Raw genomic sequence first — 96,791 nt, 5'->3', positions numbered from 1 at the left:
GCGCTTCGAAATATCTGAAGGGACGCGCGCCTCCGTCGAGCAGTGGATGGAAGACAAACTCATGATCGGTTCAGAATACCTGTGGCCTGGGCGGTTTCATGAGCGCCCGCATATCTCTACCCGCCAGTACGCACGGATCGTATGTGATTGGGTGACGTCCATTGGGTTGGAGGCGAGCGCTTACGGCACACATTCAATGCGGAGAACTAAGGTCACCCAGATTTACAAGAAGACGGGCAATCTGCGCGTAATACAACTCTTGCTCAGCCATACTAAGATGAACAGCACAGTTCGGTATCTCGGCGTTGAGCTTGAGGGCGCCTTAACCGTAGCGGAAGCTATTGAAATCTAATGCCTCCGGGCTGCTTTCACGGGCGGCCCATTGCTGCCACTGGACGGCAAGCGTCATCGCCGCGGTGCGGCCCGTCAAAGGAGACATTCCCTACGGGCGCGAAACCTAAAATGGGCCCGCCTGCGTCTGAATTAGCGCAATAAAGTCGACATTTAGTACAGGCTTGTGAATGTCGATTCGATTTACTCAGTCTGAAACGATCATCAGCTGGGTCTGTCCCGCGGTCCAAAAGACACAACATGAATAGGGATCTTTCTAATCATCAGAACGATGAAGGAGTACATGCGCTAACAACTTTGCAAGGCGTGTCTCCAGCATTCCGAAACTTATGTGGCAGTATACTCGAGAAATAATATGCGTCTCCGGGGCCTAGCACCCTGGACTGGCCATCTACCGTCACTTCAAGACGGCCTTCAATCACAACCGCACATTCCTCCCCTTCGTGCGACAGTTCAGCTCGGCCCGAGTCAGCGCCGACATCGTACTCCTCAATCAGCATCTGCAGCTTTCGGTTTCTACGCTCTCCTGCAACCAACAAATAGGAAACACCGGGCGATCCCAAATCTCGCATGCTGCTTTGAGGGAAATAGAAGCTGTCCTCGTTCTTCAGCTCGAAGCTGAAAAAGAAGCCAAGATTGATATCAACGCCCGCGAGAATCTTCTTGAGCAACGCTACAGAAGGTTGGGTCGAACCGCTTTCAATTTGAGAAATTGTCCCGCTACCTACTCCAGCGCGCTTGGCCATCTCGCGCTGGCTGAGGCCCTTTGAGGTTCGAATCAATCTTAGTCGTCGAGCAGTTTCCAGGTCAGATGTCGAAGAGTCAGCCATCGCGATTTCCTGCTTTTGATCGAAAGCACTTTAGGCGGGCACAGTCTGTTTTTCAACAACTTACAGATTCCCATAAAGCCGGGTGTGCGGAGAGCGTGAACTCTGCAAGTATCTTACATCAAATAAAAATCTGCTTCACGAGGAATAGACGTGCTCGATCAACCCAACACAATGTCATCGTTTTGGATGCCGTTTTCGGCCAATCGTGATTTCCTTCGCGAACCCCGAATGATCCAGTCGGCCGAAGGGATGTACTACGCCAGTTCCGATGGCCGTAAGGTCATGGATGGTACCGCTGGGCTATGGTGCGTCAACGCAGGTCACCGTGATCCGCTGATCGTTGAAGCGGTACAGAAACAGGTGCACGAGCTGGATTACGCCCCGAACTTCCAGTTCTCCCACCCTCAGGCGTTTGAGTTGTCGGCAAAGCTGACCGCGATGATGCCTGAGGGAATGAACCACGCTTTCTTCACCAACTCAGGATCCGAGTCCGTTGATACGGCGCTCAAGATAGCGCTGCATTACCACCGGATGCGCGGCGATGGAGCGCGCACCCGCCTGATCGGGCGCGAGCGCGGGTATCATGGCACAGGGTTTGGTGGCATCTCGGTTGGCGGTATCGTCAAGAATCGCATGCATTTCGGCACGCTTCTGACCGGCGTTGATCACCTGCGTCACACACATGATCTGGAGAAAAACGCATTCTCACGCGGTTGCCCGGAATACGGTGCGGAACTGGCGGATGATCTGGAACGACTGGTTGCGCTTCACGATGCGTCGACGATTGCAGCTGTGATCGTTGAGCCGATGGCCGGGTCTACAGGTGTTCTCCTGCCGCCAAAAGGATATCTGAAGCGGCTACGAGAAATCTGCGACCGCCATGGCATTCTGCTGATTTTCGACGAGGTCATCACCGCCTTTGGTCGTTTGGGGGCCGCGACTGCATCGGAGTATTTCGATGTGAAGCCCGACATCATCACCACCGCCAAAGGCCTGACCAACGGCGTTATTCCGATGGGTGCCGTGATCGTTTCTGACAAAATCTATGCATCGGCTATGGAAAACGCCGATGCGCCGATTGAACTGTTCCATGGCTACACCTATTCCGCCAACCCGGTATCTTGTGCCGCAGCGCTGGCGACTCTGGAAAGCTACAAACAGAATGATTTGTTCCGCCGCGCCGCGCTGCTTTCTCAGCCTTGGGAAGATCAGCTTCACAGCCTCAAAGGCCTGCCGAATGTCATTGATATTCGCAATCTGGGCCTTGTCGGAGCTATCGAACTCGCGCCACGTGACGGCGCTCCGGGCGCGCGGGGCTATGACGCCATGAAGCGCGCCTGGGACGCTGGAATCATGATCCGTGTCACTGGCGACATCATTGCCCTGTCGCCACCGCTGATCATCTCTGAACCTGAAATAGCGACGCTCTGTCAAACGCTTGGAGAGGTATTGGCTGACCTGCCATGACCTCTGACCACTAACCCCAAAAAGGACTGACATCATGAAAGATGCATCCCCGATCGCGTTGATCGGCCACTACATTAATGGCCAAATCACTGCTCCTTCCGGTGAGAATACTCAGCCGGTTTTCAATCCCGCAACCGGCGCTCAAACCGGTGAGGTGTCGCTGGCGACTGTACAGACAGTTGACGATGCGGTTGCTGCCGCCAAAGCAGCATTTCCCAAGTGGTCGAACACGCCTCCGATCCGCCGCGCACGTCTGATGAACAACTTCCTGGCCTTGGTGCGCGAACATAAGGACGAGTTGGCCCGCGCCATCACGGTCGAGCACGGCAAGGTGTTCACCGACGCCCAAGGCGAGGTTGAGCGCGGTATTGATATCATCGAGTTTGCCTGCGGCATTCCGCAACTCCTCAAGGGCGATTACACGGAGCAGGTCTCCACCGGTATGGACAACTGGACCACGCGTCAGGCGTTGGGTGTTGTCGCCGGGATCACTCCCTTCAACTTCCCGGTCATGGTGCCGATGTGGATGTTCCCGATCGCCATCGCCGCAGGCAATACCTTTATCCTGAAGCCGTCGCCGACCGATCCGTCAGCCGCCCTGCTGTACGCGGATCTGATGCAGAAGGCCGGATTCCCAGACGGTGTGTTCAACGTCGTTCAGGGTGACAAGGTCGCCGTGGATGCGCTGTTGGAGAACGACGACGTCAAAGCCATTTCCTTCGTCGGCTCGACGCCGATTGCCAACTACATCTACGAAGTCGGTGCGCGGCACGGTAAGCGCGTTCAGGCGCTGGGTGGCGCAAAGAACCACATGCTGGTGATGCCCGACGCCGATATGAACAAGGCAGCCGACGCACTGATCGGCGCGGCCTATGGCTCGGCCGGAGAGCGCTGCATGGCGATCTCGGTTGCCCTGCTGGTCGGCGATGCCGCCGACAAGCTGATGCCGGTCCTGAAAGAACGCGCCGAAACCTTGAAGGTCAAAAACGGTCTTGAGCTGGACGCCGAGATGGGTCCGATTGTCACCGCCGTCGCGCGGGATCGGATCAAAGGGTATATCGACTCTGGCGTCGAAGAAGGTGCGGATCTGCTGGTCGATGGCCGCGACTATACCGTCGAAGGGCACGAGGAAGGCTATTTCCTTGGTGGCACCCTGTTCGACAACGTCACCCCCGACATGAAGATCTACAAGGAAGAGATCTTCGGCCCGGTTCTGTCCTGCGTCCGCGTCTCGAGTTTCGCGGAAGGCCTGCAACTGATCAACGACCACGAGTTCGGCAACGGCGTGTCACTGTTCACCCGCGACGGCAACGTTGCACGAGAGTTCGGCAAGCAGGTTCAGGTCGGCATGGTCGGCGTCAATGTTCCGATCCCGGTTCCGATGGCCTGGCATGGTTTTGGCGGCTGGAAGAAGAGCCTGTTCGGCGACATGCACGCCTACGGCGAAGAAGGCGTCCGTTTCTACACCAAGCAGAAATCCATCATGCAGCGCTGGCCTGAAAGCATCTCCGAAGGTGCCGAGTTCGTCATGCCAACGGCAAAATGATCATCCGATCCAAGGAGTGAAGAACATGTTCATTGGTGTTCCCAAGGAAATCAAGAACCATGAATATCGGGTCGGCCTGACCCCCGAAAGCGTTGCGGAACTGGTTTCACATGGCCACAACGTCATCGTTGAAACCAATGCCGGGTCTGGCATTGGCGCAGATGACGACGCCTATCGTGCGGCGGGTGCCGAGATTGCGGAAACTGCGGCCGATATCTTTGCCAATGCAGAGATGATCGTGAAGGTGAAGGAACCTCAGGCCGTTGAGCGCGCCATGCTGCGCGAAGGCCAGATCCTTTATACCTATTTGCATCTGGCTCCCGATCCAGAGCAGACCAAAGATCTGGTCAATTCGGGCGCGGTCTGCATCGCCTATGAGACCGTCACCGACGACAATGGCGGTCTGCCCCTGCTAAAACCGATGAGCCAGGTTGCCGGTCGCATGTCGATCCAGGCCGGGGCCAGCGCGTTGGAAAAGGCCAAAGGTGGTCTGGGCGTATTGCTGGGCGGCGTGCCTGGCGTCAAGCCGGGCAAAGTTGTGGTCATCGGCGGTGGCGTCGTTGGTTTCAACGCGGCTCAGATGGCTGTCGGCCTGCACGCGGACGTGACCATTCTGGACCGTAACCCTGCGGTTCTGGAGAAGCTGGAAAACCATTTCGAGGCCTCGGCCAAGGTTGTCTATTCGACCAAAGCTGCGCTGGAGGAAGAAGTCACCAATGCGGATCTGGTTGTTGGCGCGGTTCTGATCCCGGGCGCCGCTGCGCCCAAGCTGGTCTCGCGCGAGCTGATCTCGAAAATGAAACCCGGTGCGGTTGTCGTGGACGTGGCGATCGATCAGGGCGGCTGCTTTGAAACGTCCAAAGCCACCACTCACGCAGAGCCCACCTATGTTGTCGACGATGTTGTTCATTACTGCGTCGCCAACATGCCGGGCGCAGTCGCCCGAACGTCGACCTATGCACTGAACAACGTCACGCTGCCGCACGCTCTGGCTATTGCCAACAATGGGTGGCAGCAAGCGCTCGCAAACAATCGTCACCTGATGAACGGCCTGAACGTGGCTCACGGGAAGGTGACGTACAAGGCTGTGGCCGATGATCTTGGATACGAGTTCATCGCCCCGGAACTTTGCTGAATTGAAGCAAAGAAATGTCCCGCCGTGCGTAATGCGGCGGGACCCCCACCACTGAGGAGGAAACCTTTATGATTACGAAGATTAACCGCCGCGCTCTCGGCGCGATGGGTGGCGCGGCTTTGCTTGCTGCAACCACACTCTCAACGACCGCTGCAGCGGAAGACATGACACTGCGCTTTGCTGGCGTGTTCCCGATCGATCACCAAGGCACAAAAATGATGGAACAGGTCGCAGCGGATGTTGCAGCTGCGGATGTTGGACTGACGGTAGAAGTCTTTCCGGCAAACCAGTTGGGTTCTGGTGAAGCTCTGTTCGAAGATGTTGCACGCGGCAATATCGACCTGGCATCAGCGTTCATCTATGCCGACACCGATCCGCGCCTGGAATTCCTGTCAATGCCGTTCCTGCTAGGCGGCTGGGATGACATGGAAAGCACGCTTCTCAACATGGATTCCGAGTTCAACACCATCCTTCAGGAGATCACGGACGAATACGGCGTCCGCGTCATGGCGCAGAATCCTGAAGGGTTCATCGGCATCGTTTCGTCGCAAGAGCCCGAGAACTGGAATACTTTTGACGACAAAGGCATGAACATTCGCGTCTGGTCTTCCAGCGTCGTGAAGTCGATGGTCGAAGAACTGGGTTACCAGGCGACCACCATGGCATGGGGCGACATCTTCCCCGCACTTCAGGCCGGCATTGTCGATGGGGCAATCTGCTGCACCAAGACCGCGACCTACTCGATCTTCGCCAAGTCGGATGTTGGCACCCATTTTGTCGAGTACAACTCGATCTCGGAACTGACAACGTTCTATGCGTCGCAGCGGACACTCGACAAGTTGAACGACGAACAGCGTGCCGCGTTGCAGGCCGCAATGACCAAGGCGTCCGAGGACTTCTTTGCCTACAACCGTGAGAACGACGAAGTATTCGGTCAGAAACTGCTCGACAAAGGCTACACCATCCTGCGCCTGAGCGACGAAGAACAGGCTGCAATGGCCACTCATGTTCAAGAAACGGTTTGGCCCGCGATGGCGCAAAATGTCGGTCAGGACATCATTGACCGCCTGCTGGCCGCGAAAGAGCAACAATAAACACCAAGAGAAGGGCCAGCAAAGCAGTTGGCCCTTTTTTGGTCTTTGGCTCAACAAAGGGAGGGAGAAAGATGTCTGCTTCAGAAGCTGAGCATCTACTAATCGTAGAAAGCGCAGAGAAGAAGAGCTCGCAAAAAATCACCGACGAGTTGCCGGTTGTAATTGGGTATCCGTTGAAAGCAGTGGCCTTTGTCATGAGACAGATCGTCATGTTTGCCGGCTTTCTGATGGCCTTCACATTTGGGGCCGTTGTTGTCATCCGGTACGGATTTGGTGGCGATCTCTTCGCCTACGAAGAATGGCTTCTGGGCATCAGCATCATCGGTTTTTTTGCAGGCGCTGTTCTGGCCTCTGCCCGCAACCTGCATATCAACGCGGACATTCTGGGCATTGTGATCCAAAACCCTCGGTTGATCTGGTGGCGCGGCTTTGTCGTCCTGACCGTCGAGGTCCTGGTGATCCTGTTTCTCATGTATGCGTGCTACGTTTCGCTGCTTGATGACTTCTCATTCCCGCGACTGCGCGCAACGCCGGTGCTGCGCATTCCATTTGTGACCTGGCGGATTGCAATCATGATTGCCTTTGGCCTCATGGCAACGTTCACGGCGGCATATTTGTACGTGCATATCCGCAAAGGGCTTGGTCTTCCCTTGAGATCAGAAATGCAAAAAGGAGAAACCCAATGATCATCGGAGGAAGTCTCCTTATTGTCTGCTTTATGCTCCTGTTGGGCGTGAGCGTTTACGTGGCATTCGGATCGGTCTTGATTTTCATCGCAATTGTTGGAGATCAATCCATCACCGGCTACCTGCCGACCGGCTCTACTGGCATCCGTTCATTGGTGCTTTTGGCGATCCCGCTCTTCATGATCGCCGGCGGCATCATGGAAAAAGGTAAAATTGCCGCCCCTCTGGTCTCTCTGGCTGAAATGTTCATTGGCCATATCAAAGGTGGATTGAGCGCGGCAGGGGTACTGGCCTGCGGTGTGTTCGGCTCCATCTCCGGCAGTGCGAATGCGACGCTGACTTGTATTGGCGGCATCATGATGCCCCATCTGAAAAAGGCCAACTATCCGGGGGGGCAATCGGCTGCGCTGATTGTGGCCGCAAGCCCGCTGGGCCTGTTGATCCCGCCCAGTTCGTCGCACATCCTCTACGGTTGGGTCGCCCAACAGCACGTGCTGAAATGCTTCTTGTCCACGGTCATTCCCGCGATCATCCTGATCACGCTTCTGATTGTGGTCAATCAGTTCATGCTGCGGAAGTACCACGACATCAATCTGACAGAGCGTCCAAAGCCGTTTTTGCCGACATTTGGAGTACAGGCACGATTGGCCGGGCCTGCGTTGATGATGCCGCTTATCATTCTCGGTGGGATCTATGGCGGGATCATGACACCGACCGAGGCCGCCGGGATCGCCGTGGTCTACTCGATCCCGATCGCGATTTACTTCTATCGTGGACTGACGTGGAAAACGCTGGCTCAGACCATCCAGAACTCAGGCGTTACGATTGGCGTGGTCATGGTCATGATTTTCATGGTTCTGATCGTGTCGGATAACTTGATTTCGCAGGGCGCCCCCCAGCTGGCCAAGGATTTGGTCTATTCCGTGTCGGACAACCCAATTGTGATCCTGTTGATGATCAACGTCGTGATGATCCTGATCGGAATGCTGATGGACGACATCTCGGGTCTGCTTCTGGCTACACCAATCTTGCTGCCTATCGCTCAGAGCACTGGCATGGATCCGATCCATTTTGCGGCTGTGATTGGCGTGAACCTGGGGATGGCAAACATTACGCCTCCGACAGCGCCGCTGCTCTATCTTGGCGCTCAGGTCTGCGATGAGCCGGTTTCGCGCATGCTGTGGCCGACTTTGATCTTCATAGTGTTTGCCTGGCTTCCGACGCTGATGCTGACGACTTTTGTCCCAGAGTTGGCTCTCTTCCTGCCTGATCTCCTGCTCAGCCGGTAGTGGCAAGAAAGCGCAAAAGCTCAAGACGAAATAGCACGCACCCCAACCTTACGGCTGGGGTGCCTGAGCGCCCTCCTAAAGATGAAGTGGGAGAGGCCAGTTCGCAGAAGAAAACTGAAAACCTAAATACGGAGGTTTAAAATGTACAAAAATATTCTAGTCGCGCTGTCTCTGGAGCATGGCATCAGTGAACACGCGCTTGCGGCGGCACATGCCCTTGTATCCGAAGGTGGAAAAATCACTGCCGCGCATATCCATGAGCCCCCAAATAGACAGATAATGTACTATATGGATGAAGGGATCGCAGAAAAATCGCTCCAAAAAGCAAAGGCGCGCTTGGCCGAGCGCCTAACAAGTGAGACCGACGTGTCGTCTATCCTGCTCGAGAGCCAATCGGCAGGTCGCGCAATCACCGAATACGCCAACAAACATGGCATCGACTGTATCGTCCTCGCTTCACATAAACCTGGGATGAAAGAGTTCTTTTTGGGTTCCACGGCTGCTCTCGTTGTTCGCCATGCTCAGTGTTCGGTGCATGTACTACGTCTGTGACGCTGGCACCCGCAACATGTTAGCAACTTTGCCCTGTGAAATCTGCGGTGATAAGCACGTCTCACGGCGACCTAGGTCTAATTTTGGCGTACCTTAAAGAGTTTCACTTTGCGGCATTTGAGAGGTAGGGCTCACAGCCGACCTCGGCGGCAACGCGGCATCCTGTGATATCCTCTTTCGTCAACGTCGGGTTGTCGTTGTGGGCGGGCATGGCGGATCGGAGGATCAGTTATGGAAACACCAAACTTACTTGCCATTCGCGCTTCGCCCAGCTTGGAATAAGGGACGCATCGTCGGTCAGAAACGGCTGTTAAAACCCAAACACGTCTGGGCAATTCGAGTAAGATTAGAGCTCGCAGAAAACCATCGCGACCTCGCTCTCTTCAATATGGCCGTCGACAGTAAGTTGCGCGGCTGTGACTTGGTGAAGATGAAAGTCATTGACATCATGGCTTCTGGTCAGATCAAAGAGCGGGCTTCGGTGCTGCAAAGCAAAACTCAGAAACCGGTCCGCTTCGAGATTTCTGAAGGAACTCGGAGCTCAGTCGAGAGGTGGATGGAAGACGAGCTCCTGGTCGGGTCTGAGTACCTTTGGCGAGGGCGTTTTCATGAGCGCTTACACATTTCAACGCGCCAGTATGCTCGGATCGTACGTGATTGGGTCACGTCTATAGGTTTGGAAGCAAGCGATTATGGCACACATTCAATGCGGCGGACCAAGGTCACCCAAGTTTACAAAAAGACGAGCAATCTGCGCGCGGTGCAGCTCTTACTCGAGCACACAAAGATGGACAGTACCGTTCGGTATCTCGGTGTTGAGCTTGAGGATGCACTTGCCATAGCAGAGGCAATTGAAATCTGAATACTACGGGCCGCTTTCGTTGGCGGCCCATTGCGGTCATCCGTAGGAGAGATTCGATGCCGCGGTGCGGCCCGTCAGAGGAGACATTCGCCGCGTGTGCAAAATCCCAGAAGCGACGAGTTTATAGTTCGCGGACCTTGCCGACATTCGCTGGGCCTGCAATCTGTTGGGCAAGGCAAGAGAGGCCACCAAGCAGACCTTCGCTGCTAGCGCATCACTAGGCCTCAGTGACGGCGGCAAAGCACCGGAAGCGGACTTTATTAATCAGAGATGCAGTGTTTTGGAGCCATGGACGTAGCTATGCGGACTAAGCGAACCTAGACTTCCACCTTTGCTCGTATACGTGCGACACCTGCTCCACGGAGTGGAGATACTCTCCCGGAGCGTACTGCAGATCAATGCCAAAGAGGAATATTGCAGCTTCCCACAGGTCAGCTTTGTCTTTCTCTGGTTCAAACTCTAAGTCTCCTAAGTCGTTGGCGTTCATGACTGAACAGCCCCATCTGTCGGCATCTTCCAACGAACAACTGCCGCTGATCACACACTCATAGATTTCAGATATAGTTTTCCAGCTCAACAACATCGATTCTGTGCTCATATCGAATTTGCCTCGATCTTAGCGCCTTTGGCTGCGTCAGCTAGGGGCTCGATGCTGACATCGGAGAGAAACGCAGCACCTGTTGGTTAGAACCGCCTAGCTACGATGAGGACGGCCCATTCCGGACCTTCGCCCCACTGTCAAGATTCTGCGGTCGCAGCCCGCTTTCCCGACATTCGCCGCGAGTGCACGGTTTTGTCGTCAGCGAACTCAGATCGCGGACAAACCAGGCTAATGCGATTGGACAAGGCATGTCCGCTTAGCGCCTGGTCTCCGACCTTGGCGTCAGGATGTCTGAAAGCGCGCTTGACCTATACTTTGCGCTCATGTTTCCCAAGGAGGCTTTGCGCCAATCTCAGCGACCAGAAAGTCCATGAACACCCGCACTTTGGGGGACAGCACGTTGGACTTGGGATAGATCAGCCACAAGACATTGTCTTCACTGGCCTCAAAGTTTGGAAGAACCCGTATCAAACGGCCTGACTTCAGTTGGTCATGCACGCTCCATAGAGCGTTCAAGGAAATACCGGCTCCGGCTAGTGTGGCGCGGACCTGGCATTGACCGTCATCGATAATCAATTGACCTTTGGCTGATGCGGGATCGAAAATGGCGTTCTCGCCTGCCGGTCCTGTAAGTGGCCGCGGTTGGCGGTCTTGAAAAGCGATCAGATGGTGGTTTGTCAAATCGGCTGGTGTATCGGGAACACCGTGCGTGTCGAAGTAGTGTGGCGCGGCACAAAGAATACGCTGGTCATCAGCCAGTTTGCGGCCCTTCAGGCTGGTGTCGACAAGTGGCGCGTTCCTGAGTGCTAAATCATAGCTTCCTTCGATCAAGTCGAACTGCACATCCGACAGGCGCAGATCAAGGGTGAGGTCGGGGTGCTGTTCAAGGAACTTAGGCAAGATTGGCGCGATGTAGAGCTGTGCAAAACTGCTTGGCGCAGCGAAGCGCAACGTGCCCTTGATGGTTGTTCTCTGCTTGCCTAGAGCAGTAAGTGCGGCCTCTTCCTGCGCGATGATCTCGCGGGCGAAGGGCAGGAAATCGGCACCCTCGAGCGACAGCGACACTTTTCGCGTCGTGCGGTGCAGAAGTTCGGAACCCAGGCTCTGTTCCAACTTTGCGAGTTTTGCGCTGGAAACGGCTGGGGCCATGCCCAACGCGCGCCCCGCAGCACTGATGTTCAGCATTTCTGCCGCCTTTACAAACAATCGGAGCGCGTCTGTGTCGAGACCCATTATATTCAAAACCCGAATTATTAATCCGCAAGTTGGCAGTTTATCTGCAATTTCGTCAGCGTTAAATCCTTTTCATGGACGCAACAGAGCTTAGGCGGGAGGCGCAAATGACACGAACAGCCACAGTCAACTACCATGTTCACAAGCCCTATCGGCAAGCCTTTGAACTAGATGCAGGCGGGATTGCGGGAAACCTGATTTCCCCCGAGCTGGCACCGACATCTGTTGCGCTGGCTGACAACCGCGCGACGACTACTTCAGTTTCATTTGCGTCTGATGCCATTGAATTTACGCCACTGAAAACGCAGGTCCGAAACTTTGTAGGAGACGTCTGGCAACCAATATACGATGCGGAACTGACGGCGATGCTTGTGGAGAAGCTGGGTGCGCGAGAGGTTGTAGTTTTTGATCACACAGTTCGCATGGACGACCCCGATGCGACGCGCGCACCCGCGCGCAATGTCCACAGTGACTACAGCAAGGGCGGAGCCGAACAGCGCCTCACCGATCTGCTGGGAGCCGAGGCCGCAGCGAAATGGGCGCAAGGTCACTATGCTTTTGTTAATGTGTGGCGGCCTGTGGATCACCCTATCAATTCAGCGCCACTTGGCTTTGTACGCCCGTCATCGGTTGACCCCTCTGACTGGATTCTACTGGACCTGATCTATCCCGACCGCAAGGGACAAATCATGGGGTTGGTGGGAAATCCCGACCATAAGTGGGTCTATCAGTCCAAAATGACGCCGGGTGAGGTGGCGATCTTCAATATCTATGACAATCAGGGACTACCGTCGATTGCGCACAGCGCGCTCGATATGGTCGAGGATCCAAACGTCACTACCATTCGCAAAAGCATCGAGAGCCGCACTTTGGTGCGTTATTAAAGGGGGCCTGAGACATGTTGGATGAAATGCAGCCTACTGATTTTGCCCAAATCAATTTGGCCTACAACCGGGTGTTTCGCCCTGGGCGGCTGAGCGTTGGCCTTGTGTTGCCGCTCGAAGCATACGCAGTCGGTACAGAGCCGACGCTGCGTGGTCATCTGGAAGCGGCTCGGAGAGCAGAAGATCTCGGGTTTGCAGCACTATGGCTGCGCGACGTACCCTTCAATGTTCCAAGCTTCGGTGACCCCGGGCAAGTTTTCGATCCATTTGTCTATCTGGGCGCACTGGCAACGGCGACGGATCGGATTGCGCTTGGAACATCGAGTGTGATCCTGCCATTGCGTCACCCCGCACATGTCGCCAAGGCCGCATCGACCGCAGATGTGCTCTCGGGTGGGCGGCTACTGTTGGGCGTTGCTTCCGGTGACCGTCCCGAGGAGTACCCGGCGATGAACCAGAGCTATGATGACCGTGGGGCACGTTTCCGCGATAGCTTGGAATACATCCGCGCTGTTGGATCTGACTATCCTACGCATGAAAGCGGGCATGGCACGCTGTCTGGCGGAATTGACCTATTGCCAAAGCCGCACGGTACCCGTCTACCGATGCTCATTACCGGCGGTAGCCAGCAAACACCCGATTGGGTGGCGCAGAACGGAGACGGTTGGATGACCTATCCGCGCAATGCAGCAGCTCAGGGGCAGGTCATCGCGGACTACCGGAGGCGTGTGAAGGCAGCGGGCCAACCAGATAAGCCTGTCATGCAATCGCTTTATGTCGATGTCGTTGCCGATCCCGCCGCGCCGCCGCGCCCGATCCACCTTGGCTTTCAGTCTGGCACTGATTTTATTCGAAGCTATCTACGTGAAATAAAAACGCTCGGGGTCAATCACGTCGCACTGAACCTAAGGTTTAATCAAGCACACATCGACGAAACCCTCGAACAATTGGCAGAAACTTTGCTGCCTGACTTTTCCTAAAGGATCAAACCAATGACCAAGACTATTCTTATCACAGGATCAACCGACGGCATTGGCTTGCTCACGGCAAAAAAACTGGCAGCCGACGGCCACAAGGTGCTCTTGCATGGTCGAAGTGCGCCCAAACTGGAGGCTGCAACGGCCGCAGTCGGCGGTGATGTCGAGTCTTATGCTGCTGATCTGAGCGATCTGAATGCGGTGCAAGAACTGGCCGAAAGTGTACTGGCCAAACATGACAAACTGGATGTGTTGATCAACAACGCAGGTGTGCTGAAAGCCCCTCAAACCGTTCTTGCGAATGGGCAGGACATCCGCTTTGTCGTGAACACGCTTGCGCCATATCTGCTGACCGAATTGCTACTTCCCATCATTCCCGCTGACGGACGCGTCGTGAACCTTTCATCGGCGGCACAGGCCCCGGTAAACATCAAGGCCATGCAAGGCAATGTCCCGCTGGCTGATATGGAAGCCTACGCACAAAGCAAGCTGGCAATCACCATCTGGACCCGGGAATGGGCCAAATCGCTATCCGATGCGCCGGTCATGCTCGCTGTGAATCCGGGATCACTTTTGGCCTCAAAGATGGTGAAAGAAGGCTTTGGCTTAGCTGGGAACGACATGAACATAGGCGCTGATATCCTGATTGATGCGGCCCTGGGCGAGCGGTTCGCTGATGCTTCGGGAGCCTATTTTGACAATGACAGCGGGACGTTCTCAGATCCGCACGCGGCGGCTCTCGACAATGGCCACGCTGCCGGCGTCATGAACACCATAAGAGGTTTGATTAACCAGACCAACTGACCCGCGCGGCGCTAAAGCGCCACGCACTTCCACCTTTAACACTCCCTTACCCCTCGCGCATGCCGCGTCGAGGCCCAAGAAAGGACTGCCTGATGAAATACGAGAACTTTCAATCCTTTGACGTAGCCGTTGGAAACGGCATCGCCACAGTGACTTTCAACTTTGGCTCCGTGAACGTGCAAGGTCAGGAAATGCTGGCCGACCTCAACAGTCTGGCCATGCGGCTGGAACGCGATCGCGACACCAAGGTGGTGATCTTTCAATCCGCCAACCCGGAAATCTGGGTCTGCCACTACGACACCGAACTGCTGAAGGACATGTCGACTGAGGCGGTATCCCGTGAGGAGGCGCAGCTTTTAGATCTGCAGTCGGTTTGCGAGCGGATCAGCAAGGTGCCGCAGGCCACCATAGCAAAACTGGAAGGGTTTACACGCGGTGGCGGGCATGAGTTGGCCTTGGCGCTCGATATGCGGTTTGCCGCGCGGGGAAAGTACAAGTTCATGCAGATGGAGGTCGGAATGGGCATCCTGCCCTGCGGTGGCGGCGCCTCGCGCATGGCGCGTCAGACCGGCCTTGGCAAAGCGCTTGAAATCATTCTGAGCGCACAAGACTATGACGCAGATGATGCAGAGCGTTTGGGTACCATCAACAAGGCTTTGGAGCCGGATGAAATTGGCCCGTATGTGACCGCGCTGGCCGAGCGGATAGCACAATTTCCGGCAGAGTCGATCAATGCTTGTAAGCAGATGGTCTATGAATCCATCGACAAACCCATTGATGAGGCGCTGAAGGCCGAAGCCTATTGGCTTTATCAGGCCACTAGCAAGACCCCGGCTGTCAAACGTTTCGCCATCGCGGATGAACAGCGCCTGGAACACGACATCGAAAACCAGCGCAAATGGGGCGACCTGGTGATGCAAGTTCAGAACATAAACTGACCCGCGCTCCAACACCATGATCTCGTCAGGCATGCGCTATTGCGATGTGCGCCTGACACTTCGTCAAAAAAAGGAATACCCCAATGAAAGCAATGGTTCTAAAGTCTTACGGCCCCGACACGCCGTTCGAGCTTGCCGAAATGCCCGACCCGGTCGCAACATCAGGACATGTGGTCGTCAAAGTAGCCGCGACCAGTGTCAATACCGTCGACACTATGATCCGAAGCATGGGCGCAGACTTGCCCCTGTCCCCCACATTGCCCGCTGTGCTTGGCATGGACTTTGCCGGTACGGTCGTCGCAATTGGCGAAGGTGTAACCGATTTTGCTATAGGCGATGAGGTATACGGCTGCGCCGGCGGATTGATGAACCTGCCGGGTGCTCTGGCAGAGTACATCAAGGCGGACGCCCGTCTGATTGCACGCAAACCCAAGACGCTGAGCATGCCAGAAGCCGCAGCGCTGCCTCTCGTCGGCATCACCGCCTACGAAGGGCTGACCCGCGCCGGTGTTGGCGAAGGGCAGACCGTGCTGGTGCAAGGCGGTGCTGGTGGCGTTGGTCATATTGCCATCCAAATCGCCCGTCACTTTGGAGCCAAAGTGTCAGCAACAGGGCGCGGTGCAGATCAGATGGCCATGATCGAGAGCCTCGGGGCGCGTCCACTGGATTTCACAACGCAAAAGGTCCAGGACTATGTGGCTGAGCATACCGGTGGTGTAGGCTTCGACGTGGTTTTCGACAGCGTAGGTGGGCCGAACATGACGAACTCGTTCGAAGCCACCAAGCTCAATGGCCATGTCGCCTCAACGGTCGCGATGGTCGAGATTGATTTGACGCCTGTGCATTTCAAAGGTCTGTCTCTGCACGTCGTCTTCATGTTGATCCCGATGATGCACAATGTCGGACGGCAAAGCCATGGTGACATCCTGAGGATACTGGCCGACATTGTAGATGCGGGCGGGCTTAAACCAATTGTTGACGAGCAAAGGTTTGGTTGGGCCGATGTCAGCGCAGCTCATGCTCACCTGACGAATGGACCTGCGGTCGGAAAAGTCGTTTTGGAGCTGTGATAAGAATCGGCTGGGATTGGTGCGCGCATAATGACCATGCGCACCAACTCAGTTTGAGCTGAAATTGATGCCGTCTATCAGTGCTTAGCTGACTTTCGTGCTAATTGCAGCATAGGTTACTTTGGGCTCGGAGTGGACCTTCGCCAAAACTGGCTGAGCGTCTGCCTTGCGGACAAACCCGTCTTTCACATTCTTGGCGCCAACTTCCGCTTCGCGTACGTTCGCTGCTGCGGCAAGAAACACTGTGAATGCGTGCCCGCAAGTAAATCTATCGCAATCAACGGCATCACGGAGTTGACACTGTTTTGCCAAGTTGGTGCCAGAATACGCCTCTTTGGTGCAGCAAGCATTGGAGTTAGCGAGCCTAAGCTGAGCATCATATGACACTAAAACCTTACATAGACACCGACAGTATGACGCTCATCATCAGCGTTCAAAACGATGGTTCCGTCGAGCAATTGACCAAAGACCTCAACGATGCGCTGACACTCTTCAAGGAGAGCCTAAGCGACAGCGACCTTTACTACTGCACCATTGATGTCTCCGGCAAATGGCGACCTGGCGACGCCGAGCTCAATCCTTGGGAAGATCAATTCCGCTCCGCATGGCAAAAACTTGTCGATATGCCAATCATGCGCAAACCACTTGCAGATTGGCTTGGGCGCGTCGTTGCACTTATCAGAGAGAACCAAGACACACAGATCAGTTGCATCAGCGAGCACGACGAGACGCAATTCGGCGAGGTACCGGCCTCCCTCCTTGCCTTAGCAGACAAGCGCTTTGTGCCGTTATATACTGAATTCTTGAAGGCTTGGGATTTGGATCATGCCGTTACGCAGTTTGATGTGGTAGAAATGTTGATCGAAGTGCACGGCAAAAACGCTGAAACCAACTCGCTTGAAGCCGTTCTAGCAGACTGGATGTAATCAAGTCTGAGAGGGTCACTTTGCTAGAGGACCTTCATGCCTGCGGCAGAAAACAAGCATTTAGTCGATAGGGAAGCTTCAGGCGCTCATAGCGGACATGCGTTAATCCCGCAGCATCGGTAAGTTTGGGCTCAGAGCGGTCATCTGACATATTCAGTAGGACATTGCCCCGGTTCTAACAGCCCAAAGCCTGCTGTGCGGACAAAGCCGACGTCAATACGGTTGCCTGTATGTTAAGTCAGTTGGTGCGTCGCTATTGTTTTTATTCCCTTGCAAGGCGAACAAACCCATTCGGCTGTTCCATCAATCGGATGATCGGCACTCTGTAAGTCGTGGTACGACACGATTCTTTGTTCGCGGCAGAAAGGACACGTTACGAGCGCAAAGAAATCAGGAACATGAGTGACTTTCGGCGGGACAGGATTGCAAACCATAGAGCCCACGTTTGAAGCGATAGTGTGCCCGATCTTCTTCAAAAAACGGTTTCCGGCATTTCTTGTTTCGATACAGTCTAAATTCTAGCGCGAACCATCTGCCAGTTGCAGACACCGCAGTGACCCCTTGGGGTCTTGTCAGAGACTCAGAGTCTACAAGCAAGCATCCTACGCCCCGAGCCAAGCCGTCAGCCGCGGTCGCTCGCGCACCAGCCCGTCTTGGTCGAAATGGTGGATAACAAAGAGAGCCCAAGTGTCCTTAAAGGCCATCTCGATCTCGCCCTTGACTTGGGTCGTGCCAAGGCCCAGTTCCGCATAAGTGAACTCGATACTACCGGCCTTGCGTGCGAGCGCGATGTCGAAAGTCTCGCCAGTGAACTCGTTGATATGCGGGTACCCCCGGCTGGTCAGTATGCCCGGAATCTCGGCTTTGGCCGTTCGGGCATCAAGATTCTTTTCCAGATGGATCGGCAGGAACTGCGTCTCGCAGAATTCCGAACATGTCGAGGCGAAAACGGCGAAGACGTTGCTCAGCGGTGCGCAGCTTTCGCCGTGCAGGATTGTCTCCAATGCCGCCCTCTGTGCAGGAGTGGCGCGTTCGTCGATGACAATCAGCGCCTTTCCGTTACCCTCAGCAATCTCGCCCGGCCACTTGTAGATCGCAGACCAGCGGAGCCCTTCCAGCGGCGTGTCGTTGAAGTGCCCCCCGACAATCTCGCCAACATAGGCGGACTCGCATGTCCCATAGGTCGTCGGCAAGTTGAACTGGCAACCGCAGTTGATAGCGCAGTTGCAATTGTCATAGGTCTCGCTTTTGAAAAGCCATTTGTCGGTCATCGGTCTCTCCCCCTTGTTACCGATCCGGATGTTCCGCGAGTATAGCACATCGAGGAGGTTCTCACCGACCACGGCGGGGGCAAGCTAATTTAACTGAAGCAGAACGGCAGGTATGGGCTCATTGCCGCCATCAGATACGGTGCAGCAACTTCTCGATCTTCGATTGGGCCGGCAACAGGTCCCGGCCCATAGCTGTCATTCTTCGCACTGGTTATTGCCGCGGCTCAGCTTTACAACACCGGCCATTCGCCGCGGCTGTGCGAACGAGATGGCCGTGAACTCACGCAGTGCGGTACAAAAACTGCCGTTCCTAACTCCGAATGCAATGGATGCGCTCAGTCCGTTTCGTCAATTCGCGGAACTGGCTGCTTAAGCACAGATGCAGTCGCTGATAAAAAGCGTCGCGTTCAAAACTTTGCATCAAAGTTATCGCCAACCGGCCACCGAACCATTCATGCATCGAGGAAATCCCTGATTAGAGTTTCACATCGTCTCCAAACGGGGTCACTGGCCAACAGGTGATGGTTCGCGGTTTCCAGAGTAACAAATTCGGCTCCTCTAATACCGGCAGCTAGCTCCAATCCCTGACCATAGGGGGCCGCTGTGTCATTGCGGGCATGAATTACCAAAGTGGGTGCCGTAACTTTTGGAAGAAGTGGACGGATATCTTCATCCGCCATCGCTTTCATCATGATTTCAGCGTTTTCTTTGGAAATAATTCGGCGCTGCATTTCCGAGAACAATTGCTGAAGATCCGGAGGGGCGTCAGGTATGTACATGTTCGTAAACATCTGACGGATTGCAATATTTTCCTTGTCCCACCAGTGCTTGATCATATCAAGTGCCGCATGCCTGTAGGCAAGGCCACTAGGATCGTCGCGTAACTTCCATCCTTGAGCATATCCCCCAATCAGGATCAGTTTATCCACGCGATCAGGGTATCGTGCTGCATAGGCGACGCTTCGAATGGAACCCTGAGATAAGCCAATCAGGGAAAACTGGTCGAGATTTGCCGCATCGACAACGGCTTCGAAGTCCTCCAACTGCCTCTCAAGCGAGTGATCGCTAACATTCCAATCTGAAAGCCCATTGCCACGCGCATCATATCGAACAAATGAATTGCCGCGTGATAGCAACTGGAACAAGTGCCGCCAGATAGGGCTGTCCCAATCAAATTCCAGGTGGCTCAGCCAGTTGGCTGCCTTGACCAGCGGTGGGCCGCAGCCCGCTGTAGCATACGCGATGCGTGTACCGTCGAAACTGTGACAAAATTGAATCTTCTGACTTGTCTGAGTACCGGGCTGTTCGTTTCGAGTTATCGTCTCACCGGTAGCTTCGCACACTTCGTTATAGGCAAAACGAAAACCGCGCCCGTGAAAGGTGCGAATAAACCGTTGCTCGTTTCCACTGTCTCCCAGGGCCCGACGCGCGGCGCTGATACCGCTGGATATCGCTGCATCTGACACAATGCGCCCGTTCCAGACATAGGCAACAAGCTCATCCCGCGTAACGACATGATCCCGGTTTTCAACAAGATAGATTAGGATTTCCAGAACCTTAGGCTCTATGGATACCGGCGTGCCGCGCACCCGCAATTCAAGCCCGGCGGTATCAAGCGTGAATTCTTCGAAGCTGTAGTTCATGCATAAACCCTAGCTTCATCGGTCTATTTTGTCATCTGATCCGGGGTTTTAAACCGGGGTGCTCAGGTTCGGTTACTCAAAAAGTCATCAATAAGCTGAGCAGCGCGCGGCCATTCATCGTCTGTTTCGGGAAGGATATGGTTGGCACTCTCCAGAGACACAAACCGCGCGCCCGATATACCGGCTGCCAACTCCTGACCTTGCTCATACGGCGCTGCAAGATCGCCTACCGCGTGAATGACCAAAGTTGGCGCCTTAACCCGTTCCAGCAAGCCAGAGATATCGTTATCACAGTCGGAGAACATCATCGCCGCGGCACTCTCTGCCGATGCGGTTTTGCGCTGAAGGTCTGAAAACCAGCGTTGGCTTTCCCACGGAGCATCGGGCATGTAGATACCCGTGAACAGGTCCCTCAGCGCGGTAGTGTCCTTGCCCCACCATAGCGGCAGCGCCTCATGTGCCGACTTACGCAGAACAAAGCCTTCTGTATCACCCCGCGCGCGCCAGCCTTTGACGTAACCGCCAATCAGGATCAGCCGATCCACCTTGTCCGGATATTTGGCGGCAAAGGCCACAGCGGATGTGCACCCCTGACACAGTCCAATCAGTGAATATCGATCGCCGCCCGCCGCTTCGGCGACCGCCTCTAGGTCTTCCACCTGCCGGTCAAAGGAATGGTCGGCGACATCGCGGTCGGACAAGCCATTACCACGGGAGTCGTAACGAACGAGGCGACGGTTTTGCGTCAGTGCAGTGTAGAAATGTCGCCAGACAGGGCTTTCCCAATCGTGCTCAAGATGCGTCAGCCAGTTTGACGCCTTGACCAGAGTCGATCCATCGCCGGCTTCAGCATAGGCAATGCGCGTACCATCGTTACTGCGGCACATCCTTATCTCTTGCGGCGGTACAGCCTCACGTTCGCGTGCCTCACCCGGAACCTGCGTGACCGGAGCGACAAACCGAACCCCGCGACCGCGTACGGTTTTCAGGAATTTTTGCCCCTGCCCGTCATCCCCAAGCGCGCGACGCGCCGCAGAAAGCGCGCTCGACACCGCCGCGTCCGAGATAGCCCGACCCTCCCATATCTCGGCGACCAACTCGTCTTTGGAAACGACCCGATCATTGTTTGCAATCAGGTAAGACAGCAGATCAAAAACCTTCGGCTCGACCGGAACCGCCTCGCCATCGGCGGACAATTCCCGTGTCGCTGTGTCTGCGATGAAGTGGTCAAACACATGTTTCATACGGCCACAGTACCGCGAAGGCCCGCGTCTGTCAGGCCGTCAAACCCCGCATTTCCTTTATCTCGGCGGTTTCTCCAAGAAATCCCCAAGAAATCCCAAGCTCCCCCTCAAGCTTCGCAACCGGCACGTCTGTAAGTCTGTGGTTACAGGGCGATGAGGCCCAAACCAAATTGGAGAACAAGATGAACATGACAACACAAATGCCCGCCGCCAACAACGGCGTGAACGTCGAGGCACTGATGAGCGCACGCGAAGCGCTTACAGAGATGCCTGCAGCGGCAGAGTTCACATGGCGTGCGGAATGCGAATGGCTGAACGGGGTCCATAGCCGATCATCCGTCAAGGGGTTCTTTGGCCTTGGTGAAGAACACGAACACGCCGAGACTTTTACCTTTGACGCCGACCACCCGGCCTGTTTTGCCGCCGAAGACAAGGGCGCTACCCCGGTCGAAATCGTTCTGTCCGCCCTGGCAAGCTGCCTGTGCGCAGGTGTGGCGTCCGTTGCCCAGAACAGGGATATCCAACTGCGATCAGTGGTCGCAAAGGTGGAGGGCGACATGAGCCTCTACGGCATTCTCGGCATAGACCCTGAGGTGCGCAACGGGTTCAAAGGCATCCGAGTGGCCTTCGATATCGATGCTGATGCGACAATGGATGAGATCGCTGCGGTCGTGGCGCAAAGCCAGAAGCGATCCGCCGTGTTCGACATCATCACAAATCCAGGAAACGTGCGCGTATCTGTCACCTGACACGTGTGCCCGCACATACTCAAAAGGAATTTTAAAATGAAAACGATCGCCGCATTGAAAACCCTCTTTGCTGCATTCAGCGGCACCCAGTCCAGCTCGCCCATGGCCTACAGCCCTGCAAGTGTACTGTGTGACCGAATGCTGAACGATATCGGGCAACACCAGTTCCGCGAACTGCGCGAAGCCACAACAACGCTAAGTCATCGCGACGGTCGTTTCCCTCTTTAAGGCCCTCAAGCGAACCCCGCGCTCCGGGGTTCGCACAACCCTCTTCATTGTGAGGTCCCAAATGTATTCGACAACCACCCTGATCATCGGGGCGGGCCAGTGCGGCCTTGCCATGAGCTTTGAACTCAGCAAACGCTCGATCGACCACCTTGTTCTGGATGCCGGACGCGCCGGCGAAAGCTGGCACAGCCGTCGCTGGGACTCGTTACGCCTGTTGACCCCCAACTGGATGAATACCCTCGCCGGTCAGGCGCACGGGCCCGATGATCCCGACGGATTCGCCACCGCCCGACGGTTCGCAGCCGAGATCGACAATTGGGTCACACGACATGCGCCGCCGCTTTTTACAGACACATCGGTGAAATCCCTGTCGCGGCTGGGTCAAGGGTACATTACCGAAACCAACCGCGGCCCAATCCGCTGCCAGTCCGTGGTTATCGCGACCGGTGCCTGCTCGCGGCCCAAGGTCCCTGCCTTTGCCAGCGCCCTGCCCCATCGTATCGAACAGTTTTCCCCGATCACCTATCGCAGTCCGCTCGAGGTGCGTTCAGGTGGCGTTTTGGTCGTGGGGGCTTCGGCATCTGGGCTTCAAATCGCGCAGGAACTCGCGTGGTCCGGTCGCAAGGTAACCCTGGCCGTCGGAAGCCACGGGCGTTTGCCGCGCACCTATCGCGGCGCCGACATTCTGCAGTGGATGCATCTGGCTCGTGTTTTTGATGAGCCCTTTACCAAGGTGGACGATCTCGACCGAGTTCGGAGGACACCGTCGCTGCCGTTGATCGGAACGCCGGAGCGCAACGATCTGAATCTGGATGTCTTACAGGCTCGGGGCGTCGAACTAGTCGGGCGCATGATGGATATCCGAGACGGCAAGGCGCAATTCTCCGGTGGATTGTTCAATTCCGTGTCTTCCGCGGATCTGAAAATGAACCGCCTTTTAGACAGGATTGATACCTGGATTTCGGATCGGGGATTCGACGATATGGTCGCGCCACCTCAGCGTTTTGCACCGACCACCGTGCCGTCTGATCCCAGATTGGCCATCGATCTGTCTGAATTCGACACCGTGATCTGGGCGACAGGATTCAACCCTGATCATCGATTTGTTCAATTTCCCGTTTTCGATCGCAAGGGCCGTATCCAACACCAAGGCGGCGTCGTCGAACAGGGATTGTATGTTATGGGGCTGCCGTTTCTGCGGACCAGCCGTTCCATACATATCGACGGCGCGACACGAGACGCAAAAGCGCTGGCGCGACAGATTTTCATTCAACTCAATCAACCTTTGGCCGCGTGAAAGGATACTGTCATGCAAACGCAGAGATTTGATGCAATTGTAATCGGTGCCCGCGTGGCAGGAGCCGCGACCGCAATGCTGTTGGCGCGAAGAGGAGCGCGCGTGCTACTTGTGGACCGGGAAGCTGATATCCAGGACACGCTTTCGACCCATGCCCTTATGCGTCCCGCGATCCATCTGATGGCGCATTGGGGGGTATTGGGGCCTATCAAGGCGTCCACCCCTGCGGTCAACGCTACTCAATTCGTCTATGGCGACGAGGTCTTCGATATCCCGCTTAAACCGGATGTTGGTTACAAGGGACTTTTTGCCCCCCGTCGTTGGCTGCTGGACAGGGTTTTGGGCGATGCCGCACAAAAAGCGGGTGTTGACCTGAGGACAGCAGCCATCTGCTGTGAAGTTATCAGGAAGCCTGATAACCGCGTGACGGGCGTCGTTCTGATGGACCGCAAAGGCAACACATACCAGGTCAACGCTGACCTGGTTATTGGCGCGGACGGCAGAAACTCGACCGTCGCGAAACTGGTCGGAGCCAAGGAAACCGTCCGCTCGGACATTCGCTCCGCTTGTGTCTACGCATACGTGGATGGCATCCCCAACTCCGGCTACCGGTGGTTTTATGACGTGAATGCAGCGGCAGGATTGATCCCGACGACCGATGATCAGCATTGCCTGTTTGCTGCCTGTCCTCCCCAAGCTTTTAAAGCCAGATTTGGTTCTGACGTATTCTCCCGTCTTCGCGACCAATTACGGCGGTGGGACACCGACGTAGCGGAACAGTTGGATCACCGTTCGTTGGTCGAGAAACCCAAACGGTTCCTGGGCGCGCCGGGACACATGCGGCAATGCGCAGGCCCAGGTTGGGCACTGGTCGGAGATGCTGGATACTTCAAAGACCCGTTGACTGCACACGGAATAACCGATGCGTTGCGGGACGCGCATTTCCTTGTTGAAACTGCCGTGACAAATGGTTTTGGCGACCTGTCTGATTACCAACACACGCGCAACCAACTTTCTGCTAACCTTTTTCAGATTACTGCGGAGATTGCGTCCTTCGATTGGACGCTGGCCCATTTGAAGGGCCTGCACATGCGTTTGAACGACGAGATGAAAGCGGAGTTTTCCCACTTGCAACAGTCGCTCACACCATCAGCTCAGGCAGCTTGAGGAGAAAATCATGGAGAACGGATGGAAAGGCACAATGAACGGTAAGCCTGAACGGGGGCAACGTACCAGCAGAGCAAGAACAACCTCAATGCGCGATGTCGAAGCGTTTACCAAGATGACCGGCGACAAGAACCCAATCCACTATGACAGCGAAATAGCTGCAAAGACCGTTCTTGGTGGATTGGTCGTTCAGGGCGGTGTGACCACCGGGCTGCTCAATGCTGTTGTCGCAGAAAATCTTCCCGGCCCAGGTACAGTGTTCCTTGAAACCAACTGGCGGTTCAAAAAGGCTGTGCGCGTAGGAGAAACGATAGAGGCGCGGGTCGAAGTCATCGAAGTACGTGATGACAAACCGATTTGCACGTTGAACACCTGTATAGTGGATTCACTGGGCGACACTTGTGTTGACGGTACCGTAGTGACGTACACTCTCGCAATTTGCAAAGGCAGGTAATTTGTTGATTTTCTAAAGGATGTTACATGAACAACGAAGCTTAGCAGAAAAGCTGCGTCGGTTTTTTTTGCGAACCGGGATTTTGGGTGCATGGCAGAAAACAGAAAGTTAGGGCTCAGCGATAACCTCAAATTCAACAATAAAACAACGCTGTGTCGTTTGTAGGGTTCAGCGAATTCGGCCCAAAGGAGACATCTGGCGGCTGACTACATTGCTGCAATCGCAGCCCGCTTTCCAGACATTCGCCGCGGATGCGAAATTTTGGCCTGTGCGAAATCACAGATTGCGCAACGAACCAGACACTCCACGGTTTACTTCGAATTCCCGGTAACAATTGACATCAGCTTAGCTGCATGTTTTGAGCCGCTCAGAATTGCCAGTTTAAGCCTGCTTTTACTTGGGGTCCTTGAGCTCCGTCACCGAACTCCTGCTCTGCAGTCAGCTCCAATTTTGCTCCAGACGAAAACTCCTTTTCGTAGCCGAGCAATAGACTGCCCCCAGTAAAATCCGATGCAGCAAAAGTCAGTTAATTTGTATCTGAGAATACAGTAACGTCCGCCGTCGAGTCCCCCATATCACGGCGGAGCACACCGCCAATTTGACCAATGAGCGAACCAGCACCGGCGATGGTCTTCTTAGCTTCTAGCCCAAGCCGCGCCTCCAACACTTCCGTCGTTACTTCACCCACTGCAGCATTTACGTCAGAACCGGTTTCGGTATAGCTGTCATCGTCCTGCCGGGTATATCGAACGTTACCAAACCCCAGCAGATCAACACCGGCGTCAAGATTGATTGCCCGCTCAATGCCGACGCGTACGGTCAGCAGAGTGCTGTTGTACTCTCCATCCGCGTCCGGGCTGCCCAGGATAGTTCGAGTTCTGTCAGTTGAAAGAAATCCAAAACCCAGATCAGCTTCGACCAGATAGTCTCCGAATTGACGTCCGGCGGCTACGCTCAGGTAAACAGTGTTTGTGTCAAAGGTTGAATTATCACTGTCGCCATCGGCGTAGAACACCCCCAGTCCTAGCGCCAAGGATACTCCGTTCTCCAGCTGCCCCGTAATTCCGGCGCTGCTATTGATCAGACTAAGGTCGGTTCTGTCCCCGGCACTATCCTCAAATCGTTTCCCTTGGGCGTCTATCATAGCAAAGGGCTTGAAACCGGACTTAGAGAGGGGTTCTGTGTCACTGAAAGACAAGGCTCGGCCAACTTCCGGCACTGCACTGTAGCTCAGTGCGTCACGAACGCTGCCGATGGCCTCGCCGTAAGTCGCAATGACATCGCGCGACGTGAACAGTCCGCTGGAATCGACGGCGGCATAAACCGGATCTGTGCCACCTTCATCCTGCACAAACCAAACGGAACGGTCGTCTGAAACCGTTGTGGAGAACGTTCCATTCTCAGGGGCCGCATCCTCGAAATAGAACACCGCACTTCTACCCTGTGCATCCAGATTCACATCGTGATCCGCAACCCGGATTGTACCTGTAACTGTGTCATTGGTGTCCAGATTTACCGAACCGGAGCCCGTCTCCAGGTAGATAGCGTAGGCTTCGCCATTGTCTGACGCGGCCGAGATTGCACCCACATCCGAAATCACCCCGTCATGGTTCTCGATGTAGAGACCATAGGCGCTTGCACCAGCCCCGCCGGACGCTGTCGCTTCGATCGTTCCGCTATTTGCAAACTCGCCCTGCAAATTGTTGATACGGATTGCTGAGGCAGTAGCGCTGGCGCGGCTTGCGGCATTGTCCAAATCAACGCGCGCACTCAAATATCCCGCATTGGACACAACACCGGAAGTTTCGCCGCCAAGTTGAACCGCGTTTGCCACGACGTTTTGCGGCCCGGTCGCCTCGGCCGTCATCGAGCCAGCATTTTCGAAATCACCGATAAGATCGCCGCTCAGGTGAAGTGCGTTGGCACTTACATCTCCGTTTTCGGATACTGCCTGTGCAGAAATCGAGCCAGAGTTCGAAATATCCCCAGCGAACCCGTCACGGTTTTTGATATATATCCCATAGGCACTTGCATTGCCTGCGCCAGTTGTCGCCGCGGCAATTGTTCCACTGTTGGTAAATTCGCCTTGCAAATCCTCGATGTTGAACGCCGCCGCAGTTGCCATGGCGCTGCTTGTGGCGTTGTTCAAACTGGCCGTCGCGTTTACATAAGGTGTGTCCTTTTGCAGATGAAACCGTGGGTGAATGCGCGCTCTGCTCGCAGAGGGCAAAGCCCTGTTTAAAAGGCGCATATTCTCAGCCAATCGCCATCAGTGTCCCAACAAGATCGCCGCCCCATCACAATATGAATGTTCGCGGAGTCATACTGGTTTGCAATTTGCCTCGGAGACGCCGAAGCCCAGATGGCGGAATTTGCAAAGTTTAGCGAACGGCCCTTTCCTGCCGTTGAACCGAGGGTTCCGATGCTGCAATCGCAGCCTGCTTTCCCGACATTCGCTGCATTGGCATAGACATCAAGTGTCAAGGGTTATCGTCAGTTTGAGGTCGGCCGGACAGCAGGATCAAAAGCAGGAATGACAGGTTTAGCGTTTTTCAATGTGAAGATTTTGTCCATGTGTCACCTCTGTTTTGGAAAAGGCAGGAATATCCACGGCGCGCGTACGTTGCCGCCATGGAAACTTGATTTGGCGCAAGATCATAAGCCTTTAGCCGGATACAAGAAGCGGATGCAACGCGTTGAGCTCACATGTTGTTTTGAAACTATGGGGACGGTTAGGGCAGAGAAAAACGGACGACTGACTGCAGAAGAAGCAAAAGGGCTCCGCACGGCGAAGGAGCTCGAAGGGCATCTTGCGCGGCTTGGTACTTTTACACCGGCGGCGCTCGGCGTGCTGGCCATCGCGTCTGGCATTTATACCTATCTTGATGTTTCGTCCTTGCTTGAAGGCAGTGGCTCGGTCTCGTTCTTTGCCGCGGTTGCATATTCAATCGCTGTTTCAGTCGGAATTTTTTTGGAGTTACATGCTGCGCCTCTTGCCGTCGATGCGTAGTGCTGGCGGTTTCGTTGGGCTCCAGACCTGATTGCCCTGCACAGCCCAGGAGGGATAGTCGGCGAGGCCCAGGACATCGGCCGCAGCATTCGCGACGCCGGTCTGCCCACGGCCGTGCTTGCTGGTGGGTTTTGCGTCTCAAGCTGCCCTTACATCCTCGCTGGCGGTGAAAACCGGATCGTCTCTGCACGAAGCATCGTCGGTATGCATCAGCACTATTACGACCAACCGCGGTACATGCCCGTCGTTTGCAGTCTCGGACATACAAATGAGCCAGGGCGAAACTCTGGAGTTTCTCATTGAAATGGGCGTGGATCCGTCACCAATGATCTATTCGCATATACTAGTCGACCCTGAACAAGGATTCGAAAGTCCAAACGTCAACCTGCATGGGATTACCGATCGTCTCAACATCTCCGTCAGGTGACACCATTGCCAATCCTACTTGGCAAATACTGCTGTGTTGTCGATTTGCTGTTTCTACATCTACGGCCACAAACCGATATGTTCATTCAGGAAGAGCCTCCATCCGCGTTCGCCACGTGGCAGATCAGCAGGAACAGGCGCCTTCGGCGTCTGATCTGCAAATCAGCCCAGATTTTCCCAAAAGGGAAGTCAGGATCATTGAAATCGGTCTAGGTGCTGGATGAAGGAAGTAAGGCGAAAATGGCAAGGTTCTGTCGCTGTTGGCAGAACTATGTGTCGCCTGACACAGATTTACCAAGTGGCGGACCGAGGAGGATTGCTACTTTTGTTATTTTTCAATATCTTATTGTCGATTTAGACAAACTCAATGCGCAAATAAACACAATGACTTACATCACCCAAATATCTAACTTCCAAGCACCAATTGGCGTCAAGCACAAATCCTGCCTTCTTGTAATTTTAACAAGTAGATCCTCTTAAGCCCCTTCGAAAAAGTTACACCTCATCTCACACTATCAAAGCTCGTGGCACTTGCCTCGCTCTCTCAAGTTGTCCGCGCTTGAAGGCATGGTGGAAGCGCTGACTGCCTAACCTGAATTGCTCCACCGTAAACTTCGAAAACGATGGATTGAGAATTGAAGCGAAAATCACCGCTGAAAGTCGACGCGAGCACTTCATAGCAATGTGATTAAGCAGGTCGATGAAATAGAAATCCCAATATCTCGTAGCCATGGCGCAGTCCGATCAGCGGCGGTTCACCTATCAATAGTCAAACCAAACCAGAGGAGATTAGTCGCAGACCCCAATAAGCAAGAAAAACGTAGGGTTCTTTCAAGCTGAAAAAAACTTGGCCAAGACCAAAATCTTCCGGTTTGACGATTCTGGCGACTACCAACCAAATAGAGCCACTCATGGATACATCATCAAGAGGGCAGCGCATGTCTCAGCACCGTAATCAAATTGGTTTCCCGCAAATTGGCAAACCTGCCAAGGATATCCTCGACGCGATGGACGCGGCGCGGGTTGGAGATTGGGATTGGTTCTCTCTCAAAAACCTGACGGCCTCCTACTATGGCGGAAGTGATGTGGCGGAAGTTGCCAAAGACGCATTCGTGAAACATATCGGCGACAACGTCGTTCACCAGACTGGGTTGCATACATCGGTTCGGAAATACGAAACCGAAGTGATTGAGATGGTGAAAGAGCTGTTTCATGCCCCTGAAAATGCAGCGGCAACTATCACGACAGGTGGATCGGAATCCATCATTTTGGCTCTTAAAACTGCGCGCGACCGTGCGCGTGAGCTTAAAGGGATTACGGAACCCAATATCATCGTGCCGCAGTCGGCCTATGCCGTCTTCAACAAGCTGAGCCATTTCCTTGGGATCGAGGTCATCCAGATGGACAAAAGCCCCGACTACAGGGCTGACGTGGCTGGCATGAAAGCGGCCATCAATAAAAACACGATCATGTTGGTGGGTTCCTGCCCGCCATTCCCTCTGGGCGTTGTTGACCCGATTGAAGAGATCGCGGCAATCGCCCAGGAACACGATTTGTGGATGCATGTCGACGCATGTATCGGTGGCTTCATGCTGCCGTTCGCAACAGACCTGGGTTACGACGTCCCGAACTTTGACTTCTCTGTACCCGGTGTGACCTCGATGTCGGCCGACTTCCACAAATACGGGTACAGCTATCGCGGGTGTTCGATCCTGGTTCTGCATGATGCGGAATTGATCAACTGGCAGGGTTTCGAGGTCGCGAATTGGAACGCGGGCGATTACTATTCGAAGAACACCGCTGGCTCGCGCAATTCGGGTCCGATTGCTTCGGCCTGGGCCGTGTTCAACTATCTTGGCCGCGAGGGTTTCCTGCGCGTGACCGGCAACGTTATCAAAGGTCGCGAAGCGTTCTGCAACGGGATCAACGCGATCGATGAGCTGGAAATCCTGGGAACACCCCAAGGGCCGCACTTTGCCTTCAAGGCGGACGGGCTGAACATTCTTGCCATTGCGGATGGGCTGATGGATCGCGGATGGGCGATCAACATCGGTAGCAAACCGGATGCCATTCTGCTGATGCTGTCTTGCCATCACCACGAAATCGCTGATGACTTCTTGAAAGATCTTCGTGAAGTGGTCGAAGCCGTAAAATCCGGTGAGCTTAAGGCGAAGGGTGAAGAAGAAGTGTACGGCATCTATTGATGTGCGCATGGGAGGGTATGTGATGGAAATTCGCAAGCTGGCTGTTTACGCGGAAACCGTAGTCTCTGAAGCTGGGAAACCTAATGCAGACGAAGTCACGCGCGTGGCGGCAGCGGGTGTGATCTCAAACCCTTTCGCCGGCACGTTCCAGGATGATCTAAGCCAACTCTTCGAGTTCGGGGGCTTGCTTGGGGAAAGGTTGGTTCAGGCCGCCCTGCCCCACTTGCCGCGGGCCGCAGTATCTTACGGTAAGGCTGCTATCGTAGGCGTGAACGGTGATATCGAGCATGGTCACGCCATGTTGCACCCAAAGCTGGGAAAGGCCATGCGCGATCCAATTGGTGGCGGAGCCGCACTGATCCCATCAGCGGCAAAGATTGCGACCGCTGGCACAGTATTGGACGTGCCGCTGGGCCACAAAGATGATGCCTGGTCGTTCGATCATTTTGATGCAATCAGCATTGCTGTTCCCGACAGCCCCCGGCCTGATGAAATCATGATGGTCATAGCGCTTGCCGATGGCGGTCGAATCAATCCGCGTGTTGGAAAGACACGCGCTGCAATCTGAGGACACAATGACTCCAGACAGGGATCGTCTTGCCCAAACGCTTATTGAACTGGTCAGAATTCGAAGCGTTAATCCATTTGATGAAGCCGCCCAGGAAGGTTTCCGCGAACAAGAGATGGCAGATGATCTGCTGTCCAGATTTCAAACTCTGGGCATGGAAACAGGGTGGCGGCAGGTTGCACCTGGTCGGCCAAATGTTTGGGGTCGACTTAAGGGAACCGGCGGCGGGCCGACCATCATGCTTGCCGCTCACATGGACACGGTCGGAACGGAAGGTTACGAGGCAGCGTTTGACGCAGAGCTGAAAGACGGCCGGATCAATGGCCGTGGATCTTGCGACATGAAAGCCGCATTTGCCTGCTATATCGAAGTCGTCAGCCTGCTGCGCGAGAACGACATCAAGTTGCCGGGCGATTTGATTATCGCCGGGATCGTCGATGAAGAGCATTTGCTGACCGGTTCTGCCGAGATGGGCGAAAATGGCCCCAGTGCGGACTTTGGAATTATCGGAGAGCCATCGAAGCTGGCTATTTGTCCAACGCACAAAGGCCAGCTATGTGCTAAGATTTACACCAGCGGTGTGGCCACACATTCGTCGCGGCCAGAGAAAGGTGTCAATGCTGTCGAGCATATGGGCGCAGTCATTCAACATCTGTCGGGGTTAAACGCAGAGCTTCAAGAAAAAGGACCATCTCATCCTTTGTGCGGTAGCGGTCGGTTTTCAATGAACGTCATCCGTGGTGGAACATTCGCCTCTGGAATTCCGGATCAGTGCGAATTGGAGGTGGATCGACGCTTCCTACCCGGTGAGGACATCGATGATATTCTGAATGACTATCGTGCCCGTTTGGCCGAGTTGAGCAAGACTATTCCAGATTTCCAGGCTGAAGTTATCGGTCCAACCCTGCTGGCCCGAGCGCTGGACGTGCCGTTGACCTCACCTCTCGTCGAGGCAATTTCGGGCGCAGCCAAAGCAACACTTAAAACCGACCCCGAGATCACCGCGTTTCCTGGTGGCACCGACGCTCCCAACCTTGGGTTTCCTTGTGTCATCTGTGGCCCAGGGGATCTGGCACAGGCGCACAGTACGGATGAATATGTTGAGCTGGAAGAAATGGTGCAGGCGACCGAAATTTATCTAAGAACGGTTTTGTCTTTGAACGGGTTTAAGAGCACCGAAGTGAACGGCTTTTTCAGTCAAGTTTGCGTATAATCAGCGTCTCGCAGCTGACGCAACTTCAGAATAAAATGCCTGACGACGAATAGCAGCACCAAGACACCGCGGATCGCTGTTGGATATGTTTCGTAAGTTAGGCACTGTTACCCGGTCGCTGATTTATTGGCGTTCAAGTTGACCGGCAGTCGAAATTTACACTGCAATTGGTCGACAGATCTCAAGGTTGCGGAAACACTGGATCCGGTTTCAACTCAGCGAGACGGTGAGTGCCTTTCGCACTCCCCCTTCTCAAACTGCAGGCCCGCCAAATGGCCGAACTTGCAAAAGAAAGCGGTCGGGTAATTGTCTCGGTAGTAGAAGTAATTGGCTGCCGCGACACTGACTGCAACAACCAAAACTCCAAGCAGCCGCCGTTTCCTTTCCATCTTCAACTGCCGTTGCCTGATGAAACTCTGGGGAAAAAGTTCAGGACAATTTCATGCATATCGGTTTGCCTCAAGCCCCTCGAACGAAATGTCAGGCTGGCGTTCAACGACCAAGTCCGCAACCGCGCGACTTGATCCACAGGCCATTGTCCATCCAAGAGTTCCGTGCCCAGTGTTCAGAAAAAGGTTTTTGAACTCAGTGCGCCCCAATACGGGTGTTCCGTCCGGAGTCATTGGACGCAGCCCGGTCCAATTTTCAATTTTTGTCTGATCGCCGCCATCGGGGAAAAGATCATTGACGACATAGCGCACCGCATCGGTCGCGTGTTTGCCCAGCTTTTTGTTGAACCCGATGATTTCCGCCTGACCAGCAACGCGAATGCGGTCGCCAAGCCGTGTCAACGCGACCTTATAGGTCTCATCCATGATGGTGGATTGCGGCGCTGCGGCCGGGTCTTTCACTGGAAGAGTTATGGAATAGCCTTTCACCGGATAGATCGGCAGATGAATGTCCAGTTCTTTCAGCAAGACGGCGGAATAGGGGCCGAGACAGCAGACAAATCCATCACCCTCAAACGAGTCCTTCTCGGTCAGAACGGATGAAATCTGATCGTTTCGGGATTCGAAGCCCTTAATGGTTTCATTGTACCGAAACTTGGCACCCATTTTCTCGGCTTCGGCCGCAAGGGCTGCGGTGAATTTCCGGCAATCGCCGGTGCGGTCGGATGTTAACTGCAGACCACCGACAAATTTCTCCGCGACATTGGCCAAGCCCGGTTCTGCGGCGATACAGGCATCGCGATCCAGAACTTCAAATGGTGAGTCAAATTCGCGAAGAACGTCCTGATCAACCTTTGACGCCTCAAGCTGTTTTTCGGTCCGGAACAGTTGCAGTGTACCGAGGTTTCGCTGGTCGAAATCGATTGGAACGTCTTTCAACAGATCCGTCAGCGCGTCTCTGCTATAGCTCGACACCCGCACCATGCGGCTTTTGTTGATGCGATAGGATCCCTCGTTGCAATTGCGCAGCATCTGCAATCCCCATGCCCACATAGACGGGCTGAGCAAGGGCCAGATTGTCAAAGGCCGGTGCCGCATGAGCAACCATTTTATGGCTTTCTTGGGAATTCCCGGCGCGGCCCATGGGGAGGACATTCCGTATGAAAGCTCACCAGCATTTGCAAATCTTGTTTCAAGACCGGCTTCCCGCTGCCGGTCAATGACCGTGACATCAACGCCCTGCTTTGCCAGATAATATGCTGTGGTGACGCCGATGACACCCGCACCGAGTACGATGACTTTCAATCGCTTAAGCTTTCACTGACCCGAATTGGCTGAATTATTCTGCTTCAACAGCAGTAACGATCACTTCGACGCGGAGCTGCGGACGCGCAAGTTTGGCCTCGCCGCAGGCCCGAGCCGGCGCATGACCCCCTGGAACCCATGCATCCCACACGTCATTCATTTCGTTGAAGTCGGCCATGTCGGCTAACCAGACAATGGCTTGCAACATGTGCTTGCGAGACGAGCCGTATTTTTCAAGAAGAGCGTCAACGCGAGACAGACAATCTTTTGTCTGCTCTGCCACCGTGTCACCGCTTCCGACCTGACCGCAGAGATATAGCACCCCGTTGTGCTTTACGACTTTGCTCATGCGTTGGCCGGTTTCAAAACGTTCTATCATTTTATTATCCGTGATTGGGAAGTTGGGTGTCGTCAGTCCGCTGCGAGATTTTTTCCGTGAGTATACGAGCCCCACTATCTGTATCTGCTTGCCCGACAACGAATTGGTGTTGTTTCGTACCTTCTCCGAAATCGAAGGTTGAAGCTTGACCGCGACGTGAAACCAGTTGCGATCGATACTTCGTCGATCGACAAGTCTGTGAACTTCAGGAGGTGGAAGGCGCGTTCCAAACGTATGTTCAGGTAGACGGATGTCGGCGTTTCCCCAAAAAACCTTTGAAACTTGCGTTGCACTTGACGCGGTGACGCCTCCAACGACTTAGAAAGTCCATCAAGACAAATCGGTTCTTCCACGGTTTGTTTCATCAACGCGATGGCGCGGCAAAGGGTTGAGTTTCCTTTCGCAAGTCGAAGGTAGTAGTTTTCTGTTTCCGATCGGTTCGCGTAGGAAAATAAAGTCAGACCGATGTGGCTCAGAACTTGCTGCGCGAGAAACTCACCGCAGTCATCAGCGACCATAGATCCGATCATGCGCAACGCCGCAAGTTCACCGGTCGCGGAATGCACCTTGCCATGGCGGAAGGCTGGCACATCTTCCGGCGCTATCTGTATTGCCTCTTCATCAGCCGCCTCAAAAAATTTGGCGTGGATACAGAAGCTGTAGTTTCGAAGGAAAGGCACCTGAGCCGCAAGCAAGACCGCACCTCCAACGAGCCCGATGCGATCTGTGCAAGGTAAGTGGGTTCTCAATAACCGTGTGCCGATTTCACTTGGCAGCCAGGGTTTGCTTAGACCGCCAAACAAAATGACTGTTCGCGTTGACAGGTTGGAACGCAAGGAAAACGCACTCTCCACGCTGCGAACAACTTCTATTCGGTACTTCTTTTCTGATGCAAACCTATTCGTGAGTTTAAGCAGCTCTAAACATGCTTTCACGGCATACATGGAGTTGCAGTCCTGAACGACAAAGACCATGTCTTTGGCGCTGCCGCTGTGCTCTCCCCAATAATCATTTGGGTCGGCAATGATCTCGGTCTGATGCAACATAGCGTACCTCGGATAGGTGTTTGGCTCAGGGATCGTTGAGAGAGTTTTCCAGAGGCGTATCTGCCTTGTATAGAAACTTGGAGAATTCCTGGTCCGGCACCAAGCTGCCGCCAGTCGCCCAAATCACGTGAACTGCGTTACACATCACTGGGCTTAAACAGTTTTCTTTCAGGTATTTCTGACCTTCATCAGAGCCCAGAACAATTGCGGGGCCGCCCAGACCAGCTGCAGCAGATGGTTCCAGTTTTTGCCCGGTTTTTTCCCACGCAACCCTCAACCAGCGGAAAAGGTCACTATCGCGCACCGTGTATACACCGCTCAGCAATGGCCGCATAACGTGCGCCACAAACCGGCTGACTTCGGCAACAGCCATTCCATCAGCTTCAGTCTTGTTTGTCAGGCCGATGTCATAGACGGATACAGGCTTTTCTAAACCCGACGCCAGTTGAACCAAAGCGCAAGGGGACTGAGCAGGTTCGGCGAAAAAGCTGTGGGCGTGTAACCCAAATTCCTGTGCGACCCCGTAGGCTATGCCGCCTGGTGCCCCTCCGATCCCACAAGGAAGATAGAGAAACAAAGGCGTGTTTCGATCTATCCGAATACATTTACTCTCTAACTGTTCACGCAGCTCTGACGCTGCCGCAGAATAACCGTAGAAGAGTAATTCGGATCTCTCATCATCAACAAAATAGGTATTGGGGTCATTGTCTGCTTCGGCGCGGGCTTCGGAAACCGCGGTACCATAGTCGGCTTTGTGTTGTACAACTTGCACATCGTAGTTCCGCAGCCGCGCAACCTTCCATGGTTTCGCATCCGAAGACATGTGAACAACGGCACGAAACCCAAGCGCGCGCGCGACAACACCAATGCTAAGTCCAAGGTTTCCAGTCGAGCCAACAGCAATAGTGTATTTGCCGAAAACAGACTTTATAGTGTCGTTAGCGAGATGCTCAATCGGATCACAGGGCGACATCAAATTCAGTTTGAGCGCCAGCGATAATGCGTACTGACATACCTCATAGATTCCGCCTCGAGCCTTTATCGAACCTGCCACAGGCAAGTTGTTGTCAGTTTTGAGAAAATACCGACCTTTCGAGAACCCAAATTCGCAATCTTGTGCTGTTAACTCTACCAAATCAGATGCCAAAATACCCCTGCTGGTTTTCAACTCCGGAAAGCAGTTTTCAAGTAACGGAGCAAATCGTTTCCAATTGGCGACCGCTTCTGCCACCTTTTGGGGATGAGCAACGTCGTTTGGAACGTCCTGAAACGATATTCTGTTGGAATTGACCCACAGCACGGGGTCTCCTGATAGAAGTCGTGATTTCAAGCTATATTCCATGACGATTTAGGCCCCGAAATTTCACACATTAGAGATTGAGGGAATTGCCCCGTCGCAAGGGAGTATGCGACGGGGCAGGTGTGTGGTCCGAACTTCAGACCACCTGGGAGTGCATCAACCGACGTAAGTGGGAAAAGTCGCGCACAAATCCGCAACGGTGGCTTTGCAGCGCGAGACCGTTCGATCGGTGTCGCCGGCGGCTTCTGCCTCAATGAGGTCTGCAATCAAGTTACCAAGTTCTTCAAACTCGGTCTCTTTCATGCCGCGAGTGGTGGCCGCACTCACTCCCAACCGCAACCCAACCCATTCGGGCGGACGCGGACTGTCATTTGGAATTGCGTTCTTATTTGCAGTGATGTTGGCCTTTTCCAAGACAACTTCAGCGCGTTTGCCGGTGATGCCTTTAGGGCTAAGGTCAACCAGCACCAAATGAGTATCAGTACCGCCCGACACAATGCGCAGCCCACGGCCCTGTAGAGTATCCGCAAGTTTGGCTGCGTTGGCCTTGACCTGCACACCGTATTCTTTGAACTCATCAGTTAACGCTTCGGCGAGGCAAACCGCTTTAGCCGCGAGTACTTGACTGTGAATCGAACCTTGTACGCCCGGGAAAACGGCCGATTGCAGCTTTTTGAACCACTCCTCGTTATTGGTGAGGATCAGCCCTCCGCGAGGACCACGCAGTGTTTTGGTGGTTGTACAGGTAACGATGTCGGCGTGAGGGAAAGGTGACGGGTGCACACCTGCTGCGACGAGGCCTGCAATGTGCGCCATATCCACATGGAAAAAGGCGCCTACATTTTTGGCGATCTGACCCATACGATCAAAGTCGATCTCACGTGGGTAGGCGGAACCACCAGTAATGAGCAGTTTGGGCTGGATTTCTTTAGCCAGATCCTCAAGCGCGTCGTAATCGATAACTTCGGTTTCAGCATCAACACCATAGTGGTGCGGTTCGAACCAGCGTCCGGACAGGTTGGCTTTCAGTCCGTGGCTCAGATGGCCACCGGCCGCCAGATCCAGCGACAAAACCTTGTCGCCCGGCTTGAGCAGCAAGAAGAAGACCGCCAGATTGGCCTGGCTGCCCGAATGAGGTTGAACGTTGGCATAGTCGCAGCCGAACAGCTCTTTCGCACGATCAATTGCAGCCTGCTCGACGATGTCGACAAACTGTCCACCGCCATGAAAGCGGTTTCCGGGATAGCCTTCCAGTGTCTTGTTGGTCATCTCGTGTCCGAGGACATCCAGAACCGCACGGCTGACGATGTTTTCTGAAGCGATCAGTTCGATCTGATCTTGCTGACGCTGTTTTTCGTTAACCAGCGCTTCTGCAACAACAGGATCGGTCACCACGATGGGGGTCGAAAAATGTTGCGACATTGGATTTCCTCCAGAGGGGTTTCGATTGAATAAAAATCCGCAGTTTGTCTGGCCAAAGCAAATCAGTATTGCTATTTTTTTGGCGCAGAAAAACTAAGGCTAAACCAATGTCACTTTCTCCCCGCCGCCCAAAAGGACCGCACCTGAATGCCCTGCGCGCATTTGAAGCCGCTGCCCGATTGAGGAGCTTTGCTGCGGCTGCAGACGAGCTATCCGTTACTCCAGGTGCAATCACTCAGCACGTCAAATCGCTCGAGGCTTGGGCCGGGGCTCAGTTGTTTGTCAGGAACGCGCGAGGCATAACTCTCACGCCTTTGGCGGAGAAACTCTTACCCGGATTTAGCAAAGCATTCGATCAGCTTGGCGACGTCGTGCAAGAGTTGCGTGCAACTGCACAACCGCTGAAAGTCAAAGTTGCCGCCCTGCCATCGGTTGCGCAACTTTGGTTGGCTCCTCGGCTCGGGAAACTACGCCTTGTCGCTCCGGAAATTTCCGTTTCGGTGGTGGCTCTTGAAGCCCCACCAAACCTCGCGCGAGAGCCGTTTGATTTGACACTCTTCTATAGCCGTGCGGTGTTGGGAGAAAACGCAATTCCAATCTCGGATGATATCATTTTTCCAGTGTGCGCTCCTGCGGTTGCGGCACGCCTGCATTCAATCACTGATCTTTCGAATGAGACCCTTTTGATTGACGAATCTTGGACAGATGATTGGCAATTTTGGTTGAACGGCCAGCCAGATGGCAACTCCGTGGTCCAATCAGGAACAACCCATTCTCTGTTTTCCGTAGCCTTGGAGGAAACCCGCCATGGCGGGGGAGTATTGATGGCGCACGAATTGCTGGTGCGCGAACTCTTGGAAAGTGGAGCCCTCGTTCGCCCTTTCGAAGGTTCACTGAAGCTTCCTCGGAAACTTGTAGCCAAGTACACTTCGTCATTTCGCAGGTCGCCTGCCTTTGAGAAGGTATTAACTCTCCTCCTGGACGAATTGCATACAAACACAGCATAGCCAACGCTCAAGTCGATTAGCGTTACAAGCTCATATTAGCGCCGTAGAAAATTGGTCGGAAAAGTTGGTATCACCACCCCACCTCATTGCTTAGCAACTTTCTCCTTTTCTGATCTAACCCAATCCCAAAAAACTCGTACATTCGGTTTATTGAGGTTTTCTTCGGATGTTAGGACGAAATAGCTTTTCGGAGCCTCTATCTCCTGCTCGAAGGGTTTTACTAACCGTCCAGAAGAAATCTCTTTGTCCAACAAACCTGTATGACCGATCGCGACTCCGCCCCCGTCGATGGCGGTTTGTATCAATGCGGAGTACAACGAAAAACCGAGAGAATTCTTAAGCTCAGGGCCACCAACTTCTGACAGCCAATAGTTCCAGTCCTCGTCCCAGTAGAGATCATACAGTGCTGGCACACTAAGAAGGTCATCAAGTGTCATCCCATCGGGGTATTCGCGCAGCAATTCGGGTGAGCAAACTGGCGTCAACCTTTCGGACAAAAAGCGCATTGTGACGAACTCGTCAGGAGGCGTCTCACCATGCCAAATCATGATATCAAGATTGCCGGTTCGGAAGTCTGGTTCTATCAAATCTGCGATGAGTTCGGCTTTGACGTCCGGAAAATGGTTCAGAAACCTTTGGACAAGCGGCAATACCAGCCTTTCAGAAACAACATGCAAAGCTCCAATTCGCATCGGTTGTGCCTCATACTGCGCCTTGAATATTTGCGTCTTTCGTTTGAAGTCACCAAGCAACGATTGAGCGATTTCAAGGTACTTTTGTCCAGCTTCGTTGAGCTCAACCCCTCGTGAATGCCGTTGGAACATTTCAACGCCCAAACCTTGCTCAAGGTTTTTGACCTGATGAGCTATCGCCGCTGACGTTAAGTTCAATTCGTCTGCCGCCTTCTTGAAACCGTTTAGGCGCGCTGCTGCCTCAAACGCGCGCAGCGAATAAATCGGGGGCAAGCTGGGCATACTCTCTTCTTCCAAGTTACGTAGAGCTAAATTCAGTGAAAGTTACTTCCATTTGGTCGTTTTCCAGACTTAGGAATGGGTCTTCGGCCTTTATCGAACCACCAGCTTCGGCATAAATATTATTTTGTCAATCTCCTGCAATCGACAGTAACTCGATTCACCTGCCGAGTTTTACTCAATCGCTTGTTAATAGGAAAAAAGTTAGTACTTTCCACGTGCACTTCTTCCCATCACGCCACCCATTGAGATACTACCATTGGGCGTTAGGCACAAAATTTCTTTGCCAAGACCAAAATCTTCCAGTTTGTCAGGATCGCCTCAAGGTCGGACAAATTATGCACTGTCGGACCTCCTGCATGTGGTGGGCGGTTGAGACAACAGAACTTGGGAGGAGTTATGAACTTCAATCATTTTTCTAAGTTTGCCGTAGCAACCGTGTTTGCTACGGGAACGATGCTGTCGGCCATTAACCCGGCGCAAGCAGACGAGCGGTTCACCTTGGCACACCCAATGCCGCCTGAGCACATCTTCCATCCGACTTCCGAGAAGTTCATGGAAGCCCTGGGGGAAGGATACGAAGTCGAGTATCACCCAGGTGGAGACCTCGGCGACTGGACGTCTTTGTTTGAGCAGTCCATGCAAGGTGCGGTCCCAATGACCATGACCTTCGCGGCAACAGAATTCGATCCGCGCCTGAACATTTTCGCAGCTGGGTACATTGTCGACAGCTGGGAGCAAGCCCGCGAGCTCTATGGGCCTGGCGGCGCACTTATCCCGGTTTACGACGAAATCCTGGCTGACCTCGATATGAAACTCGTCGGCGTGCTGCCGGTCGACTTTGGGGGCTACGCGATCCGCAAAGGTGTGGGCGAAGTACCGCTGAACCTGCCGGAAGAAGGCAATGGCATCAAAGTTCGTGTGCCTGGCCTGGAAATCGCCATCAAACGCTATGAACTGCTGGGCTTTAGCCCGGTTCCGATGCCATTCTCCGAATTGTATACCGCCCTGCAGCTGGGCACCGTGGACGGTCGTACTTTTGGTCCACCGCCGGAAATCTGGCAGATGCGCGACGTGTTGGAAGCATACGTCTACAGCAAGGACTATTTCGAGCACGCCTATTGGCTGGTCAATAAAAGCTGGTGGGATGGTTTGTCTGACGAAGACCGCAGTGAAATCCAAGGCGCGGTAGACACAGCCGTTGGATGGGCCTGGGACGAGGCCCAGAACATCAGTGACAAAACGCTGGAAGACATTCGTGGTGCAGGAATTGATGTCGTTGAGTTCTCACCCGAGCAGCTCGAAGCCGTGAAAAAGATTGTCTACGAGCAGGAATGGCCTTTCCTCGAACAAATCGTAGGCCCGGAGACAACCGCAGCCCTGAAGTCTGCGGCCGGCATCAACTAACGATGCCTCCTCCCGACTGCCCGGCAAATTGCCGGGCAGTTTTTTCAGAACAATCCATGTAACGGGGGGAACAAATGACACCCGAAACTACGGGAATAACCGCGTTTGAACGGGGGTTCTTGCTGATCCTCAAATCAGCAATGATCTTCTTTGCGCTTTCACTTGCCATACTGATGTTTGTCACCGTGATCATGCGGTACGGAATGTCCAACCCATTCTTGGCGATCGAAGAAGCCTCAATTTTGCTGGGAATTTGGCTGTACTTTGTGAGCGCCAGTTACGTTACAGGCACGCGCGCGCATATCTGCGGCGGCGCGTTGCATCTGGTCGTTAAGAGCGAGAAGAAGAAAAACTATGTGCGTCTGATGACGTCTTTGATCTGCCTGGGCGTAACGCTGGTCGCGCTGTACTACGCCGCTCAATACGGCTGGTTCACATTCGAACGAGGACGAAAAAGCACTTACCTGCAGTGGCCACGATCAATCTGGGTCGCAAGCATGGTGTTTGGTTTTGCCGTAATGGCGCTGTTTTTCCTGCTTCAAACCATGCGCGACGCCATGAAAATCCGAGATTTTAACGAACAAAACGTGATGGGAGAGTCCTGATGCTCGCGGTTTCTGTGGCACTCATACTGATTGTCGTCCTGCTGATGCTTGAGGTTCCGGTTGCGTTTGTATTCGGGCTGGCATCGTTGGTAATTGTTCTGATCACCGGGCGAGACATCGCCTTCCTCATTCCCTATGCGTACCAACAGGAAAGCAGCTTTGCGCTGCTGGCTTTGCCGCTCTTCGTGATCGCAGGCTCGTTGATGGGGGCCAGTGGCATTTCGGATCAATTGGTTCGATTTGTGAACTCGTTTGTTGGCTCCATCAAAGGTGGGCTTGGTGCTGTCACTATCGTGACCTGTGCCTTGTTTGGCGCAATTGCCGGAAGCGGGTCTTCTGCTATTGCGGCCATCGGGTCGATGATGATCCCACGTATGGTCGAGGCGGGGTACCCGCGCTCATACGCCATTTCGCTCGTCGCCTGTTCCTCAGTTCTGGCCATTCTTATCCCTCCGAGCGTCGCGATGATCCTGTTCGCGATTACGAGTGGTCTATCGGTCGCTGCCTGTTTCCTGTCCACCATTATCCCGGGTGTGCTGATCATGGCGATCTATGTGATCATGAACGGATTTCAGGCACGCAGGTTCAAAGATCTTGAGGTCGAGCCAAAGGTTTCACTTCCGCAGCGCGCCGGAAAGATCTTCCGCGCAACCAAAGGTGCATTTTGGGCATTGCTGATGCCGGGGATCATGCTGGGGGGGATCTATGGTGGGATTTTCACACCAACCGAAGCTGCCGCTGTTGCCCTGATCTACACGCTCCCTATCGGGTTCATAATCTACAAGGGCCTGAATATGCGCACGACTACGGATGCGCTTGTCGAAGGCTCGCGCAACACTGGGGCCATCATGATGATGCTGTTTTTCCTGTTCATCATGAGCCGCGCAATGGTGCAGGAGAACATCCCGAAAGATATCGCGGATTTCATGCTTTCGATCTCGGACAACAAGATGGTCATTCTGTTGATGATCAACCTGTTGCTGCTGATGCTGGGCATGTTGGTTGACGATACGGCTGGTGCTGTATTGGCGGCGATTGTTCTGCTGCCTGTGACCAATGAGATTGGCATCCACCCGATCCACTTTGCGGCCATTGTCGGCACAAACCTGGGTCTGGGCAATGTCACGCCACCCTGTGCCCCACTCCTCTTCATGTCCGGGGCGATAGGGGGTCAGACAATTGACCAATACATCAAACCCACGCTGAAATTCATGTTGATTGGTCACCTGCCTGTGGTGCTGCTTGTTACTTACATTCCCGACATCGCGCTGTACCTGCCGCGCACCTTGATGGGGATATTGTAAGCAGCCTGAGGCCCCGCGCAGACAGGCGCGGGGCCTTCTTAAACGAAATCTACTGGGTAAAGGGGCAAGTCATGCCGCTCAAAGATATTCTCGTTGCATACAGCAATGGCAGTACATCAAAAACCGTTCTCAACTTTGGTTTGTCACTGGCTGACCAGGCAGGTGCAAAGATCACCGCAATTCACGTGACGCCACCGGTGATGGAAGAAAATCAGATCCTGTCTTGGATGCCCGAACGGCTTATGAAACAAGTGCAGCGTGCTAATGAGGAAGCACCCATCAAAGCCAAAGAGGCGCTTGACCAGCAAATCGGTGCGTCCAGAACAGTGAGTTGGCGCGTGGAGTCGGGGGACGTTTCAGACAAGCTTGCCTCACATTCCCGCCTGCATGATCTTTTGATTGTTGGGAAGTACTCTGAAACAACTGAAGAATCCGGAACCCATGTTCGGTCGGAGCATATCGTAACACGGTCGGGGCGACCGCTTATTGTCGTACCGCAGAGCTGGAATGCAGAAGGGCCGCTCAAAAGAGTGGTTGCTGCCTGGGACGGCGGGCTGACAGCGACACGAGCTCTGTGCGATCTGCTGCACCTGATGCCATTCATCGACCATCTGGATGTGGTGAGCGTAACTCAGGCGAGCGAAAACGCATCTCCTTTGAAAGAGCTGAAAGAACACCTTTCGCACCACTGCCAAAACTTTAGTGTGACTGCATTGAAACCCGAGGGGGCGACCGCCAGCCGAATCCTGAATTACTGCCGCGAAACCCAGGCCGACATCTTGGCTATTGGTAGCCGTGGGACCGCCCGTTTGCGCAGTGGGCTGGTGCACGGCGGAACTGGGCGTACGATCCTTGATCGGTCCAGTACCCCGGTTTTGATATCTCACTGATCACTTCGACCACAGCAACGCCGATGTGCACTTCACTCTGTAGGCGGGCATGATAGTGAGCAGTTTTATTGTTGCGTTCTGTTCAAAACGTATGAGCGCATATGTTCGTTTCGAGCAGCACTCTGGATCGGACCCAAATTCAGCTTCTTCGTTTAAAGTGTTTCACCTCGACTCGAGTGTCATACCGTCAGCAAGGACCTTCATTGAAAAGGCGCATCTCAATGGTTTGCGAATGCTGCACGAAAGGCTGGGTTAACAGGCAAAACCTCACATGGCTTGCGCAAGAGCCGTATGATCTTGCACGCGGAAAATGGTGCTGGCAGCAAAGAAATCGCGGCTTGGAGCGGGCACGAAACTTTGGCGGAAATCGAGCGGTACATCCGAGGCGTTGATCGCAAAAAAGCGCTACTCCCTCCGTTCTGGAAACCGGCAAATTTCTGTAGCTTTGACTACGATGATCAGATTTATTGGTCAGGGAGCAGATCTGGATCATCGGTAAAAACTGATGCGGGATGCACACATGAAAGAGAAAAATTACCGGCTTCCAGCCGAGCGATGTCCTGCCGCAAACATTACCAATGAGGAAAAGCTGTCTAACCGGCATGCCCAATTAGACAAAAAACGCGCGCAACTCATTGAGTTTGCGCGCGTTTTTTGAATTAGTGGCGGACCGAGGAGGATTCGGCGATCCCTGTTAATTTATTTATTTTCAATAGGTTACATGATTTCATCGCAAAAAATGTTGCGGGATTTGTTGCGGGAATTTCATTTACCTTCTGAGGGGAATATCTGATCTCCGAACTTTGCCCCACGCGTCATCCACGCCATTCTCATCAAGCAACATTGCCAATGACTCATAAATTGGCCAACTCGTTTCTGTTGGACCCACGATTATCTCCTCTAAGATTTCTTTGACGGCATATCCAGAATAGCCGGTGGTGGCATCCGCCTTTAGTGGCAACTTGATGACCTTTTGCGGAACACCACCGATAGTTTCGATTTCTTCCTTCATGATGGGCGACCGGCCAAAAAGCGTCGGCGAATAAATTACACGCCATTCTCTTTCTTCTGAAAACCCAGGATGCTTTGTTGAGAGAGATGCCATGTGGAATGCCCAGTAGAGCTGTTTAAAGACCTCATCAGGCCCAATCTCGTTCAACAGATCGAATTCTGCTTCCAATCCTTTAACCAGCCTAACGAACTCCTCCTTAAAACCATCGTAGTCAGCATAAAGAACTGGGCTTGAAAATGCCTGGAGTTTCACTTCCTCAGACCTGAAAGGCGAATTGTTAAAAATGAGAGCGACATTGGTATCACCACCGTATGCTCGCCACATGGACAACCGCCCATATTTCTCCTCGGCAATATCTGGATTCCCGTGCTCGCTAACGGACATGAGAAAACTCTGCACCGTTCTTTCTGTTGAGTGAGAATCAAACGTCTCGGCAAGACGATCTGCCAAATCATCCGCTAGTTCACTCAACAGCGTTCTTAGCCGTCCACCGACTTCTTCGTCTTTCCAACTCTCAGCCAGGCACATTTCGCCGTGCTGGACCTCACTAAAGTCGTTCATGACTAGAGCATTGCGTAGCCAAACCTCTTCATTTTTTATGATTTGGGTTGCGGCAAATGCACTAGTGTAGTGAACGAACTTGGTATTTTCGGCTTCTACAGCCTCCACGCGATCCATTGCATACGGCATAAACAGCCTTGCCAGTTTCGCTTGCAACTCATCCATAAACAGAATCCCCAAAAACAAATCACGCCATACTAGAGCGTGCGTGTTTTGGGCTGCAAGCCGCGCTGAAGACAAATGTTGCGGGATTTGTTGAGGGAATTGTTGCGGGATTTGTTGAGGGAATTGTTGCGGGATTTGTTGCGGACAATGTTGCGGGATTTCAGATGTTGCGGGATTGCCTAATTTTTAATCGGAAAATCCAAGGATAACATATTGTTTTTGCTTGATTTTCCAAACGCTGCCACTTTCTTAGGCGAAAAAGTGGCGGACCGAGGAGGATTCGAACCCCCGACCCCTTGATTCGTAGTCAAGTACTCTATCCAGCTGAGCTATCGGTCCGCGTTGGTGAGGCGCTATGTAGACCCAGGTCCGGGTGCGTGCAAGCTGATTCTGCAAAAAATCTTCAAAAAGTCCCGTCTCCTCGCGGGAGCCTTATTTCAAAGGTCGTTCCATGTGGGCCGGTGTCTTTCAAAATCAGATCGCCGCCATGTCCGCGCACCAGTTCCTGCGAAATCGCCAGCCCCAGACCTGACCCACCTTTGCGCACGCCACCCTGAAACGGTGTAAATAGGTTTTCGCGCGCTTTGGGGGGCAACCCGGGGCCTGTGTCGCTGATTTCGATGAGCCAATCCGTCTCTGTTTCATGCGCGGAGACTGAGACCTTGCCCGGCTTGCCCGATGCGACCAATGCCTGCCGGGCGTTGCGGACGAGGTTCAGGATGACACGGAACAGCTGTTCAGGATCAGCCCGGGCCACAAGGTCCTGAGGCACGTCACTTACGATTTCCACGCTAGCATCAGCGATAGCGAGCTTCTCGCTTGCGACCACGTCCTCGGCCACATCGTACAGAGGCACCATGGTTAGTGTTGGCGCCGGCTCTTCGGCGCGACCGAATGCCAATGTGCTTTCACATAAAGAAACGGCCCGGGTTATAGAGTTGACCAGCTTTGGGGCCATCCGCCGCACCAGTGGATCGTCACTGGCCTCGATCCGGTCGGTAAACAATTGGGCCGAAGTCAGGATATTCCGCAAATCGTGACTGACTTTGGCAACCGCGCCGCCCAGCTGGGCCAACCTTTCGCGCTGTTTCAAAGCCTGCGTCAAATCGGTTTGCAGCATCTGCAATGCCTCTTCAGCCTCGCGCAGTTCTGTAATCTTGGAATTCGGTGAAATGATCCCCCGCGCGTCTTCGGGCGCGCTGGCATAGCGCTGCATATATCCCACAACGCTTTTGATCGGGCGTACAAGAACGACGCGCACCGCCAGAAACAGGAAAGATGCGGTTATGATCGAAATAACAAAGGACAGCCCCAGGATGCGCAACCCATAGTCGGTCATCGCCATACGCAGCGGATCGCTGTCCATTGTAACCTCGATCAATAGACCGGCATCCTTGACCGGCGCGCCGATTACACGAATGACCTCATTTCCGGGTGTAAACAGACGCGAAGTCGCGTCGCGGATCAAAACCCAGGCGCTGGCATCCCGCAGATCGTAGGTCTTCGCGATCCGGTCCGGAATTGGCGAGGACAGCATGAGCTGCCGAATCTCGTCGCGCCTCAGAACCACGTTATAGACACCCGCATTGGCCAGCAGCTCAGCCTCAAGATCATCGGCCAGCATATCATCAGCCAGCAACGCCAGCGAGGCGATCTGCGCGCGCTCCAGCCGATTCAGCAGGAAGTCCTCGCGAAAGCGCGCAATCGACGGCACAAAGATCAGGACTTCGGCCAACATCACGAAGACCGTTGTCAGGATCAGGAACCGGCCGGACAGCGAGTTCAATTGGCGCTCCTTTCCCGGTCAGGGGATCCAGCGTTGGACGAACCTGACCACTCGTTTAACCGTTTGATTCTCAAACAGCCTTGGCGAGAAATGGGCACCCGCCACACGTTTGTTAAGCTCTCCGAACGTCGGATAGGGCGATACCATCGCAGCGATCTGAGCCATCTTTAGGTTATTGGCCAAGGCCAGCGACCACAAGTTGATCAGTTCGCCCGCCTGATGACCTACGATTGTGGCTCCCACGGGTCGCCCCTTTACGACCATGACCTTAATGAAACCTTTCGTCTTCCGTTCCGCCACAGCGCGGTCATTGTGGTGGTAATCAAACCGGGCAATTTCCATTCTGTCGCCCAACTGATCTCGGGCCTGGGCCTCAGTCAGTCCAACCTGCGCCAGTTCCGGGTCCGTATAAGTTGCCCAGGGGATATGCGCCGTTTTGGCTTTGGACGGCAGGCCAAACAGCGCTGACCGGATGATAATCCCAGCCTGATATCCGGCAACATGTGTGAATTGCATCCCACTCGCAACGTCTCCAATCGCATAGACCCGGCGGTTTGAGGTACGCAGGCTATCGTCGGTCTTGATGCCAGTGCGAGTCTGTTCGATGCCCGCCGCCTCAAGGTTCAGATTGTCTACGTTGGCGGTGCGCCCTACAGCCACCAGCAAATGAGTGCCCGAGAATACCTGGCCATTTTCCGTTGCGACATCGATTGCGCCCGCTTCACCTCTAATTTGGGCCACCATTGCATCTTCGTGGATGTCGATACCTTCGCTCCTCAATGCCTCCAGCACGACGGCCGCTGCATCAGGATCGTCTTTACCCAGAGCTTTCATACCTTCAATGACAGTCACTTTGCAGCCCAGCCGCGCGTGGGCCTGCGCCATCTCCATGCCGATGGGGCCACCGCCAATGATCAGAAGATGCTCGGGTTTGTCGCGCAGATCGAAAATAGTCTCGTTGGTGTAATAGGGAACCTGATCCAAACCCGGCAGTGGTGGCACCAACGGCGAAGACCCAGTGGCCACGACAATCCGACGCGCTGTGATCAAGTTTTCCCCTGCTTTGACCTGCGTCGGTGACACGAACGATCCGTATTCCCGGATGACATTGACGCCGAAGCCCTCGAACCGCTCCTGACTGTCCATCGGTTCGATCTGCGCGATTACATTATGCACATGATCCTTGGCAGCGGCGTAATCCACCTTAGCATCGGCATTCGCCACGCCATAAATGGATGCATGGGACTGCGCATAGGCCGCCTTGCCACTAGCGATCAGAGCTTTGGACGGAACACAGCCGAAATTCAGGCAGTCGCCGCCCATCTTGTGCCCCTCCAACAGGATGACATCCGCTCCCATCTGGCTGGCCCCTGCGGCGACGGACAGGCCGCCTGACCCGGCCCCGATCACCAGGATATCGGTTTTCAACTCTTTCATAATTTATGCGCCCTTTTGGCCCCGCAGAGTTTTTATGACAATCGGCAATGCCGCCAGAGCACACAAGCCGAGGATCGGACCAATCACAAAGGGCTCCCACAGCAACGAAACATCCGGTGTACCACCTCGATCGAATACTCCGCCAAGACCGACGCCGATCCATGTATACACAATCCCGCCCGGAATAATTCCCAACGCGGTTGTCAACAGGAAGTTGCGGAACTTTACTCCGACCAAGGCGGGTATCAGGTTTGCAACGAAGAACGGTACCACCGGAACCAGTCGCAGAAGGAAAAGAACGGAAATCTCGTTCTCCCGCAGGCCGTCTTTTAGCTTTTTGACCGTCCCTTCCGACGCCTCCAGCTTGGCCGTCAAGGATTCGCCCAACCCCCAGCGCGCAGCCAGGAAAATGGCAGACGCGCCAACCGTGGCCGCGACAACGTTGAATACGGTCCCGGCCAGCAATCCGAACAGAAACCCGCCGGTCATGGAGGCCACGGCAGCCCCCGGCAACGAAAACGCCACGATCACGATGTAGATCGCAACAAATGCCACGGCCATTGCCCAGTAATTCCCGTCGCGCCAGGCCAGCAGAGCCTCTCGATTGTCTCGCAAGGTCTCAAACGTCAGGTAGTCCCCAAGTGTAAAGAAACCGACCGCCGCAACGATCAGAATCACAAGAAGGGGTACGTGACGCGCAAATCCGCCGCGCTGCATCTGAGACGTTTCGCTCATTCGACTTTCAGGCTTGTGTTCATTCATTCTGCCCCCAACATGCGCTTTGCGGCGGTTCGGCAACAGAGGCATCACGGGGCCTTGAAGATTATGGCAGCGAATGTGAGTGTTTCCGGCGCTAAACCCGGTTTTTGAAACCTTTTTGTAGGTCAGGTTACAGATTTGTTGCAAAAGGAGCGAAAACCGGGTTCAGAGGGTTTGACTTAGTCTGCGCTTACCAGTAGAGGACGGGCTTCGAACACCACGGGCAGGCGAATCCGCGCTGCACCCGACCGCCAAAGATTGGAGACGGAGCGATGAAACGCACCTATCAGCCTTCGAACCTGGTTCGCAAACGCCGCCACGGTTTCCGCGCGCGCATGGCCACCAAGGCCGGCCGCAAGATCCTGAATGCTCGCCGCGCCCGCGGCCGCAAATCGCTGAGCGCGTAAACCGCTCACCGATCAGGTTATGAACATGACGCCGCCGGAGGCCCCTGTGGATGGTAAGAACCACCCCGGGGATATGCCCCCGGCGGCGTCCGTTTGTGCGCCTGATACCCTGAAAGTTCTGAAGAATCGGTCTGATTTCCTGAAAGCTGCGCGCGCGCGCAGACAAGGGACAGCGTCGATGATGGTGCAGGCCCGAAAGCGGGCCCCGGATGAGGCCTGCGGGATTCGCGTAGGGTTCACGTGCTCCAAAAAGGTTGGTAACGCTGTCGCCCGCAACCGGGCCAAGCGACGCCTGCGCGAGACTGCGCGAGCCGTTCTGCTCACACATGGGCGCGACGGCTGGGATTACGTGCTGATCGGTCGCGCGGACATGACGGCTGCACGACCATTCGACGCGCTGAAAGACGACCTGCGCTATGCCCTGCGCAAATTGCATAGCAGCAGCAAATGACCCTTTCGGCCAAAATACTCGCCCTGCCCGTCCGGGTGTACCGGCTGGTCTTCAGTCCTTGGGTTGGCTTCAATTGCCGCTACCAGCCGACCTGTTCAGCCTATGCGCTGGAAGCTTTGGAAAAGCACGGGGCGCTAAGGGGCGCATGGCTCACCGCCCGCCGCATCGGGCGCTGTCACCCCTGGGGCGGCGATGGTTATGATCCGGTTCCGGATGAATGACCTGATCTTGCCCGATTGACCCAAACGCTGTAGGGCCTGCCCATGTTCGACGAAACAGACGATATCCACCCCCTGTTCGCCGGTGCGCCTTCGACCACCGAGTTCAAAAAATTGCGCAAACGCATCGTTCGACAAACGCGTGAGGCAATTGAACACTATGGGATGGTGGACGCAAACGCGCATGATAAAGACGCCAAGCCGCCGCGCTGGCTGGTCTGCCTGTCGGGCGGCAAGGACAGCTATACCCTGCTGGCCGTTCTCTATGAACTTAAATGGCGCGGTCTGTTGCCCGTCGACCTGCTGGCCTGCAACCTGGATCAGGGGCAACCCGGATTTCCAGCGACAGTCCTGCCAGAGTTTCTGGAACGCATGGGTGTGCCGCATCGAATCGAGTATCAGGACACCTATTCTGTTGTGATGGATAAGGTCCCACAGGGTCGCACCTATTGCGCCTTGTGTTCTCGCCTTCGCCGGGGAAACCTGTACCGTATCGCCCGCGAGGAAGGCTGCTCGGCCGTGGTTCTGGGCCATCACCGCGACGACATTCTCGAGACCTTCTTCATGAACCTCTTCCACGGCGGGCGCTTGGCCACGATGCCGCCGAAACTGGTTAACGAAGAAGGTGACCTGTTCGTTTTTCGCCCGCTCGCCCATGTGGCCGAGGCAGACTGTGAAAAGTTTGCCAAGGCGATGGACTATCCCATTATTCCCTGTGACTTGTGCGGCAGTCAGGACGGGCTTCAGCGTCAGCAGGTCAAACAGATTCTCGATCAGTGGGAAAGAAACGCTCCCGGACGGCGGCAGGTCATGTTCCGGGCGCTGACCAACGCGCGGCCTTCGCATCTGTTGGACCCCAAGCTGTTTGATTTTACAGGCCTTTCCCTTGATCCGATTCAAAAAGACGAAAATTCGGAAGAAATTCCGCTGCTGCGTTAACGACTGACTCAGATTGGTTTCCTACGGTCGGTTTGAGCGATCCCCGCCCAAGCCGAAGGCCGTAGAATCCAATGTCCAGAAACTCGTCCTTTGAACGACTTCGCGAAACGCTTATTGCCGTTGTAAATGGTCCGCAGGCCCTGGCCTTTGTGCCCGCTATTTGTCTTGCCGCATTCTGGCTTGGCGGTGAGCTGGCCTTGGTCAGCGTTGCGCTTGGTATGCCTTTGGCCTTCGCTATTGTCGGCTCGATGAGCGGCAAGACCCACATCCTGGCCGACGCCGGAGGCCGCCCAAGCGGTGCCGTGGCGCGGGACATCTTCCGGTCAGAATTGCAAGGTATCCACCAAGCGTCGCAAAACTCAGGTGACAACGCCGCCTGTATTGCCATTGCGCTGGACAATTTTTCAAGCCTACTCGACCTTCACGGGCAGACAGCGGCCGATCATGTCGCACAACAGTTCAGTGACCGCGTTCTTTCAGTGATCCGAAGCCACGATATTTTCACTCAGCTGACCTCAAACCGGTTTCTGATCGGGCTTCGCCCCTCATCACAACTTGATTTGGAAGCGTGTATCCAGATGTCAGGTCGAATTCAGAGCGCGATTGAAGAACCCATCCTGCTGAATGGCACGAGTGTTTATGTTTCCTGTTCAATCGGGTTCTGCCTGCAATCCAACGTGCCGGGCGCCAATGCAGAGGAATGGATGGATGCCACAATCGCATCCCTAACCGAGGCGCAACGAAACGGGCCATCCACCATTCGCGCCTATTCGACGGAAACACACCGCAGATCGTTGGTACGGGCCAATCTGCGCAAGGAATTCGAAACTGCACTGGATAATGGCGAGATTCGTCCGTGGTTTCAGCCGCAAATTTCCACGGATACAGGCGAGATCACCGGATTTGAGGCTCTGGCCCGGTGGGAACACCCGACCAAGGGGATCATGGGACCACAAGTGTTTCTGCCGTTTGCCGAGCAGGCGGAGTTGATGGATCGCTTGGGTCAGGTCATACGCCATCATGCCTTCAAAGCCCTCAATACCTGGGACAATGCCGCGGTTCACGTGCCGCGGGTCGGAGTGAATTTCTCTTCGGACGAACTGCGAGACCCCGGTCTTCTCGACCGTCTCAAGTGGGAATTGGATCAGTTCGACCTGACACCGGATCGACTGGCGGTCGAGATTCTCGAAACCGTGTTCTCCCGTCGACCCGATGATGTCATTACGCGCAACGTGACCGGGATGGCTGCTATGGGGTGTTATATTGACCTCGATGACTTTGGGACCGGCCATGCTTCCATTGCCTCAATAAAACGCTTTGTCGTCTCACGTATAAAAATTGACCGAACATTTGTCGCCAAGGCCGATCAAGATCCCGGCCAGCAGCAACTTGTCAGCGCTATCTTGACCATGGCCGAGCGGCTGAACGTTGAAACACTTGCAGAAGGTGTCGAAACGCCCGGCGAACACGCCTTAATGGCCCAATTGGGAAGCAATCATGTACAAGGCTTCGGAATAGGCAGGCCGATGCCAATTGAAAAGACACTAGACTGGATTGTCGCCTATCGGGCCAAAGCAAGCGGAGTTCCAGAAATCCGTCGCCAAATAGGGCGGAAATCCTGAAATTGCCACGCAGATCGCCGCGTAGTGGAAATTCGAAGGGCGATTCCGCTTGACCTTTGGGGCTGCACTCTGTTGAACCCACCGGGTGTCTTTCAATGCTCAAGGTGGCTGTCCCAGATGGACGATCAGAACAAGAATCTCATCCTCGCAACCGCGCTCAGCTTTCTGGTGATCCTGGTATGGTTCGTGCTGTTTCCGCCTCCGGAAACGACAGTGACGCCCGAGCAAACAGAAATCAGCACCGCTGACACCGACGAGGTTCAGACACCCAGTGCCGTTGACACCGGTACTGTAGGCGAAGCGACGGCCACCACCGAAGACGCACTACCTGAGACATCGGCACCGCGGGTTCAGATCGACACTCCGCGTCTGTCTGGAAGTTTGTCGCTGTCGGGCGGCCGCATCGACGAGCTGTTTCTGAAAGACTACAAAACCTCGATCGAGGAAGGCGCGCCGATCGTCGAGTTATTGTCTCCTGTCGGATCGGAATCGGCTTATTACGCGCTTTATGGCTGGGCGCCGGGTGCCGGGCTTTCGGGAACGGATGTACCGGGGCCCAACACTCTTTGGACCTTGGATCAGGGCGACACACTGAAAGTAGACAGCCCGGTCACGTTGGCCTGGGACAATGGTAATGGTCTGACTTTCCGCCGGACGATTTCGGTAGATGAAGACTACATGTTCTCGGTCACCCAGTCGGTTGAAAACGCGACCCAGGCCGAGGTCGGTATGGCACCTTATGGGATTCTGGCGCGCCACGGCATTGGCGAAGATGGCGACCTGCCGGACCTTAAGAACTTTTTCATCCTGCATGAGGGCGTCATCGGCATGGCCGACGGCACCTTGACCGAAGTTGACTATGGCGATGTGCGCGATTTCGACATCGATCCGGGCGAACGTGCACAAGCCGAAGTCTACCAGGTCAAAGAAAACGGTTGGATCGGATTTACCGATCACTACTGGATGACGACGCTGATCCCGGACCCCGGCTCAGCTTTCAAGGCCGCTGCCAAATACGATGCACGCCGTAAAATTTACCAGACCGAGACAGTGCTGCCGACTCTCAAAGTAGCCCCGGGTGAATCGGCTGAAGTGACAACTCGCCTGTTCGCTGGCGCGAAAGAATGGGGAGCCATTCGGGAATACCAGGCGGAAGGCGTGCAGAAATTCATAGACAGCATCGATTGGGGCTGGTTCTTCTTCCTGACCAAGCCAATCTTCTGGCTGCTGCACAATATCAATGCTCTGATTGGCAACATGGGCTGGTCGATCATCGGCCTGACGCTGATCATCAAGGCTATCCTGTTCCCGCTGGCCTTCAAATCCTATGTCTCAATGGCCAAGATGAAAGAACTCCAACCACAAATGGAGGCCCTGAAAGAGGCTGCAGGCGACGATCGGCAGAAAATGCAGCAGGGCATGATGGAGCTCTACAAGAAGGAGAAAGTGAACCCCGCCGCTGGCTGTTTGCCGATCCTGATGCAAATCCCGATCTTCTTTTCGCTGTATAAGGTGATCTTCGTCACCATCGAACTGCGCCAAGCCCCCTGGTTCGGCCCGTTCCGGGACCTCAGCGCGCCGGATCCAACCTCGATCATGAACTTCTTTGGGTGGATGCCTTGGGCCGGCCCCGAGCCGGGTACGCTGATGGCAACCATCTTCCTTGGTATTTTGCCACTGCTTCTGGGTATCTCGATGTGGCTGCAGCAAAAACTGAACCCGGCGCCAACCGACCCGACGCAGGCGATGATCTTTGCCTGGATGCCGTGGGTGTTCATGTTCATGCTTGGCAGTTTTGCTAGCGGCCTGGTGGTCTACTGGATCGCAAACAACACGATCACGTTTACCCAGCAGTACCTGATCATGCGAAGTCAGGGCTACAAGCCAGACGTATTTGGCAATATCAAGTCCGGCTTCAAGCGGACCCCAAAGACGGGCGGCAAATGAACGGGCAAGTCACCAGCCTGTGGCGGCATCCGATCAAAAGCCATGGGCGAGAGACCCTGAAGGATGTAACCGTAAGCCCCGGGCAGACCATGCCCGGGGATCGCGTTTGGGCGGTGGCCCACGAAGCATCCAAGGTCGACGGTTCGGAATGGGCGCCTTGCGCCAATTTCAGCCGGGGCGCGAAAGCGCCGCAGCTGATGGCAATTTCGGCTCGGTTGCAGGATGATCTGATCACTCTCAGCCATCCTCAACGCCCCGACCTCAGCTTTGCGCCGGATACGGAGCAGGAGGCTTTTCTGGAATGGGTTAAGCCATTGATGCCGGAAGACCGGGCTGCTTCGGCACGCATCATCCGGGTACCGGGACGTGGTATGACTGACAGCGATTTCCCGTCGATCAGTCTCTGCAACATGGCGTCGCATCGTGCGGTCGAGCAGAAGTTGGGTCAGGAACTTTCAACAATCCGCTGGCGAGGCAACATCTGGTTTGACGGGCTACCCCTGTGGGAAGAATTCGACTGGCTCGATCGCGACATTCGGATCGGCGAGGCCGTATTCCGGGTACGTGAACGTATCACCCGCTGCCTGGCCACCACGGCCAACCCTGAAACCGGGGAACGCGACGCAGATACGCTGGGTGCGTTGAACAGCTGGGGTCATCAGGACTTTGGCGTTTATGCTGAGGTTCTTCAGGGCGGCTCAATCGGCTTGGGCGACACGGTGCAACTGCTATGACGACTCTACCGTTTCCACTTGCAGACAACCAGGACGAGTTCGCGCTGGAGCGCGGGCGCAAACTGTTTGCCGGCCCGTCCGAGTTTGTCAAAGGCGTCGTCGCTATGAACGGCCTACCTGCCCCGGACCGGCTAGAAGTTTGCTTCGCAGGCCGCTCGAACGTGGGCAAATCCAGTCTGATCAACGCTCTGACCGGCACCAAGGGGCTTGCACGCGCATCAAACACGCCTGGACGCACGCAAGAGATCAATTTCTTCACTCAAGGACCGGAACTCTATCTGGTTGATCTGCCGGGCTATGGCTATGCCAATGCACCTGTGAAGGTGGTGGAGAAATGGCAGAGGCTACTGAAGCAGTATCTGAGTGGCCGCCAGACCCTGCGCCGGGCCTTTGTCCTGATCGACTCTCGCCACGGTGTGAAACCGGTCGATGATGAGATCATGAAGTTGCTGGATACCAGCGCGGTGACGTTTCAATGCGTCATGACGAAGGCTGACAAGGTCAAGGCCCATGATCGGGAAAAAGTGCTGACTCAGGTGAGGGGCGCGTTGTCCAAACACCCTGCAGCCTTCCCTGAAATCGTGCTGACTTCCTCCGAGAAAAATGACGGAATTCCGACCCTGCGCTCGATCATCGCGCATCTGGAATAGCTTCGCCCTTGGCAGCGCACCTCAAAGGTCCTAACACGGAACGTCAAAGGGACCTTAGCCATGAAGACACGAGACATGAACCGGGACTGGATCGCCACCGCAGCCACACTCAACAGCGCCCTGCCCTATCTGCAGCGCTATGACGGGGCTATTGTCGTTATCAAGCTGGGCGGGCACGCCATGGGCAGCGATGAAGCGATGGAGAGCTTTGCCCGGGACGTCGTCTTGATGCGGCAGGTCGGGGTAAACCCGGTCATCGTGCATGGCGGCGGTCCGATGATCAACGCAATGCTGGGCAAACTGGATATTCAGTCTGAATTCGTCAATGGCAAACGCGTCACCGATAAGGCTACTGTGGAAGTGGTCGAAATGGTGCTCTCGGGTCTAGTGAACAAGCGTATCGTTCACGCGATCAACGCGCAGGGTGGTATGGCCGTGGGGCTGTCCGGCAAGGACGCCCATCTGATGACCTGCGAGCAAACGGATGCTTCGCTGGGCTTTGTCGGAACCCCATCCGAGATGAACCCCAAAATTCTCCATGATCTGTTCGCACATGACGTAATCCCGGTGATCGCTCCACTCGGCGCAGGCCGGAGCGGTGAGACCTTCAACGTCAATGGCGATACTGCAGCCGGTGCGATTGCCTCGGCTTTGAAAGCGGATCGCCTGTTGCTGCTCACCGATGTCTCGGGCGTCAAGAATGCAGCCGGAGATGTTGTGACCGAGTTGAAAGCCGGTCAGATCCGCGAGATGACGCGCGACGGCACGATTGCGGGTGGTATGATCCCTAAAACCGAAACAGCGCTGGACGCCTTGCACAACGGCGTTCGTGCTGTTGTTATCCTCGATGGGCGTGCGCCGAACGCTGTATTGCTTGAGCTGTTTACCGAGCACGGCGCCGGGTCTCTGATCCGACCCGATTGACGCTTTAGTGATCCGAGTGGCCTTGCACCCAACTTTAACATGCCTGAATGTGAATGTATGGAAAATGAAGCCATCATTCGTCTGGGCGTGTTCTTGGGACTCTTCGTAATCTTTGCAGGCGCTGAGGCACTGGCGCCCCGCAGGCCACGAAACTGCGGACGGAAGCGGCGCTGGTTGACCAACCTGTCGATTACGGTCCTGAACGCTGTACTGCTCAGAGCATTGGCAATCGGATTTCCATTGTTGGCTGTTGGGGCCGCGCTCGACGCATCCCAAAACGGGGTGGGTTTGTTCAATCGGCTCAACTGGCCAGCTTGGCTGGAAGTCACTCTAAGCGTTCTGGTCCTCGATTTCGCAATTTGGCTTCAGCATCTTGTGACCCACAAAGTACCGATACTTTGGCGTTTGCACAGAGTACACCACGCGGACCGAGATATGGATGTCACCACCGCCATTAGGTTCCATCCCATTGAAATCGCACTGTCCATGCTTCTAAAGATCGGGTTGATTTACGTTCTCGGGCCCAGTGCATTTGCCGTGGTCCTGTTCGAAATCCTGCTGAACGGAACCGCCCTGTTCAATCACTCGAACCTGAAACTGCCTCTTGCCGTGGACGCCGTGTTGCGTAGGGTTCTTGTGACGCCCGATATGCATCGGGTGCACCATTCGGTTCTCAGGAAAGAACATGACAGCAACTATGGCTTTGCTCTGTCTATCTGGGACCAAATGATGGGAACTTATGTGGCGCAACCCGGTGGCGGGCACGATAAGATGAGTGTGGGACTGGAATGGCAGGACGATCGACCAACCCAGCTAGGATGGAGCCTGACCCTTCCGTTCCGGCGAAAGTGACGTATCAGGACGTCGAAACGGCAGCCCAAAGAGTTGGGCTCATCGTGATGGGAGCCCAACACCCAAGGAACAGCGGTGCCAAGCAGCTGGACGGCGGCACATTGATCCTGTTGGGCACAGCCGAGGCTTTCTGGCCAGTTTTCCAAACCTCACCCGAGTGGAACGATGGATTGGCAGACCCAGTGGACCGCTGGTCATCCCGTGTCGTGGGAGACATGGCCGCCACGCTGGGGGCAACGGCGCACTTTCCCTTCGGGGGCCCACCCTACACACCGTTCATCGACTGGGCGCTGAAATCCGGGCGTACATTCCAAAGCCCCGTTGGCGCGTTAGTGCACGATACAGTCGGTATGATGATCTCGTTTCGTGGAGCACTGCATTTCAGCTCTGAGTTTGACATTCCGGTGGCAAGCGGCGTCTCGCCCTGTACTGACTGCCCAGCGCCCTGCACGACGGCCTGCCCCGTCGGTGCGTTGAATGCGGTGAGTATTTACGACGTCGATGCCTGCCACAGCTTTCTTGACACCGACGCCGGACAAAGCTGCATGACCGATGGTTGTGCAGCAAGGCTGGCCTGCCCAATCAGCGGCGGCGCTTGGCGGCAGCCCGAGCAGTCCGCCCACCACATGAAGGCTTTTCACCGCTCATGACACGTACACTGATCCTGACCCGCCACGCAAAATCAAGCTGGAACCACCCCGGTCTAAAGGATCATGATCGCCCTCTGAACACCCGCGGTCGAAAATCTGCTGCGGCGATTGGCAGTTGGTTGCAGGGGCACAATTGGTTGCCCGATGACGTGCTCAGCTCAAGTTCAACCCGAACACGTGAAACTTGGGAGAGGATGGAGCTAAGCGCGACCGAAATCACGTTTACGCGGGACCTGTATCACGCGGACCCGGCGCAAATGCTGAAAACTCTGCAGACGGCACAGGGTGCCACGGTGCTGATGCTAGGCCACAATCCAGGTATCGCCAACTTTGCGGGACGCATCGTGAAAAATGCGCCAGATCATCCGAGGTTTTTCGACTATCCGACCTGTGCGACCACCGTATGCCGCTTCGACGTACCGAGCTGGGACGAAGTACAGTGGCACAGCGGCAAGGTAAGGGGTTTTGTTATTCCACGCGAATTGCTGGAATAAAAAAGGCGGGGTAATCCCCGCCTTTTCTGTTAATACCTGAAAACGTTCTTGCGTCAGTGACCAAGAATCTGGCTGAGGAACAACTTGGTCCGCTCGCTTTGCGGGTTGTTGAAGAACTCTTCCGGTTCGTTCTGTTCCACGATCTGGCCTGCATCCATAAAGATCACGCGGTTCGCGACCTGGCGGGCAAAGCCCATCTCGTGCGTCACGCAGAGCATGGTCATGCCCTCTTCAGCCAGCTCGATCATGGTGTCGAGCACTTCTTTGATCATCTCCGGGTCAAGCGCCGAGGTCGGTTCATCGAACAACATGATCCGCGGACGCATACAGAGAGAGCGGGCAATCGCCACACGCTGCTGCTGCCCACCAGACAACTGGCCGGGGTATTTCAGCGCCTGCTCAGGAATCTTCACTTTTTCAAGGAAGTGCATCGCCGTTTCTTCAGCCTCTTTCTTGGGCGTCTTGCGCACCCAGATCGGGGCCAGCGTACAGTTTTCCAGAATGGTCAGGTGTGGGAACAGGTTGAAGTGCTGGAACACCATGCCAACCTCAGACCGGATCTTGTCGATGTTCTTGAGGTCATTCGACAGCTCGGTCCCGTCCACGATGATCGTGCCCTGCTGGTGTTCTTCCAGCGCGTTCAGGCAGCGGATCAGGGTGGATTTACCCGACCCCGACGGCCCCGCGATCACGATCCGCTCGCCCTGATTGACGGTCAGATTGATATCGCGCAGCACGTGGAAAGCCCCGTACCACTTGTTCATGTTCGTGATTTCGATGGCGACTTCGTCGCTCACCTGCATCTTGGAACGGTCGATTTCGCGTTCTACGGCAAGTTGAGACATGCGTTGAACTCCTTAATGGTGGCCGGTCTGAAGCTTGCGCTCCAGATACATGGAATAACGGGACATGGAGAAGCAGACGATGAAGAAAAGTGCGCCGATAAAGGCGAACAGTTCCCAGTAGATGCCGTTCCAGGCGGTGTCGGCGCGGATAGCGTTGGCTAGGCCAAGAACGTCGAACAGCCCAATGATCGACACCAGAACCGTATCCTTGAAGATCCCGATGAATGTGCTCACGATACCCGGAATTGAGATTTTCAGGGCTTGCGGCATGATGATCAGTCGCTGTGCTTGCCAGTAGTTCAGACCCAAACTGTCGGCACCTTCGTACTGACCCCGTGGCAGGGCAGCCAGACCACCCCGGATCACCTCGGCCATATAGGCGGCCGAGAACAGGGTCATCATGATCATCACTCGCAGAATGATGTCAAAATTGGTACCCGGCGGCAGGAACAGGTTCAGCAGCAGCGACGCCACAAACAACAGTGTGATCAGCGGCACGCCACGGATGAACTCGATAAAGCCCACGCACATGTATTTGACGATCAGCAAGTCGGACTGGCGGCCCAGCGCCAGAACGATGCCGATTGGCAGCGAGACACCAATGGCCACAACGCCCAGGAGGATCGCCAGCATAAAGCCACCGAATTGACGGCTCTCCACGGCTTCGATGCCAATAGGCAGGATCGAGTCCATTGCACCGGTGAAATAGCCGGACAGCACCAGCCACCAGATCACTGCAGCCACCGCGGCACCGATCATCCCGATCAACTCACTCAGTTGCTTGCTGAGGATTGTGTAGGCCACCCAACCGAGAACAAATCCAAGCGCCGCCGAGATTGGGCCCCAGATGGTTCCGCCCCACATCAGGAACGGCATCAGGAACGGGTAAATCGCGGTAAAGATCAGCATCTTGGTCGGAACGCGATCCGAGTACAGAACCGGAGCCAGCGCGACCAACAACAAGACCAGTGCAAGGATCGGGCGCCAGTACAGATGGCTGGGGTAAAAGCCGAACAGCAATTGCAGCCAGCGGTCGTTGATGACGGCCCAGCAAGCATGACCATGGGTAGAGCCCCAAGTCGCCATCATGATCTCACGACACTCTGTCAGTGAATTGGCGTTCCAAACGGATTGGAACGTCCATGGCAGAACCCCGGACAGCACGTACCAAATCGCGTAAAGCGAAACGACCGTCAGGATCGAGTTGAGCCAGCTTGAAAACAGGTTGTGCCGAACCCAGCCGATTGCACCAACTTCCGAGGCAGGCGGCGCCTGTTCCGGAAGCATTTCCGTGCGGACAAATGAAACATCAGCCATATTACCGCTCCACCAGTTTGACACGTTTGTTGTACCAGTTCATCACCGCCGAAATGCTCAGCGAGATGGACAGATAGACCAGCATCAACAGTAGAACACATTCCAGCTCGCGGCCGGTCTGGTTCATGGTGATGCCGCCCAGCGTACCCGTGATGTCCATATATCCGACCGCGATCGCCAGCGACGAGTTCTTGGTCAGGTTCAGATAGTTCGAGATCATCGGAGGGATGATCACCCGCAGCGCCTGCGGCAGGATCACCAGACGCATGGTACGGCCCGGGCGCAGTCCCAGCGCGGATGCGGCTTCGGTCTGACCTTTCGAGATAGCCATAATACCGGCGCGCACGATCTCGGCGATGAAGGCCGCCGTATAGAGCGACAGGGCCAGCCACAGCGCGATCAGCGAGTTGCGCATATGGGTGCCGCCTCGGAAGTTAAACCCTTTCAACTCGGGGTATCCCAGATGGAACCCGAGAGCGGCCATCAGGATGAACATCGGCACGAACAAAATGCCCAGCTGGATATACCAAATGGTCGGACGGTCACCGGTCGCTTCTTGTTTTGCAGCGGCATAGGCGGAAACCTTCCGCATTGCAAAAATGCTGCCTGCCAACACGACCAAGAATGCGACCAGATCCAGCGAGACATCGAAACGTATGCTTGACGCGCCAAATAGGTGGATATCGCCCAAGCTCCGCGAGAACAGGAATTCCGGGATATAAACACCACGGTTAGTGACAGCGACAGAATTGAACAAATCCATCGTTGCTGTTGGGTTATCGCCTCGGAACGCGTTGGGTGCTGGCAAGCCTTCGATCAGAATGGCCATTGCCAGAACAATCCAGAGCAAGACGGGCACGTTGCGGAACATCTCGACATAAACTGTCATGAGCCGCGCGATCAACCAGTTGTTCGAAAGCCGCAAAACGCCGACGAATACACCGACAATCGTCGCGGTGATACAACCCAGAACCGCAACAACCAGCGTGTTCAGCAATCCGATAAACGCGGCCCGTAAATGGCTATCGCGGGAGGTGTACTCCAGAAGCCGCTGGTTAATGTCATAGCTTGCCGGTTCCCCAAAGAAACCAAACTCAACCGGTTTGCCCAGTGCTTCAAGATTTTGAATTGTGTTGGAAATGATCCAGGCTGCCAAAAGCATGAAACCGATCAATGCAATGACCTGAATGGTCGCTGATCGGTACCGCGTATCGTAAAGGAGCATGGACAGCCGGAACTGCTCCTTCGGCGGGTCAGTGAGAGTCGTCATGACCTATGTATATCCCCGTGACATCCCGATTTTCTGCCGGCAGAGTTGATCACTGCTCAATCTATTCGGGAGTGTTTCTTATTGTTTGAAAAAGGGCGCAGGTTGCCCTGCGCCCTTTCCCGTGGATTTTAGCGGAACGGCGGCGAGTACAGCAGACCGCCATCGGTCCACTGAGCGTTCAGGCCGCGTGCCAGACCGATCGGGGTTTCTTCACCGATGTTCTTGGCAAACACTTCGCCATAGTTACCACCAGCTTTAACCGCCCGTGCAGCCCATTCAGCGTCCAGACCCAGCATCTCGCCCAGTGTACCTTCGGTACCCAGCAGACGGTTCACTTCCGGGTTGTCACCCGCGCCCGAGCTCAGCTCGTCGATATTGGCCGAGGTGATACCCAGCTCTTCTGCCGAGATCAGCGCGTTCAGGGTCCAGCGGACAACGTCGCCCCACTCGTGATCGCCGTGACGGACCAGCGGGCCCAGCGGCTCTTTCGAGATGATTTCGGGCAGCAGGACGTGATCACCGGGGTTTTCGAACGTGGCGCGGGTTGCGGCCAGGCCCGATGCGTCGGTGGTGTACACGTCACATGCGCCAGCCAGATACTGCTGCTGCGCTTCGGCGTTGGTTTCGATCGGAACCGGCTCATAGCTGATGTTGTTCGAGCGGAAGAAATCCGCCAGGTTCAACTCGGTGGTTGTGCCGGTTTGGATACAAACGGTTGCACCGTCCAGTTCCTTGGCCGAGCTTACGCCCAGTGCCTTGGGAACCATGAAGCCTTGGCCGTCATAGTAGTTCACACCAACGAATTCGAACTTCAGGTCGACATCGCGGCTGAATGTCCAGGTTGTGTTACGGGCCAGCATGTCGATCTCACCGGAAGCCAGCGCGGTAAAGCGGGTCTTACCAGTGGTCGGAACAAATTCAACAGCGCTTGCGTCACCCAGAACGGCTGCGGCAACGGCGCGGCATACGGCAACGTCGAAACCTTGCCATTCGCCATTTGCGTCGGGCGCTGCAAAGCCAACCAGACCGGTGGTCACACCGCAGTTTAGCTTACCGCGCGCCTTGACGTCGTCAACGGTCCCCGCTGCAGCTGCACCTGCAGCCAGACCGGCAATCGTTGCCGCGCCCAAGATTACGGATTTTTTCATTTTTACCTCTTCCTGATTTTCCATCCCTGAAGGAACGGTTCGATCCGGCACACGCGCGCCAGAAAGGTTACCCAAAAGGTCTCTCCCCTTTAGTGGCCCAAGTTTGGGCGTATTCATAAACAAACGTCAAGTGCTGGATCAGGGAAATCGATGGGTCAACCGCATAGGCTTCGGATTTCACGCCGAAAAATCAGATTCCGAAGGCTCAAACCGAGAGATCAAAGAACTTTTTGGCATGGAGAAAGGCAGCTTTCTTGATTTCGGCAGCCGAGTGCGCCTCGTCATCATGGCCCCATTGGTCGATCTGCCAGTTTTCGTCCAAGCGGGAGATGGCCCAGATCTCGTCAGGGTTTCGCCAGTCTCGGGCCGCCGCAAAACCCAGTATCAAAGAGCCCGACAAGCTAACGAGATCATGAAATGCGGCAAGCTGAAACGCATTCAGAGCGTGAACATGGGATCGCAGGTTTTGGACTGCGTCTTCTGGTTGCGGTCGGTGCAGAACACCAGCGACCGAAAACAAACGCGCACCAAGTGCTTCGGCAGCCCAGTCCAAAGCCGGGTCCCATTGCTCGGCCTGCCTTTTCTGCAGGGTTTGCGGATGCGTCGCGCGATAGCACAGCAAGTCTGAATCGCCGTAATCCGCCAACATGTCCGCAACTTCCGCATGCTGGTGACACACCTTGTCGATGGCCGCGTTTGCGGACCGCGTAAAAGGCATGGTGGTCGGATCCACCTCGTTTTCCTGTGCTTTCCATTCGGCAGCAACTGCTTCGGCCATGGCCAGGGTCGGCAGCGTCAGAGCAGATTTGGCTGGTGTCTTGACCCTGCGGCCGTCCAGCTCGACTGTATAGCCCCCGTCGGCCTCAACGACCGCACTAGATGTCCAGAAGCGTTTTGGTTTCCAGTCGCTCATGTCATTTGTTCCAGAGTTCGGCCAGTGCATCTGGCAGTTTTTCGAATGTATCGATCACGCAGGCAGCCCGGTGCAGAGCCGAGCGGTCGTGATACCCCCAGCTGACGCCTATGCCAGCAACCCCTGCCGCCGCGGCCATGTCCATGTCAAAACTGGTATCGCCGATCATGACTGCATCTGCCGGGGAAACTCCTGTTTCGGCTATTGCGGCCTCGATCATTGACGGATGCGGTTTGGACGGGTGGTGATCCGCAACCTGCCGGGTAACGAAGTATCGCTCCAACCCATGGACCTGTAGCAGACCATCTAATCCGCGTTGGGATTTACCCGTCGCGACGCCAAGCAGGATTTCTGGCGTGGCGTGCAGGGTTTCTATAATATCCCGCGCGCCGGGATAGAGCGGCGAACTGGCCGCCCCCTGTTCCAGTCGCTGCGCATGATAAGCCTGTTTATAACCGTCAACCAGCTGGGCTTGAACCAAGGCGGATTGTTTCGGTGCCAAACGCTCCATCGCTTGCGGCAGCGACAACCCCACAATCGAAAGTGTTGCATCACGATCTGGCGCTGGCAGGGAAAGCGCGTCAAAGCAGGCGTTCATGGCGGAAATAATACTGCCCTGGCTATCAACCAGGGTGCCATCAACGTCGAACAGGACCAGGCGCAAAGATGCGCTCATCGCAGCTCCTCAAACGGGTCGTCGACGGCCAGATCTTCGGTCCATCCAAGTGTGTCCCAGCTGTCTTTCATATGTTCCGGCAAAGGCGCGGTAATGGACACAGGCTTGCGGGTCACCGGGTGTTCAAGGGACAACCGCCGCGCGTGCAGATGCAGCTTTTTGCTGATTATCCCGCCCAGCTGCGCACCCCAGCCATCGCCCAGATTTTCCTGACCCGAGCCGCCGTATTTGCCATCCCCGATGATCGGATGGCCAATAGCCGCCATATGTGCGCGCAACTGGTGTGTTCGCCCGGTGACCGGCTCCATGGCAACCCAGGCAGCTCTGCCCGCGACCCGGTACAGCGTCGCGTACAGTGTGTGTGCGCGTTTCGCCCCCGGAGTGTCGTCGACCTCGCTCATGTGCACGGGAATCATCTTTTCGCCTTCGCCGTGCTTGCCATGGCCCGGGGCCTTGACCAACCCGGTTTTGATTTCGCCCAAGTAGGGTGTCGGCACACCTGCAACCAAAGCCCAGTAGATCTTGCGCGTGTTGCGATGCCGAAAGGCCGCTGTCAGCCCCTTGGCCGCTTCACGGGTGCGAGCCATAACCAACACGCCCGAAGTGTCCTTGTCCAGCCGGTGCACAAGGCGCGGGTTCTCGTCAAAGCCAAAGCGCAAGGCCTCGGACAAGCTGTCAACATGTCGGGTTTGCCCGCTGCCGCCCTGCACAGGCAGGCCGTGTGGTTTGTTCAGAGCCAGAATGTGATCGTCGCGATAGATCACGCAGGACTGGATCAGCCTGGTATCTGCATCCGAGATGGTCCGTTTAACCTCAACGGGCTTGTGATCAGCATCCGGCAATGGTGGGACGCGCACGGATTGCCCGACCTCCAGCCGGGTCGAGGCTTTGACCCGGCCGCCATCGACGCGCAATTCACCCTTGCGGCACATCTTTTCGATGCGGCTTTGGCCGACATGGGGAAACAGGCGGCGCACCCAGCGATCTAGCCGCTGGTCACCGTCGCCTTCTGCCACTGTGATCATCTGTACACCACTCATGCGATTGCCCCTTGCACCGCGCGGCTTGAGCGCCCGGATTGTGTCAGTTTCAGCTCTTTTGAAAACATGCGCGTCTGTCGCCCGCATCGGTCGAAGAGTCAAGTCAGCGCAATTAAGTGTTCCGCTGTGCCCGTAGCTTGGCAAAATAGTCCAGTCGCTTTTTCAGCTCACGCTCGAACCCGCGTTCGACCGGTTGATAGAGATCGGGGCGCTCCATGTCCTCGGGAAAGTAGTTCTGGCCGGAAAACCCGTCCTCGGCATCATGGTCATACGCATAGCCTGTGCCGTATCCCTGGTCTTTCATCAAAGAGGTCGGCGCGTTCAGGATATGCTTTGGCGGAGGCGCGCTGCCGGACTGTTTTGCCAACCGCATAGCCGCCTTGTAACCGATGTAAGCCCCATTCGACTTGGGCGCCAATGCAAGATACACCACCGCCTGCGCCAGCGCCAGCTCACCTTCTGGTGATCCAAGCCTCTCGTAGGTTTCCCAGGCGTGCAGGCAGATCGACTGCGCCTGAGGATCGGCGAGCCCGATATCTTCAACGGCCATCCGGGTAATTCGGCGGGCCAGGTACCTTGGATCCTCTCCTCCGGTCAGCATCCGGGCGAACCAGTACAGCGCGGCATCCGGATCGGATCCGCGTACCGATTTGTGCAGGGCTGAAATCAGGTTGTAGTGCTCATCCCCGGACTTGTCGTATTTCGCCGCGCGCCGCATGAGCCGCTTGGCCAGCGCGTCCGGGTCCAGTGATGCTTTGACATTCCACGCTGACACCTGCTCGATCAGGTTCAGCAACGCGCGCCCATCACCGTCAGCCATTTCCTGAAGCGCCTCGCGCGCCTGGCCCGTCAAAGGCAGTGCATTGCCCAACTCCTTTTCGGCGCGCTGGGTCAATCGTTCCAAATCGGTCAGGTTCAGTCGCTCCAACACCAGCACCTGAGCACGGCTAAGGACAGCGGCGTTGAGTTCAAAGGAGGGGTTTTCGGTCGTGGCGCCCACCAGAAGGATAGTACCATCCTCCATATGAGGTAGAAAACCGTCCTGCTGAGCTTTGTTGAAGCGGTGAATCTCGTCAACGAACAGCAACGTGCCCTGCCCATTCTGACGGCGGATTTTCGCGGCCTCAAACACCTTCTTAAGATCGGGTACGCCAGTGAATATCGCGCTAATCTGAACGAAATGAAGGTCGGTTTCCCGGGCCAGCAACCGCGCAATAGTGGTTTTGCCCACACCCGGAGGTCCCCAGAAAATCAGGCTGGACAGGCTACCCGCCGCCAGCATCACCCCCAATGGCGCCTCGGAACCCAGGACCTGTTCCTGCCCGATGACTTCATCAAGCGTTTGTGGGCGCAATCGGTCCGCCAATGGGCGATGTGGCGCAACTGCTGGGGCGCTGTCTGCGGTATCGAACAAGTCGCTCATATCGTTACAGACGGAACCGCAGAGATACCGCTTGTCCGCCGCGCTCCAACTCAATCTGAACCCGTCGACCCGGTTCAGTCAGGGCGTCCACTATATCCCCGGGTCGCTCGACTGTTTTACTATTGATGGCCTTCACCAAATCGCCGGTTCGCAACCCGGCTCGCGCGCCGTAGGGGCCGGGCTCGACCACGACGACACCTGTCTGCGACAGACCCAGCCCCAGCCGCGTTATCAAAGCCGGGTTTATCCGCGCGACGACCAATTCGGGCAGGACAGTGCTGGCATCCAATTCCGTCTCTTCAGCGGCGGGCGTTTCAGGCGCCGGGATCAGCGCGACCTTAACCTCGGATCGCGCATCACCACGCAGGCGTGTCAGGACAGACGTTCCGCCAACCCCGGCGATAGACATGCGGAATTTCATCTCGGCCGGTGAGTTTACTTCTTTCCCGTCGACATGAGTGACCACGTCGCCAACTTTCAGCCCTGCCTCACCTAACGGACTAAGCGCGTGCAGATCCGAAATCACGACCCCTTCCGGCAGCGTCAAACCAAGGGATTCTGCAATGTCAGCGCTCATATGCTGTCCTGCCATTCCAGCCCAGGGGCTGACGAACCGTTCGTTTCCAGCCCGCGCTTGCTGTAGGTACTCGGCGACCAGATTGGCTGGAATGGCAAAACCGATGCCGTTCGATCCCCCCGAACGCGTCAGGATCGAGGTGTTTATTCCGATCAGCTGCCCATTAACGTCGATAAGCGCGCCACCGGAATTTCCGGGGTTGATGGCCGCGTCGGTCTGGATGAAATAACCCCGGGCATTTCCAGTCGCCGTTCCGGTGCGCGCCAGTCCCGAGATAATGCCCGAAGACACCGTTTGCCCTACGCCAAACGGGTTACCGATGGCCAAAGCCAACTCACCAACTTCAACCTGATCCGAATCGCGCAGTTGCAGGAAGGGCAGATCCTGAGCCTCATCCAGCCGGAGAATCGCAATGTCGCTTTCCCTGTCGCCTAGAACCACCTTCGCGGAGAACTCACGCCGATCTGTAGTGACAATCTGGATTTCAGTCGCGGCGCCGACGACGTGATAGTTGGACACGATATAGCCATCCTCAGACAGAATCACACCGGAACCCAGCGAGTTCTGAACTCTCGGTCGCGGAGCCCCAAATCCTCTGCCAAAGAAATCCTGAAAGAACGGATCGGAGAACAAAGTGTTTGCCCGACCCTGTCGAACGATCTTGGCATAAATGTTTACGACCGCTGGAGCAGCCTGTTTTACGACTGGTGCGAAACCCAGAGAAATCTCGGCCTGAGATTGCGGCACGCGGGTCTCAGCAGAGGCTACTGTGGCGCATGCAAAAGAAAGAGCAATAAGTGTCGCGCGAAACATTGATACCTCAACTTGCAAAGCTCAGTTGGATATGCGTCCACAGGAAACGTAATGCAAGCTCGTGGTGAATAAGGCGTAGTGATTAATCGAGAGGTGCGTGCAGCCGAGTGCCTTTGGTTATGATTCCCCCCCGGTTGCCCACATCAATTGTGCCGTAGCGTTGTTTAAACACTTCGGGCAACTTTCGGTCTCCCTCGGGCGATAACCACAAACGCAGCAGATGGCGTCTCTCTGCCGGGTCGGGCCAGTCAGTAAACGCGGTTCTGTCGTGCAATTGAGAATGGTTGTAGACAAACTGCATGTCACCCGGTTGCAATCGCATCGAAAGGTAGAGGTCGGGGTCATTGGCCAGTGCGTCGAAACGGTCCAATGCCGCGACGTGGTCCGGCGTCAGCCGCATGGCCTCGGGAAACCTTTGCGCGCTGTCGATATATTGCCGCTGGTAGAACACTGTCAGCTTGCCATCATACCAGCAGAAAGGCGGGATGGTCATGAAAGGTTGCATCCCTTCCGGCACCTCGCCACGGCGGTCGGTCGCGATTGGGTCGAACAAACGCTCCAGCAAGTCCGGACATTCTACTCGCATCCTGTTGTAGATGGTTTCAGCGCTGACAAGCAGGGAGTCGCCGCCTTGCTTCGCCTCTCGCAAGCACAGCAAACTTACGATATCCGCGCTGTCGGTATGAAAGGTCTGCCGCTCATGGGTTTGATAGATCCGGGTATTGGGATCACTCGCATCTGCGCCGGTATCGCGAACATGCCCCAGTATGTGCCCCTGAGCATTCTGCGAGCGCGCCGACCCAAGATGGGTGCCCACTCCGCAAAAGATCGCCGCCGCCATTTCCTGAGTGTATGTCTGCACCGGCAGGCCCCTGATCACCTCGAAACCGACCCCGTTGATCAATGTTTCGCGCAACCGCGCCAGGTGGCTATCCAGCCGTTGCAGCGGGAAATCGGCCTTTGTAATTTCACCGATATCCCGATCCAGGCTAAGGTAGTGGCGGGCAGCCTGCTCAAGGTCGGCTACACAGTCCGGCGTCAGATCGAAAATCCAATCGTCTTGCCGCATAACCATCTCGCTTCCAGACCAAACTGATGGTCCCGTGAGTTCATTAGGTATCTCAGATAGTATCGCCATCTTCTCCTCCATGCTTATCTTACAGCGTGGCACGGGACAGTGGGGGTTTCATTTCCTTGGATCAGCGCGAATGATCCAAATATGACGCCTTTCAGAGTCAAAAAAGCCCCCGCGTCTGAAACGCGGGGGCCAAATTCAGAAAGCCGGGCTTTCTTATTCTTCGTCTGCGGCCTCTTCGGCGGCAACGCGGGCTTTGTCCGCCGCGCCTTTGGCGTCCAGATCACGGTCAACGAATTCGATGATCGCCATCGGAGCCATGTCACCGTAACGGAAACCAGCTTTCAGGATACGGACATAACCGCCCTGACGCTCAGCGTAGCGGGGGCCCAGAATTTCGAACAGCTTGGCGACGTCTTTGTCTTCTTTCAGCTGCGATGCGGCCTGACGGCGGGCGTGCAGGTCGCCGCGTTTGCCCAGGGTGATCAGTTTTTCAACGATCGGGCGCAGTTCTTTTGCCTTGGGCAGAGTCGTTTTGATCTGCTCATGTTCGATGAGCGAGCCAGCCATGTTCGCAAACAGAGCCTTACGGTGCTCATGAGTACGGTTCAGGCGGCGGTAACCACGTGCGTGACGCATTTTCTCATTCCTTCTTTCGCGTTTTGCTTTGTCTGGCCGGCGATGCGTGTCACCGGCTCTCCTTGGGGCGGAAGTGCCCATATGGTCCCCGGCAGCCCGGGCATTGGGGAAGACGCGCTTAAAACGCGTCTTCGAATTTCTTGGCCAGATCTTCGATGTTGTCGGGCGGCCAGTCCTCGACATCCATGCCGAGGTGCAGACCCATGCCGGACAGCACTTCCTTGATCTCGTTCAGCGACTTGCGGCCGAAGTTCGGGGTGCGCAGCATCTCGGCTTCGGTTTTTTGGATCAGGTCGCCGATGTAAACGATGTTGTCGTTCTTCAGGCAGTTTGCCGAACGGACCGACAGTTCCAGCTCGTCTACTTTCTTCAGCAGCAGCGGGTTGAACTCCAGACCATCGTCTTCGTCCTGGCGGCCAGCCGATTCCGGCTCGTCGAAGTTGACGAAGATCGAAAGCTGATCCTGCAGGATACGTGCGGCGAAGGCCAACGCGTCTTCCGGCGTGATCGAACCGTCGGTGTCGATCTTCAGGGTCAGCTTGTCATAGTCCAGAACCTGACCTTCACGGGTCGGCTGAACGTCATAGGCAACCTTCTTGACCGGCGAATAGATCGCGTCGATCGGGATCAGCCCGATGGGTGCGTCTTCCGGCTTGTTCTTTTCAGCCGAGACATAGCCCTTGCCGGTGTTGACAGTCAGTTCCATGAACAGGTCGGCGCCATCGTCCAGGTGGCAGATGACGTGATCGCGGTTCAGAACCTCGATGCCGGCGCTTTCGCTGATGTCACCGGCGGTGACAACTGCGGGACCTTTGGCATTGATCGACAGGCGCTTGGGGCCTTCGACTTCCATGCGCAGGGCAACCTGCTTGAGGTTCAGGATGATGTCGGTGACGTCTTCACGCACGCCCGCGACCGAGCTGAACTCGTGCAGGACGTTGTCGATCTGAACGCTGGTGATGGCTGCGCCTTGCAGCGAGCTCATCAGAACGCGGCGTAGCGCGTTGCCCAGAGTCAAACCAAAACCACGCTCCAGCGGTTCGGCAACCAGGGTTGCCTGACGTGCGGGATCGTTGCCCGGCTTACCATCCAGCTGGGTCGGCTTGATCAATTCAGCCCAATTCTTATGGATCATGTAATCCCTCCATTCCTGTCCGCACCCCATGACCAACAAGGTGCAGACGCCCGAGGTTTAAAATGACGTGCTGGGGCCGTGCAGAAACACTGGCCCCAGCTCAATTCAAAATCGCTTAGACGCGGCGACGCTTCGGCGGACGGCAGCCGTTGTGAGCAATCGGTGTCACATCACGGATCGACGTGATGTTGAAGCCCACTGCGGCCAGCGCACGCAGCGCCGATTCACGACCTGAACCGGGGCCCTGAACTTCGACTTCCAGCGTCTTGACGCCGTGATCCTGAGCCTTCTTGCCTGCGTCTTCTGCAGCCATCTGAGCGGCGTAGGGAGTCGATTTCCGCGAACCCTTGAAGCCCATGGTACCGGCGGACGACCATGCGATGGCGTTGCCCTGCACGTCCGAGATCAGGATCTTGGTGTTGTTGAAGGTCGAGTTCACATGGGCAACGCCCGATGCGATGTTCTTGCGCTCTTTGCGCTTAACGCGAGTCTTGTCACGTGCCATCAGTCAGACCCTCCCTTATTTCTTCTTACCGGCAATGGCCTTTGCGGGGCCTTTGCGGGTACGAGCATTGGTGTGGGTACGCTGACCGCGAACCGGCAGGTTGCGGCGGTGACGCAGACCGCGGTAGCAGCCCAGGTCCATCAGGCGCTTAACGTTCATCTGAACTTCACGACGCAGGTCACCTTCGACGGTGAAGTTTGCGTCGATGTGCTCGCGGATGGCCAGAACTTCGGCATCCGACAGTTCATTGACGCGACGGTGCGCTTCAATGCCCACGGCTTCGCAGATCGCTTTAGCCGAGGTGTTGCCGATACCGGTGATATATGTGAGGGCGATAGGTACCCGCTTTGCAGTCGGGATGTTTACGCCGGCAATACGTGCCACGTGTCACTTTCCTTTTTGTTGCGGTTCCGTAGCTCCGGAACCTTTTTTCACAACACTTGACCTTGGCAGTGACGCCAGAGGGTCCAGTATTATTCGAGGTGGTCGGGGCGTTTGGGACGAATCCCGCACGCGATCTTGATTCCCTTTAGGGATGGGGGTCGATATGGGCTTTTGGCGCTGGCGTCAAGCCCATACTCAATCTGGCCAGCAAACCTTCTCTCTGACGTATTGATCGAAGATGAAGTGCTTGCTGGTTTGGTCGTTGCAAAAGTCCATGTGAGTGTTCAACCCACCTAATCCAACCGTGCTGATCGCCCCCAGCAATACGCCTAAAATAAGGCCCACTGCCAACCCAATTATGAACCACAGTGAGTTCTTATTGTACTTATTCCAGAACACGAAAAAGCCAGACGGTCAGCCCAACACAGCCTCAATCGACGCCGTGACCTCTTTGATATCCGCCAGCCCGTTCACAGGGCGCAGATCGCCTTTGGCATAGTAATAGCCAATCAGCGGAGAGGTCTTTTTATAGTATTCCATCAACCGCGTGCGCAGGCTGTCTTCGTTGTCGTCGGCGCGACGGACAAAGTCGTTTTCCTTGCCGCAATTGGTGCATTTACCGTCTGCCGGGATCGGCTTGGTGTTGTCGTTATAGACCTCACCACATCCGCCGCAAGTTGACCGCGCCGTGATCCGGTCCACCAGTGCGTCGTCATCCACGCGCATCTCGATCACCGTATGCAGCGACTGGCCCAGCTTGGTCAGCAGAGCCGATAAGGCATCGGCCTGTGCCAGCGTGCGGGGGAAGCCGTCAAAGATGAAACCGGCACCTTTTTCGGTGGTCAGTTTCTCTTCGATCAGGCCGATCACAATCTCATCGGTGACCAGCTTACCCGCATCCATGATCGCGGCAACCTTCTGGCCCATTTCCGTGCCCGAGGTTTTGGCTTCACGCAGCATGTCACCGGTGCTCAGTTGCACCATTCCGCGGGTTTCAACCAGGTGCCGCGCCTGCGTTCCTTTGCCGGCTCCCGGGGGGCCCAGAAGAATGATATTCATCGACGAGCAGCTCCCTTTCTGCCACGTTTCTTGCCTTTGCCGCGCAGCTGGGACTTTTCGATCAGCCCTTCGTATTGATGCGCCAGCAGGTGGCTCTGGACTTGTTGGATCGTGTCCATGGTCACAGAGACGATAATCAGAACCGAGGTGCCGCCGAAATAGAACGGGATGGCGAACTGGCCCCGCAGGATCTCAGGCAGCAGACAGACCGCCGCCAGATAAGCCGAACCCAGAACCAGAACGCGGTTGACCACATACTCCAGATACTCGGCGGTCTTCTTGCCGGGACGGATCCCGGGCACAAAACCATTCTGCTTCTTCAGGTTGTCCGCGACATCGTCCGGCTTGAACGAAACGTTGAAGGTGTAGAAATAGGCGAAGAAAACGATCATCGAGGCGAAGAACAGCAGATACAGCGGCTGTCCCGGGCCGAAATTGGCCAGCAGCCAGGACATGATCGGCCCGTTGGTCGCACCTGACGAGAAGGTCGAAATCGTCACAGGCAACAGTAGCAGCGAGCTTGCAAAGATCGCCGGGATAACGCCCGCGGGGTTAACTTTAACCGGCAGATGGCTGGAACCACCTTCATAAATCTTCATACCGGCCTGACGACGAGGGTATTGGATATGGATCTTGCGCAGCGCGCGTTCCATGAAGACCACGAAAGTGATCACTGCGATCACCATAAGGATCACGCCAACGATCACAGCCGGGCTGATTGCCCCGGAACGACCAGAAGCAAAGAACTGCGCCAGTGCAGCGGGAACCTCGGCGATGATACCAACAAAAATGATCAGCGAGATACCATTGCCGATGCCGCGCGCGGTGATCTGTTCACCCAGCCACATCAGGAACATAGTACCACCGACCAGAGTGATCATGGTCGACATACGGAAATAGAGGCCAGGATCGGTCGCCAGATCGCCCGATTCCAAGGACACCGCCAGACCATAGGCCTGAACAGTGGCCAGAGCCACAGTCCCGAAGCGGGTGTATTGGTTGATTTTCTTGCGCCCCTGCTCGCCCTCTTTCTTGAGTTGTTCGAGCGCGGGAACCATCGACGTCAGCAGCTGTACGATGATCGAGGCCGAAATATAGGGCATGATGCCAAGGGCAAAGATACCCATTCTTCCCAGCGCTCCGCCGGTGAACATCGAAACCATGCCGCCGATGCCCTGCCCCGCCTGCTCCATGAATTCGCGCAAGGCCGCACCGTCGATCCCCGGCACCGGAATAAATGTGCCCAGACGGTAGACGATCAACAAACCCAGCGTGAACAGGATGCGGTTGCGCAGATCGGTGGCTTTGCCCAAAGCAGCCCAGCTAGTGTTGGCTGCCATTTGTTCTGCTGCTGATACCATAAATCGGTCTCTCTTATGCAAACGCCGCCCGGAACCGTTTTCCGGCTCGGACGGCGTCTTGGAAAACTCTGAAGTCTATGTAAGCGGGTCTTTGCCCGCTCACAAGCGCTTACTCTGCCGCAGCAGCTTTTGTGACTTTCAGTGAACCGCCCGCTTTTTCAACTGCCTCAACGGCAGCTTTCGAAGCACCGGTGACCTCCAGGTTCACCTTGGCGCTGATTTCACCCTTTGCCAGGATGCGGACACCATCCAGCTTGCGACGGACCAGACCGGATGCAACCAGTGCGTCCTCAGTGATCGCAGCCTTGGCGTCCAGCTTGCCGGCATCGACGAACTTCTGGATCAGGCCCAGGTTAATGACGGCGAATTCCTTGCGGTTCGGCTTGTTGAAGCCACGCTTGGGCAGACGTTGGTACAGCGGCATCTGGCCGCCTTCGTAACCGTTGATGGCCACACCCGAACGGGATTTCTGACCCTTGATACCACGGCCACCCATTTTACCTTTGCCGGAACCGGGACCACGGCCAACGCGGGTGCGTTTCGGTGTGGCGCCAGGATTGTCGCGCAATTCGTGCAGTTTCATATCGCTTCTCCTTCGCCGGAAATGACCCCGAAGCGTGATGGGTCAGACACGGCATTTCTTGGTTTTGATTCTCGTGGACACAATGCCACCGGAGCCCGATACAGCTTTGCGACATCGGTTGCAAGGTTTGTTGTGACTTCCGACCTAGCGACAGTCATCTCATGATCAGAATGCAGGATAAAAAAAGAGGCGCCAAACGGCGCCTCACTGTTCGGATATCAGCTGCGCTGGTTTACGAGCAATATGCGTGCTGACGCGCAATGTCCGCGATGTCGCAGCGGCGAAGCCCGATATCGTCCAGCTCGCGTTTGGACAGACGCTGAAGCTCGGCGTAAGTGCGGTTGTATTCGCTCGCCCGGGCGCGGTTTTCTTTCACGCGCTCGATCAGGTTTGCAATACGGGCGGTCAGGTTGAAGCCGCCATGTGTCAGTGTTGCTGTGTGTGCCATATCTCTATTCCTTTCGAATGTCGGGGCGTATTCCCCGATGTCACTTGTTTGTTCCTTGTTTGGACAAGGCTGAGATAGGCGTAGGCGGTATCGCTAACAACGCAAGTTTTAGTCTAGCCGGTATGCGTTTGGCGAATGGCAGAGCGAACACAGTGCAAGATGCGACATTTAACTAACGGACGCGATGCGGGGTTGCCCGGACCTTTGCCTCACGGGCGCAATATCGACATCAGCAAGGTGTCCGATTCCCAAAGTCTGCTTTTACTCGGATGGCCTTTATTGCTGATGCATCGCGTCAATTACATCGCGCGGAAAGCCTCCGGCCCTTTCTACGGCGCGGCGGAGCTTCATCATCTTGCCGGCGATCGCATATTCAATGATTGGGCTGAGCATTTTTTGACGGTGTAACTGCGAAGCAAGCCGGTGCCCTATCTCGGGAAAGACGAAATGCGCCGCTTTTTGATCGCGTGGGAATTGGTCGAGATGCACTCGTTCGTCAGGCGTTCCGCCGTGCAGAATGACGGTTTGCGTGGTAGTGGTGGGAAGTTTTTCGACAGCTTCGAAGGGCCAGTGGGTGATCTTTTTCCGAAAGAACATCCAGCGGGTTTCCTCGGGCACACGTTGCGGATGAGCGGAAAACTGCGGCACAATGGCAACCACAATGTCGATCCGTGTAATCTGGGCCAAAAGCAGTGCCATCGTGCCGCCCATGGAATTTCCCAGAGCTACTATTTGCCTTGCATTTATCCTATGGGCAGTCTCTTCGATCACTCTTACTATTCTTTCGGCCAAGCCGGGGCCGTTCAGCCAACTGCGTGAGGCGTCGGATACAAAAAGGACGTGGTGCGTCCTGTTTTGGGACGCCATTTCGAAGAACTCTAACGGCGGCTGCTCGCCGCGCTTGCTGCCCACGCCTGCAAGACTTATCACCAGAGTGTCACCCTGGCCCGGAAGGTAGGACACAGAGAGCGGCGGCTCGGTGGTAAGCTGAATTAGCCCCGAGTCTGTAGAGACTGAACGATCGATAGTCATAGTCGTCCTCTGACATCCGAGATGCCGCGACGCGACATCTCGCTTGCAACGCCAGTCGTCGCAGACATGACAAGAATCTTTATGCGGCAGAGGAAAGGGTATGGCATATATGGCATACGGAAAAGCGTACTCCAATTACTCGTATACAACGAATAGGAACGGGCTGTTCAGGACAATGGGTGGACGGCACGTGGGCCTCAAAAGAAGAAGCTAATAAGGCGCAAAGAAGTTCATCGAATAGCATTCCGTTGTTTCTGAGCTGACAAAGCGCAAAACTGCGGTCGCAACAAAAAACGCCCCCGACTGGATCGGAGGCGCTTCTTTTCTTTCAAAGAATTCGCGCTTAGCCGCGTTCTTCGATGATCTCAACCAGATGCGGGATCTTGTTGACCATGCCGCGGACCGAGGGAGTATCCTCCAGCTCACGGGTTTTGTGCATCTTGTTCAGGCCCAGACCGATCAGGGTTGCGCGCTGTTCGGCGGGGCGGCGGATCGGGGAGCCGATCTGCTTGACGACGATGGTTTTTGCCATGGGTCGCTCTCCTTATGCTTCTGCTTCAGCAGCAGCTGGGGCTTCGTCCCGCTTGGGCAGGATGTCAGCAACCTTTTTGCCACGACGCTGTGCAACCGAACGCGGGCTCTGCTCTTTGGTCAGGCCGTTGATGGTTGCGCGGATCATGTTGTACGGGTTCTGCGAGCCCAGCGACTTGGACACTACGTCCTTGACGCCCAGCATTTCGAACACGGCACGCATCGGACCACCGGCGATGATACCGGTACCTTCAGGTGCTGTGCGCATAACCACTTTACCGGCGCCGTGACGGCCTTCGATATCGTGGTGCAGGGTCCGACCTTCGCGCAGTTGCACGCGGATCATCTGACGCTTGGCTTGTTCGGTCGCCTTACGGATGGCTTCAGGTACTTCTTTCGCTTTACCCTTGCCAAAGCCGACGCGGCCTTTCTGATCGCCGACGACCACCAGAGCGGCGAAGCCAAAGCGCTTACCACCTTTTACGGTTTTCGACACACGGTTGATCGCAACCAGACGATCTGCGAATTCCGGAGTTTCGTCGCGGTCACGACCACGGCCCCGGCGGTTATCACGTTCTGCCATTTTGGCATCCCTTTCTTAAGTGGCGCTATCGACGCCGTTTGTTCAATCCAAGTGAGCCCCGACTGTTGCCGAGGCCCCCGGATCATCGGGGCGATTCGAAAACCGCCCTCAAGTCTTAGATCTTCAGACCACCTTCACGCGCAGCGTCGGCCAGAGCCTTCACCTTGCCGTGGAACAGGAAGCCGCCACGATCGAAATAGGCCTCTTCGACGCCTGCCTTCTTGGCACGCTCGGCGATGGCCGCGCCCACTTTGGTGGCCGCTTCGACGTTGTTCTTGCCAACGATACCCAGATCTTTTTCCAGGCTCGAGGCCGAGGCCAGGGTCACGCCACGCACGTCGTCGATCAGCTGAACAGAGATGTTCTTGTTCGAACGGTGTACGGACAGACGCGGACGACCCGCGTTGACCTTGCGAAGTTTGTTCCGAACGCGCAGGCGGCGCTTCAGAAACAGGGTTCTTTTGCTGTTTGCCATTGTTTGCGTCCTTACTTCTTCTTGCCTTCCTTGCGGAAGATGAATTCGCCCTTGTAGCGGATGCCTTTGCCCTTATAGGGCTCGGGACGGCGCCATTCGCGGATTTTGGCCGCGACTTCGCCCACCTGCTGCTGGTCGATACCTTCCACAACGATCTCGGTCTGCTTCGGTGCGGTGATGGTGACACCTTCCGGGGCAGTGAAATCGACGTCGTGGCTGTAACCCAGGTTCAGCTTCAGGGTGTTGCCCTGCATCTGAGCCCGGTAACCAACACCCTGGATCTCCAACTCTTTTTTGAAGCCGTTGGTCACGCCTTCAATCAGATTGGCGACCATAGTGCGGCTCATGCCCCACTGCTGGCGGGCACGCTTGGACATACCACGGGGTGTGATGGTGACTACGTTGTCTTCGACAGCGAGTGTCACATCGTCGGTGGCGTTGAAGCTGCGGGTCCCTTTCGGGCCTTTGACTTCGATGGTCTGGCCAGACACAGTAGCAGTGACGCCACTGGGCAGCTCGACCGGTTTTTTACCAATACGAGACATTGACAGACCTCCTTAGAAGACGGTGCAGAGCACTTCGCCACCAACATTGTTGGAGCGAGCGTTCTGGTCCGACATCACACCTTTCGGAGTGCTGACAATCGACACGCCCAAGCCCTGACGGACCTGCGGGATGTCATTGACGCCCATGTACACGCGACGACCGGGCTTCGAGACCCGCTTCAGTTCGCGAATGACAGGGGTGCCTTCGTAGTATTTCAGGCTGATTTCGATGGCCGGATGACCGTTTTCACCGGTCGTCGCTTCGTAGCCACGGATATAACCTTCGTCCGCCAGCACGTCCAGAACCCAACCACGCAGCTTGGAAGCCGGGGTGGAAACGGTGGACTTGCCACGCATTTGCGCGTTGCGGATACGGGTGAGCATATCGCCGATAGGATCGTTCATATCTGTCTCTCCCTTACCAGCTCGATTTCACCATGCCGGGGATCTGACCAGCAGAACCCAGCTCGCGCAGCGCAATACGGCTGACCTTCAGCTTACGGTAGTAAGCATGAGGACGACCGGTGAGCTGGCAGCGGTTGTGAAGACGGGTTGCCGAGCTGTTGCGCGGCAGTTTCGCCAATTTCAGACGCGCTTTGAAACGCTCTTCCATCGGCTTGCTTTCGTCATTCGCGATTTCTTTCAGCTCGGCACGCTTTGCGGCATATTTGGCCACCAGGCGTTCGCGCTTCTTCTCGCGTTCGATCATTGCTTTTTTAGCCATGTCTCAATCCTCCCGGCGCTTAGGCGTTGAAGGGCATGTTGAACGCTTTCAACAGTGCCTTACCTTCAGCGTCGGTTTTCGCTGTGGTGGTGATTACGATATCCAGGCCCCAGACCTCGTCGACCTTGTCGAAGTCGATTTCCGGGAACACGATGTGCTCTTTCATGCCCATGGCAAAGTTGCCACGACCATCGAAAGACGGCTTCACACCGCGGAAGTCACGAATACGCGGCATCGCGATGGTGATCAGACGATCCAGGAATTCGTACATCCGGTCACCGCGCAGGGTTACCTTCGCACCCAGCGGCATGTCTTCACGGACGCGGAAGCCCGCGATCGACTTTTTCGCCAGCGTTGCAACAGCCTTCTGACCAGCAATCGCAGTCAGATCCTCGACGGCTGCTTTGGCTTTCTTCGAGTCTTTGACAGCTTCTGCACCACAGCCGATGTTCAGAACGATTTTTTCCAGCTTTGGCAGCTGCATGTCGTTCTTGTAGCCGAACTCTTCTTTCAGAGCGGCACGGATGGTTTCAGCGTACTGAGCTTTCAGACGCGGGGTATAGGTTGCGTTATCAAGCATCGATCACGTCCCCCGTGGTCTTGGCGAAACGCACCTTCTTGTCACCTTCCATGCGGAAGCCAACGCGGGTTGCTTTGCCGTTTTTGTCCAGCAGAGCCAGGTTCGACAGCTCGATCGGGTTTGCCTGAGGCAGGCGACCACCTTGCGAGTTCTGGGTCTGGCGGGTGTGACGGATAGCGATATTCACGCCATCAACAACAGCTTTACCGGCTTTCGGGTCAACCGAGGTGATAGTTCCCTCTTTGCCCTTGTCCTTGCCGGCCAGCACGACGACCTTGTCGCCTTTGCGGAGTTTAGCAGCCATGATTACAGCACCTCCGGAGCGAGCGAGATGATCTTCATGAAGTTCTTGCCGCGCAGTTCGCGAACAACGGGGCCAAAGATACGGGTACCGATCGGCTCATTGTTGTTGTTCAGGATGACGGCGGCGTTGCGATCGAACCGGATCGCGGTGCCGTCTTCACGACGGACTTCTTTTGCGGTGCGCACGACGACGGCCTTGCGGACGTCACCTTTCTTCACGCGGCCGCGTGGGATGGCTTCCTTCACCGAGACGACAATGATGTCGCCGACGGAGGCGTATTTACGCTTGGAACCACCCAGGACCTTGATGCACTGAACTCGGCGTGCGCCGGAGTTGTCAGCGACATCCAGATTGGTCTGCATCTGGATCATGTGGTTTCTCCCGACCTGTGGGGGCTGGTCTCGTTAAATCCCCCAGGGTTTCGACAAATGAAAAATCCCGGAAGCTTACGCTTCCAGAACTTCCCAACGTTTCGTCTTCGATTTCGGCGCGCATTCGATGATGCGGACTGTATCGCCGACCTTGAAGGCGTTCTTTTCGTCATGAGCCCGGTATTTCTTGGACTTACGAACGGTTTTGTGCAGCAGCGGGTGCTTGAAGCGGCGCTCAACCGAAACGGTTACGGTTTGCTCGTTTGCGTCGCTGGTTACGGTGCCGGACAGGATACGCTTGGGCATCTGATTACTCCTCGGATGCCGCAGCAGCGGCCTTTTCGTTCAGAATGGTTTTGACGCGGGCAGCGTTGCGGCGGGCCGCTTTGATGCCGGCGGTGCTTTCCAGCTGACCGGTTGCCTGTTGAAAGCGCAGGTTAAAGCTTTCTTTCTTCAGGTTGGCCAGTTCCTCGCGGAGCTGGTCCGGGGTCTTGTCACGCAGTTCTTGGGCGTTCATCGCCTTTTTCCTTTGCTCAAAACACCAGAAGGCCCCTTACAGGGTCACCTTTGACCTGGTGGATGAATGATAGACATACGAATCCCCCGACTCAGCCGGGGGAACGCAAGATGCCGCTCTATAAGGGGTTCGGGGGTGGGTGGCAAGGGAAAGTTTGGGAATCTTCCGCCTACCCTAACACGCTACTCGTTGGTTACTTCACCAAGCCTAGATGCCGTGCGATAGTGGCGCTGTCGTAATAGTCTCGCCCCTCAACAACCATGCCACCTATCACGCGCATTACTGAGCAGTAGCGAACTTCGTATCGCTTTCCGGTTGGTTCGAAAACTCCGACGCTCGAGTGCAGAAGACCGGTGTGGGTTCCGGTATTGTGGAACTCTACGATTGCCCATTCACCGCATTCGCTGACAATCACATTATCCACGATGCATTCTCCATCTGGGAATGCCATTCGCCAACGCTCGTAATCCTCTTTATATGCCTGCTTGCCAAGTTGCTTTTCTTCGCGAGCAACATCTTCGAACTGGCAATCTTCGGCGATCACTTCCGCGCCACGATCAGGATCCCGCATGCCCCAACTTTCATGGAATTGGCGAACCACCCTTTCTGCTTCTTTCATGCTGAATACCTCCTTGATCCACAAGGAATACAGTATTGGATATGAGTTGGCTTCAGATTCCCTCAGATTGAGATTTGACAAATTCAGCCAGAGGAGTGTCGTAACACTGTCCGGAGTTCTTTGGATTTTATTTGAAAACGCAAAACGCGGCCTCGTTTGCACGAGACCGCGTCTTCAACTGTCTAAGTCTGAGTGACTTACGCCAGAGCGATGTTGACAGCCGACTCACGACCGTCACGGCCGGGTTCGATGTCGAATGTCACTTTCTGGTCGTCAGCCAGGCCGGTCAGACCCGAGCGCTCGACAGCAGAGATGTGTACAAACACGTCTTTGCCACCGGTCTCCGGTGCGATGAAGCCAAAACCTTTAGTCGAGTTGAACCATTTTACGGTGCCATTGGCCATATCCGTAGTCTCCTAAGAAATGCTGCCCGCGGAATTGCGACAGCTCGGCGTTGTCGGTCTGGATCGAAAGACTGAACGCCGAAGAACCGGAAGACAGTGGTCGAAAAAGAAAAACGAAAGCGTGCCTCACATCGTTGATGTTCCGGCACATTGCAAGGAATATTCGCGTAAAGTCTTGAATCGTGATCGCAAAGGCGACCGTGTCAGTCCCAGCGATAGTTAAAGCTGACACTAATCCGCTCGTCTTCTGCCATGTTCATCGGCACTTCGTGGCGCAGCCAGCTTTCCCACAGCAGGACATCCCCCACCTTGGGCTTCATATAGATGAACGGCTGCAACTCGCGCCGCGCCTCTTTCCGGCGCACCGGCGCGGCCATCATGCGGGCTGAGCGGGGATCTTCCAGTTTCAACGCGCTGGCGCCTTCGGGCATAGCCACATAGGTTGTACCAGAGATTACACTGTGCGGGTGAAGGTGGCTGGCATGCATTCCGCCTTCGGGCAGAATGTTGATCCACAAATCTTCGAGCTTCAGTTGCCGATCATCAAGGTCGAACTCGAGGTCTTCGGCAAAGGCGGCCACATGCTGATCCAGCACTTTGACCAGATCGGCAAAGATCGGGAACCGCCAGGGCAGATCGGTCAGCGAGGCATAACTGGTATAACCGGGATAGCCATTCTGTTCGCACCAGTCCTGACCGGCCTCGTCATCCTCGGCGATGACAAGGCATGAGCTTTCCAGCTCTTCCCGGTCGATCTTGGGATCAAATTCGGACAGAGCTGCGCGGTAGAGACGGGTAACGAAGAGTGATTCAATCTGTGACATGGGGCGGGCATACCCCAGCCCTTTCGACAAGGCCAGCCAATGTTGGCGGGCTACGTCTTGATAGGCCCCTTGCCGCAGCGCGGGATCGGACGGCCACGGTCAGCATAGGCGATGCACAGCACGATCTCATTCGGTTTTGGTGCATCGGGAATGTTCAGCGTCATTGTGTCGAAATGGTCGAACGACCACGGATTGTCCTTGTGCCCAAGCGGCAAGTCAATCGCACAGCCCGGTGCCCCCAGCTTGGCATTCGAAGGGATGACAGCCTCACCGCCACCAGCAGCGGCACGCATTGGTGCTCCGAGCTTGGGGTGGATCACCGCCCCGCCCTGTTCAAGGTCGCCGTTCATGCCGACAATCGCAGCCTTGCCATAAGACACCGGCTTTCCGTCCAGCTGCGAAATCGCCCCAGCCGCAAGTTCCGCGCCCAGAACCGCGCCAATCTCAAACAACTCTGAAAGATCATCCGAGAACCGCCCGGCCAGAGGATTCTGCACCACCGCCAACACCGCGACCCGACTGATCGGATCACAAGGTTGACCCACCTGGTCGGTGGTTATGACTTCTTTGACGAATACCTTCTTGCGCAGTTGAATCATAAAGCCCTCCCATTCTCAGCCGAAGCCTAAGAATGCTTTGCGCAAAGGTCGACTTTTTTCGCGGTGTCTCTGATCAAAAAACCGAACATAAAGAAAAACCCCCGCCGGTTTCCCGACGGGGGTCAATTTTGTCACGAACGGGGTCACCCCCAAACGTTTACCAGTCTTCGCGGACCACGACGCGGGTTTTGATCGGCAGCTTCATCGCGGCCAGGCGCAGGGCCTCACGGGCGATGTCGTCATTGACGCCATCGATCTCGAACATCACGCGTCCGGGCTTCACTTTCGCTGCCCAGAAGTCAACGGAGCCTTTACCTTTACCCATACGGACTTCGGTAGGCTTCGAGGTCACTGGAGTATCCGGGAAGATCCGAATCCAAACGCGACCTTGACGTTTCATGTGACGGGTCATGGCACGACGTGCAGCTTCGATCTGACGCGCAGTGACGCGCTCGGGCTGCAGTGCTTTCAGACCGTAGGTGCCAAAGTTCAGATCAGAGCCGCCCTTGGCTTCACCCTTGATCCGGCCTTTGTGCATCTTGCGGAATTTAGTACGCTTTGGTTGAAGCATATCTTTCCCTCCTTAGCGACGACCGCCACCAGCACCACGAGGTGCAGGGCCGTCCTGGAGTTCCTGTGCTTTACGGTCACGTGCCTGCGGATCGTGCTCCATGATCTCACCTTTGAAGATCCAGACCTTGATCCCGATGATCCCGTAGGGGGTCATCGCTTCGGCATGTGCGTAATCGATGTCGGCACGCAGGGTGTGCAAAGGCACGCGGCCTTCGCGGTACCACTCGGTCCGTGCGATCTCAGCGCCGCCCAGACGGCCAGCGACGTTCACCCGGATACCCAGAGAGCCCATGCGCATGGCGTTCTGAACAGACCGCTTCATCGCGCGACGGAACGAAACCCGACGCTCCAGCTGCTGAGCGATGGACTCGGCAACCAGCTGCGCGTCAAGCTCGGGCTTGCGCACTTCGACGATGTTCAGGTGCAGTTCGCTGTCAGTCATCAGGGCGATTTTCTTGCGCAGAACTTCAATGTCCGCGCCTTTCTTGCCGATGATGACACCCGGACGTGCTGTGTGAATCGTAACGCGGCACTTTTTGTGCGGACGTTCGATGATCACACGGGCGATGCCGGCCTGCTTGCACTCTTTGTTGATGAACTCACGGATCTTCAGATCTTCCAGCAGAAGATCACCGTAGTCCTTGGTATCTGCGTACCAGCGGCTGTCCCAGGTGCGGTTGACCTGCAGGCGCATGCCGATCGGATTGACTTTATGACCCATTAGGCTTGCTCCTCAACTTGACGCACCTTGATGGTGATCTCCGAGAACGGCTTCAGAATCTTGCCGAACCGACCACGGGCCCGCGGGCGACCGCGCTTCATGATCAGGTTCTTGCCAACCCAGGCTTCGGCGACGATCAGCTCGTCGACGTCCAGGTTGTGGTTGTTCTCGGCGTTGGCGATTGCGGACTGCAGGCACTTCTTGACGTCCTGCGCGACACGCTTGTTCGAGAAAGTCAGGTCGGTCAGAGCCTTCTCAACTTTCTTGCCGCGAATCATTTGCGCAACCAGGTTCAGTTTCTGCGGGCTGGTGCGAAGCATGCGAGTTTTCGCCATTGCTTCGTTTTCGGCCACGCGGCGGGGGTTCTTTTCCTTGCCCATGACTTACTTCCGCTTCGCTTTTTTGTCAGCGGCGTGACCGTAATAGGTACGAGTTGGCGAATACTCACCGAACTTCTGACCGATCATGTCTTCCGAGACGTTGACGGGAATGTGCTTGTGGCCGTTGTACACACCAAAGGTCAGACCCACGAACTGGGGCAGAATGGTGGAACGACGCGACCAGATCTTGATGACTTCGTTGCGGCCCGATTCGCGCGCTGCTTCGGCTTTTTTCAGCACGTAAGCATCGACGAAAGGACCCTTCCAAACAGAGCGAGACATAGATTAACGTCCCTTCTTCTTGGCGTGCCGCGAGCGGATGATCAGCTTCTGGGACGCTTTGTTCTTGTTGCGGGTACGCTTACCCTTGGTGTCCTTACCCCATGGAGTAACCGGCGTACGGCCACCCGAGGTACGACCTTCACCACCACCGTGCGGGTGATCGATCGGGTTCATTGCAACACCACGAACCGACGGACGAACGCCTTTGTGGCGCATACGACCGGCTTTACCGAGGTTCTGGTTCGAGTTGTCGGGGTTGGACACGGCACCAACGGTGGCCATGCATTCCTGACGGACCATGCGCAGCTCGCCCGAGCTCAGACGGATCTGAGCGTAGCCGCCATCGCGACCAACGAACTGAGCGTAAGTACCAGCCGCACGTGCGATCTGACCGCCTTTGCCAGGCTTCATCTCGATGTTGTGGACGATGGTACCGATTGGCATGCCCGAGAACGGCATTGCGTTGCCCGGCTTGATGTCGGCCTTGGCGGATGCCACGACTTTGTCACCAACAGCCAGACGCTGCGGAGCCAGGATATATGCCTGCTCGCCGTCTTCGTATTTTACCAGTGCGATGAATGCGGTCCGGTTCGGGTCATATTCGATCCGCTCGACGGTTGCCGCGACATCAAATTTGTTCCGTTTGAAGTCAACGATCCGGTAGAGACGCTTTGCGCCACCGCCGCGGCGGCGTGAAGTGATCCGTCCGGTGTTGTTCCGGCCGCCCGATTTGGTCAAACCCTCAGTGAGAGACTTGACCGGACGTCCTTTCCAAAGCTCCGAACGGTCGATCAGCACCAGCCCGCGCTGGCCCGGCGTCGTCGGCTTGTACGACTTGAGTGCCATGCTTTCTGTCTTCCGTTTAGCAAGTGCGGGGAATTCCCCGCTATGTGATAGGCCCCCGTAGGTGCCAAGGGTATAGGGCCCCGAAGGTCCCCGGTTACAAATATCAGAGGCCCCGGAACGAATCCGAGGCCGCAAGATTGGGTGCATTTAGCAGTGTTGGGGGTGGGTGTCTATAGGCTACGGCATATATTCTCATAGACATTTCAGAGACCCCCGAGCGTACACGTTTCGGCGCCCAACAGCGCGAACTAAAGCATCATCCCTGCACATTCACTTTTTGTCACGAGCGGCCTTTTCTTCCTTAGTCAACTTATTGTTCCAGACGTTGTTGCTAAGACCCAATTCAGCTGGCTGGGGTTTGGTTTTTCCAATGCTAACTTTGCCTCCCTTATCCAGGAACTCCTGAATGAGAGCGTCATCGGTAGTTTCTTTGGGGACATGTTTCATGGAAGTGACCCTATCCGCATCATACGCCCTAAGCAACGACCGCAATGCGGACAAAGCTGACGTTCACATAACAGTACCAGCACTACGGATTGTTTGATTTAGCGCAAACCATTGACAGCAATGAACTGTATGCAGCAGACTTGTCTTGGTTTTAGTGGGGACCTGCTTTTATGCGGATTTTGTTTGTGTTTTTCCTCGGGCTTCTAGCGTCAACTGCCGTTTATGCTGACAGTCGCCTTGCTGAAGCGCAAAGGGTTCTAAATCTTCTCAAACTGGACGCTGGCCCCGTCGACGGGGCATGGGGGCCTCGAACTGAGGCGGCTTTGGTGCGCTTCTTGGAACACCGTGGGATCACGTTCGATGGCGAATTTGGGAATGAGGAATACACTGAGATTCTTGGCCAGCGTCGCTATCAGACGCCGACTGCTCGCGGCGTTAAGATTTGTGGGCCAAAGCAGTTTCCAAGCTCCGACACATACGTTCTAGATGCCGATAATTCTTCATTGTTTACAGTCACATTAAAAAAAGGCGACTACGATTACGTCGACTACAGAGGCAGTGATAGCGTTTGGGACAAACACAGGAAGAACCTAAACAGCCAAAGAGCGCAATTGAGCACTTGTGGATACTTTGCCGGTCGAAAAACCTATACCATTGATTTTGAGATGTACGTGACTCATGCCAGCGCAGGAAACATCTTTTCGATAAAAACCGCAGACGGGTCCGAGAGCGTGAATATCAATGCGTTTCCCGATAGTATTCGATTTGACGGCGGGCAAGAAATGAACAATGCGGCCATTTATCGAGGCGACTGGCTGAACCGTTGGGTTTCCGTACGCATTGTCATGCATGTTAATGCGCCTGATAAGTCTTGGTTTCGTTTCTATATTGATGGCGAAGAAACGTTTGATACAAACGGCAGACCTATTGACCACAATTTCGCAAGTCGGGGTGGTTACATCAAGGTTGGCTCTTACCGTGGAAACAGTTCACAGACAGCGAGCGTCTCGTTCCGCGACATAGTATTTTCCAAAGGTGACCTTGGGTCGCCGTGAACCAATTGCAAAAAATTTGGCCAAAAGCCTAGTGTCATCTATTAAACACGTTTGTGTTGTCTGCTTTGGGCTCAATGCGGAACCTCACCCATACAGCGCGCGGGCTTCGGCAAATGACAACAGACGACGGTGCTTTTCGTCCCACAGGTGCAGCCGCGCATTGGCGAAGCTCTCACGGATGGTCATCCGGTTGCTGTTTGCCAGCTCGTCATGATCCCGCAGCACCTCGGTCAGCCGGTAGAACGGAATACGGCTGTACAGGTGGTGCACGTGGTGGATTCCAATATTGGCACTGAACCACTGCAACACGGATGGCAGGATGTAATGCGAACTTCCGTGCAGGGCCGCCTCGTGCAGTTGCCAGTCCTCATCGGAATCCCAGTGCGTATCCTCGAACTGATGCTGCACATAGAACAGCCATACGCCCGCCGTCGCGGCGATCAAGGTTGAGGGCAGGAAGATCAACAGCACCGGCATCAGGCCACCAAAATAGTAGACGATCAACAACGCTGTCACGATGGCAATGTTCGTCCCCATCGCGCTAACCCAGAATTTCAAGCTGCCCGTCAAGCCAAGCGGAAGGCGGTTTTGAAGCAGGAACAAATAGCTGGGGCCAAAGCCGAACAAGGTGATCGGATGACGGTACACCCGGTACCAAAACCGGTTCCAGGGAGTCTGCGATTGGTATTCAGACACTGTCAGGGTGTGGACATCGCCCATGCCCCGCTTGTCCAGATTACCCGAGCTGTTGTGATGCGTGGAATGCGTGCGACGCCAAACATCATAAGGTGTCAGCGTCAGCACGCCGATCACCCGACCGACCCAATCACTGACAGCCCTGTTTTTAAAGAACGCGCCGTGCCCACAATCATGCTGGATGGCAAACAGACGGAGCAGAAAGGCCGCATTGAGGACTGAAATCGCAAACGCCAACCAATAGCTGACCGACAAAGACATCCAGGACAGTGCCCACAGCGCAATAAAGGGGACTATACTGACGGCAAGCTCGAACGCGCTGCGCAACTGGTTCGGTTCACGATACTTGGCAAGCGTCGTAACCCAATCACGAGCAGCGATCACTCCCGGTTTTTCCCGGGCGGAGAGAGAAGGTTTGGTCATGCGCCTGCTATGTCTTTTGTTTGTATGAGACCGGATAGACTACTACCCCGGCATAGCAAGTGAATTCTGGAACCGACACGACGTTTCGCGCTCAATTTTTGGTGCCAACGCAAAAGATAAATCGGCTTTTGTGGGGATTTTGTATGTTTGGCTAAATAAGGTCGCGGTCCAAGACCGATGGGCATCTCGATTGTGTTACTCTCGTCCAGCCTCACTTGTGCTTTCTGTTCGGCATTCCGATTGCCCCGCAGGGCGCAAAGCCACTGCCCTGATTCTTGGTCTCGGACGTGTAAACTGACCTGTTGATAGCAAAGGCTAAACTATTGCGGGCGCTCAATCCCGAACATCTTGATCAAAGGACATGAGTGGGAAATCGCACAACAAATTCACATTCGAATATTTTGCTTTTTTCATTCCATCTCTGCATAATCGCCCAATCCACGACAAGACCTTTAGAACATATCGAACCGAGTTTGGCACAGATGCCCGTTCAAAACAGGAGTTTCGAATGCTAAGATTTCTTCTATCGACCACTCTGGCCGCCTTTGTCCCCACAGTTTCCCTGGCAGACGGTACGCCCAGCGAAGCAGCTGCCGAGGGGACATTCGCAGAACCTCCGTTTTCACCCTATGCCGACCGAAACTTTCCTGAACGTCCGCTTTGGGGCGACACACATTTGCACACCGGCCTTTCATTGGATGCCGGTGCATTTGGAAATACGTTGCTGCCGGATGAGGCTTGGCTATTTGCAAAAGGTGAACAGGTTGTTTCTTCTTCCGGTCAACCGGTGAGGCTGGCACGTCCGTTGGATTGGATGGTGCTGACTGACCATACGGATTTGATGGGCTTTGCTCCGGATTTGCAGGCCGGAAAGCCAGGTATTCTGGCAGACCCCAAGGGACTTGAATGGTACGAGGGATATAAGGCTGGCGGAGAAGCTGCCGGAAAGGCTGCATTCGACATAATCGGCAACTTTTCACAGGGAACCCTACCGGAAGTTCTACTGGAATCGTACAGCCCGGGCGCCGATGCCTTTGCGTTTACTTGGGAAGACATTGTCATGGCCGCCGAGCGCCACAATGATCCAGGTAGCTTCTCGGCTATGATCGGTTTTGAATGGACGTCTGTCCCCAAAGGCTTCAACTTGCACCGCAATGTCATGTTGCGTGACGGGCCCATTCGCGCCCTGAAATTCGTGCCACCTGTAACTCAGCCTCCCCACGGAGATACCGACCCAAAAATTCTATACGAATGGTTGGAACGGTATCAGGAGGAAACCGGCGGGCGGGCCGTGGCTTTTGCGCATAACGGAAACCTCTCGAACGGATGGATGTTCCCGACCGAGGAAACTTATCACGGTGGTAAAGTCGACGAAGAATACGTCCAGAACCGCGCCAAATGGGAGCCTCACTATGAGGTCACACAGATCAAGGGCGACGGCGAAGCGCATCCCTTCCTCAGCCCGGATGACGAGTTCGCCGATTATGAGAACTGGGATGTCGGCAACCTCGATATTACAGAGTTGAAAACGGACGAGATGCTGGCCGGTGAATATGCCCGTGAAGCATTGAAACTCGGGCTGGCACTCGAAGCCAAATTTGGCGTTAACCCCTACAAATTCGGAATGGGCGGCGCGACCGACAGTCACACTTCGCTGGCGACGGCTGAAGAAGACAACTATTTTGGCAAGAGCGTGAGCGTCGAACCCTCCCCTACCCGAGTGCAGCACCCGTTTGTCGAAAGTGAGCTGGGCGCGTTTGAAGGCCACACCCTCGTCGCATCGGGTTATACGGCGGTTTGGGCAACCGAAAACACGCGCTCGGCTATTTTCGATGCGTTCAAGCGGCGAGAAACCTATGCAACCACAGGGCCAAGGATTGGTCTCAGGTTCTTTGGCGGCTGGGAGTTCACGGATGAAGATCTTCGGACCCGCTGGCTCGCTGATGTCGGCTACACCAAGGGTGTTCCGATGGGCAGCGATCTACGCGAACGTGAGGGCGATGGCGCACCCAGTTTCCTTATTGCCGCATTACGTGACCCGATCGGAGCGAACCTTGACCGCGTTCAGGTTATCAAGGGCTGGATGGACGCGGAAGGAGCCCTTCACGAGAAAGTCTATGACGTCGCGTGGTCGGATGACCGAGAACCAGACGGTAATGGGAAGCTTCCCGAAGTCGGGAATACCGTGGATCTGGAAACCGCGAGCTGGATGAACAGTATAGGTTCGTCAGAGTTGCTTACAGTTTGGGCCGACCCTGATTTCGACCCCGCTGAACGCGCATTTTATTACGTGCGCGTGCTTGAAATTCCGACACCGCGCTGGGTGCTGTATGACAAGGTTAGATTTGGCATCGATCTTCCCGAGGAAGCGCAACTTACCCACCAGGAAAGAGCGTACTCATCACCCATTTGGTACACGCCAAAGGGCTAGTTACCGGGTCAGAAAATCACTCACACACTGTCCGGGCTCAGTCTGATTTCAGGGCAATGTTTGAGCGCATTCTTCAATAGGGATCTAACCCCAAAAAGACAAAAGCCCCCGCATCCGCGGGGGCTTTCATTTCTTTCCAAAGACAGTTCCGATCAGAGACCGGTGGACACGTCGATGGTGTTACCCTCTTCTAGGGTCACGTATGCTTTCTTGACGTCTTTCCGCTTGCCCAACTGGCCGCGGAACCGCTTGACTTTGCCTTTGGTCACGGTGGTGTTCACCGCTTTGACCTTCACACCAAACAGCGCCTCAACGGCCTCTTTGATCTGCGGCTTGTTGCTGTCGATCGCCACTTCAAAGACAACCGCGCCATTTTCAGACGCCATGGTCGACTTTTCAGTGATGATCGGTTTGCGGATCACGTCGTAGTGTTCTGCCTTCGCGCTCATTTCAGACGAGCCTCCAGTGCTTCGACACCCGCCTTGGTGATCACCAGAGTGTCACGCTTGAGGATGTCATAGACGTTTGCGCCCATCGACGGCAGGATATCCAGACCTTCGATGTTTGCGGCTGCACGGGCGAAACCTTCGTTCACGGTGGCACCGTCGATGACCAGAGCGCGTTTCCAGCCCAGGTTTGCAACCTGTTTGGCCAGAGCGGCAGTCTTGCCCTCGGATGCGGCGTCTTCGATCACGACCAGTTCACCTGCCTTGGCTTTTGCCGACAGAGCGTGGCGCAGGCCAAGCTTGCGGAACTTCTTCGGCAGGTCATGACCATGCGAACGCACGACCGGACCTTTGTAGATGCCACCACCACGGAAGATCGGCGCGTTGCGGTCACCATGGCGTGCGCCACCGGTGCCCTTCTGGCGATAGATCTTCTTGGTCGAGTAGCTGGTTTCCGAGCGGGTCTTCACCTTGTGAGTGCCGGCCTGCGCGTTGTTGCGCTGCCAACGGACCACACGGTGCAGGATGTCCGCACGCGGCTCGAGACCGAACAGATCGGCGTTCAGCTCGATGTCGCCGGCTTTGCCGCCGTCCAGTTTGATTACATCAAGTTTCATGCTTCACCACCTTCCGCGGGTGCTTGTTCCGCAGGTGCTTCGGTTGCAGCCGATTTCACAGCAGCCGGGAAAGGCAGGCCTTCCGGTGCTTTCTTCTTGACGGCGTCCTTGACGGTAACCCAGCCCGATTTCGGTCCGGGAACGGCGCCTTTGATGAAGACCAGGTTCCGGTCGGCGTCGGTTTTGACGACTTCCAGGTTCTGGGTGGTGACACGGGCAGCACCCATGTGACCGGCCATCTTTTTGCCTTTGAAAACCTTGCCCGGGTCTTGACACTGACCGGTTGAACCGTGCGAACGGTGGCTGATCGAAACACCGTGCGAGGCGCGCAGACCACCGAAGTTCCAACGCTTCATCGCACCGGCAAAGCCTTTACCGATCGAGGTACCCGAAACGTCAACCTTCTGACCTTCCAGGAAGTGTTCTGCCGAAATCTCGGCGCCCACATCAATCAGGCCGTCTTCGGAGACGCGGAACTCGGCCAGCTTGCGCTTGGGCTCAACCTTTGCAGCGGCATAGTGACCGCGCATGGCTTTCGAGGTGCGTTTTGCCTTGGCAGCACCGGCGCCCAGCTGAACGGCGGTGTAGCCGTCTTTGTCAGCGGTACGCTGTGCAACAACCTGCAGGTTGTCCAGGTGAAGAACGGTCACAGGGATCTGCTTGCCGTCTTCCATGAACAGGCGGGTCATGCCAACTTTTTTTGCGATAATACCAGAGCGCATAATCTATACCCTCCGATCTTACGACTGCAGCTTGATCTCGACGTCCACACCAGCAGCGAGGTCGAGCTTCATCAGCGCGTCAACGGTCTGGGGGGTCGGATCAACGATGTCGAGCAGGCGCTTGTGCGTACGGATCTCGAACTGGTCGCGGGATTTCTTGTCAACGTGAGGGCCACGGAGAACCGTGAACTTCTCAATCTTGTTCGGCAGCGGGATCGGGCCGCGCACGTTCGCGCCGGTCCGCTTGGCAGTGTTGACGATCTCTTGCGTGCTGGCATCCAGAACGCGATAGTCAAATGCCTTCAGCCGAATACGGATGTTTTGGCTTTGCATAATAACAGCCTTTTATCAGGCGTTGAGGTTGAGAGGAGGACAAGCGCGCATCGCCAACCCTCTTCGAACCCAAAAGGCGGGAATCACCCCGCCTTGATGTTCTTACTGAGAACTCGCGCGATCTACAGGGGTATAGGGGGTTTGGCAAGGGGGAATCGAGGCAGAACGTTTTTCGCAACCTTCACCCGGTTGAGTACTTTGATCCGAAGATTGGCAAACCGTTTTAGATTATGAGGACAACCCATCGGCACAGTGGCTTGCTAAACCATTGGCTAGAAACTCGCGTACCAATAACTTTGCGTCTTTTTGTATCTGATCCGTGATATCCAGACACAGCGCAATACCAACGGTAATCTCGGCGACCTCTTGAAAAAACGCGTCCATTTGATCCATCGGCGGCGGGTTATAAATACGAGTCAGAACCATTACCAGCGGGTCGAGTGGATATCGAGCGCTTAGCCCACACCATTCGTATGTTTTGGAATCCCTTTCTGCGGTGCAGCCAATTGCGTACTGTTTCCGCGAAGACTTGGGTGTCAGATACAACAACCTGAAACCATCTTGCCCGCTAGAATGTACAGTGTAGCCCTGCAGCCTTAGGTGGTCAGGTACAGGCTCAGGGTATGGGTACCCTCCACCGGGGCCCTTTGGCGACCAAAGGGAATCGGACCCGGGGTTTAATTGCTTAATGTGGATCACAGTGTTGTCCAGAATTGGTTTTTCCTTCAGAAGTTCGTTCAACCATTCAAGCCTGTTGATCGGAAGAAACTTCGTGTCAATTTCCCACCCCCAATAATCTTGACCAGCGTAGAATGTGCGTGTGTTCAACTGCACCAGAAAGTCTTCTTCTGCATGCAACGCAGAGGCCCGTGGCAGCACCAAGCTGAGGGCAAGGAGAATTCTCAAAAACACAAACAGCACTCTTCTTAAAATTGTTTCAATCTACAATCAGCAATCTAAAGACGAAGCGCAAGCAGGATTACAGCGCATGAAATAAGGCCGCCCCGATGTGGGCGGCCTTCTTTCGTTCAACGGTGCGGGCTCTCATGGCTCTTTCAGAGCAATTGCCGCCCACTATCACAGCAAGCTGTGATTACTCGATGATTTTCGACACAACGCCGGCGCCGACAGTGCGGCCGCCTTCGCGG

105 protein-coding genes, 1 tRNA gene and 1 pseudogene are annotated in these 96,791 nt (G+C 55.3%); 44 read left to right on the top strand and 63 right to left on the bottom strand.

Annotated features, from left to right (window positions below):
* Positions 1 to 352: tyrosine-type recombinase/integrase (locus tag AC2TCY_RS21130; RefSeq protein ID WP_480850493.1), on the top strand; the 352-nt coding region annotated here is incomplete at its 5' end.
* 262 nt (positions 353 to 614) lie between these two features.
* On the opposite strand, the gene AC2TCY_RS21125 is transcribed toward AC2TCY_RS21130, so the two are convergent.
* The gene (locus tag AC2TCY_RS21125; RefSeq protein ID WP_480850491.1) at positions 615 to 1,181 is read right to left on the bottom strand and encodes a cupin domain-containing protein; all 567 of its coding nucleotides are present in this window, start codon (positions 1,179 to 1,181) and stop codon (positions 615 to 617) included.
* Positions 1,182 to 1,352: 171 nt separating this feature from the next.
* Here AC2TCY_RS21125 and aptA point away from each other — a divergent pair, with 171 nt between their 5' ends.
* The 8 genes from aptA to AC2TCY_RS21085 all read left to right on the top strand — a co-directional run bounded on the left by aptA (position 1,353) and on the right by AC2TCY_RS21085 (position 9,812).
* Complete coding sequence (aptA, locus tag AC2TCY_RS21120) at positions 1,353 to 2,648, top strand: omega-aminotransferase AptA (protein ID WP_480850499.1); 1,296 nt, start codon at positions 1,353 to 1,355, stop codon at positions 2,646 to 2,648.
* Positions 2,649 to 2,682: 34 nt separating this feature from the next.
* Positions 2,683 to 4,194: a CoA-acylating methylmalonate-semialdehyde dehydrogenase gene (locus tag AC2TCY_RS21115; protein ID WP_480850489.1), complete on the top strand. Its 1,512-nt coding sequence runs from the start codon at positions 2,683 to 2,685 to the stop codon at positions 4,192 to 4,194.
* Positions 4,195 to 4,219: 25 nt separating this feature from the next.
* Positions 4,220 to 5,329, top strand: a complete 1,110-nt coding sequence (ald, locus tag AC2TCY_RS21110; protein WP_480850487.1) for an alanine dehydrogenase — start codon at positions 4,220 to 4,222, stop codon at positions 5,327 to 5,329.
* A gap of 104 nt (positions 5,330 to 5,433) precedes the next feature.
* Positions 5,434 to 6,423: a TRAP transporter substrate-binding protein DctP gene (gene dctP / locus AC2TCY_RS21105; RefSeq protein WP_480850497.1), complete on the top strand. Its 990-nt coding sequence runs from the start codon at positions 5,434 to 5,436 to the stop codon at positions 6,421 to 6,423.
* A 71-nt stretch (positions 6,424 to 6,494) separates the two neighbouring features.
* Positions 6,495 to 7,109 carry a TRAP transporter small permease gene (locus tag AC2TCY_RS21100; protein ID WP_480850485.1) on the top strand — a complete coding sequence of 205 codons (615 nt, stop codon included), beginning with the start codon at positions 6,495 to 6,497 and terminating at the stop codon, positions 7,107 to 7,109.
* Positions 7,106 to 8,398 carry a TRAP transporter large permease gene (locus AC2TCY_RS21095; protein WP_170327520.1) on the top strand — a complete coding sequence of 431 codons (1,293 nt, stop codon included), beginning with the start codon at positions 7,106 to 7,108 and terminating at the stop codon, positions 8,396 to 8,398. Before AC2TCY_RS21100 ends, AC2TCY_RS21095 begins: the two co-directional genes overlap by 4 nt.
* 141 nt (positions 8,399 to 8,539) lie before the next feature.
* Positions 8,540 to 8,950, top strand: coding sequence for a universal stress protein (locus tag AC2TCY_RS21090; RefSeq protein WP_171176310.1), 411 nt, complete (start codon positions 8,540 to 8,542; stop codon positions 8,948 to 8,950).
* A 199-nt stretch (positions 8,951 to 9,149) separates the two neighbouring features.
* The gene (locus AC2TCY_RS21085) at positions 9,150 to 9,812 is read left to right on the top strand and encodes a tyrosine-type recombinase/integrase (RefSeq protein WP_480850482.1); all 663 of its coding nucleotides are present in this window, start codon (positions 9,150 to 9,152) and stop codon (positions 9,810 to 9,812) included.
* A 922-nt stretch (positions 9,813 to 10,734) separates the two neighbouring features.
* On the opposite strand, the gene AC2TCY_RS21080 is transcribed toward AC2TCY_RS21085, so the two are convergent.
* Positions 10,735 to 11,646, bottom strand: a complete 912-nt coding sequence (locus AC2TCY_RS21080; protein ID WP_480850480.1) for a LysR family transcriptional regulator — start codon at positions 11,644 to 11,646, stop codon at positions 10,735 to 10,737.
* A gap of 107 nt (positions 11,647 to 11,753) precedes the next feature.
* Between AC2TCY_RS21080 and AC2TCY_RS21075 the strand changes: the two genes are divergently transcribed.
* The 6 genes from AC2TCY_RS21075 (at position 11,754) to AC2TCY_RS21050 (ending at position 17,245) form a co-directional block, all read left to right on the top strand.
* On the top strand, positions 11,754 to 12,530 hold the full coding sequence (locus AC2TCY_RS21075; protein ID WP_480850478.1) for a CmcJ/NvfI family oxidoreductase: 777 nt from the start codon (positions 11,754 to 11,756) through the stop codon (positions 12,528 to 12,530).
* Between the two features lie 14 nt (positions 12,531 to 12,544).
* Positions 12,545 to 13,510, top strand: a complete 966-nt coding sequence (locus AC2TCY_RS21070; protein ID WP_480850476.1) for an LLM class oxidoreductase — start codon at positions 12,545 to 12,547, stop codon at positions 13,508 to 13,510.
* A 12-nt stretch (positions 13,511 to 13,522) separates the two neighbouring features.
* On the top strand, positions 13,523 to 14,311 hold the full coding sequence (locus AC2TCY_RS21065; RefSeq protein ID WP_480850474.1) for an SDR family NAD(P)-dependent oxidoreductase: 789 nt from the start codon (positions 13,523 to 13,525) through the stop codon (positions 14,309 to 14,311).
* A gap of 92 nt (positions 14,312 to 14,403) precedes the next feature.
* Entirely contained in the window at positions 14,404 to 15,249 is an 846-nt protein-coding gene (locus AC2TCY_RS21060; RefSeq protein ID WP_480850472.1) for an enoyl-CoA hydratase/isomerase family protein, read from the top strand.
* A gap of 83 nt (positions 15,250 to 15,332) precedes the next feature.
* Positions 15,333 to 16,319 (top strand): zinc-dependent alcohol dehydrogenase family protein, encoded by a 987-nt coding sequence (locus tag AC2TCY_RS21055; protein ID WP_480850470.1) that lies wholly within the window; start codon positions 15,333 to 15,335, stop codon positions 16,317 to 16,319.
* 380 nt (positions 16,320 to 16,699) lie between these two features.
* Positions 16,700 to 17,245, top strand: a complete 546-nt coding sequence (locus AC2TCY_RS21050; protein ID WP_480850468.1) for a hypothetical protein — start codon at positions 16,700 to 16,702, stop codon at positions 17,243 to 17,245.
* Positions 17,246 to 17,847: 602 nt separating this feature from the next.
* Here AC2TCY_RS21050 and AC2TCY_RS21045 read toward each other — a convergent pair.
* From AC2TCY_RS21045 to AC2TCY_RS21035, 3 genes are all read right to left on the bottom strand, one after another.
* Positions 17,848 to 18,516: a DUF1326 domain-containing protein gene (locus AC2TCY_RS21045; protein ID WP_480850466.1), complete on the bottom strand. Its 669-nt coding sequence runs from the start codon at positions 18,514 to 18,516 to the stop codon at positions 17,848 to 17,850.
* Positions 18,517 to 18,968: 452 nt separating this feature from the next.
* Positions 18,969 to 20,159 (bottom strand): alpha/beta hydrolase, encoded by a 1,191-nt coding sequence (locus tag AC2TCY_RS21040; RefSeq protein WP_480850464.1) that lies wholly within the window; start codon positions 20,157 to 20,159, stop codon positions 18,969 to 18,971.
* A 62-nt stretch (positions 20,160 to 20,221) separates the two neighbouring features.
* Positions 20,222 to 21,403, bottom strand: a complete 1,182-nt coding sequence (locus AC2TCY_RS21035; protein ID WP_480850462.1) for an alpha/beta hydrolase — start codon at positions 21,401 to 21,403, stop codon at positions 20,222 to 20,224.
* Positions 21,404 to 21,585: 182 nt separating this feature from the next.
* Here AC2TCY_RS21035 and AC2TCY_RS21030 point away from each other — a divergent pair, with 182 nt between their 5' ends.
* From AC2TCY_RS21030 to AC2TCY_RS21010, 5 genes are all read left to right on the top strand, one after another.
* Positions 21,586 to 22,152 carry an OsmC family protein gene (locus AC2TCY_RS21030; protein ID WP_480850461.1) on the top strand — a complete coding sequence of 189 codons (567 nt, stop codon included), beginning with the start codon at positions 21,586 to 21,588 and terminating at the stop codon, positions 22,150 to 22,152.
* A gap of 36 nt (positions 22,153 to 22,188) precedes the next feature.
* Complete coding sequence (locus AC2TCY_RS21025; protein WP_480850459.1) at positions 22,189 to 22,380, top strand: hypothetical protein; 192 nt, start codon at positions 22,189 to 22,191, stop codon at positions 22,378 to 22,380.
* A 61-nt stretch (positions 22,381 to 22,441) separates the two neighbouring features.
* Positions 22,442 to 23,677 (top strand): NAD(P)-binding domain-containing protein, encoded by a 1,236-nt coding sequence (locus tag AC2TCY_RS21020; protein WP_480850457.1) that lies wholly within the window; start codon positions 22,442 to 22,444, stop codon positions 23,675 to 23,677.
* Between the two features lie 12 nt (positions 23,678 to 23,689).
* A complete protein-coding gene (locus tag AC2TCY_RS21015; protein ID WP_480850455.1) occupies positions 23,690 to 24,844 on the top strand; it encodes an NAD(P)/FAD-dependent oxidoreductase in 1,155 nt (384 codons plus the stop codon).
* A 10-nt stretch (positions 24,845 to 24,854) separates the two neighbouring features.
* The gene (locus AC2TCY_RS21010; protein WP_480850454.1) at positions 24,855 to 25,298 is read left to right on the top strand and encodes a MaoC family dehydratase; all 444 of its coding nucleotides are present in this window, start codon (positions 24,855 to 24,857) and stop codon (positions 25,296 to 25,298) included.
* A 526-nt stretch (positions 25,299 to 25,824) separates the two neighbouring features.
* Here the strand turns inward: AC2TCY_RS21010 and AC2TCY_RS21005 are convergent.
* A complete protein-coding gene (locus AC2TCY_RS21005; RefSeq protein ID WP_480850452.1) occupies positions 25,825 to 27,423 on the bottom strand; it encodes an autotransporter domain-containing protein in 1,599 nt (532 codons plus the stop codon).
* Between the two features lie 597 nt (positions 27,424 to 28,020).
* On the opposite strand from AC2TCY_RS21005, the pseudogene AC2TCY_RS21000 reads away from it, so the two are divergent.
* From AC2TCY_RS21000 to AC2TCY_RS20985, 4 genes and pseudogenes are all read left to right on the top strand, one after another.
* Positions 28,021 to 28,330 (top strand): annotated as a pseudogene (locus AC2TCY_RS21000) (hypothetical protein); the annotation flags it as partial.
* A gap of 1,342 nt (positions 28,331 to 29,672) precedes the next feature.
* Complete coding sequence (locus AC2TCY_RS20995; RefSeq protein WP_480850450.1) at positions 29,673 to 30,938, top strand: pyridoxal phosphate-dependent decarboxylase family protein; 1,266 nt, start codon at positions 29,673 to 29,675, stop codon at positions 30,936 to 30,938.
* A 22-nt stretch (positions 30,939 to 30,960) separates the two neighbouring features.
* Positions 30,961 to 31,506 (top strand): amino acid synthesis family protein, encoded by a 546-nt coding sequence (locus AC2TCY_RS20990; RefSeq protein ID WP_480850449.1) that lies wholly within the window; start codon positions 30,961 to 30,963, stop codon positions 31,504 to 31,506.
* A gap of 7 nt (positions 31,507 to 31,513) precedes the next feature.
* Entirely contained in the window at positions 31,514 to 32,719 is a 1,206-nt protein-coding gene (locus AC2TCY_RS20985) for a M20 family metallopeptidase (RefSeq protein WP_480850448.1), read from the top strand.
* Positions 32,720 to 33,159: 440 nt separating this feature from the next.
* Here the strand turns inward: AC2TCY_RS20985 and AC2TCY_RS20980 are convergent, their stop codons facing one another.
* The 5 genes from AC2TCY_RS20980 to AC2TCY_RS20960 form a co-directional block, all read right to left on the bottom strand.
* On the bottom strand, positions 33,160 to 34,413 hold the full coding sequence (locus tag AC2TCY_RS20980; RefSeq protein WP_480850446.1) for a D-amino acid dehydrogenase: 1,254 nt from the start codon (positions 34,411 to 34,413) through the stop codon (positions 33,160 to 33,162).
* Between the two features lie 34 nt (positions 34,414 to 34,447).
* Positions 34,448 to 34,792 (bottom strand): RidA family protein, encoded by a 345-nt coding sequence (locus AC2TCY_RS20975; protein WP_480850444.1) that lies wholly within the window; start codon positions 34,790 to 34,792, stop codon positions 34,448 to 34,450.
* A 74-nt stretch (positions 34,793 to 34,866) separates the two neighbouring features.
* Positions 34,867 to 35,838 (bottom strand): helix-turn-helix domain-containing protein, encoded by a 972-nt coding sequence (locus AC2TCY_RS20970; protein WP_480850442.1) that lies wholly within the window; start codon positions 35,836 to 35,838, stop codon positions 34,867 to 34,869.
* Positions 35,839 to 35,863: 25 nt separating this feature from the next.
* Positions 35,864 to 37,180: a D-serine ammonia-lyase gene (dsdA, locus tag AC2TCY_RS20965; protein ID WP_480850440.1), complete on the bottom strand. Its 1,317-nt coding sequence runs from the start codon at positions 37,178 to 37,180 to the stop codon at positions 35,864 to 35,866.
* 114 nt (positions 37,181 to 37,294) lie between these two features.
* Entirely contained in the window at positions 37,295 to 38,560 is a 1,266-nt protein-coding gene (locus AC2TCY_RS20960; RefSeq protein WP_480850439.1) for a serine hydroxymethyltransferase, read from the bottom strand.
* A gap of 44 nt (positions 38,561 to 38,604) precedes the next feature.
* On the opposite strand from AC2TCY_RS20960, the gene AC2TCY_RS20955 reads away from it, so the two are divergent.
* Positions 38,605 to 39,567, top strand: coding sequence for a LysR family transcriptional regulator (locus tag AC2TCY_RS20955; RefSeq protein WP_480850437.1), 963 nt, complete (start codon positions 38,605 to 38,607; stop codon positions 39,565 to 39,567).
* A gap of 83 nt (positions 39,568 to 39,650) precedes the next feature.
* Here AC2TCY_RS20955 and AC2TCY_RS20950 read toward each other — a convergent pair whose 3' ends face one another.
* Complete coding sequence (locus AC2TCY_RS20950) at positions 39,651 to 40,541, bottom strand: LysR substrate-binding domain-containing protein (RefSeq protein WP_480850436.1); 891 nt, start codon at positions 40,539 to 40,541, stop codon at positions 39,651 to 39,653.
* Positions 40,542 to 40,937: 396 nt separating this feature from the next.
* On the opposite strand from AC2TCY_RS20950, the gene dctP (AC2TCY_RS20945) reads away from it, so the two are divergent.
* The 5 genes from dctP (AC2TCY_RS20945) to AC2TCY_RS20925 all read left to right on the top strand — a co-directional run bounded on the left by dctP (AC2TCY_RS20945) (position 40,938) and on the right by AC2TCY_RS20925 (position 45,402).
* On the top strand, positions 40,938 to 41,945 hold the full coding sequence (gene dctP, locus AC2TCY_RS20945; protein WP_480850435.1) for a TRAP transporter substrate-binding protein DctP: 1,008 nt from the start codon (positions 40,938 to 40,940) through the stop codon (positions 41,943 to 41,945).
* Between the two features lie 74 nt (positions 41,946 to 42,019).
* Positions 42,020 to 42,550 carry a TRAP transporter small permease gene (locus AC2TCY_RS20940; protein WP_480850434.1) on the top strand — a complete coding sequence of 177 codons (531 nt, stop codon included), beginning with the start codon at positions 42,020 to 42,022 and terminating at the stop codon, positions 42,548 to 42,550.
* Complete coding sequence (locus AC2TCY_RS20935; protein ID WP_480850433.1) at positions 42,550 to 43,854, top strand: TRAP transporter large permease; 1,305 nt, start codon at positions 42,550 to 42,552, stop codon at positions 43,852 to 43,854. Before AC2TCY_RS20940 ends, AC2TCY_RS20935 begins: the two co-directional genes overlap by 1 nt.
* 71 nt (positions 43,855 to 43,925) lie before the next feature.
* The gene (locus AC2TCY_RS20930; RefSeq protein WP_480850432.1) at positions 43,926 to 44,744 is read left to right on the top strand and encodes a universal stress protein; all 819 of its coding nucleotides are present in this window, start codon (positions 43,926 to 43,928) and stop codon (positions 44,742 to 44,744) included.
* 520 nt (positions 44,745 to 45,264) lie between these two features.
* Positions 45,265 to 45,402 carry a hypothetical protein gene (locus AC2TCY_RS20925; RefSeq protein WP_480850431.1) on the top strand — a complete coding sequence of 46 codons (138 nt, stop codon included), beginning with the start codon at positions 45,265 to 45,267 and terminating at the stop codon, positions 45,400 to 45,402.
* Positions 45,403 to 45,513: 111 nt separating this feature from the next.
* Here the strand turns inward: AC2TCY_RS20925 and AC2TCY_RS20920 are convergent, their stop codons facing one another.
* From AC2TCY_RS20920 to AC2TCY_RS20900, 5 genes are all read right to left on the bottom strand, one after another.
* A complete protein-coding gene (locus AC2TCY_RS20920; protein ID WP_170553380.1) occupies positions 45,514 to 46,482 on the bottom strand; it encodes a DUF2971 domain-containing protein in 969 nt (322 codons plus the stop codon).
* A gap of 262 nt (positions 46,483 to 46,744) precedes the next feature.
* A tRNA-Arg gene (locus AC2TCY_RS20915) sits at positions 46,745 to 46,821 on the bottom strand.
* Positions 46,822 to 46,885: 64 nt separating this feature from the next.
* Positions 46,886 to 48,268, bottom strand: a complete 1,383-nt coding sequence (locus AC2TCY_RS20910; protein ID WP_480850429.1) for an ATP-binding protein — start codon at positions 48,266 to 48,268, stop codon at positions 46,886 to 46,888.
* A gap of 18 nt (positions 48,269 to 48,286) precedes the next feature.
* Positions 48,287 to 49,705, bottom strand: a complete 1,419-nt coding sequence (locus AC2TCY_RS20905) for a dihydrolipoyl dehydrogenase family protein (protein ID WP_480850427.1) — start codon at positions 49,703 to 49,705, stop codon at positions 48,287 to 48,289.
* Between the two features lie 3 nt (positions 49,706 to 49,708).
* Positions 49,709 to 50,440: a TVP38/TMEM64 family protein gene (locus tag AC2TCY_RS20900; RefSeq protein ID WP_480850495.1), complete on the bottom strand. Its 732-nt coding sequence runs from the start codon at positions 50,438 to 50,440 to the stop codon at positions 49,709 to 49,711.
* Positions 50,441 to 50,736: 296 nt separating this feature from the next.
* Here AC2TCY_RS20900 and rpmH point away from each other — a divergent pair, with 296 nt between their 5' ends.
* The 12 genes from rpmH (at position 50,737) to AC2TCY_RS20840 (ending at position 60,352) form a co-directional block, all read left to right on the top strand.
* Entirely contained in the window at positions 50,737 to 50,871 is a 135-nt protein-coding gene (gene rpmH, locus AC2TCY_RS20895) for a 50S ribosomal protein L34 (protein WP_005980833.1), read from the top strand.
* A gap of 25 nt (positions 50,872 to 50,896) precedes the next feature.
* Positions 50,897 to 51,322: a ribonuclease P protein component gene (gene rnpA / locus AC2TCY_RS20890; RefSeq protein WP_480850425.1), complete on the top strand. Its 426-nt coding sequence runs from the start codon at positions 50,897 to 50,899 to the stop codon at positions 51,320 to 51,322.
* Entirely contained in the window at positions 51,319 to 51,543 is a 225-nt protein-coding gene (yidD, locus tag AC2TCY_RS20885) for a membrane protein insertion efficiency factor YidD (RefSeq protein ID WP_480850423.1), read from the top strand. Before rnpA ends, yidD begins: the two co-directional genes overlap by 4 nt.
* A 42-nt stretch (positions 51,544 to 51,585) precedes the next feature.
* On the top strand, positions 51,586 to 52,479 hold the full coding sequence (gene ttcA, locus AC2TCY_RS20880; RefSeq protein ID WP_480850422.1) for a tRNA 2-thiocytidine(32) synthetase TtcA: 894 nt from the start codon (positions 51,586 to 51,588) through the stop codon (positions 52,477 to 52,479).
* A gap of 71 nt (positions 52,480 to 52,550) precedes the next feature.
* The gene (locus AC2TCY_RS20875) at positions 52,551 to 54,101 is read left to right on the top strand and encodes a putative bifunctional diguanylate cyclase/phosphodiesterase (protein ID WP_480850420.1); all 1,551 of its coding nucleotides are present in this window, start codon (positions 52,551 to 52,553) and stop codon (positions 54,099 to 54,101) included.
* Between the two features lie 117 nt (positions 54,102 to 54,218).
* Complete coding sequence (gene yidC, locus AC2TCY_RS20870) at positions 54,219 to 56,048, top strand: membrane protein insertase YidC (protein ID WP_480850419.1); 1,830 nt, start codon at positions 54,219 to 54,221, stop codon at positions 56,046 to 56,048.
* Positions 56,045 to 56,782, top strand: a complete 738-nt coding sequence (locus tag AC2TCY_RS20865; RefSeq protein ID WP_480850417.1) for an MOSC domain-containing protein — start codon at positions 56,045 to 56,047, stop codon at positions 56,780 to 56,782. The genes yidC and AC2TCY_RS20865 overlap by 4 nt, the downstream gene beginning before the upstream one ends.
* A complete protein-coding gene (gene yihA, locus AC2TCY_RS20860) occupies positions 56,779 to 57,432 on the top strand; it encodes a ribosome biogenesis GTP-binding protein YihA/YsxC (protein ID WP_480850416.1) in 654 nt (217 codons plus the stop codon). The genes AC2TCY_RS20865 and yihA overlap by 4 nt, the downstream gene beginning before the upstream one ends.
* A 60-nt stretch (positions 57,433 to 57,492) precedes the next feature.
* The gene (argB, locus tag AC2TCY_RS20855) at positions 57,493 to 58,356 is read left to right on the top strand and encodes an acetylglutamate kinase (RefSeq protein WP_480850414.1); all 864 of its coding nucleotides are present in this window, start codon (positions 57,493 to 57,495) and stop codon (positions 58,354 to 58,356) included.
* Positions 58,357 to 58,413: 57 nt separating this feature from the next.
* Complete coding sequence (locus AC2TCY_RS20850; protein ID WP_480850412.1) at positions 58,414 to 59,208, top strand: sterol desaturase family protein; 795 nt, start codon at positions 58,414 to 58,416, stop codon at positions 59,206 to 59,208.
* Entirely contained in the window at positions 59,145 to 59,858 is a 714-nt protein-coding gene (locus tag AC2TCY_RS20845; RefSeq protein ID WP_480850410.1) for a ferredoxin, read from the top strand. The genes AC2TCY_RS20850 and AC2TCY_RS20845 overlap by 64 nt, the downstream gene beginning before the upstream one ends.
* Positions 59,855 to 60,352, top strand: a complete 498-nt coding sequence (locus AC2TCY_RS20840; RefSeq protein WP_480850408.1) for a SixA phosphatase family protein — start codon at positions 59,855 to 59,857, stop codon at positions 60,350 to 60,352. The genes AC2TCY_RS20845 and AC2TCY_RS20840 overlap by 4 nt, the downstream gene beginning before the upstream one ends.
* Before the next feature lie 53 nt (positions 60,353 to 60,405).
* Here AC2TCY_RS20840 and AC2TCY_RS20835 read toward each other — a convergent pair whose 3' ends face one another.
* From AC2TCY_RS20835 to AC2TCY_RS20640, 40 genes are all read right to left on the bottom strand, one after another.
* The gene (locus AC2TCY_RS20835; protein ID WP_480850407.1) at positions 60,406 to 61,197 is read right to left on the bottom strand and encodes an amino acid ABC transporter ATP-binding protein; all 792 of its coding nucleotides are present in this window, start codon (positions 61,195 to 61,197) and stop codon (positions 60,406 to 60,408) included.
* Between the two features lie 12 nt (positions 61,198 to 61,209).
* Positions 61,210 to 62,514, bottom strand: a complete 1,305-nt coding sequence (locus AC2TCY_RS20830) for an amino acid ABC transporter permease (protein ID WP_480850406.1) — start codon at positions 62,512 to 62,514, stop codon at positions 61,210 to 61,212.
* 1 nt (position 62,515) lies between these two features.
* A complete protein-coding gene (locus AC2TCY_RS20825; protein ID WP_480850404.1) occupies positions 62,516 to 63,784 on the bottom strand; it encodes an amino acid ABC transporter permease in 1,269 nt (422 codons plus the stop codon).
* A 128-nt stretch (positions 63,785 to 63,912) separates the two neighbouring features.
* Positions 63,913 to 64,932: an amino acid ABC transporter substrate-binding protein gene (locus tag AC2TCY_RS20820; protein ID WP_480850402.1), complete on the bottom strand. Its 1,020-nt coding sequence runs from the start codon at positions 64,930 to 64,932 to the stop codon at positions 63,913 to 63,915.
* 205 nt (positions 64,933 to 65,137) lie between these two features.
* A complete protein-coding gene (locus tag AC2TCY_RS20815; RefSeq protein ID WP_480850400.1) occupies positions 65,138 to 65,845 on the bottom strand; it encodes an ATP12 family chaperone protein in 708 nt (235 codons plus the stop codon).
* A 1-nt stretch (position 65,846) separates the two neighbouring features.
* A complete protein-coding gene (locus AC2TCY_RS20810) occupies positions 65,847 to 66,521 on the bottom strand; it encodes an HAD-IA family hydrolase (RefSeq protein ID WP_480850399.1) in 675 nt (224 codons plus the stop codon).
* Positions 66,518 to 67,561, bottom strand: coding sequence for an RluA family pseudouridine synthase (locus tag AC2TCY_RS20805; RefSeq protein ID WP_480850397.1), 1,044 nt, complete (start codon positions 67,559 to 67,561; stop codon positions 66,518 to 66,520). Before AC2TCY_RS20805 ends, AC2TCY_RS20810 begins: the two co-directional genes overlap by 4 nt.
* 112 nt (positions 67,562 to 67,673) lie before the next feature.
* Positions 67,674 to 68,984 carry a replication-associated recombination protein A gene (locus tag AC2TCY_RS20800; protein WP_480850395.1) on the bottom strand — a complete coding sequence of 437 codons (1,311 nt, stop codon included), beginning with the start codon at positions 68,982 to 68,984 and terminating at the stop codon, positions 67,674 to 67,676.
* A 4-nt stretch (positions 68,985 to 68,988) separates the two neighbouring features.
* Entirely contained in the window at positions 68,989 to 70,374 is a 1,386-nt protein-coding gene (locus AC2TCY_RS20795) for a trypsin-like peptidase domain-containing protein (RefSeq protein WP_480850393.1), read from the bottom strand.
* Positions 70,375 to 70,456: 82 nt separating this feature from the next.
* Positions 70,457 to 71,512, bottom strand: a complete 1,056-nt coding sequence (locus AC2TCY_RS20790) for a TauD/TfdA family dioxygenase (RefSeq protein WP_480850392.1) — start codon at positions 71,510 to 71,512, stop codon at positions 70,457 to 70,459.
* A 153-nt stretch (positions 71,513 to 71,665) separates the two neighbouring features.
* Entirely contained in the window at positions 71,666 to 72,088 is a 423-nt protein-coding gene (gene rplQ, locus AC2TCY_RS20785) for a 50S ribosomal protein L17 (protein ID WP_480850390.1), read from the bottom strand.
* A 118-nt stretch (positions 72,089 to 72,206) separates the two neighbouring features.
* Positions 72,207 to 73,223, bottom strand: coding sequence for a DNA-directed RNA polymerase subunit alpha (locus AC2TCY_RS20780; RefSeq protein WP_120633992.1), 1,017 nt, complete (start codon positions 73,221 to 73,223; stop codon positions 72,207 to 72,209).
* Positions 73,224 to 73,338: 115 nt separating this feature from the next.
* Positions 73,339 to 73,728 (bottom strand): 30S ribosomal protein S11, encoded by a 390-nt coding sequence (gene rpsK / locus AC2TCY_RS20775; RefSeq protein WP_058283499.1) that lies wholly within the window; start codon positions 73,726 to 73,728, stop codon positions 73,339 to 73,341.
* A gap of 15 nt (positions 73,729 to 73,743) precedes the next feature.
* Positions 73,744 to 74,112, bottom strand: a complete 369-nt coding sequence (gene rpsM / locus AC2TCY_RS20770) for a 30S ribosomal protein S13 (protein WP_008757392.1) — start codon at positions 74,110 to 74,112, stop codon at positions 73,744 to 73,746.
* Between the two features lie 414 nt (positions 74,113 to 74,526).
* On the bottom strand, positions 74,527 to 75,171 hold the full coding sequence (locus AC2TCY_RS20765; protein ID WP_170424551.1) for an adenylate kinase: 645 nt from the start codon (positions 75,169 to 75,171) through the stop codon (positions 74,527 to 74,529).
* Complete coding sequence (gene secY / locus AC2TCY_RS20760) at positions 75,168 to 76,532, bottom strand: preprotein translocase subunit SecY (RefSeq protein ID WP_480850389.1); 1,365 nt, start codon at positions 76,530 to 76,532, stop codon at positions 75,168 to 75,170. The genes AC2TCY_RS20765 and secY overlap by 4 nt, the downstream gene beginning before the upstream one ends.
* Before the next feature lie 109 nt (positions 76,533 to 76,641).
* Complete coding sequence (gene rplO, locus AC2TCY_RS20755; RefSeq protein ID WP_480850388.1) at positions 76,642 to 77,115, bottom strand: 50S ribosomal protein L15; 474 nt, start codon at positions 77,113 to 77,115, stop codon at positions 76,642 to 76,644.
* 232 nt (positions 77,116 to 77,347) lie between these two features.
* On the bottom strand, positions 77,348 to 77,563 hold the full coding sequence (locus tag AC2TCY_RS20750; protein ID WP_480850387.1) for a DUF1127 domain-containing protein: 216 nt from the start codon (positions 77,561 to 77,563) through the stop codon (positions 77,348 to 77,350).
* 276 nt (positions 77,564 to 77,839) lie between these two features.
* On the bottom strand, positions 77,840 to 78,595 hold the full coding sequence (locus AC2TCY_RS20745; RefSeq protein ID WP_480850385.1) for an alpha/beta hydrolase: 756 nt from the start codon (positions 78,593 to 78,595) through the stop codon (positions 77,840 to 77,842).
* Between the two features lie 343 nt (positions 78,596 to 78,938).
* Entirely contained in the window at positions 78,939 to 79,127 is a 189-nt protein-coding gene (rpmD, locus tag AC2TCY_RS20740) for a 50S ribosomal protein L30 (protein WP_008757946.1), read from the bottom strand.
* A gap of 12 nt (positions 79,128 to 79,139) precedes the next feature.
* Complete coding sequence (gene rpsE / locus AC2TCY_RS20735; RefSeq protein ID WP_037311720.1) at positions 79,140 to 79,709, bottom strand: 30S ribosomal protein S5; 570 nt, start codon at positions 79,707 to 79,709, stop codon at positions 79,140 to 79,142.
* Positions 79,710 to 79,824: 115 nt separating this feature from the next.
* The gene (gene rplR / locus AC2TCY_RS20730; RefSeq protein WP_037311722.1) at positions 79,825 to 80,184 is read right to left on the bottom strand and encodes a 50S ribosomal protein L18; all 360 of its coding nucleotides are present in this window, start codon (positions 80,182 to 80,184) and stop codon (positions 79,825 to 79,827) included.
* A gap of 11 nt (positions 80,185 to 80,195) precedes the next feature.
* A complete protein-coding gene (rplF, locus tag AC2TCY_RS20725; RefSeq protein WP_480850382.1) occupies positions 80,196 to 80,729 on the bottom strand; it encodes a 50S ribosomal protein L6 in 534 nt (177 codons plus the stop codon).
* Positions 80,730 to 80,741: 12 nt separating this feature from the next.
* Complete coding sequence (rpsH, locus tag AC2TCY_RS20720) at positions 80,742 to 81,134, bottom strand: 30S ribosomal protein S8 (protein WP_008757119.1); 393 nt, start codon at positions 81,132 to 81,134, stop codon at positions 80,742 to 80,744.
* A gap of 13 nt (positions 81,135 to 81,147) precedes the next feature.
* A complete protein-coding gene (gene rpsN, locus AC2TCY_RS20715; RefSeq protein ID WP_010437098.1) occupies positions 81,148 to 81,453 on the bottom strand; it encodes a 30S ribosomal protein S14 in 306 nt (101 codons plus the stop codon).
* A gap of 19 nt (positions 81,454 to 81,472) precedes the next feature.
* Positions 81,473 to 82,033, bottom strand: coding sequence for a 50S ribosomal protein L5 (gene rplE / locus AC2TCY_RS20710; protein WP_480850380.1), 561 nt, complete (start codon positions 82,031 to 82,033; stop codon positions 81,473 to 81,475).
* Positions 82,026 to 82,337 (bottom strand): 50S ribosomal protein L24, encoded by a 312-nt coding sequence (gene rplX / locus AC2TCY_RS20705; protein ID WP_480850378.1) that lies wholly within the window; start codon positions 82,335 to 82,337, stop codon positions 82,026 to 82,028. The genes rplE and rplX overlap by 8 nt, the downstream gene beginning before the upstream one ends.
* Positions 82,338 to 82,339: 2 nt before the next feature.
* Positions 82,340 to 82,708, bottom strand: a complete 369-nt coding sequence (gene rplN / locus AC2TCY_RS20700) for a 50S ribosomal protein L14 (RefSeq protein ID WP_039523372.1) — start codon at positions 82,706 to 82,708, stop codon at positions 82,340 to 82,342.
* 75 nt (positions 82,709 to 82,783) lie between these two features.
* Positions 82,784 to 83,014 carry a 30S ribosomal protein S17 gene (gene rpsQ, locus AC2TCY_RS20695; protein ID WP_085823139.1) on the bottom strand — a complete coding sequence of 77 codons (231 nt, stop codon included), beginning with the start codon at positions 83,012 to 83,014 and terminating at the stop codon, positions 82,784 to 82,786.
* A gap of 4 nt (positions 83,015 to 83,018) precedes the next feature.
* Positions 83,019 to 83,225 carry a 50S ribosomal protein L29 gene (rpmC, locus tag AC2TCY_RS20690; RefSeq protein WP_037311745.1) on the bottom strand — a complete coding sequence of 69 codons (207 nt, stop codon included), beginning with the start codon at positions 83,223 to 83,225 and terminating at the stop codon, positions 83,019 to 83,021.
* 193 nt (positions 83,226 to 83,418) lie between these two features.
* Positions 83,419 to 83,844 carry an ester cyclase gene (locus AC2TCY_RS20685; protein WP_480850375.1) on the bottom strand — a complete coding sequence of 142 codons (426 nt, stop codon included), beginning with the start codon at positions 83,842 to 83,844 and terminating at the stop codon, positions 83,419 to 83,421.
* Positions 83,845 to 84,041: 197 nt separating this feature from the next.
* Positions 84,042 to 84,248, bottom strand: a complete 207-nt coding sequence (locus AC2TCY_RS20680) for a cold-shock protein (RefSeq protein WP_176867043.1) — start codon at positions 84,246 to 84,248, stop codon at positions 84,042 to 84,044.
* Positions 84,249 to 84,451: 203 nt separating this feature from the next.
* Positions 84,452 to 85,072, bottom strand: coding sequence for a 2OG-Fe(II) oxygenase family protein (locus tag AC2TCY_RS20675; protein ID WP_480850373.1), 621 nt, complete (start codon positions 85,070 to 85,072; stop codon positions 84,452 to 84,454).
* Between the two features lie 50 nt (positions 85,073 to 85,122).
* Positions 85,123 to 85,671, bottom strand: a complete 549-nt coding sequence (locus AC2TCY_RS20670) for an amino acid synthesis family protein (RefSeq protein WP_480850371.1) — start codon at positions 85,669 to 85,671, stop codon at positions 85,123 to 85,125.
* 157 nt (positions 85,672 to 85,828) lie between these two features.
* Entirely contained in the window at positions 85,829 to 86,242 is a 414-nt protein-coding gene (rplP, locus tag AC2TCY_RS20665) for a 50S ribosomal protein L16 (RefSeq protein WP_170498041.1), read from the bottom strand.
* Positions 86,243 to 86,254: 12 nt separating this feature from the next.
* On the bottom strand, positions 86,255 to 86,965 hold the full coding sequence (gene rpsC / locus AC2TCY_RS20660) for a 30S ribosomal protein S3 (RefSeq protein WP_299667503.1): 711 nt from the start codon (positions 86,963 to 86,965) through the stop codon (positions 86,255 to 86,257).
* A complete protein-coding gene (gene rplV / locus AC2TCY_RS20655; RefSeq protein ID WP_480850369.1) occupies positions 86,965 to 87,345 on the bottom strand; it encodes a 50S ribosomal protein L22 in 381 nt (126 codons plus the stop codon). Before rplV ends, rpsC begins: the two co-directional genes overlap by 1 nt.
* A gap of 3 nt (positions 87,346 to 87,348) precedes the next feature.
* Positions 87,349 to 87,627 carry a 30S ribosomal protein S19 gene (gene rpsS / locus AC2TCY_RS20650; protein ID WP_010437056.1) on the bottom strand — a complete coding sequence of 93 codons (279 nt, stop codon included), beginning with the start codon at positions 87,625 to 87,627 and terminating at the stop codon, positions 87,349 to 87,351.
* Positions 87,628 to 87,630: 3 nt separating this feature from the next.
* Positions 87,631 to 88,473, bottom strand: coding sequence for a 50S ribosomal protein L2 (rplB, locus tag AC2TCY_RS20645; RefSeq protein ID WP_008757664.1), 843 nt, complete (start codon positions 88,471 to 88,473; stop codon positions 87,631 to 87,633).
* A 270-nt stretch (positions 88,474 to 88,743) separates the two neighbouring features.
* Entirely contained in the window at positions 88,744 to 88,920 is a 177-nt protein-coding gene (locus AC2TCY_RS20640; RefSeq protein WP_480850367.1) for a hypothetical protein, read from the bottom strand.
* Positions 88,921 to 89,090: 170 nt separating this feature from the next.
* Here AC2TCY_RS20640 and AC2TCY_RS20635 point away from each other — a divergent pair, with 170 nt between their 5' ends.
* On the top strand, positions 89,091 to 89,975 hold the full coding sequence (locus AC2TCY_RS20635) for a peptidoglycan-binding protein (RefSeq protein WP_480850365.1): 885 nt from the start codon (positions 89,091 to 89,093) through the stop codon (positions 89,973 to 89,975).
* 84 nt (positions 89,976 to 90,059) lie between these two features.
* Here AC2TCY_RS20635 and AC2TCY_RS20630 read toward each other — a convergent pair whose 3' ends face one another.
* Positions 90,060 to 91,094 carry a fatty acid desaturase gene (locus AC2TCY_RS20630; RefSeq protein WP_480850364.1) on the bottom strand — a complete coding sequence of 345 codons (1,035 nt, stop codon included), beginning with the start codon at positions 91,092 to 91,094 and terminating at the stop codon, positions 90,060 to 90,062.
* 508 nt (positions 91,095 to 91,602) lie between these two features.
* Between AC2TCY_RS20630 and AC2TCY_RS20625 the strand changes: the two genes are divergently transcribed.
* On the top strand, positions 91,603 to 93,525 hold the full coding sequence (locus AC2TCY_RS20625; protein WP_480850362.1) for a DUF3604 domain-containing protein: 1,923 nt from the start codon (positions 91,603 to 91,605) through the stop codon (positions 93,523 to 93,525).
* A 152-nt stretch (positions 93,526 to 93,677) separates the two neighbouring features.
* Here the strand turns inward: AC2TCY_RS20625 and AC2TCY_RS20620 are convergent, their stop codons facing one another.
* The 5 genes from AC2TCY_RS20620 to AC2TCY_RS20600 all read right to left on the bottom strand — a co-directional run bounded on the left by AC2TCY_RS20620 (position 93,678) and on the right by AC2TCY_RS20600 (position 96,564).
* The gene (locus AC2TCY_RS20620) at positions 93,678 to 93,974 is read right to left on the bottom strand and encodes a 50S ribosomal protein L23 (RefSeq protein WP_009176651.1); all 297 of its coding nucleotides are present in this window, start codon (positions 93,972 to 93,974) and stop codon (positions 93,678 to 93,680) included.
* Complete coding sequence (rplD, locus tag AC2TCY_RS20615) at positions 93,971 to 94,588, bottom strand: 50S ribosomal protein L4 (protein WP_480850360.1); 618 nt, start codon at positions 94,586 to 94,588, stop codon at positions 93,971 to 93,973. The genes AC2TCY_RS20620 and rplD overlap by 4 nt, the downstream gene beginning before the upstream one ends.
* Positions 94,585 to 95,310 carry a 50S ribosomal protein L3 gene (rplC, locus tag AC2TCY_RS20610; protein ID WP_480850357.1) on the bottom strand — a complete coding sequence of 242 codons (726 nt, stop codon included), beginning with the start codon at positions 95,308 to 95,310 and terminating at the stop codon, positions 94,585 to 94,587. The genes rplD and rplC overlap by 4 nt, the downstream gene beginning before the upstream one ends.
* A gap of 18 nt (positions 95,311 to 95,328) precedes the next feature.
* The gene (gene rpsJ / locus AC2TCY_RS20605; RefSeq protein WP_008756422.1) at positions 95,329 to 95,643 is read right to left on the bottom strand and encodes a 30S ribosomal protein S10; all 315 of its coding nucleotides are present in this window, start codon (positions 95,641 to 95,643) and stop codon (positions 95,329 to 95,331) included.
* 228 nt (positions 95,644 to 95,871) lie between these two features.
* On the bottom strand, positions 95,872 to 96,564 hold the full coding sequence (locus AC2TCY_RS20600) for a hypothetical protein (protein ID WP_480850355.1): 693 nt from the start codon (positions 96,562 to 96,564) through the stop codon (positions 95,872 to 95,874).
* Positions 96,565 to 96,791 lie beyond the last annotated feature (227 nt).

The sequence above is a fragment of the Ruegeria sp. HKCCD7181 genome (assembly GCF_057221055.1).
The sequence above is the reverse complement of the archived record's forward strand: the minus strand, read 5'-3'. Positions and strand labels throughout refer to the sequence as shown.

Bases quoted from the DNA above. Each gene is read 5' to 3' on its own strand.
- AC2TCY_RS21125 (WP_480850491.1), bottom strand. From the start codon at position 1,181: ATGGCTGACTCTTCGACATCTGACCTGGAAACTGCTCGACGACTAAGA.
- aptA (WP_480850499.1), top strand. From the start codon at position 1,353: ATGTCATCGTTTTGGATGCCGTTTTCGGCCAATCGTGATTTCCTTCGC.
- AC2TCY_RS21115 (WP_480850489.1), top strand. From the start codon at position 2,683: ATGAAAGATGCATCCCCGATCGCGTTGATCGGCCACTACATTAATGGC.
- ald (WP_480850487.1), top strand. From the start codon at position 4,220: ATGTTCATTGGTGTTCCCAAGGAAATCAAGAACCATGAATATCGGGTC.
- dctP (WP_480850497.1), top strand. From the start codon at position 5,434: ATGGGTGGCGCGGCTTTGCTTGCTGCAACCACACTCTCAACGACCGCT.
- AC2TCY_RS21100 (WP_480850485.1), top strand. From the start codon at position 6,495: ATGTCTGCTTCAGAAGCTGAGCATCTACTAATCGTAGAAAGCGCAGAG.
- AC2TCY_RS21095 (WP_170327520.1), top strand. From the start codon at position 7,106: ATGATCATCGGAGGAAGTCTCCTTATTGTCTGCTTTATGCTCCTGTTG.
- AC2TCY_RS21090 (WP_171176310.1), top strand. From the start codon at position 8,540: ATGTACAAAAATATTCTAGTCGCGCTGTCTCTGGAGCATGGCATCAGT.
- AC2TCY_RS21080 (WP_480850480.1), bottom strand. From the start codon at position 11,646: ATGGGTCTCGACACAGACGCGCTCCGATTGTTTGTAAAGGCGGCAGAA.
- AC2TCY_RS21075 (WP_480850478.1), top strand. From the start codon at position 11,754: ATGACACGAACAGCCACAGTCAACTACCATGTTCACAAGCCCTATCGG.
- AC2TCY_RS21070 (WP_480850476.1), top strand. From the start codon at position 12,545: ATGTTGGATGAAATGCAGCCTACTGATTTTGCCCAAATCAATTTGGCC.
- AC2TCY_RS21065 (WP_480850474.1), top strand. From the start codon at position 13,523: ATGACCAAGACTATTCTTATCACAGGATCAACCGACGGCATTGGCTTG.
- AC2TCY_RS21060 (WP_480850472.1), top strand. From the start codon at position 14,404: ATGAAATACGAGAACTTTCAATCCTTTGACGTAGCCGTTGGAAACGGC.
- AC2TCY_RS21055 (WP_480850470.1), top strand. From the start codon at position 15,333: ATGAAAGCAATGGTTCTAAAGTCTTACGGCCCCGACACGCCGTTCGAG.
- AC2TCY_RS21050 (WP_480850468.1), top strand. From the start codon at position 16,700: ATGACACTAAAACCTTACATAGACACCGACAGTATGACGCTCATCATC.
- AC2TCY_RS21045 (WP_480850466.1), bottom strand. From the start codon at position 18,516: ATGACCGACAAATGGCTTTTCAAAAGCGAGACCTATGACAATTGCAAC.
- AC2TCY_RS21040 (WP_480850464.1), bottom strand. From the start codon at position 20,159: ATGAACTACAGCTTCGAAGAATTCACGCTTGATACCGCCGGGCTTGAA.
- AC2TCY_RS21035 (WP_480850462.1), bottom strand. From the start codon at position 21,403: ATGAAACATGTGTTTGACCACTTCATCGCAGACACAGCGACACGGGAA.
- AC2TCY_RS21030 (WP_480850461.1), top strand. From the start codon at position 21,586: ATGAACATGACAACACAAATGCCCGCCGCCAACAACGGCGTGAACGTC.
- AC2TCY_RS21025 (WP_480850459.1), top strand. From the start codon at position 22,189: ATGAAAACGATCGCCGCATTGAAAACCCTCTTTGCTGCATTCAGCGGC.
- AC2TCY_RS21020 (WP_480850457.1), top strand. From the start codon at position 22,442: ATGTATTCGACAACCACCCTGATCATCGGGGCGGGCCAGTGCGGCCTT.
- AC2TCY_RS21015 (WP_480850455.1), top strand. From the start codon at position 23,690: ATGCAAACGCAGAGATTTGATGCAATTGTAATCGGTGCCCGCGTGGCA.
- AC2TCY_RS21010 (WP_480850454.1), top strand. From the start codon at position 24,855: ATGGAGAACGGATGGAAAGGCACAATGAACGGTAAGCCTGAACGGGGG.
- AC2TCY_RS21005 (WP_480850452.1), bottom strand. From the start codon at position 27,423: ATGGCAACTGCGGCGGCGTTCAACATCGAGGATTTGCAAGGCGAATTT.
- AC2TCY_RS20995 (WP_480850450.1), top strand. From the start codon at position 29,673: ATGTCTCAGCACCGTAATCAAATTGGTTTCCCGCAAATTGGCAAACCT.
- AC2TCY_RS20990 (WP_480850449.1), top strand. From the start codon at position 30,961: ATGGAAATTCGCAAGCTGGCTGTTTACGCGGAAACCGTAGTCTCTGAA.
- AC2TCY_RS20985 (WP_480850448.1), top strand. From the start codon at position 31,514: ATGACTCCAGACAGGGATCGTCTTGCCCAAACGCTTATTGAACTGGTC.
- AC2TCY_RS20975 (WP_480850444.1), bottom strand. From the start codon at position 34,792: ATGATAGAACGTTTTGAAACCGGCCAACGCATGAGCAAAGTCGTAAAG.
- AC2TCY_RS20970 (WP_480850442.1), bottom strand. From the start codon at position 35,838: ATGTTGCATCAGACCGAGATCATTGCCGACCCAAATGATTATTGGGGA.
- dsdA (WP_480850440.1), bottom strand. From the start codon at position 37,180: ATGGAATATAGCTTGAAATCACGACTTCTATCAGGAGACCCCGTGCTG.
- AC2TCY_RS20960 (WP_480850439.1), bottom strand. From the start codon at position 38,560: ATGTCGCAACATTTTTCGACCCCCATCGTGGTGACCGATCCTGTTGTT.
- AC2TCY_RS20950 (WP_480850436.1), bottom strand. From the start codon at position 40,541: ATGCCCAGCTTGCCCCCGATTTATTCGCTGCGCGCGTTTGAGGCAGCA.
- dctP (WP_480850435.1), top strand. From the start codon at position 40,938: ATGAACTTCAATCATTTTTCTAAGTTTGCCGTAGCAACCGTGTTTGCT.
- AC2TCY_RS20940 (WP_480850434.1), top strand. From the start codon at position 42,020: ATGACACCCGAAACTACGGGAATAACCGCGTTTGAACGGGGGTTCTTG.
- AC2TCY_RS20935 (WP_480850433.1), top strand. From the start codon at position 42,550: ATGCTCGCGGTTTCTGTGGCACTCATACTGATTGTCGTCCTGCTGATG.
- AC2TCY_RS20930 (WP_480850432.1), top strand. From the start codon at position 43,926: ATGCCGCTCAAAGATATTCTCGTTGCATACAGCAATGGCAGTACATCA.
- AC2TCY_RS20925 (WP_480850431.1), top strand. From the start codon at position 45,265: ATGAAAGAGAAAAATTACCGGCTTCCAGCCGAGCGATGTCCTGCCGCA.
- AC2TCY_RS20920 (WP_170553380.1), bottom strand. From the start codon at position 46,482: ATGGATGAGTTGCAAGCGAAACTGGCAAGGCTGTTTATGCCGTATGCA.
- AC2TCY_RS20905 (WP_480850427.1), bottom strand. From the start codon at position 49,705: ATGAAAGAGTTGAAAACCGATATCCTGGTGATCGGGGCCGGGTCAGGC.
- AC2TCY_RS20900 (WP_480850495.1), bottom strand. From the start codon at position 50,440: ATGAGCGAAACGTCTCAGATGCAGCGCGGCGGATTTGCGCGTCACGTA.
- rpmH (WP_005980833.1), top strand. From the start codon at position 50,737: ATGAAACGCACCTATCAGCCTTCGAACCTGGTTCGCAAACGCCGCCAC.
- rnpA (WP_480850425.1), top strand. From the start codon at position 50,897: ATGACGCCGCCGGAGGCCCCTGTGGATGGTAAGAACCACCCCGGGGAT.
- yidD (WP_480850423.1), top strand. From the start codon at position 51,319: ATGACCCTTTCGGCCAAAATACTCGCCCTGCCCGTCCGGGTGTACCGG.
- ttcA (WP_480850422.1), top strand. From the start codon at position 51,586: ATGTTCGACGAAACAGACGATATCCACCCCCTGTTCGCCGGTGCGCCT.
- AC2TCY_RS20875 (WP_480850420.1), top strand. From the start codon at position 52,551: ATGTCCAGAAACTCGTCCTTTGAACGACTTCGCGAAACGCTTATTGCC.
- yidC (WP_480850419.1), top strand. From the start codon at position 54,219: ATGGACGATCAGAACAAGAATCTCATCCTCGCAACCGCGCTCAGCTTT.
- AC2TCY_RS20865 (WP_480850417.1), top strand. From the start codon at position 56,045: ATGAACGGGCAAGTCACCAGCCTGTGGCGGCATCCGATCAAAAGCCAT.
- yihA (WP_480850416.1), top strand. From the start codon at position 56,779: ATGACGACTCTACCGTTTCCACTTGCAGACAACCAGGACGAGTTCGCG.
- argB (WP_480850414.1), top strand. From the start codon at position 57,493: ATGAAGACACGAGACATGAACCGGGACTGGATCGCCACCGCAGCCACA.
- AC2TCY_RS20850 (WP_480850412.1), top strand. From the start codon at position 58,414: ATGGAAAATGAAGCCATCATTCGTCTGGGCGTGTTCTTGGGACTCTTC.
- AC2TCY_RS20845 (WP_480850410.1), top strand. From the start codon at position 59,145: ATGGCAGGACGATCGACCAACCCAGCTAGGATGGAGCCTGACCCTTCC.
- AC2TCY_RS20840 (WP_480850408.1), top strand. From the start codon at position 59,855: ATGACACGTACACTGATCCTGACCCGCCACGCAAAATCAAGCTGGAAC.
- AC2TCY_RS20835 (WP_480850407.1), bottom strand. From the start codon at position 61,197: ATGTCTCAACTTGCCGTAGAACGCGAAATCGACCGTTCCAAGATGCAG.
- AC2TCY_RS20830 (WP_480850406.1), bottom strand. From the start codon at position 62,514: ATGGCTGATGTTTCATTTGTCCGCACGGAAATGCTTCCGGAACAGGCG.
- AC2TCY_RS20825 (WP_480850404.1), bottom strand. From the start codon at position 63,784: ATGACGACTCTCACTGACCCGCCGAAGGAGCAGTTCCGGCTGTCCATG.
- AC2TCY_RS20820 (WP_480850402.1), bottom strand. From the start codon at position 64,932: ATGAAAAAATCCGTAATCTTGGGCGCGGCAACGATTGCCGGTCTGGCT.
- AC2TCY_RS20815 (WP_480850400.1), bottom strand. From the start codon at position 65,845: ATGAGCGACTGGAAACCAAAACGCTTCTGGACATCTAGTGCGGTCGTT.
- AC2TCY_RS20810 (WP_480850399.1), bottom strand. From the start codon at position 66,521: ATGAGCGCATCTTTGCGCCTGGTCCTGTTCGACGTTGATGGCACCCTG.
- AC2TCY_RS20805 (WP_480850397.1), bottom strand. From the start codon at position 67,561: ATGAGTGGTGTACAGATGATCACAGTGGCAGAAGGCGACGGTGACCAG.
- AC2TCY_RS20800 (WP_480850395.1), bottom strand. From the start codon at position 68,984: ATGAGCGACTTGTTCGATACCGCAGACAGCGCCCCAGCAGTTGCGCCA.
- AC2TCY_RS20795 (WP_480850393.1), bottom strand. From the start codon at position 70,374: ATGTTTCGCGCGACACTTATTGCTCTTTCTTTTGCATGCGCCACAGTA.
- AC2TCY_RS20790 (WP_480850392.1), bottom strand. From the start codon at position 71,512: ATGGCGATACTATCTGAGATACCTAATGAACTCACGGGACCATCAGTT.
- rplQ (WP_480850390.1), bottom strand. From the start codon at position 72,088: ATGCGTCACGCACGTGGTTACCGCCGCCTGAACCGTACTCATGAGCAC.
- AC2TCY_RS20780 (WP_120633992.1), bottom strand. From the start codon at position 73,223: ATGATCCATAAGAATTGGGCTGAATTGATCAAGCCGACCCAGCTGGAT.
- rpsK (WP_058283499.1), bottom strand. From the start codon at position 73,728: ATGGCACGTGACAAGACTCGCGTTAAGCGCAAAGAGCGCAAGAACATC.
- AC2TCY_RS20765 (WP_170424551.1), bottom strand. From the start codon at position 75,171: ATGAATATCATTCTTCTGGGCCCCCCGGGAGCCGGCAAAGGAACGCAG.
- secY (WP_480850389.1), bottom strand. From the start codon at position 76,532: ATGGTATCAGCAGCAGAACAAATGGCAGCCAACACTAGCTGGGCTGCT.
- rplO (WP_480850388.1), bottom strand. From the start codon at position 77,115: ATGAAACTGCACGAATTGCGCGACAATCCTGGCGCCACACCGAAACGC.
- AC2TCY_RS20750 (WP_480850387.1), bottom strand. From the start codon at position 77,563: ATGGCACACACAGCAACACTGACACATGGCGGCTTCAACCTGACCGCC.
- AC2TCY_RS20745 (WP_480850385.1), bottom strand. From the start codon at position 78,595: ATGACTATCGATCGTTCAGTCTCTACAGACTCGGGGCTAATTCAGCTT.
- rpmD (WP_008757946.1), bottom strand. From the start codon at position 79,127: ATGGCAAAAACCATCGTCGTCAAGCAGATCGGCTCCCCGATCCGCCGC.
- rpsE (WP_037311720.1), bottom strand. From the start codon at position 79,709: ATGGCAGAACGTGATAACCGCCGGGGCCGTGGTCGTGACCGCGACGAA.
- rplR (WP_037311722.1), bottom strand. From the start codon at position 80,184: ATGGCAAACAGCAAAAGAACCCTGTTTCTGAAGCGCCGCCTGCGCGTT.
- rplF (WP_480850382.1), bottom strand. From the start codon at position 80,729: ATGTCTCGTATTGGTAAAAAACCGGTCGAGCTGCCCAGTGGCGTCACT.
- rpsH (WP_008757119.1), bottom strand. From the start codon at position 81,134: ATGAACGATCCTATCGGCGATATGCTCACCCGTATCCGCAACGCGCAA.
- rpsN (WP_010437098.1), bottom strand. From the start codon at position 81,453: ATGGCTAAAAAAGCAATGATCGAACGCGAGAAGAAGCGCGAACGCCTG.
- rplE (WP_480850380.1), bottom strand. From the start codon at position 82,033: ATGCTTGATAACGCAACCTATACCCCGCGTCTGAAAGCTCAGTACGCT.
- rplX (WP_480850378.1), bottom strand. From the start codon at position 82,337: ATGGCTGCTAAACTCCGCAAAGGCGACAAGGTCGTCGTGCTGGCCGGC.
- rplN (WP_039523372.1), bottom strand. From the start codon at position 82,708: ATGATCCAGATGCAGACCAATCTGGATGTCGCTGACAACTCCGGCGCA.
- rpsQ (WP_085823139.1), bottom strand. From the start codon at position 83,014: ATGCCCAAGCGTATCCTGTCCGGCACCGTAACCAGCGACGCAAACGAG.
- rpmC (WP_037311745.1), bottom strand. From the start codon at position 83,225: ATGAACGCCCAAGAACTGCGTGACAAGACCCCGGACCAGCTCCGCGAG.
- AC2TCY_RS20685 (WP_480850375.1), bottom strand. From the start codon at position 83,844: ATGAAAGAAGCAGAAAGGGTGGTTCGCCAATTCCATGAAAGTTGGGGC.
- AC2TCY_RS20680 (WP_176867043.1), bottom strand. From the start codon at position 84,248: ATGGCCAATGGCACCGTAAAATGGTTCAACTCGACTAAAGGTTTTGGC.
- AC2TCY_RS20675 (WP_480850373.1), bottom strand. From the start codon at position 85,072: ATGTCACAGATTGAATCACTCTTCGTTACCCGTCTCTACCGCGCAGCT.
- AC2TCY_RS20670 (WP_480850371.1), bottom strand. From the start codon at position 85,671: ATGATTCAACTGCGCAAGAAGGTATTCGTCAAAGAAGTCATAACCACC.
- rplP (WP_170498041.1), bottom strand. From the start codon at position 86,242: ATGCTTCAACCAAAGCGTACTAAATTCCGCAAGATGCACAAAGGCCGG.
- rpsC (WP_299667503.1), bottom strand. From the start codon at position 86,965: ATGGGTCATAAAGTCAATCCGATCGGCATGCGCCTGCAGGTCAACCGC.
- rplV (WP_480850369.1), bottom strand. From the start codon at position 87,345: ATGGGCAAGGAAAAGAACCCCCGCCGCGTGGCCGAAAACGAAGCAATG.
- rpsS (WP_010437056.1), bottom strand. From the start codon at position 87,627: ATGTCTCGCTCTGTTTGGAAGGGTCCTTTCGTCGATGCTTACGTGCTG.
- rplB (WP_008757664.1), bottom strand. From the start codon at position 88,473: ATGGCACTCAAGTCGTACAAGCCGACGACGCCGGGCCAGCGCGGGCTG.
- AC2TCY_RS20640 (WP_480850367.1), bottom strand. From the start codon at position 88,920: ATGAAACATGTCCCCAAAGAAACTACCGATGACGCTCTCATTCAGGAG.
- AC2TCY_RS20635 (WP_480850365.1), top strand. From the start codon at position 89,091: ATGCGGATTTTGTTTGTGTTTTTCCTCGGGCTTCTAGCGTCAACTGCC.
- AC2TCY_RS20630 (WP_480850364.1), bottom strand. From the start codon at position 91,094: ATGACCAAACCTTCTCTCTCCGCCCGGGAAAAACCGGGAGTGATCGCT.
- AC2TCY_RS20625 (WP_480850362.1), top strand. From the start codon at position 91,603: ATGCTAAGATTTCTTCTATCGACCACTCTGGCCGCCTTTGTCCCCACA.
- AC2TCY_RS20620 (WP_009176651.1), bottom strand. From the start codon at position 93,974: ATGAGCGCGAAGGCAGAACACTACGACGTGATCCGCAAACCGATCATC.
- rplD (WP_480850360.1), bottom strand. From the start codon at position 94,588: ATGAAACTTGATGTAATCAAACTGGACGGCGGCAAAGCCGGCGACATC.
- rplC (WP_480850357.1), bottom strand. From the start codon at position 95,310: ATGCGCTCTGGTATTATCGCAAAAAAAGTTGGCATGACCCGCCTGTTC.
- rpsJ (WP_008756422.1), bottom strand. From the start codon at position 95,643: ATGCAAAGCCAAAACATCCGTATTCGGCTGAAGGCATTTGACTATCGC.